Annotated in this window: 105 protein-coding genes and 1 other RNA gene (2 of these 106 only partly in view); 52 read left to right on the top strand and 54 right to left on the bottom strand. The window is 59.4% G+C overall.

Annotated elements, in window-relative coordinates:
- From ATU_RS17815 to ATU_RS17805, 3 genes are all read left to right on the top strand, one after another.
- Positions 1–444 carry the final stretch of a DUF1852 domain-containing protein gene (locus ATU_RS17815; protein ID WP_010973350.1) on the top strand. 540 nt of this gene lie to the left of the window's left edge, so 444 of the gene's 984 nt are visible here — the last part of the coding sequence; its start codon lies beyond the left edge, outside the window; it ends in the stop codon at positions 442–444.
- 25 nt (positions 445–469) lie between these two features.
- Entirely contained in the window at positions 470–1498 is a 1029-nt protein-coding gene (locus tag ATU_RS17810; RefSeq protein WP_010973349.1) for a methionine synthase, read from the top strand.
- Positions 1499–1654: 156 nt separating this feature from the next.
- On the top strand, positions 1655–2017 hold the full coding sequence (locus ATU_RS17805; RefSeq protein WP_035256946.1) for a hypothetical protein: 363 nt from the start codon (positions 1655–1657) through the stop codon (positions 2015–2017).
- A 116-nt stretch (positions 2018–2133) separates the two neighbouring features.
- Here ATU_RS17805 and ATU_RS17800 read toward each other — a convergent pair whose 3' ends face one another.
- The 5 genes from ATU_RS17800 to ATU_RS17780 all read right to left on the bottom strand — a co-directional run bounded on the left by ATU_RS17800 (position 2134) and on the right by ATU_RS17780 (position 8194).
- Complete coding sequence (locus ATU_RS17800) at positions 2134–3063, bottom strand: sugar ABC transporter substrate-binding protein (protein WP_010973347.1); 930 nt, start codon at positions 3061–3063, stop codon at positions 2134–2136.
- A gap of 33 nt (positions 3064–3096) precedes the next feature.
- Positions 3097–4062 carry an ABC transporter permease gene (locus ATU_RS17795; protein ID WP_010973346.1) on the bottom strand — a complete coding sequence of 322 codons (966 nt, stop codon included), beginning with the start codon at positions 4060–4062 and terminating at the stop codon, positions 3097–3099.
- Positions 4059–5057, bottom strand: a complete 999-nt coding sequence (locus tag ATU_RS17790) for an ABC transporter permease (RefSeq protein ID WP_010973345.1) — start codon at positions 5055–5057, stop codon at positions 4059–4061. The genes ATU_RS17795 and ATU_RS17790 overlap by 4 nt, the downstream gene beginning before the upstream one ends.
- Positions 5054–6553, bottom strand: coding sequence for a sugar ABC transporter ATP-binding protein (locus tag ATU_RS17785; RefSeq protein WP_010973344.1), 1500 nt, complete (start codon positions 6551–6553; stop codon positions 5054–5056). Before ATU_RS17785 ends, ATU_RS17790 begins: the two co-directional genes overlap by 4 nt.
- A gap of 129 nt (positions 6554–6682) precedes the next feature.
- Positions 6683–8194, bottom strand: coding sequence for a UxaA family hydrolase (locus tag ATU_RS17780; protein WP_010973343.1), 1512 nt, complete (start codon positions 8192–8194; stop codon positions 6683–6685).
- A 292-nt stretch (positions 8195–8486) separates the two neighbouring features.
- Between ATU_RS17780 and ATU_RS17775 the strand changes: the two genes are divergently transcribed.
- On the top strand, positions 8487–9539 hold the full coding sequence (locus tag ATU_RS17775) for an aldo/keto reductase (protein WP_035256969.1): 1053 nt from the start codon (positions 8487–8489) through the stop codon (positions 9537–9539).
- Between the two features lie 192 nt (positions 9540–9731).
- The gene (locus ATU_RS17770; protein ID WP_162180313.1) at positions 9732–10481 is read left to right on the top strand and encodes a GntR family transcriptional regulator; all 750 of its coding nucleotides are present in this window, start codon (positions 9732–9734) and stop codon (positions 10479–10481) included.
- A 29-nt stretch (positions 10482–10510) separates the two neighbouring features.
- Here ATU_RS17770 and ATU_RS17765 read toward each other — a convergent pair whose 3' ends face one another.
- Both ATU_RS17765 and ATU_RS17760 read right to left on the bottom strand, forming a co-directional pair.
- Positions 10511–10840, bottom strand: a complete 330-nt coding sequence (locus ATU_RS17765) for an L-rhamnose mutarotase (protein ID WP_010973340.1) — start codon at positions 10838–10840, stop codon at positions 10511–10513.
- A 10-nt stretch (positions 10841–10850) separates the two neighbouring features.
- A complete protein-coding gene (locus ATU_RS17760; RefSeq protein WP_006313403.1) occupies positions 10851–11597 on the bottom strand; it encodes an SDR family NAD(P)-dependent oxidoreductase in 747 nt (248 codons plus the stop codon).
- A gap of 262 nt (positions 11598–11859) precedes the next feature.
- Between ATU_RS17760 and ATU_RS17755 the strand changes: the two genes are divergently transcribed.
- Complete coding sequence (locus tag ATU_RS17755; protein WP_010973339.1) at positions 11860–12267, top strand: low affinity iron permease family protein; 408 nt, start codon at positions 11860–11862, stop codon at positions 12265–12267.
- 182 nt (positions 12268–12449) lie between these two features.
- On the opposite strand, the gene ATU_RS17750 is transcribed toward ATU_RS17755, so the two are convergent.
- Entirely contained in the window at positions 12450–13094 is a 645-nt protein-coding gene (locus tag ATU_RS17750; protein ID WP_010973338.1) for a hydrolase, read from the bottom strand.
- A 153-nt stretch (positions 13095–13247) separates the two neighbouring features.
- Here ATU_RS17750 and ATU_RS17745 point away from each other — a divergent pair, with 153 nt between their 5' ends.
- Positions 13248–14141, top strand: a complete 894-nt coding sequence (locus ATU_RS17745) for a LysR family transcriptional regulator (protein ID WP_010973337.1) — start codon at positions 13248–13250, stop codon at positions 14139–14141.
- A 109-nt stretch (positions 14142–14250) separates the two neighbouring features.
- Here the strand turns inward: ATU_RS17745 and ATU_RS17740 are convergent, their stop codons facing one another.
- Positions 14251–15117, bottom strand: a complete 867-nt coding sequence (locus tag ATU_RS17740; protein ID WP_010973336.1) for an aldo/keto reductase family oxidoreductase — start codon at positions 15115–15117, stop codon at positions 14251–14253.
- A 124-nt stretch (positions 15118–15241) separates the two neighbouring features.
- Between ATU_RS17740 and ATU_RS17735 the strand changes: the two genes are divergently transcribed.
- On the top strand, positions 15242–16147 hold the full coding sequence (locus tag ATU_RS17735) for a LysR family transcriptional regulator (RefSeq protein WP_010973335.1): 906 nt from the start codon (positions 15242–15244) through the stop codon (positions 16145–16147).
- A gap of 67 nt (positions 16148–16214) precedes the next feature.
- Here ATU_RS17735 and ATU_RS17730 read toward each other — a convergent pair whose 3' ends face one another.
- Positions 16215–16673: an Lrp/AsnC family transcriptional regulator gene (locus ATU_RS17730; RefSeq protein WP_006313409.1), complete on the bottom strand. Its 459-nt coding sequence runs from the start codon at positions 16671–16673 to the stop codon at positions 16215–16217.
- A 123-nt stretch (positions 16674–16796) separates the two neighbouring features.
- On the opposite strand from ATU_RS17730, the gene ATU_RS17725 reads away from it, so the two are divergent.
- On the top strand, positions 16797–18080 hold the full coding sequence (locus ATU_RS17725) for a cystathionine gamma-synthase family protein (protein ID WP_006313410.1): 1284 nt from the start codon (positions 16797–16799) through the stop codon (positions 18078–18080).
- A 93-nt stretch (positions 18081–18173) separates the two neighbouring features.
- On the opposite strand, the gene ATU_RS17720 is transcribed toward ATU_RS17725, so the two are convergent.
- The 7 genes from ATU_RS17720 to ATU_RS17690 all read right to left on the bottom strand — a co-directional run bounded on the left by ATU_RS17720 (position 18174) and on the right by ATU_RS17690 (position 25543).
- A complete protein-coding gene (locus tag ATU_RS17720; RefSeq protein ID WP_010973334.1) occupies positions 18174–19121 on the bottom strand; it encodes an MYG1 family protein in 948 nt (315 codons plus the stop codon).
- Positions 19122–19360: 239 nt separating this feature from the next.
- Positions 19361–20569, bottom strand: a complete 1209-nt coding sequence (locus ATU_RS17715) for an MFS transporter (protein WP_010973333.1) — start codon at positions 20567–20569, stop codon at positions 19361–19363.
- Positions 20570–20835: 266 nt separating this feature from the next.
- A complete protein-coding gene (locus tag ATU_RS17710; RefSeq protein WP_010973332.1) occupies positions 20836–22338 on the bottom strand; it encodes an HAL/PAL/TAL family ammonia-lyase in 1503 nt (500 codons plus the stop codon).
- Positions 22331–23164: a quaternary amine ABC transporter ATP-binding protein gene (locus tag ATU_RS17705; RefSeq protein WP_006313415.1), complete on the bottom strand. Its 834-nt coding sequence runs from the start codon at positions 23162–23164 to the stop codon at positions 22331–22333. The genes ATU_RS17710 and ATU_RS17705 overlap by 8 nt, the downstream gene beginning before the upstream one ends.
- The gene (locus ATU_RS17700; protein WP_010973331.1) at positions 23157–24014 is read right to left on the bottom strand and encodes an ABC transporter permease; all 858 of its coding nucleotides are present in this window, start codon (positions 24012–24014) and stop codon (positions 23157–23159) included. Before ATU_RS17700 ends, ATU_RS17705 begins: the two co-directional genes overlap by 8 nt.
- A gap of 95 nt (positions 24015–24109) precedes the next feature.
- Positions 24110–25147: an ABC transporter substrate-binding protein gene (locus tag ATU_RS17695; RefSeq protein WP_010973330.1), complete on the bottom strand. Its 1038-nt coding sequence runs from the start codon at positions 25145–25147 to the stop codon at positions 24110–24112.
- Between the two features lie 54 nt (positions 25148–25201).
- Positions 25202–25543, bottom strand: coding sequence for a hypothetical protein (locus ATU_RS17690; protein WP_080728818.1), 342 nt, complete (start codon positions 25541–25543; stop codon positions 25202–25204).
- Positions 25544–25673: 130 nt separating this feature from the next.
- Here ATU_RS17690 and hutC point away from each other — a divergent pair, with 130 nt between their 5' ends.
- Positions 25674–26414, top strand: a complete 741-nt coding sequence (gene hutC, locus ATU_RS17685) for a histidine utilization repressor (protein ID WP_006313419.1) — start codon at positions 25674–25676, stop codon at positions 26412–26414.
- 35 nt (positions 26415–26449) lie between these two features.
- Here hutC and ATU_RS17680 read toward each other — a convergent pair whose 3' ends face one another.
- The gene (locus ATU_RS17680; RefSeq protein WP_006313420.1) at positions 26450–27064 is read right to left on the bottom strand and encodes a TetR/AcrR family transcriptional regulator; all 615 of its coding nucleotides are present in this window, start codon (positions 27062–27064) and stop codon (positions 26450–26452) included.
- A 305-nt stretch (positions 27065–27369) separates the two neighbouring features.
- Here ATU_RS17680 and ATU_RS17675 point away from each other — a divergent pair, with 305 nt between their 5' ends.
- From ATU_RS17675 to ATU_RS17660, 4 genes are all read left to right on the top strand, one after another.
- Complete coding sequence (locus ATU_RS17675; RefSeq protein WP_010973328.1) at positions 27370–28446, top strand: efflux RND transporter periplasmic adaptor subunit; 1077 nt, start codon at positions 27370–27372, stop codon at positions 28444–28446.
- Positions 28446–29531: an efflux RND transporter periplasmic adaptor subunit gene (locus ATU_RS17670; RefSeq protein ID WP_010973327.1), complete on the top strand. Its 1086-nt coding sequence runs from the start codon at positions 28446–28448 to the stop codon at positions 29529–29531. Before ATU_RS17675 ends, ATU_RS17670 begins: the two co-directional genes overlap by 1 nt.
- Positions 29528–32599, top strand: a complete 3072-nt coding sequence (locus ATU_RS17665) for an efflux RND transporter permease subunit (protein ID WP_010973326.1) — start codon at positions 29528–29530, stop codon at positions 32597–32599. The genes ATU_RS17670 and ATU_RS17665 overlap by 4 nt, the downstream gene beginning before the upstream one ends.
- 209 nt (positions 32600–32808) lie before the next feature.
- Positions 32809–33525 carry a FadR/GntR family transcriptional regulator gene (locus tag ATU_RS17660; protein ID WP_006313424.1) on the top strand — a complete coding sequence of 239 codons (717 nt, stop codon included), beginning with the start codon at positions 32809–32811 and terminating at the stop codon, positions 33523–33525.
- Here ATU_RS17660 and ATU_RS17655 read toward each other — a convergent pair.
- Positions 33494–34927 (bottom strand): aspartate ammonia-lyase, encoded by a 1434-nt coding sequence (locus ATU_RS17655; RefSeq protein WP_169539109.1) that lies wholly within the window; start codon positions 34925–34927, stop codon positions 33494–33496. The genes ATU_RS17660 and ATU_RS17655 overlap by 32 nt on opposite strands.
- Before the next feature lie 270 nt (positions 34928–35197).
- On the opposite strand from ATU_RS17655, the gene ATU_RS17650 reads away from it, so the two are divergent.
- The 9 genes from ATU_RS17650 to ATU_RS17615 all read left to right on the top strand — a co-directional run bounded on the left by ATU_RS17650 (position 35198) and on the right by ATU_RS17615 (position 46249).
- Positions 35198–36655 (top strand): amino acid permease, encoded by a 1458-nt coding sequence (locus tag ATU_RS17650; RefSeq protein WP_006313426.1) that lies wholly within the window; start codon positions 35198–35200, stop codon positions 36653–36655.
- Entirely contained in the window at positions 36652–37605 is a 954-nt protein-coding gene (locus ATU_RS17645) for an asparaginase (RefSeq protein WP_010973324.1), read from the top strand. The genes ATU_RS17650 and ATU_RS17645 overlap by 4 nt, the downstream gene beginning before the upstream one ends.
- A gap of 328 nt (positions 37606–37933) precedes the next feature.
- Positions 37934–38023 (top strand): K(+)-transporting ATPase subunit F, encoded by a 90-nt coding sequence (gene kdpF / locus ATU_RS17640; RefSeq protein ID WP_006313429.1) that lies wholly within the window; start codon positions 37934–37936, stop codon positions 38021–38023.
- Positions 38024–38157: 134 nt separating this feature from the next.
- Positions 38158–39861 carry a potassium-transporting ATPase subunit KdpA gene (gene kdpA / locus ATU_RS17635; RefSeq protein ID WP_010973323.1) on the top strand — a complete coding sequence of 568 codons (1704 nt, stop codon included), beginning with the start codon at positions 38158–38160 and terminating at the stop codon, positions 39859–39861.
- 9 nt (positions 39862–39870) lie between these two features.
- Positions 39871–40035, top strand: a complete 165-nt coding sequence (locus tag ATU_RS26585; protein WP_162854815.1) for a hypothetical protein — start codon at positions 39871–39873, stop codon at positions 40033–40035.
- 43 nt (positions 40036–40078) lie between these two features.
- Positions 40079–42163, top strand: coding sequence for a potassium-transporting ATPase subunit KdpB (gene kdpB / locus ATU_RS17630; RefSeq protein WP_010973322.1), 2085 nt, complete (start codon positions 40079–40081; stop codon positions 42161–42163).
- 12 nt (positions 42164–42175) lie between these two features.
- The gene (kdpC, locus tag ATU_RS17625; RefSeq protein WP_010973321.1) at positions 42176–42742 is read left to right on the top strand and encodes a potassium-transporting ATPase subunit KdpC; all 567 of its coding nucleotides are present in this window, start codon (positions 42176–42178) and stop codon (positions 42740–42742) included.
- A 54-nt stretch (positions 42743–42796) separates the two neighbouring features.
- Complete coding sequence (locus ATU_RS17620; protein WP_010973320.1) at positions 42797–45499, top strand: sensor histidine kinase; 2703 nt, start codon at positions 42797–42799, stop codon at positions 45497–45499.
- A gap of 60 nt (positions 45500–45559) precedes the next feature.
- Complete coding sequence (locus ATU_RS17615; RefSeq protein ID WP_010973319.1) at positions 45560–46249, top strand: response regulator transcription factor; 690 nt, start codon at positions 45560–45562, stop codon at positions 46247–46249.
- A 32-nt stretch (positions 46250–46281) separates the two neighbouring features.
- Here the strand turns inward: ATU_RS17615 and ATU_RS17610 are convergent, their stop codons facing one another.
- Entirely contained in the window at positions 46282–47334 is a 1053-nt protein-coding gene (locus ATU_RS17610) for a threonine aldolase family protein (RefSeq protein WP_006313436.1), read from the bottom strand.
- Between the two features lie 371 nt (positions 47335–47705).
- On the opposite strand from ATU_RS17610, the gene gltB reads away from it, so the two are divergent.
- The 3 genes from gltB to ATU_RS17595 are packed head-to-tail and all read left to right on the top strand — an operon-like array spanning position 47706 to position 54088.
- Positions 47706–52451, top strand: coding sequence for a glutamate synthase large subunit (gene gltB / locus ATU_RS17605; protein ID WP_010973318.1), 4746 nt, complete (start codon positions 47706–47708; stop codon positions 52449–52451).
- An 8-nt stretch (positions 52452–52459) separates the two neighbouring features.
- Entirely contained in the window at positions 52460–52618 is a 159-nt protein-coding gene (locus tag ATU_RS17600) for a hypothetical protein (protein ID WP_155276041.1), read from the top strand.
- Between the two features lie 15 nt (positions 52619–52633).
- Complete coding sequence (locus ATU_RS17595) at positions 52634–54088, top strand: glutamate synthase subunit beta (protein WP_010973317.1); 1455 nt, start codon at positions 52634–52636, stop codon at positions 54086–54088.
- 74 nt (positions 54089–54162) lie between these two features.
- On the opposite strand, the gene ATU_RS17590 is transcribed toward ATU_RS17595, so the two are convergent.
- The 4 genes from ATU_RS17590 to ATU_RS17575 form a co-directional block, all read right to left on the bottom strand.
- On the bottom strand, positions 54163–55518 hold the full coding sequence (locus ATU_RS17590) for a sensor histidine kinase (RefSeq protein WP_006313440.1): 1356 nt from the start codon (positions 55516–55518) through the stop codon (positions 54163–54165).
- A complete protein-coding gene (locus tag ATU_RS17585) occupies positions 55515–56189 on the bottom strand; it encodes a response regulator transcription factor (protein ID WP_010973316.1) in 675 nt (224 codons plus the stop codon). Before ATU_RS17585 ends, ATU_RS17590 begins: the two co-directional genes overlap by 4 nt.
- Positions 56190–56440: 251 nt before the next feature.
- Positions 56441–57676 carry an SGNH/GDSL hydrolase family protein gene (locus ATU_RS17580; protein ID WP_010973315.1) on the bottom strand — a complete coding sequence of 412 codons (1236 nt, stop codon included), beginning with the start codon at positions 57674–57676 and terminating at the stop codon, positions 56441–56443.
- A gap of 63 nt (positions 57677–57739) precedes the next feature.
- The gene (locus tag ATU_RS17575) at positions 57740–58960 is read right to left on the bottom strand and encodes a lytic murein transglycosylase (protein ID WP_010973314.1); all 1221 of its coding nucleotides are present in this window, start codon (positions 58958–58960) and stop codon (positions 57740–57742) included.
- A gap of 195 nt (positions 58961–59155) precedes the next feature.
- On the opposite strand from ATU_RS17575, the gene galU reads away from it, so the two are divergent.
- Positions 59156–60043: a UTP--glucose-1-phosphate uridylyltransferase GalU gene (galU, locus tag ATU_RS17570; RefSeq protein ID WP_006313444.1), complete on the top strand. Its 888-nt coding sequence runs from the start codon at positions 59156–59158 to the stop codon at positions 60041–60043.
- A gap of 60 nt (positions 60044–60103) precedes the next feature.
- On the opposite strand, the gene uppP is transcribed toward galU, so the two are convergent.
- The gene (gene uppP / locus ATU_RS17565; RefSeq protein WP_010973313.1) at positions 60104–61597 is read right to left on the bottom strand and encodes a polysaccharide biosynthesis protein UppP; all 1494 of its coding nucleotides are present in this window, start codon (positions 61595–61597) and stop codon (positions 60104–60106) included.
- 6 nt (positions 61598–61603) lie between these two features.
- A complete protein-coding gene (locus ATU_RS17560) occupies positions 61604–61924 on the bottom strand; it encodes a hypothetical protein (RefSeq protein ID WP_162520656.1) in 321 nt (106 codons plus the stop codon).
- Between the two features lie 92 nt (positions 61925–62016).
- Here ATU_RS17560 and ATU_RS17555 point away from each other — a divergent pair, with 92 nt between their 5' ends.
- On the top strand, positions 62017–62382 hold the full coding sequence (locus ATU_RS17555; RefSeq protein WP_010973311.1) for a PAS domain-containing protein: 366 nt from the start codon (positions 62017–62019) through the stop codon (positions 62380–62382).
- 59 nt (positions 62383–62441) lie between these two features.
- Positions 62442–63437, top strand: coding sequence for a KpsF/GutQ family sugar-phosphate isomerase (locus ATU_RS17550; RefSeq protein WP_010973310.1), 996 nt, complete (start codon positions 62442–62444; stop codon positions 63435–63437).
- Between the two features lie 73 nt (positions 63438–63510).
- Here ATU_RS17550 and ATU_RS17545 read toward each other — a convergent pair whose 3' ends face one another.
- The 6 genes from ATU_RS17545 to ATU_RS17520 form a co-directional block, all read right to left on the bottom strand.
- On the bottom strand, positions 63511–63975 hold the full coding sequence (locus ATU_RS17545) for an NfeD family protein (RefSeq protein ID WP_006313449.1): 465 nt from the start codon (positions 63973–63975) through the stop codon (positions 63511–63513).
- 2 nt (positions 63976–63977) lie between these two features.
- Positions 63978–65027: an SPFH domain-containing protein gene (locus tag ATU_RS17540; RefSeq protein ID WP_010973309.1), complete on the bottom strand. Its 1050-nt coding sequence runs from the start codon at positions 65025–65027 to the stop codon at positions 63978–63980.
- A 57-nt stretch (positions 65028–65084) separates the two neighbouring features.
- Positions 65085–66119: a ferrochelatase gene (gene hemH / locus ATU_RS17535; protein ID WP_010973308.1), complete on the bottom strand. Its 1035-nt coding sequence runs from the start codon at positions 66117–66119 to the stop codon at positions 65085–65087.
- 350 nt (positions 66120–66469) lie between these two features.
- Entirely contained in the window at positions 66470–68380 is a 1911-nt protein-coding gene (locus ATU_RS17530) for a 5'-nucleotidase C-terminal domain-containing protein (protein ID WP_010973307.1), read from the bottom strand.
- 215 nt (positions 68381–68595) lie between these two features.
- A complete protein-coding gene (omp10, locus tag ATU_RS17525; protein WP_006313453.1) occupies positions 68596–68970 on the bottom strand; it encodes an outer membrane lipoprotein Omp10 in 375 nt (124 codons plus the stop codon).
- Between the two features lie 149 nt (positions 68971–69119).
- Entirely contained in the window at positions 69120–70565 is a 1446-nt protein-coding gene (locus ATU_RS17520; RefSeq protein WP_010973306.1) for a homospermidine synthase, read from the bottom strand.
- 259 nt (positions 70566–70824) lie between these two features.
- Here ATU_RS17520 and ATU_RS17515 point away from each other — a divergent pair, with 259 nt between their 5' ends.
- Positions 70825–71733 (top strand): GGDEF domain-containing protein, encoded by a 909-nt coding sequence (locus tag ATU_RS17515; protein WP_006313455.1) that lies wholly within the window; start codon positions 70825–70827, stop codon positions 71731–71733.
- On the opposite strand, the gene ATU_RS17510 is transcribed toward ATU_RS17515, so the two are convergent.
- Both ATU_RS17510 and ATU_RS17505 read right to left on the bottom strand, forming a co-directional pair.
- A complete protein-coding gene (locus ATU_RS17510) occupies positions 71730–72365 on the bottom strand; it encodes an aminotransferase class IV family protein (protein ID WP_010973305.1) in 636 nt (211 codons plus the stop codon). The genes ATU_RS17515 and ATU_RS17510 overlap by 4 nt on opposite strands.
- Positions 72366–72464: 99 nt before the next feature.
- Positions 72465–74315: a M3 family oligoendopeptidase gene (locus ATU_RS17505; protein ID WP_010973304.1), complete on the bottom strand. Its 1851-nt coding sequence runs from the start codon at positions 74313–74315 to the stop codon at positions 72465–72467.
- Between the two features lie 169 nt (positions 74316–74484).
- On the opposite strand from ATU_RS17505, the gene ATU_RS17500 reads away from it, so the two are divergent.
- Together ATU_RS17500 and ATU_RS17495 are read left to right on the top strand one after the other, a co-directional pair.
- Complete coding sequence (locus ATU_RS17500; RefSeq protein WP_006313458.1) at positions 74485–76026, top strand: sigma-54-dependent transcriptional regulator; 1542 nt, start codon at positions 74485–74487, stop codon at positions 76024–76026.
- A gap of 176 nt (positions 76027–76202) precedes the next feature.
- On the top strand, positions 76203–78107 hold the full coding sequence (locus ATU_RS17495; RefSeq protein ID WP_035258136.1) for a peptidoglycan L,D-endopeptidase MepK: 1905 nt from the start codon (positions 76203–76205) through the stop codon (positions 78105–78107).
- 80 nt (positions 78108–78187) lie between these two features.
- Here ATU_RS17495 and pyk read toward each other — a convergent pair whose 3' ends face one another.
- Both pyk and ATU_RS17485 read right to left on the bottom strand, forming a co-directional pair.
- The gene (pyk, locus tag ATU_RS17490; RefSeq protein ID WP_006314675.1) at positions 78188–79627 is read right to left on the bottom strand and encodes a pyruvate kinase; all 1440 of its coding nucleotides are present in this window, start codon (positions 79625–79627) and stop codon (positions 78188–78190) included.
- Positions 79627–80058: a DUF1036 domain-containing protein gene (locus ATU_RS17485; RefSeq protein ID WP_370363072.1), complete on the bottom strand. Its 432-nt coding sequence runs from the start codon at positions 80056–80058 to the stop codon at positions 79627–79629. The genes pyk and ATU_RS17485 overlap by 1 nt, the downstream gene beginning before the upstream one ends.
- Before the next feature lie 246 nt (positions 80059–80304).
- Between ATU_RS17485 and ATU_RS17480 the strand changes: the two genes are divergently transcribed.
- The 3 genes from ATU_RS17480 to ATU_RS17470 all read left to right on the top strand — a co-directional run bounded on the left by ATU_RS17480 (position 80305) and on the right by ATU_RS17470 (position 81820).
- Positions 80305–81093 carry an N-formylglutamate amidohydrolase gene (locus ATU_RS17480; RefSeq protein ID WP_010973301.1) on the top strand — a complete coding sequence of 263 codons (789 nt, stop codon included), beginning with the start codon at positions 80305–80307 and terminating at the stop codon, positions 81091–81093.
- Positions 81094–81108: 15 nt separating this feature from the next.
- Entirely contained in the window at positions 81109–81414 is a 306-nt protein-coding gene (locus ATU_RS17475; protein WP_006314681.1) for a DUF1244 domain-containing protein, read from the top strand.
- A 148-nt stretch (positions 81415–81562) separates the two neighbouring features.
- Entirely contained in the window at positions 81563–81820 is a 258-nt protein-coding gene (locus ATU_RS17470; protein WP_006314683.1) for a DUF2312 domain-containing protein, read from the top strand.
- 68 nt (positions 81821–81888) lie between these two features.
- Here ATU_RS17470 and ATU_RS17465 read toward each other — a convergent pair whose 3' ends face one another.
- From ATU_RS17465 to ATU_RS17445, 5 genes are all read right to left on the bottom strand, one after another.
- Positions 81889–82509 (bottom strand): tetratricopeptide repeat protein, encoded by a 621-nt coding sequence (locus ATU_RS17465; RefSeq protein ID WP_010973300.1) that lies wholly within the window; start codon positions 82507–82509, stop codon positions 81889–81891.
- 101 nt (positions 82510–82610) lie between these two features.
- The gene (ykgO, locus tag ATU_RS17460) at positions 82611–82736 is read right to left on the bottom strand and encodes a type B 50S ribosomal protein L36 (RefSeq protein ID WP_003497670.1); all 126 of its coding nucleotides are present in this window, start codon (positions 82734–82736) and stop codon (positions 82611–82613) included.
- 146 nt (positions 82737–82882) lie between these two features.
- Positions 82883–83959, bottom strand: coding sequence for a 5-(carboxyamino)imidazole ribonucleotide synthase (locus ATU_RS17455; RefSeq protein WP_010973299.1), 1077 nt, complete (start codon positions 83957–83959; stop codon positions 82883–82885).
- Positions 83960–83970: 11 nt separating this feature from the next.
- Positions 83971–84438, bottom strand: a complete 468-nt coding sequence (gene purE, locus ATU_RS17450; protein ID WP_035216131.1) for a 5-(carboxyamino)imidazole ribonucleotide mutase — start codon at positions 84436–84438, stop codon at positions 83971–83973.
- A gap of 47 nt (positions 84439–84485) precedes the next feature.
- Entirely contained in the window at positions 84486–84689 is a 204-nt protein-coding gene (locus tag ATU_RS17445; protein WP_006314698.1) for a YdcH family protein, read from the bottom strand.
- Positions 84690–84922: 233 nt separating this feature from the next.
- Here ATU_RS17445 and ATU_RS17440 point away from each other — a divergent pair, with 233 nt between their 5' ends.
- Positions 84923–85099 (top strand): YdcH family protein, encoded by a 177-nt coding sequence (locus tag ATU_RS17440; protein WP_006314700.1) that lies wholly within the window; start codon positions 84923–84925, stop codon positions 85097–85099.
- Positions 85100–85201: 102 nt separating this feature from the next.
- On the opposite strand, the gene ATU_RS17435 is transcribed toward ATU_RS17440, so the two are convergent.
- Positions 85202–85966, bottom strand: coding sequence for a sulfite exporter TauE/SafE family protein (locus tag ATU_RS17435; RefSeq protein ID WP_010973298.1), 765 nt, complete (start codon positions 85964–85966; stop codon positions 85202–85204).
- A 104-nt stretch (positions 85967–86070) separates the two neighbouring features.
- Between ATU_RS17435 and ATU_RS17430 the strand changes: the two genes are divergently transcribed.
- The 6 genes from ATU_RS17430 (at position 86071) to ATU_RS17405 (ending at position 92787) form a co-directional block, all read left to right on the top strand.
- Positions 86071–86724, top strand: coding sequence for a thiamine phosphate synthase (locus tag ATU_RS17430; protein WP_010973297.1), 654 nt, complete (start codon positions 86071–86073; stop codon positions 86722–86724).
- A gap of 8 nt (positions 86725–86732) precedes the next feature.
- Entirely contained in the window at positions 86733–87833 is a 1101-nt protein-coding gene (locus tag ATU_RS17425; protein WP_035258139.1) for a tetratricopeptide repeat protein, read from the top strand.
- A 163-nt stretch (positions 87834–87996) separates the two neighbouring features.
- Positions 87997–88797, top strand: a complete 801-nt coding sequence (locus ATU_RS17420; protein WP_010973295.1) for an inositol monophosphatase family protein — start codon at positions 87997–87999, stop codon at positions 88795–88797.
- 201 nt (positions 88798–88998) lie between these two features.
- On the top strand, positions 88999–90021 hold the full coding sequence (locus ATU_RS17415; protein WP_010973294.1) for a hypothetical protein: 1023 nt from the start codon (positions 88999–89001) through the stop codon (positions 90019–90021).
- A gap of 2 nt (positions 90022–90023) precedes the next feature.
- Positions 90024–91055, top strand: a complete 1032-nt coding sequence (locus ATU_RS17410) for a peptidoglycan -binding protein (RefSeq protein ID WP_035258142.1) — start codon at positions 90024–90026, stop codon at positions 91053–91055.
- A gap of 88 nt (positions 91056–91143) precedes the next feature.
- The gene (locus ATU_RS17405; RefSeq protein WP_010973292.1) at positions 91144–92787 is read left to right on the top strand and encodes an FAD-binding dehydrogenase; all 1644 of its coding nucleotides are present in this window, start codon (positions 91144–91146) and stop codon (positions 92785–92787) included.
- 102 nt (positions 92788–92889) lie between these two features.
- Here the strand turns inward: ATU_RS17405 and ATU_RS17400 are convergent, their stop codons facing one another.
- Positions 92890–94689, bottom strand: a complete 1800-nt coding sequence (locus ATU_RS17400) for an ABC transporter transmembrane domain-containing protein (protein ID WP_010973291.1) — start codon at positions 94687–94689, stop codon at positions 92890–92892.
- A 261-nt stretch (positions 94690–94950) separates the two neighbouring features.
- Between ATU_RS17400 and rpmE the strand changes: the two genes are divergently transcribed.
- A complete protein-coding gene (rpmE, locus tag ATU_RS17395) occupies positions 94951–95172 on the top strand; it encodes a 50S ribosomal protein L31 (protein ID WP_003506183.1) in 222 nt (73 codons plus the stop codon).
- A 153-nt stretch (positions 95173–95325) separates the two neighbouring features.
- On the opposite strand, the gene rcdA is transcribed toward rpmE, so the two are convergent.
- The 3 genes from rcdA to ATU_RS17380 all read right to left on the bottom strand — a co-directional run bounded on the left by rcdA (position 95326) and on the right by ATU_RS17380 (position 97721).
- Positions 95326–95841 carry a protease adaptor protein RcdA gene (gene rcdA, locus ATU_RS17390; RefSeq protein ID WP_010973290.1) on the bottom strand — a complete coding sequence of 172 codons (516 nt, stop codon included), beginning with the start codon at positions 95839–95841 and terminating at the stop codon, positions 95326–95328.
- 402 nt (positions 95842–96243) lie between these two features.
- Positions 96244–96435 (bottom strand): DUF1192 domain-containing protein, encoded by a 192-nt coding sequence (locus ATU_RS17385; RefSeq protein ID WP_035258145.1) that lies wholly within the window; start codon positions 96433–96435, stop codon positions 96244–96246.
- The gene (locus ATU_RS17380) at positions 96432–97721 is read right to left on the bottom strand and encodes an MFS transporter (protein WP_006314722.1); all 1290 of its coding nucleotides are present in this window, start codon (positions 97719–97721) and stop codon (positions 96432–96434) included. The genes ATU_RS17385 and ATU_RS17380 overlap by 4 nt, the downstream gene beginning before the upstream one ends.
- Before the next feature lie 136 nt (positions 97722–97857).
- On the opposite strand from ATU_RS17380, the gene ATU_RS26580 reads away from it, so the two are divergent.
- On the top strand, positions 97858–98013 hold the full coding sequence (locus ATU_RS26580; RefSeq protein WP_003497629.1) for a hypothetical protein: 156 nt from the start codon (positions 97858–97860) through the stop codon (positions 98011–98013).
- A 57-nt stretch (positions 98014–98070) separates the two neighbouring features.
- Here the strand turns inward: ATU_RS26580 and ATU_RS17375 are convergent, their stop codons facing one another.
- The 5 genes from ATU_RS17375 to tkt all read right to left on the bottom strand — a co-directional run bounded on the left by ATU_RS17375 (position 98071) and on the right by tkt (position 105795).
- Complete coding sequence (locus ATU_RS17375) at positions 98071–99096, bottom strand: class I fructose-bisphosphate aldolase (RefSeq protein ID WP_006314723.1); 1026 nt, start codon at positions 99094–99096, stop codon at positions 98071–98073.
- A 191-nt stretch (positions 99097–99287) separates the two neighbouring features.
- Positions 99288–100490 (bottom strand): phosphoglycerate kinase, encoded by a 1203-nt coding sequence (locus ATU_RS17370; RefSeq protein ID WP_010973289.1) that lies wholly within the window; start codon positions 100488–100490, stop codon positions 99288–99290.
- A gap of 67 nt (positions 100491–100557) precedes the next feature.
- On the bottom strand, positions 100558–102423 hold the full coding sequence (locus ATU_RS17365) for a potassium/proton antiporter (RefSeq protein ID WP_010973288.1): 1866 nt from the start codon (positions 102421–102423) through the stop codon (positions 100558–100560).
- Positions 102424–102739: 316 nt separating this feature from the next.
- The gene (gene gap / locus ATU_RS17360; protein WP_006314726.1) at positions 102740–103750 is read right to left on the bottom strand and encodes a type I glyceraldehyde-3-phosphate dehydrogenase; all 1011 of its coding nucleotides are present in this window, start codon (positions 103748–103750) and stop codon (positions 102740–102742) included.
- A gap of 62 nt (positions 103751–103812) precedes the next feature.
- Positions 103813–105795 (bottom strand): transketolase, encoded by a 1983-nt coding sequence (tkt, locus tag ATU_RS17355; protein WP_006314727.1) that lies wholly within the window; start codon positions 105793–105795, stop codon positions 103813–103815.
- 323 nt (positions 105796–106118) lie between these two features.
- Between tkt and ATU_RS17350 the strand changes: the two genes are divergently transcribed.
- From ATU_RS17350 to ATU_RS17320, 7 genes are all read left to right on the top strand, one after another.
- Positions 106119–106391 carry a DUF4164 domain-containing protein gene (locus tag ATU_RS17350; RefSeq protein ID WP_003506205.1) on the top strand — a complete coding sequence of 91 codons (273 nt, stop codon included), beginning with the start codon at positions 106119–106121 and terminating at the stop codon, positions 106389–106391.
- Positions 106392–106402: 11 nt separating this feature from the next.
- Positions 106403–106780 (top strand): cell division protein ZapA, encoded by a 378-nt coding sequence (locus ATU_RS17345; RefSeq protein WP_010973287.1) that lies wholly within the window; start codon positions 106403–106405, stop codon positions 106778–106780.
- A gap of 77 nt (positions 106781–106857) precedes the next feature.
- A non-coding RNA gene (ssrS, locus tag ATU_RS17340) (6S RNA) lies at positions 106858–107016 on the top strand.
- A gap of 230 nt (positions 107017–107246) precedes the next feature.
- Entirely contained in the window at positions 107247–108509 is a 1263-nt protein-coding gene (locus ATU_RS17335) for a hemolysin family protein (RefSeq protein WP_035258148.1), read from the top strand.
- Positions 108509–109096: a 5-formyltetrahydrofolate cyclo-ligase gene (locus ATU_RS17330; protein ID WP_010973284.1), complete on the top strand. Its 588-nt coding sequence runs from the start codon at positions 108509–108511 to the stop codon at positions 109094–109096. The genes ATU_RS17335 and ATU_RS17330 overlap by 1 nt, the downstream gene beginning before the upstream one ends.
- A 99-nt stretch (positions 109097–109195) precedes the next feature.
- Positions 109196–110020, top strand: coding sequence for a TIGR00282 family metallophosphoesterase (locus ATU_RS17325; RefSeq protein ID WP_006314731.1), 825 nt, complete (start codon positions 109196–109198; stop codon positions 110018–110020).
- A 115-nt stretch (positions 110021–110135) separates the two neighbouring features.
- Positions 110136–110978 carry an MBL fold metallo-hydrolase gene (locus ATU_RS17320; RefSeq protein ID WP_035258152.1) on the top strand — a complete coding sequence of 281 codons (843 nt, stop codon included), beginning with the start codon at positions 110136–110138 and terminating at the stop codon, positions 110976–110978.
- A 36-nt stretch (positions 110979–111014) separates the two neighbouring features.
- Here the strand turns inward: ATU_RS17320 and ATU_RS17315 are convergent, their stop codons facing one another.
- Positions 111015–111518: a pyridoxamine 5'-phosphate oxidase family protein gene (locus ATU_RS17315; RefSeq protein ID WP_010973282.1), complete on the bottom strand. Its 504-nt coding sequence runs from the start codon at positions 111516–111518 to the stop codon at positions 111015–111017.
- A gap of 197 nt (positions 111519–111715) precedes the next feature.
- Here ATU_RS17315 and ATU_RS17310 point away from each other — a divergent pair, with 197 nt between their 5' ends.
- Positions 111716–112462 carry a YebC/PmpR family DNA-binding transcriptional regulator gene (locus tag ATU_RS17310; protein WP_010973281.1) on the top strand — a complete coding sequence of 249 codons (747 nt, stop codon included), beginning with the start codon at positions 111716–111718 and terminating at the stop codon, positions 112460–112462.
- Positions 112463–112548: 86 nt separating this feature from the next.
- Here the strand turns inward: ATU_RS17310 and ATU_RS17305 are convergent, their stop codons facing one another.
- Entirely contained in the window at positions 112549–113550 is a 1002-nt protein-coding gene (locus tag ATU_RS17305) for an LLM class flavin-dependent oxidoreductase (RefSeq protein WP_006314735.1), read from the bottom strand.
- Positions 113551–113696: 146 nt separating this feature from the next.
- Positions 113697–115343: the 3' portion of a methyl-accepting chemotaxis protein gene (locus tag ATU_RS17300; protein ID WP_010973280.1), read on the bottom strand. 663 nt of this gene lie beyond the right edge of the window; only the last 1647 of its 2310 coding nucleotides appear in the window; its start codon lies off the right edge, out of view; it ends in the stop codon at positions 113697–113699.

The following is a 115343-nucleotide window of genomic DNA, read 5'->3' as shown; positions in this document are numbered from 1 at the left end:
AAAACCTATCACCGAACTGACAATCAGCATCCTGTACTGGGTGTCGAATACCGGCAGAATGAGTTCTCTTCGACCGACCAATATTTCAAAAAAATGGGGTTGCGGGTCCGCTATTTCATGCCTCCGAATAGCGTTGCGCCATTGGCTTTTTATTTTGTCAGTGACTTGCTTGGCGACTACACCAATCTCGAGCTCATCAGCACCGTCAGCACGATGGAGACTTTTCAGAAGATCTATCGGCCCGAGATTTATAACGCCAATTCTGCGGCGGGCGCTCGCTATCAGCCGGACCTGAACCACCAGGATTATTCACTCACTCGAATTGTCTATGATCGGGAAGAACGTAGCCGGCTAGCTATCGAGCAGGGCAGGTTTGCCGAGCAGCATTTCATCAGACCATATCGGTCCATTCTCGAGAGATTATCTTCTGATTGCGCCCGTTGACGACCAAAACACAAGGTAACCTATCATGAAAACACTGTTGCCCACGTCAACCGCCGGCAGCCTGCCAAAACCCTCTTGGCTTGCACAACCTGAAAAACTCTGGTCACCCTGGAAATTGCAGGATGAGGAATTGATTGAGGGCAAAAGAGATGCCCTGCGATTGTCCCTGAACGACCAGCAACAGGCAGGCATCGATATCGTCAGTGACGGCGAGCAGACGCGCCAACATTTTGTCACGACGTTTATCGAGCACCTCAGCGGCGTTGATTTTGAAAAACGTGAGACCGTCAGAATTCGTAATCGCTACGATGCCAGTGTGCCGACGGTCGTTGGCGCAGTGTCTCGCGAAAAGCCGGTTTTTGTTGAAGACGCCAAATTCTTGCGTCAGCAAACCAGGCAGCCCATCAAATGGGCCCTGCCGGGTCCCATGACCATGATCGATACGCTCTATGACAGCCACTATAAAAGTCGCGAAAAACTGGCCTGGGAATTTGCCAAGATCCTCAATCAGGAAGCCAGGGAACTGGAGGCTGCTGGTGTCGACATCATTCAGTTCGACGAGCCCGCATTCAATGTCTTTTTTGACGAGGTGAATGATTGGGGCGTTGCCACGCTCGAGAAGGCAATCGAAGGGCTGAAGTGTGAAACTGCCGTGCATATTTGCTACGGTTACGGCATCAAGGCCAATACGGACTGGAAAAAGACTCTCGGGTCGGAGTGGCGGCAATATGAGGAAGCTTTCCCCAAACTGCAGAAGTCCAATATCGATCTGATCTCGCTGGAATGCCACAACTCCCGTGTTCCGATGGATCTCATCGAGCTCATTCGGGGTAAAAAAGTGATGGTTGGCGCCATTGACGTGGCAACCAGTGCAATCGAGACCCCCGAGGAAGTCGCGGATACACTGCGAAAAGCGCTTCGGTTTGTAGATGCCGACAAGCTTTATCCCTGCACCAATTGCGGCATGGCACCCCTCTCGCGTCAGGTCGCAAGAAGCAAGCTGAATGCTTTGGGTGCAGGGGCGGAAATCATCCGAAGGGAGCTTTCGGTTTAGTGCTGGCTAATGCATGCCGGTTTACCCCTTAAGGGGGAGCACGGGGGGAATGCCGGCGGGTGCGGGGTCATATCCGCCATTGCCTCTCACGGCAGAGGCGTTATCATGGTCGTGCTGTAAGATGATAAGCTTTGGGAGGAGCGATACGTGAGACGGATGTGGCCAGACGAATTTGCCTTTCTGCTTGATGATGCGGAAGAGGTAGACCTTCATATTCCACCGGTAGCACATGACGATGGTTCGCCCGGCAAAGCGATATCCAGAAGGGCCCTGAAAGCCCGTATCAGCCAGCAGGATTTTGAGAAAATCTGGCCTCTCGCAGAGGTTCGCTATCGGTTGAACGGCAGGTTTACGGGCAAGGCGATTACGCTGATCGCCAACAACCCTCATTACCAGAAATGGCACCCCTCCGATGGTGGCAGTGTCGAGAACGTGTCCGATAGCGGCCAGAAACACACGACGCCCTATGTGATGGTGCACTTTCTTCTGGATGATGTTCGCGAACATGCTGAAGCCTGAAGTCCGCGGAGCCGTTTTCTGCCGATGACGATGGAATAAGCCGCGCAACCCAGATAGTTGCGCGGCCTGCTTTACATGCTGGCGCGTGACGCCCGCTTTTGTCCGTGTTGCATCGTTCAGAAGGCGGGTTTTTCCTTTTCCACATTCGCCTTCGTCACAACCGTCAGCGGAATAGGCAGACGGGCGTCGATTTTCTTGCCGTTCAGGACATCTGCCATGGCGTTGATTGCCAGCAGGCCGTCCTCGATCGGGGATTGTACGATTGTGGCGTACATTTCACCGTTCCTGATCGATTCGAAGGCGTCTTTCTGGCCGTTGATGCCGACGATCGGCGGTGTCGCCTTGCCGGATTTTGCTTCTTTCCAGGCGTCGATGAAGCCGCGCGCCATGGTGTCGTCATTGGCATAAACGCCGGCGATCTTGTCGCCGAAACGGGTGATCAGGTCGCGGCTGGCGACAAGCGCCTTCTGCTGGTCGAAATCCGCATTGACCGTATCGAGAACTTCGATCTTGCTGCCGAGTGCCTTCAGCTTGGCGTTGAAGCCGTCGACACGGCCGATGGTGGTGCCATTGCCGGCCTGGCCGGCGATGATGACGATGGAGCCCTTGCCATCCAGCGCCTTCTGAAGCGCCTCGGCCGCCATTTCACCTTCGGAATAGACATCCGGGCCGGTGAAGGAGGTAACAAAGGGTTTGGCCGCATCATTCATCGGCGAATTGATGAGATTGACGGGAATGCCGGCCGCCTTGGCCTTGGCCAGGCCGGGAATATAGGCCTGCGGATCAAGCGGCCATAAAATGATGCCGGCCGCCTTGCGGGCAATGCAGGTGTTGATCTGCTGCACGCCGGTCTGGACGTCGAAATTCTGGCTGAGGCTGAGAACCTCAACGCCGAGTTCCTTCGCCCGCGCATCGATGGCCTTGTTGGCCGGCGTGACATAGGCGTGGGAATCGGCGGCCGTAACGTAACATACCGTCTTGGCCTCGGCGAAGCCGGCCGAGGCGATAAGCGCCGCCACACCGGCAAACAAGGTCTTTTTATTCATGATCACAAACTCCTCCTTAAGTGACATGTCTGGTTAAAGGGATTTCAGTATCGGCATTGCCGGACGCGGTCTTGCGCGCACGGTACGGTCAAGCACGACCAGCAGGATCAGGATCAGTCCGTTGACGATCTGCTGGACGTAGGCCGGCACGGACTGGAACTCCATTGCCGTGGTCAGTGCCGCAATCGTGAGAACACCGCCGAGCGTGCCCAGCGCGGACCCGCGGCCGCCTTCCAGCCGGGTGCCTCCCACCACAACGGCGGCAATGATGACGACGGTGATTTCCGCACCGAAGACGGGCGAACCGGTATTGGTCGTCAGGCTTTCGAAAACGCCTGCCAGACCGGCGAGCGCACCCGCGAAAATGAAGCCGAGGAACAAGGTTCTGCCCGATGATATGCCGCTTGCCTCGGCGGCGACGGGGTTCGATCCGACTGCGAACAGGTTGCGGCCTGAAACGGTGCGCCGCAGCCAGAAATCGAGCATCACGATGCCGGCCATAAACAGGGCGCTGCGGGTCGTGAAAATTTCCGCATAGACCTGCGACAGGGTGACAGCGAAGGTAATGTCGGTGCCGGACACCGGCTGGCTGCCGGTGATCCAATGCGCCAGCGACCGGAAGATCAGCATGCTGGCGAGCGTCGCTACCAGCGCATTGATCTTGAAGACAACGGTAAGAATGCCGTTGAAGACACCTGCGGCAATACCGGTCAGCACCCCGAGCGCTGCCGCCGGCCATATGCCGAGCTCAGCCTGCAGCGAAATCGCCACGATGCCGGAGAGCGCAAAGACCGCGCCGACGGAAAGATCGATCTGGCCGGCGATAAGCAGCACCGTCAGGCCGATGGCGACGATGCCGATCGATGCGCCGCGATCGAGACCGAGGCTAGCGGTGGTGAGGCTGACAAAGCCGGGCACGGTCAGTGCGGCAATGACCAGCGTCGCGCCCAATATGATCGTCACGCGATAGCGCGACAGTGCAGACAATAATTCGTTCATGCCACGGCCCTCCGGCGAAGCGCGACGTCGAGGGCGACCGCAAAGGCGATGAGCAGCCCGAGGACGAAACCCTGGATCGGGGTGGGAACGCCCTGTAGCACCATAACATTGGTCAAGAGCTGGACGAGGCCGAGGCCGGCGATGGCGCGCGGCACCGAGCCGAAGCCGCCCATGATCGAGATGCCACCAACCACGACGGCGGTGATGGCGCTGAATTCATAACCCGTTCCGACCAGTGGACGTGCGCTTTGCAGGGTGAGGCCGAGCAGGCCACCGCTGAGGCCGGATGCCAGCCCGGTGATGACGAATGCACCGGCCTTGACCGCCCGGACCGGCACGGTGCTGGCCCGCGCCGCCCGGTAATTGCCGCCGGTGGCGAGTGTCCATCGGCCCCAGATGGTGCTCGACAGGACGAAATGGCCTGCCACCGCGACGGCGAGAAACACCAGCACGACAAGCGGAATGCCGAGAATGCGGCTTTTGACGAAGGTGGCGATGGCCGGATCGGTTCCATAAACGATGACGCCGCCGACCGCCGCCTGCACGATGCCGAGAATGATGGTGCCGAGGCCAAGGGTCGCGATGATCGGATTGACGCCGATATAACCGATCAGCAATCCGTTGATGAGACCGCAGGCGCCGGCGAGTGCGATAGCGACCACAAAGGCCGGAACTGCGCCGATCTCCGGCTGCAACGCCAGAGACAGGATCGCGCCGCAGGCGATGGTTGCCGGCACCGACAGGTCGGCGAGCCCGCCGGTAACGAGGACGAAGGTCATGCCCACGACCACGATGCCGACAATGGCCATGGATGTCAGGATATTGATGAAATTGCCTGTCGTGAAGAAGACCGGGCTTGAAAACGAGCCGTATAGGATCACGAGAAGAATGGCCAGCAGCAGGCCGCCTTTGGCGAACAGGCCCGCCAGCCGCCCGCCGCGATGAAAGCGCGGGGCGACATTGTGCTTTTCGGTGATAGCGGTGATGTCGCTCACGCTGGTTCTTCCCCTGTTGCAAGCGCCATGATGCGCTCTTCCGTCAAGTCTCCGCGTGCAATCGGGGAGGAGGCGCGCCCATCGCGCATGACCACCACCCGGTCGCAGACCCCCATCACCTCAGGCAGTTCCGACGAGATCATAACCACCGCCATGCCACCGGCCACGAGTTCGCCGATGATGCGGTGGATTTCCGCCTTCGCGCCGACATCGACGCCGCGTGTCGGTTCGTCGAGGATCAACACCTTCGGTCCCGCCGCCAGCCAGCGTGAAATGATCGCCTTCTGCTGATTGCCGCCCGAAAGCAGGTTGATGCGCCGCTCCGGATCGGGCGGGACGATGGAAAAATCGCGCGTATATTTCGCCGCCAGTCCCCGATCCCTACTCATGCCGATGCGCCCGAGACGGCTCAGACGTCGCAGCACCGGCAGGCTGATGTTTTCGCGCACGCTCATGGACGGCACGATGCCATCGCCTTTCCGATCTTCGGGAACATAGGCGACGCCCGCCTTAACGGCCGCTGCCGGTGAACCAATCGTAACGGCCTTGCCGTTTATCTCGATCCTGCCCGTGGCCAGCGGCGCAAGGCCGAAAATCGCCTGGGCGACCTCGGTGCGGCCGGCGCCGACCAGGCCGGTCAGGCCGAGAATTTCGCCTGACCGCACATCGAAACCGACGTCGTGGAATTTTTCGCCGTCGCTCAGTCCCGTGACCTTGAACGCCACCGGGCCGATCTTCGATGGTGTTTTGGGAAAGACATTGGCAACTTCGCGACCGACCATGAGGCGGATCATTTCGGCGGCGGTGATGCCGGCGGCCGGTCGGGTGTCGATCATGCTGCCATCGCGCAGGATGGTCACGTCATCAGCGATATCAAGCACTTCTTTCAGCCGATGGCTGATATAGATGATGGCGATACCCTGGCTTTTCATCTTGCGAAGGATGGAAAACAGGGCTGTTGTCTCATGCTCGCTCAGGCTGGATGTCGGCTCGTCCAGGACGATGATACGCGGATCGGCGGAATAGGATTTGGCGATCTCGACGAGCTGCTGCTGGCTGATCGGCAGATCACCGAGCCGCGCCTTCGGGTCGATCGCCGCTTCCAGTTCTTTCAAAACCGCAGCCGCCTTGCGCAGCATGGCCTGCCTGTCGACCAGGAAGCGGCGGTGCGGCATGCGGCCGAGATAGATATTTTCCGCAACGGTAAGGTCCGGAACGAGGTTCAGCTCCTGATGCACCATGCGGATGCCGAGTTTCTGGGCGTCGGCCGGCCGGCGCATCTGCACCTCCACGCCCGCGATTTCCGTCGTACCGGTGGTGGGAGCATAGCTGCCGCTCAGGATTTTCATCAGCGTCGATTTACCAGCGCCGTTTTCACCGACGACGGCGTGGATGCGACCGTATTCGACTGTGAAATTGACGTTGGACAGCGCTTTTACACCGGGAAATATCTTGCTGATCCCCCGCATGCGCAGCGCACTCGCCGTTGCCGTCATATTCTCCTCCCAGAGCATTCAAAGTTTTGTTACATTAATATAATAATTGTGGCAAGCGAATGCCCCTTGCGTCTTTCCTTGTTGTCAGGCCTTTGGCTCAGGCGTTTTCCGAAACCTCGGGCCGGTCGCTTACATCGTCGCGCCGATGGACCATGGGACGAATTCATTGTCGCCATACCCCAGAAGCTCGGATTTTGTGCGCTCGCCGGAGGCGACGGCTAGGATTCTCGTGAAGATTTCTTCGCCCTTCTGCTGCAGCGTCTTGCCATCAAGTACGTCACCACAATTGATGTCCATATCTTCTCCCATTTTCTCAAAGATGTAGGAATTGGAAGCGAGCTTGATCGAAGGGGTGGGCTTGCAGCCAAATGCCGAGCCCCGCCCGGTGGTGAAACAGAGAATATTGGCGCCACCCGCCACTTGGCCCGTGGCTGAAACGGGGTCGTAACCGGGCGTATCCATGAAGACCAGTCCCCTGGCGTCCACCGGTTCGGCGTAGTTGAATACTGCCGTCAGATTGGTCGAGCCGCCCTTCATCGCCGCTCCCAGCGATTTTTCGAGAATGGTCGTCAGGCCGCCCGCCTTGTTGCCGGGGGAAGGGTTGTTGTTCATCTCCATGTCGTGCCGCCGGGTATAGTTCTCCCACCAGCGGATGCGTTCGGCCAGCTTCTCGCCGACCTCCGGTCGTTCCGCCCGGCGGATCAAAAGATGCTCCGCGCCGTATATTTCCGGGGTTTCCGAGAGGATCGCGGTTCCGCCTTCGGCGATCAATATATCGGCGGCAATACCGAGCGCCGGATTGGCCGTGATGCCGGAATAACCGTCCGAGCCGCCGCATTGCAATGCCAGCATCAGTTCTGAAGCGGGGGCGGGGACACGAATGGCCTTATTGACCACCGGCAGCATCTCGCGGATGGCCACGACGCCGGCCTCCACCGTTTTGCGCGTGCCACCAAGTTCCTGAATGGTAAGCGTGCGAAAGGTCTCGCTTTCCCTTAATCCGTAAGCATCCATCCAGCGCGGGATCTGAAACGCCTCGCAACCCAGCCCCACCATCAGCACGCCGCCGACATTCGGGTTCTTTGCCACGCCCCATTGGGTGCGCTTCAGCAATTCGTAGGCCTCGCCATGGATATCCAATCCGCATCCGGTGCCGTGGACGAGCGATATGACACCGTCCACATTCGGGAACTGGTCGAGAATGCCAGAGCGGTTGATCTCATCGGCGATAAAGCGCGAGGCGGTGGCGGAACAGTTCACCGAGGTGAGAACGGCGATGTAATTACGGGTGCCGAAGCGTCCGCTGGGGCGTCTGAAACCGTTGAAGCTGTGGCGTTTCTCCGGCTCGACATAGCGCGTCGGTCTTGCTTCCTCGCCACTCGCATAACCGCGTTCGAAGCTCTGCATCGTCACGTTATGCTCGTGGACCCATTGCCCCGGCTCGATGTCCCGCGTGGAAAAGCCGATGATCTGCCCATATTTGACGATCGGTGTCCCATTTGCGATCGCCTGCAGGGCCATTTTGTGACCGCGCGGAATACGCTCGCGCGCAGTAACCTCTGCCACGCTCTCACCCAGCGTGATCGGTTCGACGGCGACGATGATGTTATCGGTTTCAGTCAGTTTGATGTAGCGAGCCATGATTTCTCTGCGTGAAACAGGCGGAAGCCAGAAATTCGTTGTTTGCTGTATATTGGAATACTAGTATAATGCATCGTGGTCAAGGGACTTGAAGAGGGTTTGATTGCGAGCATTTCAGGCAAATGGAAGTCGGGCTCCGCATCTCAAGATGTGCGAAACCATGAGAGCGAAATTTGCGCCTGAGAACGGCTCAATCCGCCCGGGGGCTTACTGGAACCGTTCTCGATGAAGTACCACCCAACAATCTTGATCGATTATTATATTAGTGTAATTGTCGGCGAATGCACGGGAGATTGCGATGCGGGCAGGAGATAAACGACGTCTGGGAACCACAAATCTGTCGGTAACGGCGCTCAGCATGGGCTGCGCGTCGCTTGGCGGGCTTTATACGCCGGTGAGCGCCGCCGATGCGCTGGCGACGCTTCAGGCGGCATGGGACAGCGGCGTCCGTTATTTCGACGTGGCGCCGATGTACGGTCTTACCCGGGCGGAGCATCTGCTCGGGCAGTTTTTGCGCGAAGAACCGCAGTGCCATGAAGCCGTCGTTAGCACCAAGGTCGGGAGGCTTTTCAGCAATGACCGTCCGGGTCACCGCCTGCCGCCGGAGCCGCCGAAAAACCCGTTGGATCCGGGCTGGCAAAACGGGCTACCGTTTCGCGAGACCTTTGATTACAGCTATGACGGCATCATGCGCAGCTTCGACGACAGCCAGCAGCGCATGGGCACCAACAGGCTGGATATTCTCTTCATACATGACATCGGCGTCCTCACCCATGGTGAAAGAAATGCCGCGCTCTGGCGGCAATTGACGTCGGGTGGCTTCAGGGCACTCGGCGAGTTGCGTGAGGCCGGCCTGATCGGCGGTTTCGGGCTGGGGGTCAATGAGGCAGAGGCGATCGCCGCCGCCATGGATGAGGTTCATCTCGATTGCTGCCTGCTGGCCGGCCGGCACAGCCTGCTCGAACAGGATGCGGTGCCGTTGCTGGACCGCGCCCATCGGCAGGGCACGGCCATCGTCATTGGTGGCGTGTTCAATTCCGGCATTCTTGCCACGGGCACGGCTTCTAACGCCAAGTTCAATTACAAGGATGCGCCCGCCGAGATCGTACGGCGCACTGAGGAGCTAGCGCGGGTCTGCGCCGCCTTTGACGTGCCGCTGGGAGCTGCGGCGGTGCAGTTCCCGCTGTTTCATCCCGCGGTCGCTTCGGTCCTGGTGGGAGCCAAACATCCCGATAAGCTGCTGCAATCGGTCGGATGGTTCGAGACGGACATACCGGAAGAATTGTGGCAGGCCTTGCAGAAAAAGGGCCTGCTGGCGCCGATGCCGGTTTTGATGGAGACGTGAGGATCATCAACGCCAGCAATCGTAACCGAGCTGCGCGGGACCGGGGGGTAGTGGCGAAAATCGACGGCCCCCATTATTTGCTTCTTTCATGAACGACTTGCTTGGAAATCATGGGAGAGGTTGGTTGCGGGCGTGAAACCGGCTAAAGAAATTTTTACCGGTGAGTCCGGTTTTTGATGGGAGACGACGGACGTGTCAAAACAAGAGGCGAATGCGGGCCATTCCTTGCAGGACAAATCCGATTTGACCGGGTTTCTCAATGGCGTGACCATCACGCGGAACATGCCGCTTCGCGACCAGATCTATCAGCTCGTTCGCCGCGCCATCGTGACCGGCAGGCTCGCGCCCGGTTCGCCGGTCAATGAAATAGAGATCGCCGAGCGTCTCGGGACGTCGCGGACGCCGGTGCGTGAGGCCGTCAAACGTGTTGAAGATGAAGGGCTGATCGATGTCCGCGCCCAGGCCGGAACCTTCGTGACCCGCATCAGCCGCAGGCAAGTGCAGGAAGCCTATATCATCCGCATCGCGCTGGAGCGGGAAAGCGTTCGCCATGCGGCAGAAACGATCAGCGCGGATGGAGTGCAACGCTTACGCGACATCATCGATCTCCACGCCCTCTCGGTCAAAAGAAGCCGCTTCGAAGATGCTATCGATCACGATGACGCCTTTCACAGGGTCATTGCCGAGGTCAATGGTTATTCCATGCTGTGGCGTGTGGTGGACATTACCAAGGCACAGATGGATCGCTGCCGCCTTCTGTCGCTGCCTTCGCCGGGAGCCGGTGAAACGACGATCGAGCAGCACGGCGCCATTGTTGACGCTTTGGAGGCGCATGACCTGGAAGCGGCCGAAAGGGCGATCAAGGAGCACCTGGAGACGTCGCTCAGCAATACGCTGAAACTGCTCGGCAGCATCGAAGCCAGCGGATTTGCCGGCATTTGAAACGCGTTTGAAGAGGACGACAGGCGCAGTCACTCCATGTGGAAGACTTCGGTCATCTGCGCCCACCATTCTTCCGGCCGGCGCGTCGGGAAGGGCAATTGCAGGGGTTCGCAGATTGCCCACCATTGCCGCATCCGCTCGCCCTTGGCCATCTCCGCCATATCGGCGGAGAAATCATCTCCCGTATATTCCCAGTAGCCGAAGAGCAGGTTTTCCGGCTCTTTCAGAAAAATCGAATAATTGGTGATATTGGCGCGGGCGATGGCGTCGAGCACCTCCGGCCACACATTGGCGTGCAACCTTTTATATTCCTCGACCGTACCGGGCCTGAGGTTAAGGCAAAATCCCATGCGCGGCATCGAACGCTCCTCAATAGGTCGTCCGGCCACCGGAAAGGTCGAAAACCGAGGCGGTAGTGAAGCTGTTTTCACGGCTCACCAGCCATGCGACCATTGCCGCAGCCTCTTCGACTTCCAGAAAACGGCCACGCGGAATACGTGTCAGCATGTAATCGATAAATTCCGGTGTCAGAGTTTCGAGGATCCGTGTGCGCGCCGTCGCCGGCGTGATCGCGTTGACGGCAATATCGTGTGCCGCGAGTTCCTTGCCGAGTGATTTGGTCAAGCCAATCACGCCCGCCTTGGCTGCGGAATAGGCTGAGAGCTTGGGATTGCCCTCTTTGCCGGCAACCGAGGAGATATTGACGATCCTGCCATAGTTCCTGGCCTTCATGGAGGGGATCACGGTCTTGTTGACATAAAAGGTGCCGTTCAGATTAATCTCGACGACGCGCCGCCATTCCTCGATGTCATAATCCTCAAGGGTCGCATTGCTGCCCGCAATTCCGGCGGAATTGACGAGGATCGACACCGGTCCGGTCTCGGCTTCGACCTCGGCGTGAACGCGGGCGAGGCCGGCAAAATCGGTGACATCAACAACCTTGCCGCTGGCGCCCTCTCCAAGCACGCCGCAGGCCTGCTCAATCGCCGTCTCGCTCATATCCCAAAGGCTGACCTTCGCGCCGGATTCAATAAGCCGCCTTGCGATGGCAAGGCCAATTCCCTGTGCACCGCCGGTCACCACCGCCGCCTGTCCGTCGAGATCAATCCTGTTCATGTCATTCCTCCGTCTGACTTTTGGATAACTATTATACTAGTATTTTGATTCCAGAAAGAGGAAATCGCAGTCCCACTCGCACAGGTGATCGGAGAGGGTTTTGTCTGGCATGATGCGAAAATGACCGAGGTATCTGTCTGGAGCAACGTGGGTGTCTCCGCCGCACCATAAGGTCCATTCGGAACTATCATTCTTTTTCTTTGTTAGTGCATTAGCGTTCTAACAAGCTTTCAGTATCCGGGCTGAGGGGATACGGTGTGTCATGAACAAGGTCTTCACCCGCTTCGCAACCGGCATAGCGTCCTTTTCCGGCTCTCCGACTGCTTTCGTCGTGGCGCTTGGCACTGTCCTCGTCTGGGGGATCAGCGGACCGTTATTCGGGTTTTCGGAGGTCTGGCAACTGGTCATCAATACCGGTACGACCATCGTCACCTTTCTCATGATTTTTCTCGTGCAGAACTCACAGAACCGGGATTCCGCGGCGATGGAAGCAAAGCTGGACGAATTGTTGCGGGCGGTGGAGGAAGCGCGGAGTGATTTCATCGGGATCGAGCATCTCACCGAAGAGGAAATCGAGGAGATTCGCGCGCGGCTGGAAAGAGATAGCGGACCGGAAAGTGGCAAGCCTTCCCCGCATCACGCGATGGCTCGATTGCTTTCCCGGCGTTAAGCCGCGGCAGTAACCTGGGTTAGGCTATAAGGGTATCCGGGGCACCGGGTTGATTTTAGGCGGCTGCTTTCATGATTGCCTTTATCCATCACCCCTTGCCTGGGGGCGGGCGGCATGAAGGCGGTAAGGGCCGATAATGACGGTTCCGGTCCTCACCGAAATGCTTGCCAGGTTGGCGGCGATCAGCCAGCCACTGGTGTGTTGAGAAGCTGCTGCTCCCAAAGATAGGCGATGCCGCTGCCGCCGAAGTGCTGGATGAGAATCTCGGTCAGCGCCTCGACATGCTCCGTGCGTGCCCAATCACGTTGCCATTCGCCGGCAAGTGCCATTACGGTCATGACATTCGCGCCGGCCCTGATCATTCGCTGGATGGCAACTTCATGGGATTCCTTCGAAATTCCGCCCGACGCGTCGGTGATCACGGTCACGTCCCAGCCTTCGCCGGCGGCCTGGATCACAGGCATTGCGACGCAAACCTCGGTCCACAGGCCGGCGATGATCAGCTGCTTGCGGCGGGTCTCCTTGACGGCGTTCACCACATTCTCGTCCTGCCAGGTGTTCACCCAGGTGCGATCAATGACGTCCTGATCCGGAAATACGTCGGTGATATGCTTGAAGAGAAGTCCACCACGCGCCGCAATCACGCTGGTGAGAATGGTCGGAACGTCGAAGGCTTTTGCCAGCTTCGCCAGCGCGGTCGTGTTGTTGACCACCATGTGCGGATCGTGGCTGTTGAGATTTGCGAGCTGGTAGGGCTGATGGTCGATCAGAACGAGGACCGAATCTTCGGGACGAAGAAGAGAATCGAGGCCGTTACGAAGGGTCATCAAGACTTCCTTTCTCTGCCGCCATAGACGGCGATGGGTTCGAGAGAGACACGCGCCAGCGGGCGACGTTGCCTGGAAGCAATTTGCTGTTCCTTTTGGCGGTGAGATAGTGCCACAATCTGGCAAACTGTGTCGCGAAACGAGGAACCTGGAATGGACATCGAAGATCTACGGACATTTGTCGCAGTAGCCGACGCCGGTGGCGTCTCGGCCGCAGCGCGCCGGCTCGGCATCTCCAAGTCAATCGTCAGCCGTCGGCTCTTTCGGATAGAAGCGGAGCTTGGCGTCCAGCTTCTCGCTCGGACAACGCGCGGTGCCGCGCTCACGGAGGCCGGGATCACCTTCAGGGACCATGCCGCTCGGGCCAGCGCCGAGATCGATACAGCCCGGGAAACGATCCTCCCCGCTGGCGAGCTGCACGGCCGTTTGAGGATCGCAATGCCACTTACTTTCGGCCCAACCCACTTCGCCCCCGTGCTTGCGGAAATGGCGCGTCAGCACCCGCAGCTTCACATCCACACCTCCTACAGCGATCGTTTCGTCGATCTCATCGCTGAGGGTTTTGATTGCGCGATTCGGGGTGCCTATCTTCAGGACTCGAACCTGATCGCGAAGCGCGTCGGGCCGATCCATGGCAAGCTTGTCGCCAGCCCCGCTTATATCAAAGCGCACGGTTCCCCTGAGATGGTCGAGCAGCTTGTCAACCATCAGGCTTTGATGCAGGGAACGGAAGCCTGGCAGTTCATGGATGGCGACAGGATCGTCACGGTTCAGCCGCAGGGCAAGTTCAAGGCTGACAGCGCCACGGCGCTTGCTGCTGCGGCGGCTGCAGGTCTCGGCATCGCCTGGCTTCCCGACTGCATCACACATGCATATCTGGCCTCCGGCGCGCTGGTTCCCATCATGACGCGCTATCCGGTCCCTCCGGGCGCCGTCTATGTCGTCCGCCCACCGAGCCAGCATCCCGCTCGCAAAGTGCGGGTGCTCACCGAGATGCTGACTGAGTATTTTAAACGGACGCCGGAACTCTGGGGTGTAGACGGCTGAAACGCGTACGGAGGAAGCTTCGGCAAGAACCTGCATGGTGGGATGCATCGGCTTGAAGGCCAACTCCGGTCACGGTGTCAGATGCTCTTTTCCCGAAACTGTGGAGACTTCATCCGCCGATTGCCGCAAGAGCGGTCATGGCACTGTCCGGAAGATCAAGAGATGCAGCCGCAAGGTTCTGGCGCAGATGTGCGCGCGAAGACGTTCCGGGAATAACCAGAATATTGCTGGATCGCTTCAGGAGCCAGGCGAGAGCCACCTGCAGCGGCGACGCGTCCAGTTGCGTAGCGACGTCTGAGAGCACTGTCGATTGCAGCGGAGAAAAGCCACCGAGCGGGAAGAATGGAACATAGGCGATGCCCTGTGCTGCGAGCGTGTCTATCAGGGCATCGTCCTGTCGATGCGCCAGATTATATTGGTTCTGCACGCAGACGATCTCCACGATTTCACCGGCTTCCGTGATCTGTCGCGGCGTCACGTTCGATACACCGATATGCCGGATCAACCCCTGCCGTTGCAGGTCTGCCAGAACTTCAAGCGGTGCAGCGAGCGATCCCTCGGCGGGGCCGTGAACGTCGAACATGGCCCGGAGATTGACGACATCGAGTACCTCCTTACCCAGATTGCGAAGATTGTCGTGAACTGCCTGGGTCAGCTCCTCCTTCGAGAAAGCCGCATTCCAGGAGGCATCCTCACCACGGGTCGCACCGACCTTTGTGACGATCAGAAGGTCGTCTGCATAGGGATGCAGTGCCTCGCGAATAATCTGATTGGTAATATGGGGGCCGTAGAAATCGCTCGTATCAATATGATTGACGCCGCTATCCACGGCTTCCCGAACTACCGCGATCGCTTCCTCGCGATCTTTCGGAGGGCCGAAGACGCCTTTACCGGCTAACTGCATCGCGCCATAGCCCAGCCGCCTGATATTGCGGCCTGCAAGGTGAAAAGTTCCAGACTGGTCGAGTGTCGACATTTGAGCTTTCTCCGCTGTGTCTGTCCCCACTATAGAGGCGATGTCATTGGAGTCACAATTCGCTATAGTTAGAACAGCCTGTCCGTCATTCCGGACAATATAAATGCCGCAGAGGGATACAGTCATGCCGGATTTCAACGATATCGGCGCATTCCTGCTGGTCGCCCGCGCCAGTGGTTTCCGCCAGGCTGCCCGTGCGAGTGGTATGAGTTCGTCGGCGCTGAGCGATGCGATCAAGCGTCTTGAAAACGAACTCGGGGTGCGCCTGCTGAACCGCACGACCCGCAGCGTTCTGCCAACCGAAGCCGGCGCGGAACTGCTTCGCCGGGTGGATCCCGCCTTTGCCGAAATCCGCTCGGCGCTCGACCAGATAAGTGGCGACCGGGACCAGGTGGCCGGCTCGCTGAAGCTCAACGTTCCCGTCAGTGCCGCCCGGCTGGTTCTGCCTGACATCGTTCCGCCTTTTCTGGCAGCCTATCCGGATATCCGCCTGGAAATCCTCACCGACGAAAATTTTGTCGACATCATTTCCGCCGGCTGCGACGCCGGTATCCGTTATGATGAGCGGCTTGAACAGGACATGATTGCCGTGCCGATTGGTCCGCGCGCACAGCGCTTCGCGCTTGCCGCAGCACCGGGCTACATTGCAGCGCGAGGGCGCCCCACCCATCCGCGGGAACTCCTTGAGCATGCATGCATCCGGGGTCGTTTCGCCGGCCGGGCAATCCCCCCGTGGGAATTCGAGCGGGACGGCGAGACGATGATCATCGATCCGCCGGGCCAGCTTCTCGTGCAATCTGGCGGAGGCACGGATCTCGGCGTCAGCGCCGCCATTGCGGACATGGGTGTCATCTATCTCTTCGAAGATTGGCTGGAACCGCATCTGGCGAGCGGCGCACTTGAGCCATTGCTGGAGCCCTGGTGGCTGAGCTTTTCGGGGCCCTATCTCTATTACCCCGGTCGCCGCCTGGTGCCCGCACCTCTTCGCGCCTTCATTGATTTCGTCAAAGGCGGAAGAAAGGTAGAATAGGGATCGGTCCGACAGCCGAAGTTCCGCATTTCACATTGCTCCACCCGGAGCGCCAGGATCGGAGTAATCAGATGCGACGCGCCTTGATCGTGTTCATTACGAAGCTGGTCTCAATGGTGTCGACGCATTTCAGCTTTGCGATCTTTTCCTTGATGAAACGCTCGTAATCATCCAGCCCGCCGCACATGATCTTGAGCATGTAATCCCTCGAACCCGTGACCAGATGACATTCGAGAACCTCCGCCCAGTCAAGAACGGCCGCCTCAAACATCCGGATTTCGTCATCGTGCTGGCGGCTGAGGCGGACGGACGCGAGAGCCGTCATCGTCCATCCCTCGAACGCCGGATCGATGATGGCGGAGTAACCCTTGATAACGCCCAGTTCCTCCAGCCGCCGAAGCCGTCGCAAACATGCCGATGCTGACAGCCCGACCCGCTCGGCGAGTTCGTTGTTCGTGATTCTCGCGTCAGCTGACAATTCTCTCAGTATACGCCTGTCGATCGGATCCGCAATTTTCTGCGACATAAACGTTCATTCTCCGCAATATCTTGCTTCAAGAGACATTTCCACGCTCCAGAATGCAAGATATTTTGGTTCCATCGCGTGTAACCTGCAACCAGTTCAACGCCAGCTGAGGGATCATCGGAAATGACCGCGCCGCATCCGTCCAAAACCCATATCGGCAACCACGCCCTCCATCCTGAAACCCAGATGCTCAATTACGGGTATGATCCGGAATTGTCGGAGGGTGCCGTCAAGCCCCCGGTATTCCTGACGTCGACCTTCGTCTTCAAATCGGCAGAGGATGGGCGTGACTTCTTCGACTACGTTTCCGGCCGCAAGGAGCCGCCGGCGGGCAAGGGTGCGGGTCTCGTTTACTCCCGTTTTAACCACCCCAACAGCGAGATTGTCGAGGATCGCCTTGCCGTTTACGAACGTACGGAGAGTTGTGCGCTTTTCTCGTCCGGCATGTCCGCCATTTCCACGACGCTTTTCGCCTTCGTCCGGCCCGGCGACACCGTGCTCCATTCCCAGCCGCTGTATGGTGGCACTGAGACGCTGCTGGCAAAGACCTTCCATAATTTTGGCGTCTCGGCGGTGGGTTTTGCCGACGGTGTCAGCGAGGCATCGGTGATGGCCGCCGCAGAGACCGCGATGGCGAAGGGCAGGGTGTCGGTCATTCTGATCGAAACGCCGGCCAACCCGACAAATAGCATTGTCGATGTTGCGATGATGAGGCGTGTCGCTGACGTGATCGGCGAAAAACAAGGCCACAGACCGATCATCGCCTGCGACAACACCCTTCTCGGCCCAGTTTTCCAGCAGCCCATCGAGCACGGCGCCGATATTTCGCTCTATTCGCTCACGAAATACGTCGGCGGGCATTCCGACCTCATCGCCGGGGCGGCGCTCGGGCGGAAGGATGTCATGAAGCAGGTGAAGGCCCTGCGCGGAGCGATCGGCACGCAGCTCGATCCGCACTCCTGCTGGATGCTCGGACGTTCGCTCGAGACGCTGCAAATCCGAATGGAGCGGGCAAACAGCAACGCGAAAATCGTTGCGGAATTCCTGAAAGCGCATCCGAAGGTCGAGAAAATTCATTATTTGCCGTTCAGCGATCCGGCATCTGCAGTCGGCAAGGTGTTTGCCGCTCAATGCTCCGGTGCGGGATCGACCTTCTCGTTCGACATTGTTGGCGGGCAGCCGGCGTCTTTCAAATTCCTCAATGCGCTGACCATATTCAAACTTGCCGTGAGCCTCGGCGGTACGGAATCCCTCGCGTCTCACCCCGCAACGATGACGCATTCAGGCGTTCCCGCCGATGTCCGCCAGCGCATTGGTGTACTGGATTCCACGATTCGCCTGTCGATCGGCATCGAACATCCCGATGATCTTATCGCCGATCTGACCCTTGCTTTGGACATGTCCTGACCGCGGCCCTGAGCGCGCCTGCCATAAGGGTGTGAAACGGTCGCCATCCGCCTGAAAAGAACCGGACGGCAACCGTTTAGCCTGTGCACAATGTTATTGCTTCGCCGCTGTTGTTTGCGCGGAGGCGAGAGCCTCTTTCACTGCCAGTTCCGCCATGGTCAAAATCGCCTCGCGGGTTTTGGCTGCGGCGATAAAGCGGCCATTGTGGCAGAAGCTCGCGCCTTCGACGCCACAAACCGCTTCCAACTCTTTGCCCGTCAGGCCGGCCCAGGCCGCTGGCAGGTCGGCTCGCAGTTCAAAACCTTCATCCGCGCGGCGGATGCCGGTAAGGCACCAGTCGTTGTCCCGGGGATGGACGACAAAGAGCAGGTGGTCGGCGCCGGCTTTTACGATGGCGGACCGAAATGGCATGCCCATCGGCAGCTCAAGGATATGCCCTTCGCCAGTATCGGCGATCGCCTTCTGCACCAGTGCTTCGGCGCGCAATTTGGCAGCGCCTGTGGCCAGTTTCGCCTCGACGAAGCTGCGCGCGACTGCCAGCGCGGCTATAAAACCGCGATCGTCCGCTTCGGGATCGGTGTCATCGAAGACAGGCTTTAAAGTCTCCAGCAGGACGGGCAGCGTGAGCGTGGCAAGTGGTCCGGCAATGGAGGGGCTGAGGGCGCCGTTATCGACCAGATCCACCGGCAATACAAATCCTGCATCGAAAGACGCGTGCAGAGTTTCGACATGATCTTCAGGAATGCCTGATGTGGCAAGGTAGTCGCGTCCGAAATGCTTCCAGATCAGGCCGAACGAACTATAGGGCTGACCGTCCTCGCGCAGCGGCGCACCACGCTGATGGTGATCGAAAATGCATTTTTCGGCGTCATAAGCGCCGCCCACGTCGTAGATGATGCGGTCTGCATCAGGCGTTATCCATTCGGGGGCTCTGCTGCGGACGAGCCGGGCCTGCGGAAAAAGCCGTGTCAACACGACGCTGGACAGCAGTTCGTCGGCGTGAAAGCCGCCGGAATGGGTGACGAGGAAGTCGGGGGTCATGTCAGGATATACCTTGTTGCTTGCCGAAGGTCCGGCGAGGATCGGAGCACCTGATACCCTCTGCTGGACACCATCTCAAGCCGCCAGTCTCACCTCGACATCCTTGCGGGAGAAAAAAGTAGCGGCTGGGCGATAGAATGTCGTTCGCCTGCCGTGATGGCGCGAGAATATCCTGAATTCTCGCGCCATCACGGCAGGCGTTCTACACCGTTCATGCATTGGCGATCACCGCCGGGAGATCAGCGGCGCGGCTGCACCAGTACAAGGGCAAGCGTTGCTGCAGCCAGAACTGCGGTCAGGGACAGTGGGGCGGTGGCGCCATAATAGTCAACGATGTAACCACCGAAAACTGCACCAATACTGATGGCTACCTGAAAAGACACCACCATCAGGCTGCCTGCCGCTTCAAGTGCATCCGGCGCGCCGCGAGACAGGTTCGTCGGCAGGACCACCGGCGCCATGCCGAAGGCAAAACCCCAGAGTGCGACGAGCGCAAAAGCGGCACTGGTATGCGCGCCCCAGAAAACCAGGAAGAGCGTGGCAAATCCCATCAGAGCGGCAGTGACCGCGAGTGCCAGACGAATGCTGTTGTCGGCCATCCGGCCACCGGCGACATTGCCCAGCACCGAGGCCACGCCGAACCCGAGTAGGGCGAGTGCGATCGGCGTGGTATCGAGATGTGTGACCTGTTCGAGGAACGGACGGACATAGACGGAGCCGGCGAAATGGCCTGTCATCAGCAGCAGGATGGCAAGCATCCCAAGCTGAACGCTCGGCCGCCGCGTCAGCCGGAAAACATCGGCAAGACTGTTGCTTGTGCTTGCCGGCAGCGTCGGCAGGCTCAAGATCTGCAGCAGCATGGCAATTGCGGCAAGTCCCGCCGTCATCGACATGGCGACACGCCATCCCAGCCAGTCGCTGATCAACGCCCCCATGGAAGGCGCCGCTATCGTGGCGAGCGAGACGCCGAGGGTGACGATGGCCATGCCGCGACCGGTTGCGTTCGCCCCGACGAGCCGCGCCACAACCGCAACCGAGAGCGCCCAGAAACCGCTCAGCGCGATCCCAAGTCCTGCCCGACCGACCAGCAACAGCCAGAAATCGGTCGCGAATGATGCAAGGATATTGGAGCCGATTGCCAGCGCGCTAAGACCGACAAGCACGGTCTTGCGGTTCAATTTGCCGATGAGAACGTTGCTGAACAGCGCCGTCACGGCGCCTACCGAGGCCGTGGCCGTGACGACCTGCCCCGCCGTTCCCTCGGTAATTCCAAGATCGCGCGCCATGGGCGTCAGAAGGCCCGCCGGCAGGAACTCGGCCGATACGAGTGCAAAGCTGGTGGCCGCCATCGAAAGGACCGCGAACCATGTCGCTGCGGTCCATGCCGGTTCCTCGGCGGCCTCCAGCGCGATCTCTGCCCCATCGAACTGTGATGTTGTGTCCGTCATGGTGTCTCTCCTTGAGTTGGGAGAGTTTTAGACGAATTTCTCTGGATGATATGTATCTAAAAATCCGAATTTCATGCCTATTCCTCCGAAATTTGTGCAGCGCACATTTTTCGTCAGGGACATCAGATGTTTTTTCACGGTGTGAAGACTGCTTTGCAAAGCGGCCGTAACACTCCATGGCACGTCCGTTGTCGGGAAGCCTCAAGAAGAATTAGGGGTGTGCCGGTAGAGTATTCAGCGAAAGATCGAGGATGCGATGGTCGCCTTCAGGGAAGGCTTTCAATCGCATCCGCTCTTTGCAGCATTTCCTGCACTGCTGCCACCATATCGTTGAGCGGGCGGTCGTCGCGGTAAAACGGCGTCGTCGTCCGGACGCGGTGGTAGAGCACATCGGTGCCGCGCGCGCGGCCGCTCTCATCGGGCTGCATGTCGTAAGCCTGTGCCGCACACATGATCTCGATCGCCAGAATGGTTTCCAGATTGCCGATAATCGACAGCGTCTTGTCGGCAGCGGCGGTGGCGTGCGTCAGTATATCCTCCTGCAATGCGGAGGTGATGCCGCCAGCGAGGCTGGCGGGAGCGGCGAGGCGGCGGTTTTCCGCGACAAGCGCTGCCGCCGTATACTGGATGATCATGAAACCGGAGCAGACGCCGTCACCATCCGCGAGAAAAGCGGGCAATCTGCTGACAAGCGGATTAACGAGCCGGTCGATGCGCCGCTCGGAAATCGCGGCGAGTTCGGCGGCCGCCGTTGCCAGCCCATCCATGGTGAGCCCAAGTGCCGCACCGACGGCATGGGCCTGGGAATGAACCTCGGGTGCCTGCGGTGTCCCGACGACGACCGGGTTGTCGGTGACGCTTGCGAGCTCGCGGTTCACGACATCAGCACTCTGCGCCGCGCTGTCGCGCACGGCGCCATGCACCTGCGGCACGGCGCGCAGGCTGAGCGGGTCCTGCGTGCGCGACCCGGCCGACCGGGTGAGAAGCGGGCTTGCCGCTAAAAGGCGACGCAGGTTTTCGCCAACGGTCTGGATACCGGGCGAGACGCGCAGCGCCAGCGGCCCGGCGGCGAAGGGATCTGCCTGTGCGCCAAGGTTTTCATAGCTCATGGCTGCCGCCGCATCGGCCCAGTCAAGCAGGCGGCTCGTGCGGGCAAGCGCAAGGCTGGCCAGGCCGGTGGCGCAGGGTGTGCCATTGACGAGGCTTAGGCCTTCTTTCGCTCGCAAAACGATGGGTTCAAGGCCGAGTGCTTCGAGCCCCTGCCGGCCGCTGATCAATTCGCCCTGATGGCGGACCCGGCCTTCGCCGATCAGCACAAGGCCGATGGCCGCGGCATGGGTGAGATAACCCACCGAACCCTTCGAGGGAATGACGGGAAGAATATCGCTATTCAGAAGCGCGAGCAGCGTTTTCACCGTCTCCACCTGCACGCCGGAATAACCATGCGCGAAGTTGTTGATCTGGGCGGCCATGATCGCGCGTGTTTCTTCGAGCCCCAGCGGTTCGCCGACGCCGCAGGAGTGGCTGAGCAGGATATTGCGGGAGAGGGCCTGCTGCTGGGGAATATCCACGATCACATCGCAAAGCGCACCCACACCGGTATTGATGCCATAACCACGCACACGCTTTTCGACGAGCGCATCGACAATGGCGCGCGCCCGGGCAATGCGTTGCCAGGCATCATCCGACAGGTAAAGCGTCGCCCCCTTTGCGACCGCGGCGATCTGCTGCCAGGTGAGGGGGCGATCGATGGTGACCGTATCAGCCATGCCGGCTCTCTCCCGCCGCACCCGCGCGGCGTTCGACGAAACGGGCGACATAGTCGTTTGCGGGGCTGTTGAGAATCTGATCCGGAGTTCCGACCTGTACCAGCTTGCCATCCTTCAGGATCGCGATCTGCGCGCCGATGCGAAGCGCCTCGTCGAGATCGTGGGTAATGAACACGATGGTCTTGTGCAGGTTCTTCTCAAGCTGCAGCAGCTGGTCCTGCATGTCGGCGCGGATCAACGGGTCGAGCGCCGAAAAGGCCTCATCCATCAGGATGACATCGGTGTCGGCCGCGAGCGCCCGGGCGAGACCGACACGCTGTTTCATACCGCCGGAAAGCTGGTGCGGAAACTTGTCCTCATAGCCGGAAAGGCCGACGGTCTCGATCCATTTCATGCCGATAGGCCGCGCATCCGCCTTGGTCAATCCGCGCACGCGCTGGCCATAAACGACGTTCTGCAACACGGTGCGGTGCGGCATCAGGCCGAAATTCTGGAACACCATGCTGACGCGACGGTTGCGGAAATCCCGCAGCTCCTTCGCCTTGAGGGCGAGAACATTGTCTCCGCCGACGAGAATCTCGCCGCTTGTCGGTTCGATCAAGCGGTTGATGTGACGGACCAGCGTCGACTTGCCCGAGCCGGACAGACCCATGATCACAAAAATGCGGCCGGCTTCGATGTCGAGGCTGACATTGTCGAGGCCGACACTGCATCCCGTCTTTGCCAGGATTGCACTTTTCTCTGCGCCCTGCTGGGCCATGCTCAGCGCAGCTTTCCAGTTGCCGCCGAATATCTTGGACACGTTGCGGATATGGATATCAGTCATTGCCCATTTCCTTCCGGCTGGATTGGCCAAAACCCTGCGTGATGCGATCGAGCACGATTGCGAGAATAACGATGCCGAGACCTGCTTCGAGGCCCTTGCCGACATCGAGCGTCTGGATACCGTTCAGCACCTGCTCACCGAGACCGCGCGCGCCGATCATCGAGGCGACGACGACCATGGAGAGCGCCATCATGATCGTCTGGTTGAGACCGGCCATGATGGTCGGTGTGGCAAGCGGCAATTCGACACCGAAAAGGATCTGTCTCGGGCTACCGCCAAAGGCGGTCGCGGCCTCCACCACTTCCCGGTCCACCTGCCGAATACCAAGATCGGTGAGGCGGATCAGTGGCGGCGCGGCATAAACGATGGTGGCCAGCACGGCCGGGACCTTGCCGAGGCCGAACAGCATGATAGCGGGGATGAGATAGACGAAGCTCGGCATGGTCTGCATGACATCGAGGATCGGCAGGGTGATGCGCCGCGCCCATTCGCTTTTCGCAAGCAGGATGCCGATGGGCACGCCGATGACGATGGAGATGAGGCTGGCAATCAGCATCAGCGCCAGTGTCTGCATCGTCAGGTCCCAGAGACCGAGCGCGCCGACGATGAACAGCATGACGGCGACCATGATGACCAGCGAAATCTTTTTCGCGGCGAACCAGGCGAGCACCAGAAAGACCAGAAAAATGGCCCACCACGGCAGTCCGCGCAGAGCCCATTCCACGAAGAGGATCGCCTGCAGGATCGTCTGCGAGATCGCCTTGAAAACATAGCCGTAGTTCACCACCAGCGAGCGCACGATTTCATTGATCGGGCCGCGGATGGAAATATGGAAAACTTCAGGAAACATCGGTGTAGTCCTCGCGCATGCCGGTCCCTGTTCCCGGAACTGGCCCCTGTCCTGACGGGAAAATGCGCGCCGGAAGCCCGGCGCGCCTGCCAACATTACTTAACGGCAGCTTCGATACGCGCCTTGGCGTCGGCCGAAACCCAGCCACCCCAGATATCGGCCTTGGTCTGCAGGAAGGTCTTGGCGGCGGCCGTCGCATCGACCTGCTTGTCCGTCATATAGGCGAGGCTGGCGTTGATTTCCGCCAGCGGGAAGGTCGCCTTTTCAAGGATGGCGATGATTTCCGGCGCGTCCTTCGCAAAGGTGCTGTTCACGCCATAGGCCACCTCGACGGAGGGGAAGGCGCAGCCGGCATCGCGTTTTCCATCCGCGCTTGTCAGCTCCTTCCAGCAGGATTCGCTATAGGCGGGCTCCTGCAACTGGATGAGCTTGTATTTGCCCATGATCGCCGTCGGGCTCCAGTAATAGAACAGCATCGGCTCGCCCTGGAGGTAGCCGGCGGCGATTGCGGCATCGAGCGCCGTGCCGGTGCCGGGGCGGAAGTTCACATAATTGCCGTCGAGCTTGTAGGCCTGAAGCTTGGCAGTGTTGACCCCTTCACAGGTCCAGCCCGACGGGCAGTTGAGGAAGCGGCCCTTGGTCGGCTCTTCCGGATCCCTAAACAATTCGACGATCTTCGGATCGGAAAGCTGGTCGACACTCTTCAGATCCGGGGCCTTCGCTGCAATACCTTTGGCGGGGTCGCCCTTGACCAGATATTCCGGCACGAACCAGCCTTCGGCCGCACCAACGAAGGTCTTGCCGACCGACTTCACCTGACCGGCTTCGGCGGCCTTGTTCCAGACATCGGAGCGGCCGATCCATTCTTCGGCGAAAATCTGCACGTCGTTATTGGCGGTCGCCTGTTCAAGCGTCACGGAATTGCCGGGAATGGAATCGACCTTGCAATCATACCCCTTGGACAGGATCTCCTTCATGACCTCGGTTATGAAGGAGCCGCTTTCCCAGTCGATGCCGGCGAAGGTGATGGTTTTTCCGGCGCTGCAATAGCCTTCCGCCCTGGCGGCGCCGGCATATGCTCCCATAACAAGCGCGGTCGTGGCCAGCGCGATTTTCAGTTTTGAATTCAGCATTGCATTCCCCTTTTGGTTTGATGATTGGCAAATTGCTGGCATGCGTTTTGAGGTTTAGCAGGGCGCTCCGATCAGACGATTGTCGCGGAGGCCGCTCGTCATCGAATCAAGGTGTAATCCGCTGCTTGCATTGAAGCGGCTTGTTGAAAGTTCACTATACAACTTAGCGGTATTCGAGGTGGTCAGGTATTCTGGAAACGTCGCATCTCCGGCGCATACGGTGGGCCGACTTTGGAGAGAATGATCTTCGCGCGCGCGTTGACTCTGCTCGCCCTCTTGCACCTTGCCGGCTTTGTCAGGAAAGCTCCTGCCACGGCGCTGGGCAGGCGCGGGGCTATCGCCCCGATCGTCAGCGGTTGACTTGCGGCTGCTAGAGATCGAGTCTTCGCTCGCCATTATTTTTCCCTCAAGTTGTATATGTAACTTCACACATTTGCATAAGACAAGCAAGATAGGATGTGATAATTTTGTGCTCGTGCAGATTCTGGCTGCGTTTTGTGCAGTCGCCCGATTTTTAGGAGTTTCAATGCTGCCCGTCATCGAAAGCGAATTTCCTGTTTCGGGTGATCGCTCCTCCCTGCCGCTGTACGAGCGCGTTAAAGAACAGATCAAGGAAAAGATCGCCAGCGGACAGTGGTTGACGAACCACAGGATACCTTCGGAAAACGAGATGGTCGACATGCTGGGTGTCAGCCGTATGACTGCAAACCGAGCGTTGCGGGAGCTGGCAACCGAGGGGGTGATCGTTCGTGTTCAGGGGCGTGGATCCTTCGTCGCTCCGAAAAAACGAAGCGCCGGCTTGATGGGTGTGCGCAACATCGCTGACGAGATCAAGGAGCGCGGGTCGACGCATCGGCCGAGCCTGATACTTGCCCAGACGGAAGTTTGCGGCCCCGATCTCGCAACGGCGCTGGAGATTGGTGTAGGAACGAAGGTCTTTCATTCCATCATCGTCCACCACGAGGACGACGTGCCAATCCAATTGGAGGATCGTTTCGTGAATGCCGAGATCGCACCGGATTATCTGATGCAGGATTTCACGACGCTCACGCCCAATGCCTATCTGACGGCGGCGGCACCCATTTCCCGGACGGAGCAATTCATCGAGGCAGCATCACCCCAGCCCTGGGAATGCAAATTGATGGCCATCAGCCGAAATGAGCCTTGCCTTCTCGTGCGCCGTCGAACCTGGTCGTCGAGCCGCGCAGTGACGTCGGTTCGGTTGCTGTATCCTGGTTCGCGATACCGGCTCGAAAGCCAGGAATAGCTCCGATACTGGGATGCGATGACCGGTTGTGGCGATCAGGCCAGTAGACCGCGCATGATCAGCTCCAGATGGATCGTCAGGACGGCGCGCTTGTCCAGGCTGCGCCTGTCGTCGAAGATCAGCCGGAACACCAATGTTCCGACCATGGGCGACATCACCACCTTGGCGAGTTCCGGGGGGTTGGCCCTGAATCTTTTCTTCGCCACGCCCTCATTCAGGATCGCATCGATGCGCGCGAAAACCGGGACCATCAACGTGTCGTGGTGCTGGTCGATGAGTTCAGGAAATTTTGCGCCTTCCGCGACGATCAGGCGGAACAGTTCGCGCATTTTTCGGTTGTCGACCAAGGCGTCGAACAGGAATTCTAGCAGCGAGCGAAGCTCCTCGACGGGGTCGTCGGATTTATGCGTATAGGCCTTGAAGGCCTCCTGAAACGGCACCGAGGCATGTCTGACCATCGCCTCGAACAGCGCCTCCTTGGTCTCGAAATAGACGTAGACCGTGCCCTTCGTAACTCCCACCCGTTCGGCAATGTCCTCCACCCGCGTCGCCGTGAAACCTCTTTTGGTGAATTCCTCGAATGCAGCGTCGAGAATTTGTAGCGGACGTTGTATCTTCTGTTCAGCGCGTGTCAGTTTTGCTTTCGCCATGGCCCCGGAACCTCCTTTATTTTTGGCACGTGCCTGTCTGTCCGTCGCCAGTGGCGGCAATGAGTGTTGGTTGCCTATAGCACCGGCGCAAAAACCGGAACGGATTTTTGTGAAGGCGCACGCATGCTTCAATATGCCGGAACATTGCCGATGCGCCCGCAGGGATGTGCCGGACGAACAGGGAATGATCACTTGGGGGAGTTGGCCCGATACCCCGGACAAATCCCCGATCAGCGGCATGAAAATTTCATTGACTATTCGGTTAGTCAAATATTATAGGATGAGGCGAAGATCAAGAGGTCACTATGAAAACCATCCTTATCGCGGCGGCGCTTGGCGGCATTTTCGCCCTGGCATCCTGCAGTAGTGAAGAACCGCCTGCCGAAAAGCCGCTGCGCACAGTCGATGTGGTGGCGGCTGAGAAAAAGCCCGTCGATCGTGGTAGCGTCATCACCGGTGAAGTGCGCGCAAGGGTCCAGACGGATCTGTCGTTCCGGGTCAGCGGCAAGATCATCGAACGGCTGGTGGATGTGGGTGCGCGGGTGAAAACCGGACAATTGCTCGCCCGTATCGATCCCGAAGAGCAGAAGGCCGACATTGATGTCGCCTTGGCAAACCTGCAATCGGCGGAAGCGCAGCAGACGCAGGCGCAGCTGACGTTCGACCGCCAGCAGAACCTGTTCAAGACGCAGGTGACTTCGCGCTCCGCAGTCGACAAGGCTCAGGAAACTCTGCTTACCACGCAAGGGGCGGTGCGATCGGCGCAGGCCCAACTCGATACGGCGCGGGATGCGCTGTCCTATACCGAGCTCAGGGCCGATGCGGATGGTGTTATCACGGCGCGCAATGTCGAGGTTGGCCAGGTCGCGCAGGCCGCCCAGCTTGTCTTCACGCTGGCGCATGACGGGCCGCGCGATGCGGTCTTCGATGTCTACGAATCCCTCTTCCTCGAGCGCGATATCGACAATCTCGTCAATGTCAGCCTCCTGTCGGATCCTGCTCAAATCGTTGCGGCGCCCGTGCGCGAGATTTCGCCGACGATCGATCCGGATAATGGAACGATACGGGTCAAGGTCGGTCTGAACGGCGACATGACCATGCCGCTCGGCGCGCCCGTCTCCGGCCATTTCCGCTTCAGGCAGATCGATGCGATCGAGCTTCCGTGGTCGGCTATGGCCTCGCAGGATGGCGCCCCCGCTGTCTGGCTGGTCGATCCGCGATCGTCGGAAGTCGCCATGCGCCCGGTTCAGGTCGCCGATTACGAGACCGGTCAATTCGTCGTCACGGAAGGGCTCAATCCGGGTGATCTCGTCGTCACCGTCGGGACCAAATTTCTCCGCGCCGGTGAAAAGGTCGCCTATGAAAAGGGGCAGGCACAATAATGTTCAGGATAAACAGAAGCTTGTTTTTGCTCATTCCGGCAATCGCGCTCTCGTCCTGCCAGGAAAAGCAGGAGGCGGCGGCTGAAGCACCACGCCCGGTGCTTTCCGTTGTCGTGGAAGAAAAGTTGGCCGATGCATTACGGCTGACGGGCACGGTGGAATCGCGCATTAAGACCGATCTTGGTTTTCGCGTTCTCGGCCGCATCATTGCCCGCAATGTCGATGTGGCCGATCTGGTCAAGAAAGGCGACGTGGTGGCCTCGATCGATCCGCTGGCGCTGGAACTGTCGGTGAAAAGCGCGCAGTCCGATCTTTCCAATGCTGAGGCACAGCTCGCCAATGCGGTGACGACGGAACAGCGCCAGCGTGTGCTGGCCGAAGCCCGCAGCGGCACGGAAGCGGCACTGGAAGAGGCGGAACAGGCCATGCGCACGGCCAATGCCGCCGTCGCCAAGGCCCGCGCCAATCTTGACAAGGCCGAGGAGCAGCTGGGTTATGCGCAGCTGCGTGCGGAGTTTGACGGTGTGGTGACCGCCACGTCGGGCGAAATCGGTCAGGTCGTTTCCGCCGGCCAGACGGTGGTGACCATTGCCCGACCGGAAGTGCGCGACGTGGTGGTGGATGTTCCGCAATTTGCGGCGCAGCGGCTGGAAATCGGCTCGACCTTCGAGATTGCCCTGCAACTCGATCCAAAGATCCACATGACCGGTGTGGTGCGCGAGATCGCTCCGGAAGCCGAAACGGCAACGCGCACACGCCGCACGAAGATCAGCCTGCAGGATGCGCCGCAGGCATTCCGGCTCGGCTCCGTTGTCACGGCTCTGGCGCTTGCCGCCTCCGAACCGCAGATCACGCTTCCGGCGTCGGCACTGTTGAAAACCGATAGTGGCTGGGGCGTCTGGATCGTTAATGCCGATACGGCAACGGTGACCTACCGTCCGGTCACGATAGACGGCGAGCCCGCCGAGGGCGGCAGCGTGCGTATTACCGGCGGCATCAAGCCCGGCGAGCGCGTTGCCAGCGCCGGGGTGCACAAGCTTAAGGATGGACAAGCCATCAGGATCGATCAGGAGGTCCGTCAGTGAAGAAATTTAATCTTTCCGACTGGGCGCTCGAACACCGTTCGCTCGTCTGGTACTTCATGCTGGTCTTCGTTCTCGCCGGCGTTTTCTCCTATCTCAACCTCGGCCGCGAGGAAGATCCGAATTTCACAATCAAGACTATGGTGATCAGCGCGCAATGGCCGGGCGCTTCCGCCGAGGAGGTGGCCCGCCAGGTGACCGACAGGATCGAGAAGAAGCTCGAGGAACTCGACAATCTCGATCATCTGCGCAGCCAGACGGTGGCCGGCCGCACCACGATCTTCGTTGAACTGGTGCCGGAAACCAAGGCGCGCAACGTCGAACCCACCTGGGTGCGGGTGCGCAACATGATCGGCGATATCAAGGGAGAGTTTCCCTCTGGTGTCGTCGGCCCCTTCTTCAACGACCGCTTCGGTGATGTCTATGGCAATATATATGCCTTCACCAGCGACGGTCTCAGCCAGCGGCAATTGCGCGATCTCGTGGAAGATGCCCGGGCGAAGGTGCTGACCGTTGACGATATCGGCAAGGTCGATGTCATCGGGGCGCAGGATGAGGCAATATATCTGGAATTTTCCACCCGCCAGATCGCGGCGCTCGGCATCGATCAGCAGTCGATCATCAAGACGCTGCAATCGCAGAACGCCGTCACGCAATCCGGTTTCGTTAATGCCGGGCCGGAGCGCGTGGCCCTGCGCGTCAGCGGCCAGTTCACCTCGGAAGACAGCCTGCGGTCCATCAATCTGCGCGTCAACAACCGCTTCTTCCCGCTGACGGAAGTGGCGACGATCCGGCGCGGTTATGTCGATCCGCCTTCCTCGCTGTTCCGCTTTAATGGCCAGCCGGCCATCGGTCTTGCAATCGGCATGAAAACCGGCGCGAACCTCCTGCATTTCGGCGAGGCGCTGGATGCGCAGATGAAACGCGTCGTGGCAGATTTGCCTGTCGGCGTCGATGTGCACCGGGTATCCGACCAGCCGGCCGTCGTCGATGAAGCTGTCTCGGGCTTTACCTCCGCCCTTTTCGAGGCCATCGCCATCGTTCTCGTCATCAGCTTCATCAGCCTTGGTCTCAGGGCCGGCATGGTGGTTGCCGTCTCGATCCCGCTCGTGCTGGCGATTACCTTTGTCTACATGGAATACACAGGCATTTCGCTGCAACGCATCTCGCTGGGTGCGCTCATCATCGCGCTCGGACTTCTCGTCGACGATGCGATGATTGCGGTGGAGATGATGGTGGCACGGCTCGAGGTGGGGGACGATCTCAGGAAAGCAGCGACCTATGTCTATACCTCCACCGCCTTTCCGATGCTGACCGGCACGCTGGTCACCGTCGCCGGCTTCATTCCCGTTGGCCTCAACAACAGTGCGGCCGGCGAATTCACCTTCACGCTTTTTGTGGTGATCGCCGTTTCGCTGATCGTGTCGTGGATCGTCGCAGTATTGTTCACGCCATTGCTCGGGGTGACGATCCTGCCGAAGACGATGAAGTCTCATCATGAAAAGAAGGGGCGATTTGCCTCGGGCTTTTCCTGGCTTCTCGGCCGGGCGCTGCGCTGGCGCTGGGTGACGATTGTCGCCACGGTCGCGTTGTTTGCCCTGTCCATCGGCGGCATGAGCCTGGTGCAGCAGCAGTTCTTCCCGTCATCCGACCGCGTGGAGCTTATCGTCGACTGGAACCTGCCGCAGAACAGCTCGATTGCCGAAACAAATCGGCAGATGGCACAGTTCGAACAGGAAATGCTGGCGAAAAATACGGATATCGATCACTGGACGACCTATGTCGGTGAAGGCGCGCCGCGTTTCATCCTGTCCTTCGACGTGCAGACGCCTGATGTGACCTTCGGCCAGACGGTCATCGTCACCAAGGGGCTGGATGTGCGTGACAAGGTGCGTGCCGAGTTGCAGGATTACCTGGACCGGACATTCATCGGTACCGACGCCTTCGTGAAATTGCTCGATATCGGCCCACCGGTCGGCAAACCGGTGCAATATCGCCTGAGCGGCCCCGACATCCAGAAAGTCCGCGAGCTCGGGCAGCAATTGTCGGGCATTGTCGGCGAACACCGGCTGCTGTCCAATCTGGTCATGGACTGGAATGAGCCGACGCGTGTGGTCAAGGTCGATGTTCTCCAGGACAAGGCCCGCCAGCTCGGTGTTTCCTCGGAAGATATCGCCAATGCCATGAACAGCATCGTCGAGGGTTCCACCGTTACCCAGGTTCGGGATGACATCTATCTCGTCAATGTGGTGGCGCGGGCGCAGCTGGCGGAGCGCGGTTCCATCGAGACCCTGCAGAACCTGCAATTGCCGGCGACGAACGGCAAGGCCGTACCGCTCTCGGCCATTGCCAATTTCCGCTATGAACTTGAACAGCCAACCATCTGGCGTCGCGACCGGATCCCGACGGTTACCGTCAAGGCTGCCATTATTGGCCCGACCCAGCCTGCGACGATTGTGGAACAGCTGAAGCCGAAACTCGAGGCTTTCGAGAAGATGCTGCCCGTGGGTTACAAGCTGGAGACGGGTGGCTCGGTCGAATCCAGCGCGGATTCGCAAGCGCCGATCGTTGCGGTGGTGCCCTTGATGCTGTTTGCAATGGCAACGATCCTCATGGTTCAGCTGCAAAGTTTCAGCCGGTTGTTCCTGGTCTTCGCCGTGGCGCCAACGGCCCTGATCGGCGTGGTGGTGGCGCTACTCTTCTCCAATGCTCCGATGGGGTTCGTCGCCATTCTCGGCGTGCTTGCGCTGATCGGCATCCTGATCCGCAACTCGGTTATTCTCGTGGTGCAGATCGAGCATCTGAGAAGTGAAGGCGTTTCGGCCTGGCGTGCCGTCATCGAAGCGACCGAGCACCGCATGCGGCCGATCATGCTGACGGCAGCGGCAGCCACACTTGCCCTTATTCCCATCTCCCGGGAGATTTTCTGGGGGCCGATGGCTTATGCCATGATGGGCGGTATCGTGGTGGGCACGGCACTGACGCTGCTTTTCCTGCCGGCGCTCTATGTCGCATGGTTCCGTATTCCGCGTGAGGATGACAAGCCGGAAGGACACGACGTCACGGCCTGATATCCGAAACGGTGTGAGGGCATCACGTCCTCACTCCCATAAAAATATCCGCCGTCGTTGTTCCCATGGGCAGGATAATGTTAGGAAGGTCGGCTTAGCTGCGAGAGCGGCGGCCGTCCTTTCGTTTTCAGACAGCCGCGTGATCTTGCATATCGAATCCGTATGTCGCTGATATTGCGGATCACATTGGGGTGCCGGAGGGTTTGAAGATGGGCGGGTTGTCGGATTGGCTAACGGAGGCACAGCCGATCAATCGCAAGAATGCCGCGGAAGCGGTGTTCGATGATATCCGTTCCGCCATCACCTCGGGTCAGCTTGCGGTCGGTACCCGGCTGCCTGCCGAGTCCAATCTGGCGGTGCGATATGGTGTCAGCCGGCCGATCATCCGCGAAGCGCTGCGCTCGCTTCAGACCCTGGGACTGACACAGACCCGCACCGGCAGCGGCACCTATGTGATGACGCCGACACCGCCGTCCGAATTGAATTATGGCGCCTATTCCGCCCGCGATCTGATCGAGGCCCGGCCATTCATCGAAGTGCCGGCCGCCGGCTGGGCGGCAGTGAGGCGCACGGATGCGCAACTGGCCGCCCTGCTGGACCTCTGCGACCGGATGGACGCTGAAGAGAGGCCGCATCCCTGGGTGTTGCTCGACGGGCAATTTCACTGCGCCATCGCGGAAGCTTCGGCCAATGGACTATTCGCCAAGGTGGTGGCCGATGCCCGCGAAGCGCTTTCCCAGCAGTCCGAGATGGTCAATCTGATGGCGGGCCGCCGTGTCGCCTCGAATTTCGAGCACCGCCGGATCGTCGAGGCGATCCGGCGGAATTCAGCACCCGAGGCGCGTGAGGCGATGGAGCTTCACCTCGGCCAGGTGAAGCAGGTGGTGACGACGATCATCGGCGAAGATCGGCTTCGCCAGCCGTAACGGTAACCGCGGGCAGGTTGGCAAGATGACGCGGGCTGAGCGCCTGCTGCAATTGCGTTTCCGTCAGATAACCCCGTTCCAGAACGACCTGCGGCACGGTGCGGCCGCTGGCAAGCGCTTCCTTCGCCACTTCCGTCGCGGCGTAATAACCGATCAGCGGATTGAGCGCGGTGGCGAGACCGATCGATTCTTCCACGCGCTGCGCCATGATGCCGGGGTTTGCGACGATGCCCTCAACGCAGCGTTCCGCCAATGTGCGGCAGGCGGCGCTGAGCTGGCTGATGCTCTGCGACAATGCCCGCACGATGATGGGTTCAAAGGCGTTCAATTGCAGCTGCCCGGCTTCGGCCGCCATGGTGATGGTGATGTCGTTGCCGATCACCGCATAGGCGACCTGGTTGACCACTTCGGGAATGACCGGGTTGATCTTGCCAGGCATGATGCTGGAACCCGCCTGAACGGAGGGCAGGGTGATCTCGCCGATGCCGGCGCGCGGACCGGAGGAGAGCAGGCGAAGGTCGTTGCAGGTCTTGGACAGCTTGACGGCAACGCGCTTCAGCACGCCGGAAAGGTGCACGAAGGCACCGGGATCCTGTGTGGCTTCGATCAGGTCTGCTGCCGTCACCAGTGGCCGTCCGGTCAGCTTAGCCAGATGCTGGCAGGCAAGCTCGGCATAACCGCGCGGCGCATTGAGACCGGTGCCGATGGCGGTGGCGCCGAGATTGATTTCGTGCAGCAGTGCGGCGGATTCGATCAGGCGAGCCTGATCTTCGCCGAGCATCACCACGAAAGTGCGGAATTCCTGGCCGAGCGTCATCGGCACGGCATCCTGCAGCTGGGTGCGACCGATCTTGATGAAGCCGGCAAATTCCTGCGCCTTGCGGTCGAAAGCGTCTTTCAGCACGCCCATGGAGACCGCCAGATCGTCGATCGCCTCGATCAGCCCGACATTGATCGCCGTTGGATAGGCGTCGTTGGTGGACTGGCTGAGATTGACATGGTCATTCGGGTGAAGACGGGAATAATCGCCTTTTTCGTGGCCGAGCAGTTCCAGCGCACGGTTGGAAATGACCTCGTTGGCGTTCATGTTAGTGGAAGTGCCGGCTCCCCCCTGGATCTCGTCGACCACGAATTGCTCGTGCAGCGCGCCGGCGCGGATTTCGCGGCAGGCTTCCGCGATCGCTTCCATGCGCTCCTTGTCGAGCAGGCCGAGTTCGTGATTTGCGCGTGCGGCTGCCTCCTTCACATAGGCCAGTCCCCTGACGAGATAAGGGTTATGGCCAATGGTTACCCCGGTGATCTTGAAGTTTTCCACGGCGCGCGCGGTGTGCACGCCCCAATAGACATCAGCCGGAATTTCCTTCGTCCCGAGCAAATCATGCTCCCTGCGCGTCACACTCACTTTTTCCTCCACTGGCTTTTAAGTGTTGTAATATCTGTAAAGCTGTCTTACAGATTTTTCGACCTTAATCGTGGTGGAGGAGAAGGTCAATCATATCGAATACCCTTGACGAACGGCATTATCTGCCATTATGAGGGCGAAAATCTGTCATGCAGCTTTACAGCGTGCATGCATTCGCTGGCCATATTTCCAGCCTTGGGGACGACGCCAGTTCCACTTTGATTTCCGGCTTATTGCCGATTACAAGCGTTTTATCGGGAGGATAAATCCATGCATTCTGGAAAAACGGCACCCGCCGAACGTGAGGTCTTCGTCGAAGAGGATCTCGGTTACCATAAAGCCCTGAAGCCGCGCCAAATCCAGATGATCGCCATCGGTGGCGCCATCGGCACGGGGCTCTTTCTGGGTGCCGGTGGGCGTCTCGCGCAGGCAGGCCCGGCGCTGGTTTTCGTTTATGCGCTCTGCGGTTTTTTTGCGTTTCTGGTGCTGCGCGCGCTCGGCGAGCTGATCATGCATCGCCCGAGCTCCGGTTCCTTCGTCTCCTACGCCCGTGAATTCTACGGCGAGAAAATGGCCTTTGCGGCCGGCTGGATGTATTGGCTGAACTGGGCCATGACCTCGGTGGCTGATGTGACCGCCGTCGCGCTCTACATGAATTTCTTCAAGCAATATGTTCCGTGGCTTGCAGGCATTGATCAGTGGGTATTCGCCATGACCGCGCTCGTGGTCGTGCTGGCGATGAACATGCTGTCGGTGAAGGTCTTCGGCGAACTGGAGTTCTGGTTCAGCCTGATCAAGGTTCTGGCTCTCGCCATTTTCCTCGTCGTTGGCGTCTATTTCGTTATTTTCGGCACGCCCATTGAAGGCCATGTCACCGGCTTCAGCCTGATTACGGACAATGGTGGCTTTTTCCCGAACGGCATTCTTCCCGCCTTCGTGATCATACAGGGTGTTGTTTTCGCTTATGCCTCGATCGAGCTGATCGGCACGGCTGCCGGCGAAACCGAAGACCCGCGCAAGGTCATGCCGCGCGCCATCCGCGCCGTGGTTCTGCGCCTCGTCGTCTTTTACGTCGGCTCCGTGCTACTTTTCACGCTGCTTCTGCCCTACACCGCCTACAAAGCGGGGGAGAGCCCCTTCGTCACCTTCTTCGGCTCCATCGGTGTAGAGGGCGCTGACGTGATCATGAACCTCGTGGTTCTGACCGCCGTATTGTCCTCGCTCAATGCCGGCCTTTATTCCACTGGTCGCATTCTCCACTCCATGGCGGTCTCCGGCTCGGCGCCGGCAGCGCTCGCGAAGATGAACAAGAACGGTGTGCCCTATGGCGGCATTGCGGTCACCGCTGTTGTCACGGTTCTCGGCGTGGCCTTGAACGCGGTCGTTCCCTCCTCCGCCTTCGAGATCGCGCTCAACCTTTCGGCGCTCGGCATCATCTGCGCATGGGCCGTCATCGTGCTCTGCCAGCTGAAGCTCTGGCAGCTGTCTCAGCGCGGCGAGATCGTGCGTCCGGATTTCCGCATGTTCGGCGCGCCCTATACCGGCATCCTCACGCTCATCTTCCTGTTCGGCGTGCTGGTGCTGATGGCCTTCGATTATCCCGTCGGCTCGTGGACGATCGCCTCGCTGATCGTCATCATACCGGCTCTGGTCATCGGCTGGTATCTGCTGCGCGACCGTATCTATCGACTGGCCGCTGAACGGGCAGGATCGGGAGTGTCGCATTGAGTGGGCAGGGTACAGCCCCGCTGGTGGCGGTCATCGCCACCGGTGGCACCATTGCCAGCCGGCGGGGCGCCGATGGCGCCAGCACCCCCAGCCTTTCCGGCGAGGATCTGCTGGCGCTGGTTCCGCAGGTCAATGCACGGCTGAAGCCCGTCGATCTGATGGCGAAGGATTCGTCCAGCCTGACCTTGGCTAACATGCAGCGCATCAGCGATGCCGTTGGCATCGAACTCAGCGATCCCGCCGTGGCGGGCATCGTCGTTCTGCATGGAACCGATGCGATGGAAGAATCGTCGCTGCTCGTCCATCTGCAGCACGCCCTTCCCAAGCCCGTGGTCTTCACCGGCGCGCAATTTACGGCGGACCACAGGCAAGCGGACGGACCGGCCAATCTGGCCCGGGCCATAGAAACAGCGCTCGATCAGCGGAATGCTGAAAAGGGTGTGCTGCTTTCCTTCGGTGGCCGCTGTCTGCCGGCGTGGGGGCTTTACAAGCTGAGTGCGGATGCGGCGGACGCCTTCCGTTCGGCGCGACCGCAGGTCCAGGCCGCAGCGCCGAAACTTGCTGCTCCCGTCACGGACATCAGGGTTGATATCGTCGCCATTCATCCCGGTTGTGACGCGACCCATATCGATGCCAGCCTTGCAGCGGGTGCAAAAGGTATCGTGCTTGCTGCACTCGGTTCCGGCAATGCCAACCCTCTCATCGCTGAAGCGGTGAAGCGCTGCGCAGAGCGCCGCGTTCCGGTCGTGGTTTCCAGCCGTGTGCCGGAAGGCCTGCTGGTTGCAAGTTATGGCGGCGGCGGCGGCGGGCATGATCTCGTCGCTGTGGGTGCCGTGCATTCATCCACACTTCGGCCGGGGCAGGCCCGCATTCTGCTGGCGGCGCTGCTCGCCAGTAACAGTTCGGCCGAAACCATCGTATCCGCCTTTGGCGAGCCGCTCTCTCATTAAGAAGCGGATTAAGACGTGGAAACGGTGCGCGTCTCTGCGGGCATCGAAATTCCTATAGAATTCCTATTTTATTCCATCGGTGGCCGTCTCGAACCTTTATGCGGTTCGGGTGCATTCTTCTGTTCGGGAAGGGATGGTGTTCCCTTCTCAGCCAGAAAGAATGAAAAGCGGCGTCCCACATGACGGCGCTTTTCTTCCTGTCCGGCTCCCAGATGAAATAGGAGTCTCATCGATGATGGACGTTATTCTGATTGGCGCAGCGACGGTGTTCTTCGCCCTCTGCTTTGCCTATACGCGCGCCTGCGACCGGCTTTAGACGGAGGCCGCGATGATATTCGATTATGTCCTGAGCGGTGCCGTTACCGTCTTCGTCGCCGCCTATCTCACTTACGCTCTCATTCGCCCCGAACGCTTCTGATCAGGAAGCAGCGGTTCGAACAGCGGAGATAAACGGAATCGGATCCGCCGCTCTCTCTTTCTGTCTGAGCTTCGGATTATCCGAAAACCGTATGGCACTTTTCGGTCCCGGTGCTTTATTGAAAGTTCAATACCATGACCCTCAATGGATGGTTTCAGGTCCTGCTTTTCTGCGGGATCGTTTTTGCGCTGGTGAAGCCGCTCGGCTTCTACATGGCGCGTGTCTTTAATGGCGAACGCACCCTGCTGTCGCCGGTTCTCGCACCCGTCGAGCGCGGTCTCTACGCCCTTGCCGGCACCAGCGAGCGCGAGGAGCAGCACTGGACGACCTATGCGTTCTCCATGCTCCTCTTCAACCTTTTCGGGTTTGCCCTGCTTTATGCGCTGATGCGCTTTCAGGCCGTGATGCCCTATAATCCGCAGGCGATGCCGGCCGTCGGGCCAGAATTGTCCTTCAATACGGCGGTCAGCTTCGTCACCAATACCAACTGGCAGAATTACGGTGGGGAAAGTACCCTGTCCTATTTGACCCAGATGTCCGGTCTCACCGTGCAGAATTTCGTTTCGGCCGCGACGGGTATGGCGATCGCGATCGGCCTCATCCGCGCTTTCTCGCGTGCCTCCGGCAAGGCCATCGGCAATTTCTGGGTCGATATGGTCCGCTCCACCCTCTACGTGCTTCTACCGCTCTGCATCGTGCTGACGCTCGTTTATGTGTGGCTCGGCGTGCCGCAGACGCTTGGGCCCTATATCACGGCGCAGACGCTGGAGGGCGCGCAGCAGACGATTGCCGTCGGCCCCGTGGCGTCGCAGCTGGCGATCAAGATGCTCGGCACCAATGGCGGCGGTTTCTTCAATGCCAATTCCGCGCATCCCTTCGAAAACCCGGACGCCATTTCCAACATGATCCAGATGGTGTCGATCTTCGCGATAGGTGCGGCCTTCACCAATGTTTTCGGTCGCATGGTCGGCAACCAGCGCCAGGGCTGGGCAATCCTCGCCGCCATGGGTGTGCTGTTCATCGCCGGCGTCGCCGTCACCTATTGGGCGGAAGCGGCTGGAAACCCGCTGATGCACGGCTTTGGTCTCGCTGGTGGCAACATGGAGGGCAAGGAGGTCCGCTTCGGCGTGGCGCTCTCGTCGCTCTTTGCGGTGATTACCACGGCTGCATCCTGTGGCGCGGTCAATGCCATGCACGGCAGTTTCACGGCGCTTGGCGGTCTCGTCCCGCTCATCAACATGCAGTTGGGTGAAGTGATCGTGGGCGGTGTCGGCGCGGGTTTCTACGGCATTCTTCTGTTCATCGTCATCGCCATTTTCGTTGCGGGGCTGATGGTCGGCCGCACGCCGGAATATCTCGGCAAGAAGATCGAAGCCAAGGAAATGAAGATGGCGGTTCTGGCCATTCTCTGCCTGCCGCTTGCCATGCTGGCGTTTACGGCAACGGCCACGGTTCTACCCTCGGCGGTGGCGTCGATCGGAACCGCCGGGCCGCATGGTTTCTCCGAAATCCTCTATGCCTACACTTCGGCAGCGGCCAATAACGGCTCGGCATTCGGCGGTCTGACCGGCAATACCACCTGGTACAATATCACCCTGGGTTTCGGCATGCTGATGGGGCGTTTCCTGGTCATCATCCCGGCACTCGCCATCGCCGGCTCGCTGGTCACCAAGAAGACCGTTCCCGCCTCGGCAGGCACCTTCCCGACGGATGGTCCGCTATTCGTCGGCCTGCTTGTCGGCACGATCCTGATTGTCGGCGGTCTCACCTTCCTGCCTGCACTCGCGCTCGGCCCCGTTGCCGAACACCTGGTCATGGCGGCAGGCCAGCTCTTCTGAGGTGATGCCATGAATGACGACGTATCTGGACGTAACCGCATCGTTCCCGCCCGCAAAGGCGCTGCCGTTGAAGGGAGCGCCACGCCCGGCGGCTGGTACGCCTCCAATCTCATTCTTGCGATGATGGCGGCTCTGTTCGCCGCCGTTGTCGCTCTCGAAGTTCTCACGGGCTGATCGACCTCATCGGTCGCCCTGTTTCAAACGCTGGAGCCTCTTCATGAGCCAGTCCAAACAAGCGAGCATACTCGATTCTCGCATTCTCGTGCCGGCCATTGCCGACGCATTCAAAAAGCTCAATCCGCGCACGCTTGCGCGCAATCCCGTCATGTTCGTCGTTGCGACGGTGTCGGTGCTGACAACGGTGCTGTTCATCCGCGATCTCATCACCGGCGGCGCCAATCTCGCCTTTTCCTTCCAGATCAATCTCTGGCTCTGGTTCACCGTGCTGTTTGCCAATTTCGCGGAAGCCGTCGCCGAAGGGCGCGGCAAGGCGCAGGCGGATTCGCTGCGCAAGACCCGCACGGAAACCCAGGCGAAACTTCTGAACAGCGATGATCGCAGCCAGTATAAAATGGTTGCGGGCGACAGCCTGAAGGTGAACGATGTCGTTCTTGTCGAGGCAGGCGATATCATCCCCTCCGACGGTGAAGTCATCGAGGGTGTCGCCTCCGTCAACGAGGCGGCGATCACGGGTGAATCCGCCCCCGTCATCCGCGAATCCGGCGGCGACCGCTCGGCGGTTACCGGCGGCACGCAGGTTCTGTCGGACTGGATCCGCGTTCGCATCACCGCCGCTGCCGGCTCCACCTTCCTTGATCGGATGATTTCGCTGGTCGAAGGTGCCGAGCGCCAGAAGACACCGAATGAGATCGCGCTCAACATCCTGCTGGCCGGTATGACGCTGATCTTCGTTCTCGCCACAGCGACCATTCCAAGTTTCGCGGCCTATGCCGGCGGTTCCATCCCGATCATCGTGCTGGTGGCGCTGTTCGTCACGCTTATCCCGACCACCATCGGCGCGCTTCTGTCCGCCATCGGCATTGCCGGCATGGACCGTCTGGTGCGTTTCAACGTTCTCGCCATGTCCGGCCGCGCCGTCGAGGCGGCGGGTGACGTGGATACGCTTCTGCTCGACAAGACCGGCACGATCACGCTTGGCAACCGGCAGGCGACCGATCTCCGCCCCATTCCCGGCGTCTCCGAGCAGGAACTTGCCGATGCCGCCCAACTCGCCTCGCTCGCCGACGAAACCCCGGAAGGCCGCTCCATCGTGGTTCTGGCCAAGGAAAAATACGGAATCCGTGCCCGGGATATGCAGAAGCTGCACGCTACTTTTGTGCCCTTCACCGCCCAGACCCGCATGAGCGGTGTCGATTTTGAAGGTGCCTCCATCCGCAAGGGCGCGGTTGATGCGGTTCTTGCCTATGTCGATGGCGGCGCTCTGCAACATGGCAATGCGGCGCTTGCCCTCAAAACTGAAACGGATGCCACGCGGGCTATCCGCGCAATAGCGGAAGACATCGCCAAGGCCGGCGGCACACCGCTTGCGGTGGTGCGCGATGGCAAGCTGCTCGGCGTGGTGCAACTGAAGGATATCGTCAAGGGCGGTATTCGGGAGCGTTTCGCCGAGCTTCGGCGCATGGGCATCCGCACCGTGATGATTACTGGTGACAATCCGATGACCGCCGCCGCCATCGCAGCGGAGGCAGGCGTCGATGATTTCCTTGCCCAGGCAACGCCGGAAAACAAGCTGGAACTTATCCGCGAGGAGCAGGCCAAGGGCAAGCTTGTCGCCATGTGCGGCGACGGCACCAACGACGCGCCGGCGCTGGCGCAGGCCGATGTCGGCGTCGCCATGAACACCGGGACGGTCGCAGCCCGCGAAGCCGGCAACATGGTCGATCTCGACAGCGATCCGACCAAGCTCATCGAGATCGTCGAAATCGGCAAGCAGTTGCTGATGACCCGCGGTGCGCTGACGACCTTCTCCATCGCCAACGATATCGCCAAATATTTCGCCATCATCCCGGCAATGTTCCTGGCGCTGTATCCGCAGCTTGGCGTCTTGAATGTGATGGGGCTTTCAACGCCGCAGAGCGCCATTTTGTCGGCGATCATCTTCAACGCACTCATCATCATCGCGCTCATCCCGTTGTCGCTGAAGGGCGTCAAATACCGTCCGATTGGCGCTGGCGCGCTCCTGTCGCGCAATCTGGTCATTTATGGCCTCGGCGGCATCATCGTTCCCTTCATCGGCATCAAGCTCATCGACCTCGCCGTCACGGCGCTCGGTCTCGCCTGAGGAGTAAAGACAATGTTTAGACAGTTTCGTCCCGCACTGGTGCTGATCCTCGCCACCACGGCCATTACCGGCCTTGCCTACCCGCTGGGCATGACGGGTCTGGCGCAGGCGCTCTTTCCCGTTCAGGCCAATGGCAGCATGATCGAGAAGGACGGCAAGGTGGTCGGCTCGCAATTGATCGGTCAGGCCTTCACCGGCGAGACCTATTTTCACGGGCGCCCCTCCGCAGCTGGCGACGGATATAACGCCGCCTCCTCGTCCGGATCCAATCTCGGCCCGACGAGCGCCAAGCTCATAGACCGGGTGAAGACGGATTATGAGGCCGCAAAGGCCGAAAACCCGGCGGCGGAAGTTCCGGCAGATCTGGTGACGGCGTCGGGCAGCGGTCTTGATCCGCATGTCTCGCCCGAGGCTGCCTATTTCCAGGTGCCGCGCGTCGCCAAAGCAAGGGGCATGGATGAAACCGCGCTGCGCGCCCTCGTCGACCGTCATGTCGAAGCGCCGGAACTGGGTTTCATGGGCGAGCCCGTTGTAAATATACTGGCGCTCAACATGGCACTTGACGCAGCCGGCTCATAAACTGAAATGGCTATGGCTTCTTCGGAAGCCATAGCCTCGACCACTGGTGGTTAAATGCCTGACGATATCAGCGATATGCCAAGCCGACCGTCGCCCGATGCGCTGCTGGAAAATGCCCAGCGCGAGGCAAGAGGCCGGCTGAAGATTTTTCTGGGCGCCGCACCCGGCGTCGGCAAGACCTATGAGATGCTGATGTCCGGCCGGGCGAAGCTCGCGGATGGCGTCGATACCGTTATCGGTGTCGTGGAAACCCACGGCCGCCGGGAAACCGAGGCGCTGGTCGAAGGGTTGAGCGTGGTCCCGCGCAAGCGCATCGATTATCGCGGTCAGGTACTGGAGGAGATGGATATCGATGCCATCCTCGCCCGTCGCCCCGCTCTGGTTCTGGTCGATGAACTCGCCCACACCAATGCCGCCGGCAGCCGCCACCCCAAGCGCTATATGGATGTTCAGGAAATCCTCGCGCAGGGCATCAATGTCTATACGACGCTCAACATCCAGCATGTCGAAAGCCTGAATGATGTGGTGGCTCAGATCACCCGTATCCGCGTGCGCGAAACGGTGCCGGACAGCATCATCGACCGCGCCGACGACGTCGAAATCATCGATATCACCCCCGATGATCTGATCAAGCGGCTGCAGGACGGCAAGGTCTACCTGCCGCGTACCGCCCGGCGCGCCATCGAGAATTATTTCTCCCGGGGCAACCTGACAGCGCTGCGCGAACTCGCACTGCGACGCACGGCGCAGCGGGTGGACGAGCAATTGCTCAACCACATGCAGTCCCATGCCATTTCCGGCCCGTGGGCGGCGGGGGACCGGGTTCTGGTCTGCCTCGACCACGGCCGTAACGGGCCGGGTCTTGTGCGTTATGCCCGAAGGCAGGCGGACCGACTGCGCGCGCCGTGGACGGCGCTGCATCTCGACACGCCGCGTTCGCAGCAATTATCAGAGGCGGAGAAGGACCGGCTGGCGGGCACCATGCGGCTTGCCCAGCAGCTTGGCGGCGAAACGGTAACCCTGCCAGCGCTTGACCTCACACGCGAAATCATCGCTTACGCCAATGCCAATAATTTCACCCACATCATCATCGGGCGCCCGCGAAAATCCTGGTGGCAGCGGATTTTTCAGCGCTCGCTGACCCATGATCTGATCGATCACGCCGGCGATATCAGCGTGCACGTCATTTCCGGCGACAAGAACGAGGAAAAGCCGGGTCAGGCCGTGAAGCTCGCACCGGCACGATCCCCACAGTCCTTCCGGTCCTATCTCAACAGCACTTTGTTCGTCGGGTTGGCGATCATCGTCGGGATCGTACTCGATCAGACGCTCGACGTTCAAAATCTTGCGCTCGTCTTCCTGATGGCCGTTCTGGCTGCCGCCGTGCGCGGGGGGCTCGGACCGGCGCTTTATGCATCCTTGCTCGGCGCCCTTGCGTTCAATTTCTTCTTTCTGGAGCCGCGTTATACGCTGACGGTCAGTTCTCCGGACAGCCTTGTCGCCCTGCTGTTCTACTTCGGCGTCGCGCTGGTCGCTTCCAATCTCACGGTCGCGGTGCAGCGGCAGGCGGCCTCCGCACGCTCGAGGGCACGCACGACTGAAGACCTCTATCTGTTTTCGAAAAAGCTGGCTGGCACGGGAACGCTCGATGATGTGTTGTGGGCAGCTGCATATCAGATGGCGTCAATGCTGAAGGTGAGGGTCGTCCTGCTCATGCCGGAAAACGGCGCCATCGCCGTCAAGGCGGGTTATCCGCCCGACGACACATTGGTGGATGCCGATATCGCCGCCGCACAATGGGCATGGGAACATAACAAGGCGGCAGGTCGTGGCGCGGATACTTTGCCGGGTGCCAAAAGGCTTTATCTCCCGCTTCGCACCGGCAGCGGTGCGGTGGGTGTGGTGGGCCTGGATGACGACCGAAGCGGACCGCTTTTGACGCCGGAACAGCAGCGGCTTTTTGATGCGTTGGCCGACCAGGCCGCGCTGGCGGTCGAACGTATCCAGCTTGCCTCGGATGTGGATAGAGCAAGGCTGGCGGCCGAAACGGACCGGCTGCGCACGGCACTTCTGACCTCCATTTCCCACGATCTTAAAACCCCGCTTGCCGCCATTCTGGGCTCGGCCGGAACGCTCAAGGATTTCGCCGATGACATTCCACCTGATGCGCGCGCCGAACTGCTGTCGACGATCGTGGAGGAATCCGAACGGCTGAACCGTTTCATCTCCAATCTTCTCGATATGACGAGGATCGGGTCGGGCGCGATGGAGCCGAATTACGGGCTGCATTTCCTCGGCGACATGGTCGGAACGGCGCTGTCGCGCGCCGCGAAGATCGTTGTCCGGCATGAGGTCGTTCTCGATATCCCCTCCGACCTGCCGATGCTGAAGGTCGATCCCGTGCTTTTCGAACAGGTGCTGTTCAACCTGATCGACAATGCGGCCAAATACGCTCCCGAACATACGACCATTGCGATACGCGGCTGGCGGCAGGGAAAGAATATCTTCCTCTCGGTCGCCGATGAGGGACCGGGCATTCCGCCCGATGATCTTGAGCGGGTCTTCGACAGTTTTTACCGGGTGCGCAAGGTTGACCATGTGCAGGCGGGAACGGGGCTCGGTCTTTCCATCTGCAAGGGGTTCATCGAGGCGATGGGTGGCTCGATCCGCGCGGAAAACAGAGCGGATCGCGGCGGAGCGCAATTTACCATAGGCCTGCCCGTCGCCGTCGATACCCCGGTGCTGGATCATGATTAAGGCGCTATTGCCGGCGAGAGAGGGTTACGCATTGAGCCGTGCCGCTGAAGGAGATCGGGAATGACCAATTCCGCCGTTCGTATTCTGATCGTCGATGACGAGCCGCCGATCCGCAAGCTCCTGCGGGTGGGCCTGTCGACCCAGGGATATGCGGTGAGCGAGGCGATGAATGCGAAAGTGGCGATGGAACTGGTCCGGGAAGACAAGCCGGATCTTGTTGTGCTTGATCTCGGGCTCCCGGATGTGTCGGGACATGATCTTCTTGAGAAGTGGCGCAGCGACGGTCTGGCGTTGCCGGTCATCATCCTCTCCAGCCGCACGGATGAGGCCGGTATCGTCAGGGCGCTGGAACTGGGGGCGGATGATTATATCAGCAAGCCGTTCGGCATGAACGAGCTTGTCGCCCGCATCCGTGTGGCGCTCCGCCATCGCCTTCAAACACAGGGCGAGAAGCCAGTCTTCCAGACCGGCGATCTTTCGGTCGATCTCGTCCGGCGCATCGTGAAGGTGGAGGATCGGGAGGTGAAGCTCTCGCCGAAGGAATATGATATTCTGCGGGTTCTGGTGCAGCATGCCGGCAAGGTACTCACACACCGTTTCCTGCTGGAACATGTCTGGGACGAACTGACCGACGTGCAATATCTGAGGGTCTATGTGCGCCAGCTGCGCCAGAAGATCGAAAAACTCCCGGACCAGCCGCGTTATATCCTGACGGAAACCGGGGTGGGTTACCGCCTGCAGGAGGTTTGAGGGCGCCGCAAGGCGACGCCCTCCGATCGTTGTCAGACGGCAGCGCAGATCGACAGGAATTCGTCCACATCAGCTTCGGTCGTCGCAAAGCTCGTGACCATGCGGATCAGTACTTCGTCCTTGCCGACATTTTCCGGCATGTCGCGCGGCTCCAGCCAGTCATAGAACTTCGCGCCTTTTTGCGTCGCCGCTTCAGCGGCTGCCTTGGGCAGAATGGCGAAAACCTCGTTGGCCTGTGTCGGCCATGCCAGGCGGGCGCTGTTCAGTGAGCCGAAACCGGCGCGCAGCCGGTTGGCCATGGCATTGGCGTGGCCGGCGAGACCGAGCCACAGGTCGTCCTGCAGGTAGGCTTCGAATTGCGCGGCGATGAAACGCGATTTCGAAAAAAGCTGGGCGGTACGCTTGCGCAGGAAGGAGAAGTCCCGGGCAAGCGAAGGATCGAAAAACACGATCGCTTCCGCGCACCAGCAGCCGTTTTTCGTGCCGCCGAAAGACAGGACATCGACGCCGCGTTTCCAGGTCATTTCAGCCGGCGTCGTGCCGAGTGCGGCAAGTGCATTGGCAAACCGCGCGCCATCCATATGCAACGGCAGGCCGTTTTCCTTGGCGATTTTGGATATAGCGTCGATTTCATCAAGCGTATAGACGGTGCCGGCTTCAGTCGCCTGCGTCATGGTAATGGCTGCGGCGCGCCCATGGTGCACGGCATCCTGCGGATAGCGCGCAATGCGCTCGATGAGGTTCTCCGGCAGCATCTTGCCATCAGGCCCCTCGACGGCGACCATGCGCATGCCTGAAAAGAAATCCGGCGCGCCACATTCGTCCTCGATCACATGCGCTTCCGAATGACAGAAGGTCAGGCCGCCGGGACGGGCGATGCTGGCCAGCGAAAGCGAATTGGCCGCCGTGCCGGTGGCGACAAAAAAAACCGCGACTTCGCGTTCGAAGATTTCGTTGAAGCGTTTTTCGATGGAGAGATCGAGTTCGCTGGTGCCGTAAGCGGCGGCAAAACGCGTGGATTCCCGCGACAGCCGTTCATTGACGGCCGGATGGGCGCCAGCCCAATTGTCTGAAGCAAAAAACATCTCTGAAGGCTTTCCGATAGCTGAGGGTCTGTGTTGGGCTGCGTGAAGCTATGACGGAGAAAGTTCTAGAACCTAAGATTGCGATTGGCAAATCGGGCAATGAAAGCAATGGCGCAGTGGCTCTTTCGACAAGAAAGTTTCTTACAATAGGTCAGTATCGAAACTTCGCTGCAAATCGGGGTGTTCACTAATTGGATTCGGACCCTTGCTAAATTCAGCCGTTTCTGCCAAAATCAGCAGGAATTGAGACAGTCTTGCTGTCCTAAATTTGATCCAGCCGGCCTGAATGTGGATTTCGCGGGAAGCGGAAATTTGTATCGAGCCGGATCTTCGCATGAAACCATGCAAGTAATTTTGCAGGAGGGACAAACATGACGCACAAGCCGCAGGCAGAGATCGCCGCTGCAACCCTGACCACAGACTGTCCCACCGCGGCTGCGGCCGCACCCGTTTCTGCGAAAGCGCGTTTCGCGGGCGGCTTGCCGGAAAGGCAGGGTCTTTACAATCCCGCCAATGAACATGACGCCTGCGGCGTTGGCTTCGTCGCCCATATGAAGGGCGTCAAGTCGCACCAGATCGTCAGTGACGGCCTGTTCATCCTCGAGAACCTCACGCATCGTGGCGCGGTTGGCGCTGACCCGCTGATGGGCGATGGTGCTGGCATTCTCGTGCAGATTCCCGACCGTTTCTTCCGCGAGGAAATGGCGCTACAGGGTGTGACGTTGCCGAAGGCCGGCGAATACGCGGTCGGCCACATCTTCATGCCACGCGATCCTTCCCGCATCGAGCATTACAAGAAGGTCATCGTCGACGTCATCGGCGAAGAGGGGCAGCAGTTCCTCGGCTTCCGCGACGTGCCGGTCGATAATTCCTCGCTGTCGAAGGCGCCGGATATTGCCGCCACCGAACCGCACCATGTTCAGGTCTTCATCGGCGCCGGCCGCGATGCCGCGACCAATCATGACTTCGAGCGCAAGCTGTTCCTGATCCGCAAGGTTCTCTCCAACCGCATCTATGATGAGGGCGGCGGTAAGGAAACGCAGGATTTCTACCCGGTTTCGCTGTCGTCTTCGACCATCGTCTACAAGGGCATGTTCCTCGCCTATCAGGTTGGCGCCTATTACAAGGATCTGGCGGATCCGCGTTTCGAATCTGCCGTTGCCCTCGTGCATCAGCGTTTCTCGACCAATACCTTCCCGTCCTGGAAGCTGGCACATCCTTACCGCATGGTTGCCCATAACGGTGAAATCAACACGCTGCGCGGCAACGTCAACTGGATGGCGGCGCGTCAGGCTTCGGTTTCGTCGGCGCTGTTTGGCGATGACATTTCCAAGCTCTGGCCGATTTCCTACGAAGGCCAGTCGGATACCGCCTGTTTCGACAACGCGCTCGAATTCCTCGTGCGCGGCGGTTATTCCATGGCCCATGCCGTGATGATGCTGATCCCGGAAGCCTGGTCGGGCAACCTGTCCATGTCGGCGGAACGCAAGGCGTTTTACGAATATCATGCTGCGCTGATGGAGCCCTGGGACGGCCCCGCCGCCGTTGCCTTCACCGATGGCAAGCAGATCGGCGCGACGCTCGACCGTAACGGCCTGCGTCCGGCGCGTTATCTCGTCACCGATGATGACCGCGTCATCATGGCGTCCGAAGCCGGCACGCTGCCGGTGCCGGAGGAGCGCATCATCAAGAAGTGGCGTTTGCAGCCGGGCAAGATGCTGCTGATCGATATGGAAAAGGGTGCGATCATTTCCGATGAGGATGTGAAGCACGAGCTTGCCGCCAAGCATCCTTATCGCACCTGGCTCGACCGCACCCAGCTTATTCTTGAGGACCTGAAGCCCGTGGAGCCGCGCGCGCTGCGCCGCGACGTGTCGCTGCTCGACCGTCAGCAGGCCTTCGGTTACACCAGCGAGGACACCAAGCTCCTGATGTCGCCGATGGCGACGACCGGGCAGGAAGCCATCGGATCGATGGGCACCGATACGCCGATTTCGGCCATGTCGGACAAGTCGAAGCTACTTTACACCTATTTCAAGCAGAACTTCGCGCAGGTCACCAACCCGCCGATCGATCCGATCCGCGAAGAACTTGTCATGAGCCTCGTCTCGTTCATTGGCCCACGCCCGAACCTTCTCGATCACGAAGGGGCGGCCCGCGCCAAGCGTCTGGAAGTGCGCCAGCCGATCCTGACCAATGGCGACCTGGAAAAAATCCGCTCCATCGGCCACACCGAAGACCGGTTCGACACCAAGACACTCGACTTCACCTATGATGTGGAGCGCGGTGCCGAAGGCATGCCCGAGATGCTCGACCGCCTGTGCGAGCGGGCGGAATCGGCCGTTCGCGGCGGCTACAACATCATCGTTCTGTCCGACCGCCAGCTTGGCCCTGACCGCATCGCGATCCCGGCACTTCTGGCGACGGCCGCCGTGCATCATCACCTGATCCGCAAGGGTCTGCGCACCTCGGTCGGTCTTGTCGTGGAAACCGGTGAGCCGCGCGAAGTCCATCATTTCTGCCTGCTCGCCGGTTATGGTGCTGAGGCGATCAACCCCTATCTCGCCTTCGACACGCTGCTCGACATGCACAAGCACGGCGCCTTCCCGAAGGAAGTGTCGGACGATGAAGTTGTCTATCGCTATATCAAGGCGGTCGGTAAGGGCATCCTGAAGGTCATGTCCAAGATGGGCATTTCCACCTACCAGTCCTATTGCGGCGCGCAGATTTTCGACGCGATCGGCCTGTCTTCGCAATTCGTCGAGCAATATTTCTTTGGCACCGCCACCTCCATCGAAGGTGTGGGCCTGACGGAAATCGCCGAAGAAACCGTAACACGCCATACCGCGGCTTTCGGCAAGGATCCGATCCTTGCCAATACGCTCGATATCGGCGGCGAATATGCCTATCGCATGCGCGGCGAAAGCCACGCCTGGACGCCGGATGCCGTTGCCTCGCTGCAACATGCCGTGCGTGGCAACAGCCAGGACCGTTACCGCGAATTCGCTGGCATGGTGAATGAGACGGCGCTGCGCATGAACACCATTCGTGGCCTGTTCAACATCAAGTCTGCGGGAGCGCTCGGTCGCAAGCCTGTTTCTATCGATGAGGTCGAACCCGCGGCAGACATCGTCAAGCGGTTCTCGACGGGCGCCATGTCCTTCGGCTCGATCAGCCGCGAGGCGCATACGACGCTCGCCATCGCCATGAACCAGATCGGCGGCAAGTCCAACACCGGTGAAGGCGGCGAAGAATCCGACCGTTATCTGCCGCTGCTGAACGGCAAGCCGAACCCGGAACGCTCTGCCATCAAACAGATCGCCTCTGGCCGTTTCGGTGTGACGACGGAATATCTAGTCAATGCCGACATGTTGCAGATCAAAGTCGCGCAGGGTGCCAAGCCTGGCGAAGGCGGCCAGTTGCCCGGCCACAAGGTGGATGCGACCGTTGCCAAGACCCGTCACTCCACGCCGGGCGTCGGCCTCATCTCGCCGCCGCCGCATCACGATATCTATTCCATCGAAGATCTGGCGCAGCTGATCTACGACCTGAAGAACGTCAATCCGGAAGCCGATGTTTCGGTAAAGCTGGTGTCGGAAGTCGGCGTCGGTACGGTTGCGGCCGGCGTTGCCAAGGCACGCGCGGACCATATCACCGTTTCCGGTTTTGATGGCGGTACGGGCGCTTCGCCGCTCACCTCGCTCAAGCACGCCGGTTCGCCCTGGGAAATCGGCCTTGCCGAAACCCAGCAGACGCTGGTGCTGAACGGCCTTCGTTCGCGCGTCGCGCTGCAGGTGGATGGCGGCCTGAAGACCGGTCGTGACGTCATCATCGGCGCGCTTCTTGGTGCGGATGAATTCGGCTTTGCCACCGCGCCGCTGATTGCGGCCGGCTGCATCATGATGCGCAAGTGCCATCTCAACACGTGTCCCGTCGGCGTTGCGACGCAGGATCCGGTTCTGCGCAAGCGCTTCAAGGGCACGCCGGAACACGTCATCAACTATTTCTTCTTCGTCGCCGAAGAAGTGCGCGAAATCCTTGCCTCGCTGGGCGTTACCCGGCTGGACGAGATCATCGGCGCTTCCGAACTGCTCGAGAAGGATGAAATGCTGGCGCACTGGAAGGCGAAGGGGCTGGATTTCAGCCGCATCTTCCACAAGGTCGAGGCTCCCAAGGAAGCGACCTTCTGGACCGAACGCCAGAAGCATCCGATCGACGACATTCTCGACCGCAAGCTGATCGAGAAGTCTCTGCCGTCGCTCGAAAACCGCGAACCTGTCGTGTTCGAGGTGCCGATCAAGAACGTCGACCGTTCCGCCGGTGCCATGCTTTCGGGCGCGCTTGCCAAGCGTTGGGGTCACAAAGGTCTGAAGGACGATACGATCCATGTGACGCTACGCGGCACGGCCGGGCAGTCCTTCGGTGCGTTCCTTGCCCGCGGCATCACCTTCGATCTGGTGGGTGACGGCAACGACTATGTCGGGAAGGGTCTTTCGGGTGGCCGCATCATCGTGCGCCCGCCGGAAAACACCCGTATCGTTGCGGAAAACTCTATCATCGTCGGCAACACCGTGCTTTACGGCGCAATCACCGGCGAGTGCTATTTCCGCGGTGTGGCGGGCGAGCGCTTTGCAGTGCGTAACTCCGGTGCTGTTGCTGTTGTCGAAGGCGTGGGCGATCACGGTTGTGAATACATGACCGGCGGCATCGTCGTCGTTCTCGGTGAGACGGGCCGCAACTTCGCGGCCGGCATGTCCGGCGGTGTGGCTTATGTTCTCGACGAGAAGGGCGACTTCGCCACCCGTTGCAACATGGCGATGGTCGAGTTGGAGCCGGTTCCGGAAGAGGACGACATGCTGGAGAAGCTCCACCATCACGGCGGCGACCTCATGCACAAGGGACGTGTGGACGTTTCCGAGGACATGACGCGTCATGACGAGGAGCGCCTTTACCAGCTGATTTCCAATCACTTCCACTACACCAACTCTGCACGCGCCAAGGATATACTCGACCGCTGGAGCGAGTTCCGTCCGAAGTTCCGCAAGGTCATGCCGGTCGAATACCGTCGTGCGCTTGAGGAAATGGAGCGCATGCGCATGGGCGTGGCGGCGGAGTAATCCGCTGCGTGAGGACACTACACCAACTGGTCTCGCTGATAACAGCGGCCGCCGTTCCCACGGCGGTCACCTGGACGAGCGGCGAGATCGGATTTGAGTTCATCGTGCTGGGGGCGGCTTTCGGTTTCGCTTACTGGTACTGGGGCCCGACAGGCGCTCCGCTTTGATGTGAGGACATAAACGTGGGCAAGGTTACAGGTTTTCTGGAGATCGACCGGCAGGTGGGCAAGTATCAGCCCGCATCGGATCGTATCCGCCATTTCCGCGAATTCACCATTCCGATGTCGGATGCCGAGGTGCAGAAGCAGGCGGCGCGCTGTATGGATTGCGGAATTCCCTACTGTCACGGCCCGACGGGCTGTCCCGTGCACAACCAGATCCCGGACTGGAACGATCTGGTCTATAACAACAATTGGGAAGAGGCGATCCGCAACCTCCATTCCACCAACAACTTCCCGGAATTTACCGGCCGCGTCTGTCCGGCACCCTGCGAAGAAGCGTGCACGCTGAATCTCGAGGATGCGCCGGTCGCCATCAAGACGGTCGAGCAGGCTATCGCAGACAAGGCTTATGAGCTGGGCTTCATCGTGCCGAAGCCGGCGACGATCCACACCGGCAAGAAGGTCGCCATCATCGGTTCCGGCCCCTCGGGCATGGCGGCTGCGCAGCAGCTTGGCCGCGCCGGTCACGAGGTTCACGTTTATGAGCGTGAATCGAAGGCTGGGGGCCTGCTGCGTTACGGCATTCCGGACTTCAAGATGGAGAAGAACTTCATCGACCGCCGCGTCGAGCAGATCAAGGGTGAAGGCGTCACCTTCCATTGCGGCGTTAATGTCGGTGTGGATGTGACGGTCGAAGCGCTTCTGGCCGATCATGATGCCGTTCTTTATTGCGGCGGTTCGGAAACCCCGCGCCCGGCCGGCATCGGTGGCGCCGATTTTAATGGCGTTTATGATGCCATGCCTTACCTCGTGCAGCAGAACCGCCGCGTCGGCCGCGAAAACATCGACAGCGTCGGCTGGCCCGCCGATCCGATCCTTGCTGGCGGCAAGCATGTCGTGGTCGTCGGCGGCGGCGATACCGCATCTGACTGCGTCGGCACGGCGTTCCGTCAAGGTGCGGTAAAGGTCACCCAACTCGACATCCGTCCGATGCCGCCGGAAAAGGAAGACAAGCTTGCGGTCTGGCCCTTCTGGGCAACCAAGATGCGTACCTCGTCCTCGCAGGCCGAAGGCGCGATTCGCGAGTTCCAGGTGGCGACGCTTGAATTCGTCGGCGAAGACGGCGTGTTGACGGGCGTGAAATGCTGTCAGGTAGATGACCGCCGCAAGCCGATCGCCGGCACGGAATTCATCATCAAGGCCGATCTCGCCTTCATCGCCATCGGCTTCTCCGGTCCCTTCACCGATAGCGTGCTGAAGGAAATGGAAGGCAAGCTGACGCTCAACACCGATCGTCGCGGCTCCACAAATGTTGTCGCCAACGAAACGGACTACAGGACCTCGGTCGATAAGCTGTGGACGGCGGGCGACGTTCGCCGTGGTCAGTCGCTGGTGGTCTGGGCGATCCGCGAAGGCCGGCAGGCGGCACGGGCAATCGATGAAGCGCTGATGGGAGCCACCGTTCTGCCGCGCTGAGCAGGCGGAATCGATAGGAAACGGAAAGGCCTGTTGCAGACGCGACAGGCCTTTTTTGTTTGACTGCTGCGTTCTCAGCAATAGGGAAGCGCGATGCGGAAGCAGGCGCCGCCGGTCGGGGAATCGCTGATGCTGATCTCGCCGCCGTGATAACCGATGATCTCCTGCACGAGGTTGAGCCCAAGGCCGGTGCCGCGATCCTTCGGTCTCATCCGGTGAAATGCATCGAAGACGAGCTCCCGTTCCGTCTCGGGAATACCATCGCCGTCATCGGCTATCTCGATCACTCGGTTTGAGGCTACCCTTATGGTGATGGTTCCGTGATTGCCGCCATGTTCGATGGCGTTCTGTATGATGTTCATCAAAGCGCGCTGCAGCGAGGCGTCATCGGCAAGGGCGAGGATCGGTTCTTCTTCCGGCTCGAAGGACAGATTATATCCTTGTGAGATCGCAAGCGGCGCCATATCCGCGACCACGGACCTGCACAGGCCGACGATATCAAGCGGAACAAGGGGTGCTTTCTGCCCGCCGAGGCGTTGCAGATCGAGCAATTGTTCGGCCAGCACGGCGATGCGGCTGGCATCCGCCAATATCCTGCTGCGGGCGGGACCTTCCAGTAAGGTTTCAACGCGGGTCTGGAGAATGGCGACGGGGGTTCGCAATTCATGGGCGGCATCGAGAATGAAACGCTTGTGCCTTTCATAGCCATCGTCCAGCCGCTGCAATGCGCCGTTGACGGCATGCACGAGCGGCTGCACCTCCCTTGGAATATTGCCATCCGGCAATCGATATCCTCGTTTGTCGATATCGATGGACTGGGCAGTGCGCGCAATCGTGGAGAGCGCGCGAAATTCCCGGCGAATGATCCAGGGAATCGCCGCGATGGTCGCGATTGAAACGAGAACGAGAACCGGCAGGATAAGGATGTTGGAGAATAGCAGGACCGGAAGGGTCATGCTCAATGGACCGCCTTTTCCTATCATCGCGAATTCCCCGGCCGGCCCGGACACGCGGCGAACGACGGCGACATATAGGACGGCGAAGTACGAATAGGACATTCCTGCTTCGCGTATATTGGAGATTTTAACATCGTTCATCTTTTGGTCCATGTCGCTGAAGGCTTCGGGCACCGGTCCGCCCTGGATGATTTCGTCCTTTTCGGACAGCGCAACGAACCAGAAATCAGGCATCTCTTTGCACAACTCAAGGTATGCTGGCGTCTCTTTGAGTGCAATTTTTCCGCTCTGTTCACGAATTAAAGCGTTCGCTGTGATCTGCGCCGCCTCTGAGCTGATGAGCGCGCTCCCGGTGCCGTCGGTCAGCAAATAAACGATGAAGGCGACTGTCACGATGACGAGGCTGCCGATCTGGAAAAGCAGCAATTGAATTGTCAGTCGGCGTTTGAGTGATCTCGTTTTAGCCGGCTTCATACGGTCGTCCTCATAAGGTAGCCAACGCCTCTGATGCCGTGAACCTCGACACCCGCATCCGCGGCCGCCAGTTTGCGGCGCAAGCGGGAGATATGGGAATCGAGTGCATTGGACTGGATTTCATCATCGAAATTATAGACGGCCTCCTCGAGCATCGAGCGCAGCACCGTTCTGCCCTGTCGCCGCAACAGGGCCTCAAGGATCAGCAATTCCCGTCTCGTCAGCGGAAGAAATTCCCCCTTGATGCGCACCTCACGGGTTTCGAAGCAGAATTCCAGCGCGCCCAGTCTCGCCGTCATCTTCACGGTGCCGGCCGGCCGGCGCATCAGGGCGCGGATGCGGGCAAGCAGCTCCTCAACGGCGAAAGGTTTGGCCAGATAATCGTCCGCGCCGAGGTTCAGGCCATTGATCCGGTCCGCAAGCCCCCCCTGCGCCGTCAGCACAATGACGGGTGGGGTGACGGGCAGGAGACGCAGATCCTCGATAAGCTGGATGCCGTCGCCATCGGGCAATTGCCGGTCAAGCACAACAAGGTCGTGAACGCTGTCCATGATGGCGTGACGCGCCAGATCGAGCGTGCCGACCGTATCCACGATAATATCGAACCGGTGGAGCGCCGCGGACAGGGCTGCTGCCATTTCGCGTTCGTCTTCAACAAGCAGCAGGCGCATGAAATCGTCTCGACCGTATCCGGCGTCGTCTCCCGGGAGGAAGAACACGCGTGAAGTCAAAAAAAGACGGCGCCGTTCACGCTAAAGGCAAGCGATGTGTCGCCGTCAAGTCAATATCGCCTTGCCGGAGAGGGATCAGAGATGACTGATGGAACCATCCCCGCATTCCTGCAAAGCGGTCCTCAAACTGTCATGTTGGGATTGCATCAACATTACGCCCCAGCGGGGCTACTGAAACGCAGGGACAGCGCCTATTGTTTTGCCTGTGCGGTATCCGGCACCAGACGATAGTCGTCGATACGCCCTGCCGGCGCATCAGACATTTCTCCCCGCTTGGTCAGCCTCTCGCGAGGCGATTCCACCACCGATACGCGTGTCGGTCCGGCCGCAAGGGGGGCATCGCCCAGAAGCTTGTCGCCACCATCGAGATTGGGATCGGTTAGGCTGATCGGCTGGGTGCGAACCAGACCTGCGTCAATGCCGAGCGCCGGCAGGGAGGTGAGGGCGGGCAGATTACTGCCGTCCAGTTTCACCAGATCGGGCCCCGCGCTATCGAGGTGCCTGCGCACGAATTTCTCGACGTAGAAGGCGAGCTTGCGTTTGCCGGCCTGCGTCATTCCGATGCCATCGGCCTCACGCAGACGGGCCTGTTGGCCGTTCATGTCGTAGCCGGTAATGACGAATTTTCCGGCCTCATCGACAAAACCGTCCCATACATCCACAAATTCACCGCCATATTTTTCGACATGGCTGCGATAGAGCCGATTGAAGCCGACGAGATCGGCCGAAAGCGAAGGCGACTGGAAGGCGGGTACGCCAACCCAAAGCACCGGCACCTTCGGGCGACCGGCAAGGGTCAAAAGCTCGTCGATCCGCCGTTCATATTCCTTGAACCAGACTTCCGTGCCGAATTTTTCCCTGACATCACCGATCTGCATCTGCTGGCGATCGTTCGACCCCATCATGATGACGATGGTGGCCGGATTGGTCTCGCTTATGAATTGCGGCAGATTGGCGAACCAGTCGTAATAATCCTTGCGCACGAGGCCGGAAGAACCGTTGGCACGCACATCGACGGTGATCGCCGGCGAGCTGGCAAATGCATTGACCAGCTCTTCCCCCATGCCGCCGGCCAGGAAATCACCGATGACCAGAACGCGTCTCGCATTTTCAAGCTTGGCGGCAGGTTCCGGTTTTGCGGTTCGCATCTGAACCACCGAGGGGGCTTTTCTTGTGGGCTGTGGGCGGGTGACCGATCTTTCCCGCGGCGCAGCCGGAAAATCCCGGCGGCTGCGGGGCTGATATTCCCGGCCGGAACTACCATCGCGGCCCACCGGCTTGCCAAACAGCATTTCGAAAAGGGTGCGCCGCTGCTCCTGTGCGAAGGTTTCTGAAGGAACGAGCGGCACACAGAGGACAGCGGAGAGAACGATGGCGCAGAAACGCCAACCCGTCTTTCCGTTTCTCGCCTCAGGTTTCCTACTCATCACATCAACCTTTCCGGATGCATCGGCGGCGTCCGTGACGTCGCCGAATTCGCCGGCACATTATCAATTGCGCAGGGCTCTCAGCAATCGCTGCGACGGCTCGCCGTCATTTTGCATGCCCATGCGGGACTGGATGGCGCTGATGGCAGCTTTCGAACCGGAACCGAAATTGCCATCGATCTCGCCATCGTAATAACCGAGTTCCTTCATACGCGTCTGGAGCTCGAATTTTTCGCGAATATCCAGCGTACCGTCGGGGCGCGGCCATTTCTGCTGCATGCCGCCATAACCGGCGATCTCATCCGCGAGCAGACCAACGGCCAGGGCGTAGCTGTCGGAGGCGTTGTATTTCTTGATCGTGAAGAAGTTCTTCATCATCAGGAAACCAGGGCCGTTTGCGCCGCCCTGCAGTTTCAGCATGGCGCGATCGGAACCGCGGGTGAAAGTCTTGCCGTTGGGGCGGGTGAAGCCGAGCTTCGACCATTCCGCAATGGACTTTGTCTGCCCTTCGTAACGGGCGCCGCCACGTGGCACGGCGGTTTCGTAACCCCAGGTCCGGCCGGGTTCCCAGCCGTTCTTGGCCAGAAGATTGGCGGCCGTCGCCAGGGCGTCCGGAACGGAATGCCAGATGTCGCGCTTGCCATTGCCGTCAGCATCGACCGCATAGAGCAGGTAGCTCGTGGGAATGAACTGGGTGTGGCCCATCGCGCCGGCCCAGGAGCCCGTCAGCTGTTTGGGGGTGACATCGCCGGACTGTAAAATCTTGAGCGCGGCGATCAGCTGCGTGCGCGCGAATTTGGCGCGTTTGGGATCGGAATAGGCGAGTGTCGCCAGCGCCTGCGGAATGTTGTGCAGTCGCTCCGGCTTTTCAAGAACCGCGCCGTAATTGGATTCCATCGACCAGATGGCAAGAATGATGTGTTTGTCGACGTTGAAGTTGCGCTCGATCCAGTTGAGCGTCGTCGCATGTTTCATCTTCATTTCGCGACCGATCCGCACCGTATAAGGATTGACGCGGGAATCGACATAATCCCAGATCTGAGTGGTGAATTCCGGCTGGAAGGTCGCCTTGCGCAGCGCGTCCGGATCCGGCTCGCTGACACCGGCAAAGGCCTTCTGGTAGGTCGCCTTGCTAATGCCTTCTTTGGCGGCTGTTGCGTAGAACTGGTTGATCCACTGCTTGAACCCCTGATCGGCCCGGGCCGAGACGGGGGAAAGCGAGATCGCCAAGCCTGCAAACATCATGCAACCGAATTTGCGGACATTTGAAAGGGTCTTTGTCATCGTCAGTCTTTCGTTCTCTCGAATATCATTTCGATTGCGAAAACGCATCGGGCGTCATCATGGATAACAAAAGAATGTCAACAAATTCTTTACCATTAATAGATGGTAGCGTCACCCTTTACAAAACGTTGTTATTTTTGAAATAACAACAGTGTGCGGGGATTGTGATCAAGTTTTATCTCTCAGGAGGGATATGTGGTAGAACAGAAGAAAATTCGGAAGGCCGTATTTCCGGTCGCAGGTCTCGGTACACGTTTCCTGCCCGCCACCAAGGCAGTTCCGAAAGAAATGCTCACCGTCGTCGACAAGCCGGTCATTCAGTACGTTGTCGATGAGGCGGCGGAAGCGGGTATCGAGCATTTTGTATTTGTCACCGGCCGCGGCAAGGCAGTGATCGAAGATTATTTTGATATTCAATTTGAACTTGAACAGATGCTGCGCGAGCGCAACAAGAATGCCGAGCTGACATTGCTGGCCGGCCTTCTGCCCAAGGCGGGCACGGCAAGCTTCACGCGCCAGCAGGTGCCGCTCGGTCTCGGCCATGCGGTTTGGTGTGCGCGTGATATCGTCGGCGATGAGCCTTTTGCCGTGCTTTTGCCCGACATGATCATGCATTCGCAAAAAAGCTGCCTGAAGGGCATGGTCGAACTTTACGACCAGACCCAGGGCAACGTCATCGCGGTGCAGGAATGCGCTCCCGACCAGACGCATAAATATGGCATTGTTGGCGTGGGAAATGCCGTCGGCGAAGGCTTCAAGATTACCGAAATGGTCGAAAAGCCAGCCAAGGGTACGGCGCCGTCGAATTTCTACATCAACGGTCGTTATATCCTGCAGCCGGAAATTTTCGATATTCTCGAAAATCAGGAACGCGGCGCCGGTAACGAAATCCAGTTGACGGATGGCATGCTGACGCTCGCCAAGTCGCAAGAATTCTCCGGCTATCATTTCCGTGGGCAGACCTTCGATTGCGGCGCCAAGGATGGTTTCATCCTGGCAAACGTCGCTTTCGCACTGGAGCGCGGCGATATCCGTCCGGCGATCGAGGAGCCGATCAAGGCTTTGATCGAGGGTCTGAAATAATCGACCGGAATACACAAGGAAATCCCGGCCTTCGCGCCGGGATTTTTGTTTTGGGGCTCATTATCGTTTCAGGACAAGTCCCGCGCCGACACGCAATTCATTGCTGTCATAAACCGGGGTCCATTGGTAGCTGACATCTGCGGTCAGGTCGAGATAACGGTTCAGCCCCCAGGTCAGGCCGGCGCCTGCCGTATATTCCACGGCGTCCTCTGTATTGGAGGAGGGGAATGTGCGGTGCACGATCTGCCCCGTTAGGCGCGCGACCAGGTTGTTGCGCAATTCATGGGTCAGGCCGGCATCCAGGCGATAGGAAATCCAGCCGCCCTGCGGACCGCCGGCAAAGTCCTCTATCGTCGTGCGCAGCCCGAGATTGACATTCGTGCCACGCTGGGGAGCCCAGTTGAGTTTGCCATCCAGCGTCAAGGCGCCGATTGCGGCCAGGCGATCATCGTCATATTCCTTGCGCAGATAGCCGATTGCAGCCTCGCCGCGGGTCTTTTCGCCGAGATCGACTTCTGCGCCGACCTTCGCTCCATAGGCATTGGAGGAGCGGGCATAGCCCGAATTGTCGAGGCGGCTGTCATATTTGGTTGTCCCCACATTCAGTTCGAGGAAGGGGATCAAAGCAGGCGACAGTTCATAACCGATGCGTCCGCGCAGGTTCGCTCCGTTCTGGTCGCGATCGCTGAGGCTGATCGGTCGGCCATCGAGGCCCTTTGCATCCGTATAGACGGTGCGTGAGAGATCGAGCGCTGCAAGCCCGCGCAGCTTGCCGAAATCCCGCTCTATCGATGCGCCGGCGGTGAAGCGGTGCTCACCACCCTGCACGGCAGCGCCGGTCAGAGCATTGGGGTCCGTGGTGCCTTCACGGCTGAATTCATAACCCGCCTTGAGATTGGCGGTCGTTTGCGCACCGAGATCGAGGCGCAGATTGGCCTCAATATTTGCCCGGGGTTCTTCGCCATTCTTGTTGCCGCCGAAGTTTCTCTCCCAGGCGCCATCGCCCGTCACCGTCAGTGCGTGCCGGGACCAGTCGCTGGTGAGCGTACCGCGTATGCCCGTCGTCAAATAATTGCGCCGGGAGGGGCCGCCCGTATTCGTCTGTTTTTCCGTATTTACCGTCTGGCTGATCGAAGGCCTGAGCACGAATGTGCCGAGCCGGATGCCTGATGTCTGTCCGGGTTCGGTTGCTATCCGCGGATTTTCCCCGCCGTCCATTGTCGGCTCATAGGGGTTCTCAGCCTCGGCAGAGGGTTGGCCGGCTTCGTCCGGCTGTTCGTAGATCGGGTCGCCGGGATTGCTGGAGGGGCGCCAGAGTTGCGGAGCGGGAGCGGGTGTGGCCGGCGCTGTGCCTGTGCCCACTGCGCCGCCCGTCGCCGGGGTGGTTGAAACCGATCCGTCAGCAGCGGAAGCGGCGCCCGGCACCATTGGTGTGGCTGTCGCTGCAGTCTGCGCAAAGGCGCTTTCGTGAGGGTAAAAAATCGTGCAGGCAAGCAGCAGGGTTGCTGCTTTCCGCGACGTCGGCAGACGTGTGGCGGTGCCCTTCACTTTCATTCCTTTTCACCCGGCGAGTTTGGCCGATGCCGGATCGAAAGTCCACCAAGGCATCTCTTCAGACCCGATGATTGGCAGGCTGATGAAATGACGTGAAGAAACCAGGGACCAGACAGCCGACGCAAGTTTTAACATCGCTTTAACAATAGGTTTTTTATGGTTAACAGTTGATAAAGATCGGCGGGGATTTCGGCGTTGGGGCGTGGGTGAAAATTCAGCTGCGCCTGCCGAGCGAACTGGCGCCCAGAATTGCACCGATGCGGATTGCCGTGCGGACCCGCCGTAACCGCAAAATATTTCTAATATGCGAAGATTAATACGTTTCAATTTGGCACGGAATTGTCCTATGCTTGCAAAGAGCGACCGTAAATCGTTCAACAAATCGTATTGAATTTTATTTTATGTGACAGCATCGTTTCATGAATCGCGTTTTGAACATCCGGAAAGTCGGTTTTTATTGTTGGGATATTACCAATGACCGCTTCTATCTCGATGAAATATGCGCGGAATTCTTCGGGATTTCGCTGAAACAGGCGATGCAGGGCATCAGTATTTTTCAGATGCTTGAAAAAGTGGATATCGATCATCGAAACCGTGTGATCGAGACGGCGCTGCTCACCCTGAAGGCCGCGAGCTTTTACGACCAGGAATATGCCGTGCGCCGTAGTGATGGTTCCATCTTATGGGTAAGGACACTCGGGCGATATCTGGTCGATGAAGAAAACATCCCCTTCAAGCGGCTTGGAACGATGGAAGAGATTTCCCCGCCCGATCTGCGTCATTAAAAACAGGGCTGAATGGCGGGAGAGTGGACTTATTCCGGCTGAAAGAGTAACAGTCGGCCATGATTACGCGCGCTGTCAAACTGGTCGAAGACAATGCCATCGAATCCGCCGTGCGGACGATTTCGATGGAGCGGGCTGGCCTTGCCGCCCTTGAGGATGCCCTGAGAAACGGCCTTTCAGAGCCTTTCTGCAAGGCGATCGAGACCATCGGCCAGTCGAATGGCCGTCTCATCATTACCGGGGTTGGAAAAAGCGGCCACATAGGCGCAAAGCTTGCCGCCACCTTCGCCTCTACCGGAACGCCTGCCTTTTTTGTGCACGCGGCGGAGGCAAATCACGGCGATCTGGGCATGATAGGCGGCGATGATGTGGTGCTGGCTATTTCAAAGGGTGGTGAAAGTGCTGAATTGCGCAGCATCATCAATTATTCCCGCCGTTTCTCCATTCCGCTAATCGCACTCACCTGTTCGGAAAATTCATCGCTCGCACGGGCCTCAGATATCGTGCTTCTGGTGCCCAATGAACAGGAAGCCTGCCCTCTGGGCCTTGCACCCACCACTTCCACATTGATGCAGTTGGCGCTGGGCGATGCCCTTGCGGTCGCGCTTCTTGAGGCGCGCAATTTCACCGCTGGTGACTTCAAGGTGTTCCACCCCGGCGGCAAGCTGGGTGCGAGCCTGACGCTGGTCAGCGATATCATGCATACGGGTGATCGTGTGCCGCTGGTCAACAAGGGAACGGCCATGCCCGAGGCGGTGGGCGTTCTCTCGCGCAAGCACTTCGGCTGCGTTGGCATTCTGGACGAGGATGGCCGTCTGTGCGGCATCGTCACCGAGGGCGACATGGCACGCAACCTGTCGCGCAACCTCGCCGAGCTGGTGGTCGACGACATCATGACCCGCAGCCCGAAAACCGTCAAAAAGTCGGTGCTGGCGACCAGTGCGCTGGCGACGCTGGAAAAATTCCACATCGGCGCGCTGATCGTCGTTGATGACGACAACCGGCCGATCGGGCTGGTGCATTTCCACGATCTCCTGAGAATCGGTGTCGCTTAAGCCATTCCGCGGAAACTGGACTTCAGGCTTCTGTCTGGAAATGCGGCGCCACCGCCACCGCGCGGCCCCTGGCTTACCGATCTATCGGTTCGATTGTCAGCGTGCGCCCGCGTGCCGAGGCAATCCTGACGCGGGTTCCGGCCGGCAGGTCTTCGCCATTCACCGGCCACCAGGTATCATCCAGCCTTATCCGACCTCGACCCTCGACGATTGGTTCCTGCAGAGTTGCGGTGCGGCCGACAAGGCTTGCTTCGCGCTGGTTCAGGAAGGGCTCGTCGCTTGTCGCGTGGTTTCGGCCGAAATATCTCCGGCCGAGCAGGGCGAACACCACGGAAAGTGCGGCAAACAGCACCAGCTGCAATTGCCACGCCCAGAATGCCGCTTCCCAGAAAAACAGCGAAACCACGCCGATGACAAGTGCGGCAAGCCCGATCCATATCAGGAAGACGCCGGGCGCGATGAGTTCGGCGGCCAGCAGCACGAAGCCGACGATCCACCAGCTCCAGGGTCCCAGCTCAGTGGCAAGCCGTTGCAACATCGTTACTTCTCCGATGAAGAGCCGAAGGGATTACCCGGGATGGTAACGTTGATGCTCTGGCCGGAAGCCCGGGTCGGCGGCACGGAGCGGGACGAGGTGGAGGGGGCAGGCGCGCTCGGAGTATCGCCCTTGTCGCCGAACACTTCTCTCGCAATCGTGCCGATGCCACCGAGGGAGCCGATCAGCGCCGAGGCTTCCATCGGCATCAACACGATCTTGGAATTCTTGGCCGTGCCGATCTCGGCGAGCGCTTCGGTGTATTTCTGTGCGACGAAATAGTTGATGGCGTGGACATTGCCGGCGGCAATGGCTTCCGAAACCATGCGGGTGGCGTTGGCTTCGGCCTCGGCAAGACGTTCGCGTGCCTCGGCATCGCGGAACGCCGCCTCGCGCTGGCCTTCTGCTTCCAGAATGGCGGATTGTTTTGCACCTTCCGCGCGCAGAATCTGGGCGTTGCGGGCGCCCTCTGCTTCCAGCACCTGTGCGCGTTTTTCGCGCTCCGCCTTCATCTGCCGCGCCATGGAATCGACGAGGTCCTTTGGCGGCGCGATATCCTTGATTTCGATGCGGGTGACCTTGATGCCCCAGGGTCCCACGGCCTCGTCGACCACGCGCAGAAGGCGATCGTTGATGGCATCGCGGTTCGACAGCAGCTCATCGAGATCCATCGAACCCATCACCGAGCGGATGTTTGTCATGGTGAGGTTTTCGATCGCCATTTGCAGATTGGAAATCTGGTAGGCGGCCTGTGCGGCGTTCAATACCTGATAGAAGGTGACGGCATCGGCCGAAACACTGGCATTGTCGCGGGTAATGACTTCCTGCGTCGGGATGTGGAGCACCTGCTCCATCACGTTCATTTTCGAGCCGATGCTTTCGAAGAACGGTATGATGAGGTTCAGGCCGGGTTCGAGCGTGCGGGTATAGCGTCCGAAGCGTTCAACCGTGTAACGATGCCCCTGCGGCACGGTCTTGATGCCGGCAAACAGCACCAGAATAACCAGAACAACCGCCGCTATGACGACGATGTCAAAACCGCCCAATGCAATCATCACTTTCCTCCTAGGATCAGAACGTCCGGGATTTATCCCAACAACCTTATGGCAAGATTACACCCAGCCTTGCAACTCCCGTCTTACAACCTTTTCGAGAACGTTCATGCCTTCGGTGCTGTCATTCAGACAGGGGATATGGGTAAATTTCTCTCCGCCATTATGCAGGAAAATCTCCCCGGCTTCACCGGCGATTTCTTCCAGCGTCTCAAGACAATCCGATACGAAGCCGGGATTCATGACGGCAATGCGCTTGATGCCCTCCGAGGCCAGCTTCTCCACGGTCTTGTCGGTATAGGGCTGCAGCCATTCTTCCGGCCCGAAGCGGGACTGGAAGGTGATCATGAAATTCTTCTCGGTCCGCCCCAGAGCCTCCCGCAGCAGGCGGGCGGTTTTCTGGCAATGGCAATAATAGGGATCACCCTTTTTGAAATAGGATTGCGGAATGCCGTGGAAGGAGGTGATCAGCATTTCCGGCTCCCAGTCCAGCGTCGCCAGATGGTTTTTCACGGAGGCGGCGAGCCCCTCGATATAGGCCGGATCGTCATGATAGGGCGGCACGGTGCGGATGGCCGGTTGCCAGCGCAGCTTCATCAGATGCTCGAAAGCCTTGTCGTTCACGGTTGCCGTGGTCGAGGCGGCATATTGCGGATAAAGCGGGAAGAGCAAGATTTTTTCGCAACCCTGTTCCTTCAGGGCATCGATCCTGGATGCGATGGAAGGCTGCCCGTAACGCATCGCCCAGTCGACCACGACATTCGGAAAGTCCTTCAGCGCCGCAGCCATCAGCTCGCCCTGGCTGCGGGTATAGGTGCGCAGATAGCTTTCGTTGCGCTCGTGGTTCCAGATTTCCTCATAGGCCTTGCCGACCTTCTGCGGACGCTTGTTGAGGACGATGCCGTAGAGGATCGGATACCAGTAGAGACGAGACCATTCGATCACGCGCTTGTCGCTTAGAAACTCCGCCAGATAACGGCGCATCGGCCAATAATCCGTGCCGTCAGGCGTGCCGAGATTGACGAGCAGGACGCCGACCTTGCCAAAAGTTACGCGGGGATGGTTTGCGGGGAGTGCGGATAGTTCTGTCGCCATGAATGACACCTGAAACTCGGACTGGTTATGTGAGGAGCGGTTTCGCCTCGGATAAAGGCCTGAACACTCCATCTTCTGTTAGCGCCTAAACACAAACCGTGACGCGGCTTGGCCGGAAATGCCCGGTCTATACGCATAGGCCGATAGTTTGTTCATCGTGTTCTAGACGAAATTCTTCAGGATTAAACCACCGGCGGAGGCTATTTCCGGGGCCGGCGCAGCCGCAGGCTGTCTTTTGGCAAAATTTGATCTGCAGATGTCTGTTTTCATAGGGAAAATAAGAAACCGGCCCCGTTGTCCGGAGCCGGTGTTATGTGTGCGGCAAATTGCCCTGTCCGTTCCCGTCCGGCTTATTGAGCCGGCAGTTCCAGCTCTTCGCCGATCTCGATGTGGTTCGGCTGCTTCAGTGTGTTTGCCTTGGCAATTTTGTGCCAGAGAGCACCGTCGCCATATTTCTCGGCAGCGATCTTCCAGAGCGAATCGCCTTTTTCGACGACATATTTGCTAACGGCGGCAGCGGCCGCAGCAGGTGCCGGGGATGCCGGCGCCGTTGCAGCCGGTGCGGTGGCGGCTGGCGCTGCAGGCGCCGGAGCGGCAGCTGGGGCAGGCGCGGGTGCCGCGGGCTTCGCCGGAGCGACATAACCGGCAGGCGTCACTTCGCTGATGCGGCCGTCGGTATAGGGCTTGTAGGGGCTGTTGGCGGTGATATAGGCCGCAACTGCGTCTTCGAGATTGGGGCCGAAGTCATAGGCGTTGATGGCGTTGGTCGCAAAGACCTTGAAGCCATCACCACCGGTGCGCACGTAATTATTGGCTGCGACAGTATAGGTCTTTGTGGGATCGAGGGGCACGAAGCCGTCGCCTTCCTTGACGTCGACCGAAACGATGCGGCTGCCGGCCGGCTTGGAACGGTCGAAGGAGTATTTCATGCCGGAAACCTGCATGAAGCGGCCCGCGACATCATCGATCTGGCTGACGCCATTTTCGAGGGCGGCGCGAATATCCTCGCCCTTGAGCTGAAAGGTCGCAACGGTGTTCTGGAACGGCAGAACCGTGAGCACTTCACCCATCGAGACGTCGCCGCCATCGATGGAGGAGCGCAGGCCGCCGCTGTTTGCAAAAGCGATGGTGACGCCCTGATCCTTGACGCGCGCCAGTGTCGCATCGGCCACCAGATTGCCCATGGAGCATTCTTTCACGCGGCAAACCTTGCGGTCGCCTTCGATCGGACCTTCCGAGGTGCCGACGACCTTGGATTTCAACGCCTCGATCGGTGCCTTCAGCTCATCGATGCGCTTCAGCGTGGCTTCGTCAGGTTTGAAGGTGGAGTCGATCAGGATGGGGTCGCCCTTGCTTTCCTTGACCACGCCATTGTCGTCGAAGACCACTTTGAGGTCACCGAGATATTTGCTGTACTGACCGGCCTGAACCACCGGAACCTTATAGCCGCCGGGATTGTCAACGAGCGTCGGGTAGGGGCCTTCGGCCTTCTGGTCGGTATTGGACAGCAGCGTATGCGAGTGGCCGCCGACCACGACGTCGACATCAGGGATTTTGGCAATGAATTCGAGGTCACGCGGATAACCGACATGGGTGAGCGCGATGATCTTGTTGACGCCGTCCTGCTTCAGCTTCTGCACCTGTTCGCCGATCTTGGCGACATCTTCTGCGATGGTGATATTGGGACCGGGTGTTGCCAGTTCCGCCGTGTCGTTGGCGACGGCGCCGACGATGCCGATTTTCTGGCCGCCGACTTCAAGCACGATGGAGGGCTTGACGCGGTCGCCGATTTTCGAGGCGGCGGTGGCCACCACATTGGCGGTTACGACGGGGAACTGCACCTTGTCAAGGAAGCCGGCGAGACCGTCTTCGCTATCGTCGAACTCGTGGTTGCCGACAGTCATGGCGTCGAACTTCATGGCGTTCAGCACTTCCGCTTCCACCGTCCCCTTGTAGGTGGTGTAGAACAGCGAGCCCTGGAAATTGTCGCCGGCATTGAGCAGGAGAACATTTTTCCCGCCTGCCTTCAGCGCGTCACGCGTCTGGTTGATTGCGGTCAGCAGGCGCGCGGCGCCGCCGAAGCACTCGTTTTTGCCTTCCTCTTCCGCTGAGCAAGTCGAATCGAATTTGTTGATCGATTCAATACGGGAGTGAAAATCGTTGATGTGAAGAATGTTGAGCTCGTAATCGGCAAGAGCCGCTCCGGCCGAAAGCGTGATCGCCGAAACGCTCAGCATACCCAGTCCCAATATTTTCTTCATGGTCCCTCTCTCCTGTTCAAAGCGGAAGCCCGGGCCGGTTGATCATCCGCCGGCCGTGCTCATTCTCTAATCCAAAATCATGTCAGTCTTTCAAAACGGGATGTTTCCATTTAGCGGCAGTCGCCGCAAGCGAAATATGACAGTTGCGCAATAAAGAAAAACGCACGCCGGAGGCGCGCGTTTCAGAAGGTCATCTCATTGAAAAGGCGAGGTTATCAGCCTTGACGCGTGAGCGAGAACTGGCTGTTCGCGTCCGTCGTGCAGTTCAATTGTGACGGGGAGACGAGCGCGCAGTTGACACGCGACTGTGTGTTGCGCACCAGCGAGGTCATGTTGATTTCATAAAGCGTCGGCGAGATCGTCACATAGGTGCCCGAGGCCAGAAGCGTGTTGGTGTCGGTCGAACGGGTGGAGAAGGCTCCGTTCTGGAAGGTCGATATGATGCCGTTGCGGTCGATCCAGCGGCCGTCGACAGCCGGTCCGCGGGAAAGCGAAGGCGCCATCGAGGTCTGCTGCGAGGGTCCCGGTGCGACGCATGAAGACACCGCGATGGCGGCACTAAGCAATGCAGCGCTTGTCTTGAAGTTCATGAGCCTGTTCTCCTGCGATTCGATGAAACCTTCTATGCTTCGACCATGCCGTGAAGCGTTCTTTATTTCAAGGCAACGTTGTTCGCTCTCCCCGGTTCCTGATATTGTTCAGGAAAGCCCCGGCGTGGCAAATATGAGACGCCGATCCGTCAGCGCACCAAGATGTTGCGGAACTGCCAGGGATCGGACATGTCGATATTGTCGGGGAACAGTCCCGGCCGGCCGTCAAGCGGTGTCCAGTCGGTGTAATGCCCCTCTACCGGGCCAAGATAGGGGCGCTGCACTTCGAGGCAACGGCGATAATCCATCTCATCCGCCTCGACGATGCCGGCCTCAGGGTTTTCGATCGCCCAGGCCATGCCGGCCAGAACTGCCGAACTGACCTGCAATCCGGTGGCATTCTGACTGGGGGCAAGCGACCGCGCCTCCTCGAGGCTCAGCCGCGAACCGTACCAATAGGCATTCCTGTCATGGCCATAGAGCAGAACGCCCAACTCGTCTGCGCCGTCAACGAGTTCGTCTTCGCCAAGCACATGCTGGATCGGCTGCGGGTTGCCGCCATTGCCGAAAAGTTCGTGCAGGGACAGAATGGCGTCGTTGCAGGGGTGGTAGGCATAGTGGCAGGTGGGCCGATAGGTCACGTCGCCATCATCGTTGCGGACGGTGAAGTAGTCCGAAATCGAGATCGCTTCATTGTGGGTGACGAGAAATCCATATTGCGCTCCAAGCCCCGGGCACCATGTGCGCACCCGCGTATTGGCGCCGGGCTGGTCGAGATAGATCGCCGCCTTGCTTCCCTTTTTCTGCTTTTTCGCGTTTTTCGGCATCCAGTTTTCATGTGTTCCCCAGCCGAGTTCGGCCGGTTGAAAACCTTCGGCGATAAAACCCTCCACGGACCAGGTGTTCCAGAAAGCGCCGAAAGGTTTCGGCTCTTTCGCCCGCTGGGTGTCGCGCTCGGCCACATGCACACCCTTGACGCCAAGCTGCTGCATCAGCTTTGCCCAGCCTTCCCGGTCGTGCGACTGCGGTTCCTCGATGTCGAGGCCGGTATCCTTTGCGAGATTAACGAGTGCCTGCTTCACGAACCAGGACACCATGCCGGGATTGGCGCCACAGGTGGAAACCGCGGTCGTGCCGCCGGGCTTGCGTGCCCTTTCCTTCAGCATGGTCTCGCGCAGCGAATAATTGGTTCTGGCACGATTGTCGGCGTCGGCGTCGAAATAGAAGCCGGGCCATGGCTCCACGACGGTGTCGATGTAGAGCATGCCATGTTTGCGGCAGATCCGCATCAGATCGACCGAGGCGGCATCGACCGAAAGATTGACGCAGAAGCCCTTACCCTGCACGCCTTTGAGAAGCGGCTTGAGAACGTCCTTATAGTTCTCCTTGGTCAGATGTGTCTGGACGTGACGGATATTTCTCTCCGCGAGAAACGCAGCGATGTCCTCGCGCGGATCGATGACGACGAGCCGGGTTCTGTCGAAATTGAAATGACGCTCGATCAACGGAAGAGTGCCGCGCCCGATGGAGCCGAAGCCAATCATGATGATGGGGCCGTCGATATCGCCATAAATCGGGTAGTTTGCGTCCGTCATTCGTCAATTTTCCTTTTTCAGCCAATAAGTAAGCTAGATCATAAAAGCGTGCCACAATAAAGGGCAGGTGGATGACGGACATATGACGGTAATGACGCCGAGATGGGTCTACACATTCTTTCCACCATATTCTGCCCCTTCGCATTTTAGAGAGTGCGTTTATAATTAAGCCCTGATTTTCGTGCAGGCGTCCAAAGGCTCGGGGGCTAGGGCCGCATGACGACAGGGAAATTTTTAGCCATCGCAGGGGAGCTACCTGTTGAATGATCTTTTAGAGCGTGTCGCAGCGCTTCAGAGCGCCACCCCCGTTCTTATCGCCCTTTACGATTCCAACGACCGGCTGCGCCATGCCAATCCGTCGTTTCGGGAAAGCTTTCAACTTGCCGATGGTGATTTTCCGACCTGGGCAGACATCATGCGGCTGAACCACCGGCTGCGCACCGGTGTCGTCATCCGCAACAATGATTTCGAGGGATGGCTGCTCTCGGCACAGTCCCGGCGTGGCAAGCTGCCCTATCGTGCCTTCGAGATGGACCTTTACGACGGTCGCTGGTTCTGGATGACGGAAACGGTGCAGCAGGATGGCTGGATGCTCTGCGTCGCAAGCGATGTTACCGAATTGCGTCAGGGTTACAGGACGCTGCGGCAGGACCGCGATCTGGCAGTGCGCGCCTCGCAGACGGATGAATTGACGGGTACGGCGAACCGTCGCTTCGTTTTCGCCAAGCTTGCCTTACAGGTGGAACAGGTTTCCAAGGGGCTTGAAGCGCCCTTTTGCCTTTGCACGCTCGACATCGATTTTTTCAAGCAGATCAACGATCGCTTCGGCCACAAATGTGGGGATGCGGTGCTGCGCGATTTTGTCGGCATCGCCCATTCCGTCATCCGGCGGGTGGATTGTTTCGGCAGGATCGGCGGAGAAGAATTCATGCTCATCCTGCCGCGCAGTTCGATCGCCGAGGGCCGGGAGATCGTCGAGCGGCTGCTGCAGAAGGTACGCCTTTCCAGACCGCTCTCGGAGTTCCCGGATTTCTCCTACAGCTGCTCGGCCGGCATGACCGTTTTTCGGATGATGGAAAACGCCGACGATGTTTTCATGCGCGCCGATCAGGCGCTTTATGCGGCCAAGGAAAAAGGCCGCGACCGGCTTCTGGCGGTCACGGTTTAAATCAGTTCCGCTGCAATCAATCCCTCCAGCGAATTGCCGACGAAGATTTTCCGACCGGCAATATCCTCCGGCTTCAGCGCCTGCCCGCGTGCCCGGCGTTCGCGGATTAGGTCGGCGCGCAGCACACCCGGCAGAATGCCGCTGTCGAGCGGCGGTGTCAGCATCGGCCCTTCAGGCATTTCGACGAAAATGCTGGTCGACGATCCCTCGCACAATTCGCCGCGTTCGTTGAGCAGCAACACCTCGTCTGCCTCCTCGGCTGAAAATTCGGCGCGAGCGGCATCATAGGGCTCCCGGCGAGACGACTTGTGGCGATAGAAGGTATCGGCGGAATCGAGTGTTGTCTGTCTGGCAATGCGGACGCGCCAGACGGCATTTTCAGGCAACGGACGGAATTCGACCGTTTCGATATCCAGCTCGCCCTTGTAGTTCATGACCAGCCTGACGCAGAGCGGCTTTTCACCGCCCACCTGCTTTTCCAGCACCTGAACCGCATTGACGGGCGCGCGAAAACCCAGCGCATCGGCGGAGCGCAATAGCCGGCGCATATGCTGGTCGATGCGCTGAAAGCCGGTTTGCGGCTCCCATCGCAGGGTTTCCCTCAGGGTCAGATCTGCGGGTTTGCGTTTCATGGCCTGTGCTCGTCGCCTGGAAGGTTTACCGGTCTCTCCGCTGGCAATATCAACCGGCAAAGCTTGTCCGAAATAGGTTAGCTTTGCCGGTCGAAGAGATTAAGCCTGTTTCCTGTCCAGCTCTTCCAACTCGTCGATCAGTCCTTCGATCATCGAAAGGCCCTTGTCCCAGAAGGAAGGATCGGTCGCATCGAGGCCAAAGGGTTTCAGAAGCTCCGAATGGTGCTTGGTGCCGCCGGCTTTCAGAAGCTCGAAATATTTCTCCTGAAAACCCGCTTCGGCCTTCTGGTAAACCGCATAGAGCGAGTTCACCAGGCAATCGCCGAAGGCATAGGCGTAAACATAAAAGGGCGAATGGATGAAATGGGGGATGTATGTCCACCATGTCTCGTAACCCTCCGAAATCCGGATGGCCGGGCCGAGGCTTTCGGCCTGAACGGAGAGCCACAATTCGCCGATCTGCTCCGAGGTAAGCTCGCCCTCTTTGCGGGCGGTGTGCAGTTTGCGCTCGAATTCGTAAAATGCGATCTGGCGCACGACCGTATTGATCATGTCCTCGACCTTGCGGGCGAGCATTGCTTTGCGTTCCCGGATATCTTTCGTGTCGTCGAGCAGCTTGCGGAAGGTCAGCATTTCGCCGAAGACGGAAGCGGTCTCGGCAAGCGTCAGCGGAGTTGCGCACATCAGCGCCCCCTGTTGGCCGGCCAGCACCTGGTGCACGCCATGGCCAAGCTCATGGGCAAGCGTCATCACGTCGCGCGGTTTGCCGAGATAGTTGACGAGCACGTAAGGATGAGCTGAGGGCACGGTCGGATGGGCGAAGGCGCCGGGCGCCTTGCCGGGGCGGGCAGGCGCGTCGATCCACTCTTCGTCGAAGAATCTGCGGGCGATATCGGCCATTTCAGGGGCGAAATTGCCATAAGCGGAAAGCACGGTATCCTTCGCTTCATCCCAGGGGATGATCGTATTCGACGTATCGGGAAGCGGCGCGTTGCGGTCCCAATAATTCATCTGCTCCATGCCGAGCCATTTCGCCTTCATGGCATAATAACGATGCGAAAGGCGCGGATAGGCCTTTTTGACAGCCGCAGCCAAGGCATCGACCACGTCGCGCTCGACACGATTGGCCAGATGACGGCTGTCGGCAATATCCTCGAAGTTGCGCCAACGGTCGGAAATATCCTTGTCCTTGGCAAGCGTATTGGTGATGAGGGTGAAGACCCGCAGATTGTCCTTGAAGGTGGCGCTCAACGCTTCCGCCGCCTTCCTGCGGGTTTCCGGCTCCGGCTCCTGCAGCATATTGAGCGTCACTTCCAGCGAAAGGCTTGCGCCATCAATGTCGAAACGCAGGTCGGCCATCGTTTCGTCGAACAGGCGGTTGAAGGCTGCCGCGCTGGTCATCGATTTTTCAAGAAACAGCTGCTCGAGCTGATCGTCGAGCTGGTGCGGCTTGTCCTTGCGCAGGTCTACCAGCCAGGGACGGTAGTGGCCCGCTGCGGCATCGTTCGCCATGCAGGCATCCATCACGGCATCGTCGATGCGGTTGAGTTCCAGCGTGAAGAACAGCAGGTGCGCGGAAATCTCCGTCAGTTTCGCCTGAGCATCACCGTATAGCTTGCCATTTGCCGGGTTTGACGTATCGGAAAAATAAGTAAGGCCGGCAAAGGAGCCGATGCGGCCGATAAGGTCGTCCAGCGCTTCATAGTCCTTCAGCGCCGCGCCGATACCGTCTTCGCCTTTGGCCTTTGCGGCGGATTCGAGCTTGTCCTTCCATTTTGCCTCGAAAGCTGCTGCCATCGAAGCTGCCTTTTCGAGATCGCGCTTATATTCCGGTGAATCCCCAGACGGATAGAGATCCGAGAGTTTCCAGCCCGGCAGATCGCCGAGCACCGGGCCGGAGGTTTCGGCAAGCGAGAATACGGGGTGCGGAGCGGGGCGGTGGAGGGTCATCGGACGTATCCTTCTGGTTATGCTTTCAAAGCATATGGGGACCCTGTTTCCCGCGGCAATGGATAAAATGCAAGCAATTCTCAAAACTGGATGTTCAAATCTCCCGTGCCAAAGTGCGGCATAAGGGACCGCATGAAGCAGGTCCATAAACCGGAAACCGGAGCTAAAAATGACCGCGCATGTTCTCGTGATAGACGATGATCCCGTCCAGCGCCGCCTGCTCAAAAATGCGGTGGAACGTTATGGGCATCTGGCCTTGCTTGCCGAAAACGGCAGGGCGGGGCTGGAATTGCTCAAGCAATATAGTGGCGAGATCAACGTCATTGTCCTCGATCTGATGATGCCGGAAATGGACGGGCTTGCCTTTCTGAAAGCTGTAGGCGAACTCGGCACGGATGTTCCGGTCATCGTACAAACCGGACAGGGCGGCATCGACACCGTTGTGCAGGCCATGCGCGCCGGCGCTTTTGATTTCGTCGTGAAGCCGGTTTCGCCGGAAAGGATCGGCGCCGCCATCTCCAATGCGCTCAAGCTCGACAGGAAAGAGGCAAAGGCCCGCACGGGCAGGCGCGGACGGAGCAATGCAGTGAATTTTACCGATATCGTTTCCGCAAGCCCCGCAATGCTGAGGGTCATCGAACTGGCGCAGCGCGCCGCCCAGTCCAGCATTCCCGTGGTGCTGGAAGGCGAATCCGGTGTCGGCAAGGAAATGGTCGCCCGCGCCATCCAGTCAGGCGGCGACCGGGCGAACAAGCCGTTCATAACAGTCAATTGCGGTGCCATTCCCCATAATCTCGTGGAAAGCATCCTCTTTGGCCACGAGAAGGGCGCCTTCACGGGTGCGACGGAAAAACATGTCGGCAAATTCATGGAGGCGGATGGCGGCACGCTGTTCCTCGATGAAATCGGTGATCTGCCGCTCGACGTACAGGTGAAGCTGCTGCGCGCCGTGCAGCAGGGCGAAATCGAAACCGTCGGCTCCGCGCGGGTGCAGAAGGTCAATGTGCGGCTGATTTCGGCCACCAACAAGAACCTTATCGAAGAGGTGAAGGAAGGCCGCTTCCGCGAGGACCTCTATTATCGCCTCAACGTCTTCCCGATCACCATTCCGGCGCTGCGCCGGCGCAAGGAAGATATTCCCCATCTGGCGCGGGTTTTCGCCGAACGCTTTTCGGCGGAGCAGAAACTGCCCAATCCCGTCGGCCTCGATGCCAGTGCGCTGGCGCTGCTGACGGCCTATGACTGGCCCGGCAATATCCGCCAGTTGGAAAACGCCGTTTTCCGTGCCGTGGTTCTGTCGCAGGGTTCGGAACTGTCGGATTCCGATTTTCCGCAGATCGCGCTGCAGCTGCCGGAATTTTCGAACGGTGATGATGGGGACGATATTATCCGCTCACCATCCGGATCGTCGTTGAAGCTTGCGGCCTATTCACCGCCGCCGGCTGCCGAAAGCCATGCTGTTATCGAGGAGCCGTCGGATATCTCCACCACGATCTATCGTGGCGGAAACCTGATCTCCAGCACGGACGATTCGGGCAATATCCGGAAACTGGCAGAGATCGAGGAGGAGCTCATCCGTTTCGCCCTGCGTTTTTATCGCGGCCAGATGAGCCAGGTCGCGAGAAAGCTCGGCATCGGCCGCTCTACGCTTTATCGCAAGCTGAAAGATTATGGCATCGATCCGGATGATCCGCTTCGAGACGTCGCATGAGAGTCCAAACCGTTTATTCCAGGGCAGATCGTGAAATTCGTTAACTTCTGAGCAAGGATATCCGCTTACCGTCTATAAACCTCTTGTTAGTGGCTGATTCACTATGTAGAGGAAGGTTGCATGTGTGTGGTAATTTTGCCATCGTGTCACCGTATTTGACGTTCATTTGAGGCAATGTGACAGAAATTGTCTTCCAGGCGGGGATCGAATTGCCATATCTGCATCGGAATAACGCGCTTTCGACAAAGATCGCGCGCGGCTTGATCAAGGATATATGCACGAAGCTGTCGGCACGCGCTGTCACCTTTGCCTGCCTGATGCTCGCCGCTATGCCTTTCGTAGGTGTTTCGGCGACGGAAGCCGCCGCCGAGACGCGCAGCCTCAAACTGTATTACATCCATACACGCGAGAAGGCGGTCATCACCTTCAAGCGCAATGGCAAATACGACCAGAAGGGCCTGCAGGAACTGAACCGTTTCCTGCGTGACTGGCGCCGCAACCAGCCGACGCGGATGGACCCGCGACTTTTCGATCTTGTCTGGGAAGTCTATCGCCGCAGCGGCGCAACCGATTACATCAATGTCGTTTCGGCCTTCCGATCGCCTGAGACCAATGGCCTGCTGCGCACGCGCACCAAGGGTGTCGCGGAAAAAAGCCAGCATATGCTCGGCAAGGCCATGGATTTTTACATCCCCGGCGTAAAGCTCGCCACCCTGCGTGAAATCGGCATGCAGATGCAGATCGGCGGCGTCGGCTTTTATCCGACCTCCGGTTCTCCCTTCGTGCATATGGATGTCGGCGGCGTTCGCGCCTGGCCACGCATGAGCCGTCAGGAACTCGTGCGCATCTTCCCGAAGGGCAATACACTGCATGTGCCCTCTGACGGTAAGCCGCTGCCCGGTTACGAGCAGGCGCTCGCCGATTACAAGAAGCGCGTTAGCTCTTCCTCAATTCAGGTTGCTTCCAGCGCCGGCTCCGGCCCTGCTTCCTCCGGTGGTGGCGGCAAGCGTAAGACCCTGTTGCAGGCCCTCTTTGGTGGTGGTGACGAGGATGAAGATCCCGATAGCATCGCAGCGCCGGAGCCCGCAGAGCGCCCGGCTGTCGCTCGCCCGGCTCCGCAGCAGGCGGCTCCCGAGCCTGAACCCACCATCGCTGTTGCTTCGGCGCAGGCCCTTCCAGGCGTGAACGATGCGCCGCTGCCGACGGCTCGTCCAGCATTCGGCAACCAGCCGCCTGCCAATGCCGGCCTTGCGACCGCGCTCTATTCTCCGGCCCGCAATGCCGCGCAGGATGCGCTACAGGCGGCGACCATGCCGACGCCGACGTCAGCTCCGGCTGAGCGCCAGCAATTTGCCGATCTGGCTGAGGTTTCGGTGCCCGTGCCCACCCTTCTCGGCCCGCGCGGCATGAAGGGTGATGCGGAAGGATCAATCCTAACGGCTTCCGCCGATGGTGCGACACCGGCTGCTACCGGCGAACTCGCTTCTATCCCGGTTCCGGCCAATCGTCCGGCCGTGGCAGAAGCCCTGCTGGCGGCGGCAAACACTGATCAGGAAGGCGAAGACGATCTGGCCGAGGCGCAGCAGGATACGCTTTCGCCGACCGTGGTTGCGGCTCTCGAACAGAGCGGTCAGGCTGCCCGGTCGCAGGTCCAGTCCGCGGCCATGCCGACGGCGGCACCATTCCCGGCTGCCGTCAACCACAAGGTTACCGTCGCGCCAGCCGAAACGGCCAAGGCCGCGCCGCAGCCTGGTTTTGGGGATGCTTTCGATCTGAAGCCCGCCATCAATGGTGGCCTCAGCGCCGGCCTTCCAACCAAGGGTTCGCGCCCTAGCAAGCAGGATGCGGTTGTTTCCGAGCAGGCCATGGTCGGCGGTGGACGCCTGACGCAGGATCTTATTTCGGATTGGGCGCTCAACCAGAACAAGGGCACGACCGGACGCTCGGTAAAGGCGCCACGCGTTGTCGCCAACCGTATGCTCAGCAAGGAGATGTCGGCTTCGGCGACCTCGGCGAGCTTCAAACCGGGTGCCGTGGCGATCGAATCCAGCCGCTTCAGCACGCCGGTGAAGATGCACTGAGCCAGTTTTATCAGACGGCCGAAAGGCCAACAAAAAACCCGCCGGTGACGGCGGGTTTTTTGTTGCTTGATATTTGTCTATCAGACGCCGCTCTGGCCGTCCGAGCCGATATAGGCGATGCGCACCATGTTGGTTGCGCCGGGGGTGCCGAGCGGCACGCCGGCGGAAATGATGATGCGATCACCGGGCTTGCCGAAACCTTCGGAAACAACGATGCGACAAGCGCGGTTCACCATGTCGTCCAGATCGCTGGCATCGCCGGTGACGACGCAGTGCAGGCCCCAGACGACCGACAGGCGGCGTGCGGTCTGGATGATCGGTGACAGTGCAATGATCGGCACCTGCGGCCGCTCGCGCGCGGCGCGCAGGCCGGTCGTGCCCGAGGACGTATAGGTGACGATCGCCGCAAGCTTCAGCGTTTCAGCGATCTGGCGGGCGGCAAGCGAAATGGCGTCGGCACCGGTTGCTTCCGGCTGCGGACGCTGCGCGTAGATGATGTTGGAATAATAGGGGTCCTGTTCCACCGTGCTGGCGATAGACGCCATGGTCGATACGGCTTCGATCGGATAATCGCCGGAAGCGGACTCAGCCGAGAGCATGATGGCGTCGGCGCCTTCGAATACGGCCGTTGCAACGTCCGATACTTCCGCGCGGGTCGGAACCGGTGCCGTTATCATCGATTCCAGCATCTGGGTGGCAACGACGACGGGTTTGCCGGCGCGCCGGCAGGCACGGGTCAGCTGCTTCTGGATGCCCGGAACGGCTTCCAACGGCATTTCCACGCCAAGATCGCCGCGCGCAACCATCAATGCATCGGAAAGCTCGATGATTTCCTCGATGCGTTCAACAGCCTGCGGCTTTTCGATCTTGGACATCAGGCCAACGCGGCCGCGGGAAATCTTGCGCACTTCTGCCAGGTCTTCAGGGCGCTGAACGAAGGAAAGAGCAACCCAGTCCACTTCGTTGGTCTCGAGAACGGCATCGAGGTCGACGCGGTCCTTGTCGGTCAGAACGCCGACGCCGAGCAGGGTGTCGGGCAGGCTGATGCCCTTGCGGTCGGAAATCCGGGTGCCGGAAACGACCGTGGTGACGATGCTCTTGCCGTCGCTCTTTTCAGCGCGCAGATGCAGCTTGCCGTCATCGATCAGCAGACGGTGGCCGGGCTTGACCGCCTCGAGAATTTCAGGATGCGGCAGGAAAACGCGGGTGTTGTCGCCGGGGGTGTCGTTGTTATCAAGCGTGAAGGTCTGGCCCGGAACCAGATCGACCTTCGTCTCGGCGAATTTTCCGACGCGCAGCTTGGGACCCTGCAGGTCGGCCAGAATGCCGATGGGACGGCCGTTGCGGCTTTCGACAGAGCGGATACGCTGAATGAGCGTCCGCATCACGTCGTGGCTCGCATGGCTCATGTTGATCCGGAAAAGATCAGCGCCAGCAAGATGCAGCTTTTCGATCATGGCCTCTTCGGAAGAGGCCGGGCCGAGAGTTGCAAGAATTTTGACTTTGCGGTTACGCTTCATCAGTTTTGATTTCCCTGTGTGCCTGGCGTATCGGAAAGCTGGACCATCCAGCTGCCCTGTCTGCCCGTGTCATATTCCTTGAAACCCATTCTCTGGAAGCTGCGGGCAAAACAATCGTCCACGCCGTTGATCTTGAACTCGTTTTCCGCCACGCACATGTTGACGTCACCGGTCCAGCGGCCGCCATGGGCGGCATCTTCGGCATAAAGATAATAATAACGTGACTGCAGCTCACCCTCGATCAGCGTTGCGCAGGTCGAGGAGGGAACCTGCCACCAGCCTTCGCTGACCCAGCCATCCTGTGCGCGGTAGCCGATTGCGACCCCGACAAGATTCTGCGTGCTGTTGCACACGCGGAAATCCGCATGCGCGGACTCCACGATAATGAACGGGGTCAGAAACAATGCCGCTGCGGAGAAAAGACGGGCGATATGCCTGAAGTGGCGAGGAAGAGCGAGAGATGACTGAGTCACAGCTTCCATCCGGATTCCATGGTTATAATGAACACACTTCTTGGCGTGGCCGCCAAAGAAAGTCAACGCGAGTTTAATCGATTATATTGTTCGTGGGATCGTGAGTGCGATAAGGTAGATGGCTGTTCTTCCGCCTGAACTTGCGCCCGGCCTCAAGCCATGCCATCAAGTTTCTCTCCTTAATCCTGCCCCAGAAAATCATCGATGAACGACTTCATACCCTATGAAATCATAGAAGGCGATTATGACAAAGGCATGGTTCTTCTGGCGGACCATGCCATGAACCTCCTGCCGGCACACTACGGCAATCTTGGCCTTCCGCAAACCGCTTTTCACCGCCATATCGCATTTGATATCGGGATAGAAGGGCTGACGCGCTCGCTGGCTGCGCGCCTTGGCGTGCCGGCCGTGCTCGGGCGGTTCTCACGGCTGCTGATCGATCCGAATCGCGGCGAGGATGATCCGACCCTCATCATGAAGATTTCGGACGGGGCGATCATCCCCGGTAATCATCCGATTGCGGATGAGGAATGGCAAAGGCGGATCGAGGTTTTTCATCGGCCCTATCACAATGCCGTGGACCGCGTGCTGACCGGTGTTGCTAAGGCGTCCGAAGAAGCGCCGCTCGTCCTGTCGCTGCATTCCTATACGCCGTTCTGGAAAGAAACGCCGCGGCCATGGCACGCGGCGGTCCTGTGGGATACCGATCACCGCGCGGTCGATCCACTTCTGGCCCATCTGCGCGCCACCGGCGACATCCTCGTTGGCGACAATGAACCCTATGACGGCGCGCTCAAGGGCGACACCATGTATCGGCATTGCATGATGAGAGGCATACCGCATGCGCTTCTGGAGGTTCGGCAGGATCTGATCGCGGATGAGAAGGGGATCGCCGAATGGTCGGACCGGCTCGCTCCCATTTTCGCCGCAATGAATGACGATCCCGTCCTGCATGAATATCAGCTGTTCGCCTCTCGCACCGGCCCCTATTGAGCCTGGAGTTTTGCCATGACGAATGAGAACGACAACAGTCAGATAGAGTTCGAGGCCGCCGCCTTCCGCCGCCTCGTCCAGCATCTTCGTGAACGTCACGATGTGCAGAATATCGACCTGATGAATCTCGCGGGCTTCTGCCGCAATTGTCTTTCCAACTGGTATCGGGAGGCAGCCGAGGAAGCTGGCGTTCCGCTCAGCAAGGATCAATCCCGGGAAATCGTCTACGGCATGCCCTATGAGGATTGGAAAGAGAAATATCAGGCGGAGGCAAGTGATGCCCAGAAAACCGCCTTTGAGCAGAACCGGCCCAAGGAATAGCTGCTGATCGACGGAAACGACTTGACGGGACGCCTTTCAATGGGCAGTTCACAGGCCGGAATTTTGCTGCCCGCTGGCAGCGACCGGCGAGGTCTTCGCCCGGATATAATGAACAGGGCTCAGATGCGGGCCGCCAATAAAGGATGAAATGATGGACGAAACAAGCACCACCGAAACCGTCGCCGCCGCAGAACTGCGCCAGTTCATCGAGCGCGTCGAGCGCCTCGAAGAAGAAAAGGCTGCCATTCAGGGTGATATCAAGGATGTCATGGGCGAGGCGAAGGGCCGTGGCTACGACACCAAGGCGATCCGCACCATCATCCGCCTGCGCAAGAAAGATGCCAACGAGCGCATCGAGGAAGAAACCATTCTTCAGACCTATATGGCCGCGCTCGGCATGGAATGATCGGCTGAAAATGCCTCAATGAAAAATCGCCGCTTTTGCGGCGATTTTTGTTTGTGCTTTTATCAGATTCAGCCGCGCGTACCCGCCAGCTTTTCCGAGAGGTCGACGGCTTCCTTGCGGGCGTCCTTGTCTGCGGGGTAGACCGCCAGATATTGTTCCCAGGCCTTCAGTGCCAGATCGTCGCGGTCTGAGGCTTCGAGGATGTTGGCAAGGCTTGCCAGCGCTGGAAAATAGCGCGGTTCCTTCTCCAGGGTCAGGTTGATGTCCGCCATCGCCTTGCGGGTATCGCCATCAGCGAAATGCACCATGGCGCGGCGATAGGGGGCCTGCACATAGTTCGGGTCGAGCAAAATCACCTGGTCGAGAAAATCATAGGCGGCCGCGTTACGCTTTTCGTCCGCCGCTTCACCTGCCCATTGCATCAGGAGATTGACCGTCGCGCTGCCGGAATCATTCCATTCGGCGGCGATCTGGTTGGCGATGCTGCGCGCCTTGACCGCGTTGCGCTCTTTTTTCAGCGATGCGAAAAGGGTGTCGATGGTTTTGGCGGGGGAAGGCGCGGCTTCTGCCGCAGCAGGCTGCTGTCCGTCCGCCGCATGACCAAGGGCGGCCATTCCGGGAATCAGGAGGCCGGCAAACAGGAAACCCTGAGCAAGAAGAATAGTCGTGCAAAAATGATTTGGGCGCATGAGTTAAAGCTTAACCCGGCTGCGCCCAATATCAAATGCAAACTTCTGCACTGTCAACAAAGTGATCCGCGCGTTCAATCACGAACCGCAATCGCGATCAATCAGCCCTGACGAGCCTTGAAACGCGGGTTCTGCTTGTTGATGATGTAAACGCGGCCCTTGCGGCGAACCAGGCGGTTATCGCGATGACGGGCCTTAAGCGCTTTAAGCGAATTCTTGATTTTCATTTTACTGGTCCGCAGTTTTGCATGGCTTTTGCCGTGCTATTCAAACAATCAAAAGCGCGCAACGGGGCGCGCTCTTTTCGGTTGGCAGGCAGATACCTGTTTGAGCCCTGCCTGTCAACACTTGGCCGTGCCTTTGCCCTAAAAGACTAGGCCTTTCCTGTGTGCAGAAGCTCGGTCACATGGCCCATCTTGCGGCCAGGCCTTGCTTCCGTCTTGCCATAGAGATGCACGAGACAGTCTTTTTTCGACAGCCATGCGGGCACGTCGTTGATGTCGTCGCCGATCAGATTGGTCATCACACAATCGGAATGGCGATCCGTGCTGCCAGGGGCAAGGTCCGACACGGCCCGGATATGCTGCTCGAACTGCGAGATCGCACAAGCCGCTTCCGTCCAGTGGCCGGTATTGTGGACACGCGGCGCCATTTCATTGGCAACCAGAGAACCATCCGGCAGGACGAAAAATTCAATACCGATGACGCCGACATACTCGAGCGCGGCGAGAAGCTTTTCGGCCGATTGCACGGCGACAGCCTTTGCGGCATCGGAAAGTGCTGCCGGCACCGTCGATGTGTGCAGAATGCCGTTCAGATGGACGTTTTCGGCCGGATCGTAACAGGTGACGGTACCGTCCTGGAAACGGGCGGCGATGATCGAAATTTCCCGCTCGAAGGCGACGAAACTTTCGAGGATCAGCGGCACGCCGCCGAGCGCCGCAAAGGCGCCTGTGAGGTTTTCGCCGCCCCGGAAGAGACGCTGGCCCTTGCCGTCATAACCCATACGGCGGGTTTTCAGCACACCCTTGCCGCCAAAGGCGGTCAAGGCAGCTTCCAGCTCGTCCTGGCTATCCACGGCGCGAAAATCGGCGGTCGGAATGCCGCAACCATTGAGGAAGCGTTTTTCCGTCAAGCGGTCCTGCGAGGCGCTGAGCGCCTGCGCCGGCGGGTAGACGGGCACGGAGGCGCTGAGTTTTTCGGCGGCTGCGACAGGCACGTTTTCGAATTCGTAGGTCACGACATCGCAGCGGCTTGCGAGTTCGGCAAGCGCCTTTTCGTCGTCATATTCCGCAACGATCTGGTCATTGCAAACCTGCGCGGCCGGACAATCGGCCTGCGGCTCCAGCACGATGGTGCGGTGGTTGAGGCGGGCCGCTGCCATGGCCAGCATCCGGCCAAGCTGCCCGCCGCCGATGATGCCGATGGTCAGGTTATTCGTCTTTGCCATCACGTTTTTCGTCACTGGGCGCTGTCCATCGGATATTCCGCGACGGCAGCCGACTGGCGGGCACGCCAGGCATCCAGCCGGTCGGCCAGGTCCTCGTCGCTGAGCGCCAGGACCGCAGCGGCCAGAAGGGCGGCATTGATGGCACCGGCCTTGCCGATGGCAAGCGTGCCGACGGGAATGCCGGCGGGCATCTGCACGATGGAATAGAGGCTGTCCTGACCGGACATGGTCTTCGACTGCACAGGAACCCCGAAGACCGGAAGCGGCGTCATGGCGGCCGTCATGCCGGGCAGGTGGGCGGCCCCGCCCGCACCGGCGATAATGACCTTGAAACCCTCGTCCTTTGCGCCATTGGCAAAGTCATAAAGCCGGTCCGGGGTGCGGTGGGCGGAAATGATGCGGGCTTCATATTCCACGTCGAGCGCATCCAGCGTATCGGCGGCGTTCTTCATGGTTTCCCAGTCGGACTGGCTGCCCATGATGATGGCGACGGGGGGCGTTTCTGCTGTCACGTAATCTCTCCGGCTCAGGCGATGATATCGGGAATGACCTGATCTTCGATCTGGGTCATCTTGTCCTTGACGGCCAGCTTCTTCTTTTTCATGCGCTGTATTCTCAACGCATCGCAGCTGGTCTGGATCATCGCGTTGATCGCCGCGTCATAATCCTCATGCTCCTGGCGCAGCCGCGCCAGCGTGAGCCTGATGTCCGCCTGGTCCTGATCGGGCATCTCGTCATCCCCATTTTATGCCGCCGGATCAGCTCCGGCGCGTATGTGATCGTTCACGAGCCTCTATCATCAAATCGCGGTAACGGGAAGTTATCCGTTGCGACCAAATTGCCCACATATTGCCTTCATTTCGCCTTCGACAAGCGGCGCGATCCATGTCACATTGCCGTCGTAAACCTGAAACTCCAGCGATGGAGAGCTGGAGGTAGGTTCAAAAAGGAAGGACGTGCCGCATGACCATTCAGGCTCATATTGCATCGCTCGAAAAGAAACACGGTGCTCTGGAGGAGGAGCTCGAGAGTATTCTTGCTTCCCCGTCGTCTGACGACAAAGAGATCGCGGACCTTAAGCGTCGAAAACTGCGCCTGAAGGATGAGCTGCAGAGGCTCAAGGCCTCAACGAGACATTGATTTATGCCAGATCGCCGGCCCTCGACAAATGAAGTGCCGGCGGTCTGAGCCTTTTGAGCTCTGGTGGCTAAAACCTGCTGCCAGAGCTTTTTATTGCCGGGTCTAGAACGGCAGTCCGTCCCACAGCAGTTTCAGCGCTGCAATCAGCGCCATGGAATACATTAACGGGTAGAACACGGCCGGTTTCAGATATTTCACCACCCTTGCACCGGCGAGCGTCGCCAGCATGGCCACCGGCAGCAGGCTGGCCGAGGTCTTGAGGTTGGTGGCGTCGAGCGCGCCGAGCGCGAAATAGGGGATGAGCTTGATCGCGTTCATGATGGCGAAGAAACGCACGCTCATGCCGGTATAGGTCTTTGGATCGAGCTTCAGCGGCAGAACATAGATCTGGAAAGGCGGACCGCCCGCATGGGCGACGAAGCTTGCATAACCCGACAGGCTGGACCAGAGCGTCGCGGCGGCCGGTCTTTGCGGTTTGGCCGGTATTTCCTGGCCTCTGCGGCTTTTGAAGCTCTCATAGAAATAACGCAGTACGAACAGGATCGTGACCGAGGCGACGACAAGGCGCATGGCATTTGCGGAAATGAGGCTGGATGTCGCCCAGCCGAGCGCGATGCCGGCGATGGCGCCGGGCAGCATGATGAGCAGCGTTTCTCGGTGGTTATGGTGTCGCCACGCCCAGAGAGCCACAAGATCCATGACGATCAGGATCGGCAGGAAGATCGCCGCCGCCTGTACAGGCGAAACGGCAAGCGCCATCAGCGGCACGCCCATCAGCGCCAGAGCGCCGCCAAGTCCCCCTTTGGAAAGGCCGACAAGCACGACTGCGGGGATGGCGACGAGATAAAAATGAAAATCGGTCAGCATGGATGTATGGTTGATCCTTTCGCCGGTCCGGTTTATCGGATTTGTCATATGAAAACGAGTGCAGATCGCGCCATAAGCGTCCTCTGCCTGAAATGGACGAAACGATGAGCATTGTTGAAGACCGTTGCCGCCTTGTCCTGATCGTTCCGCAAAGGGACGATGCGCAAAAGCAGGTGACAGAGGTGGAAGACGCATTGCGGGGCGGCGATGTCGCTTCGGTCATCATTCCGCAATACGGTCTGGATGACGCCGCTTTCCAGAAATGGGCCGAACTGATCGTGCCGATCGTCCAGGCGGCGGGTGCCGCCGCCCTCATCGCCGGCGACAGCCGCACGGCTAGCCGGGTGAAGGCGGATGGCCTGCATGTGGGGGGCAATGCCGAGGCGCTTGCCGAGGCGGTGGAAAACTTCACGCCGAAGCTGATCGTCGGCGGCGGCAATGCCGATGATCGCCACAAGGCGCTGGAAATGGGTGAGTCCAATCCGGATTATGTCTTTTTTGGAAAGCTGGAAGGCGACATCAAGCCGGAGGCCCATCCCAAAAATCTGGCGCTCGGGGAGTGGTGGGCGTCGATGATCGAAATCCCGGCCATCGTCATGGGCGGCACGGATCTGTCGTCAGTGGTTGCTGTTTCCGAAACCGGCGTGGAATTCGTGGCAATGCGCAGCGGTGTTTTCGACAATGCATCTGGCGCTGCCCAGGCTGTTTCCGAAATCAACGCTTTGCTTGACGAAAAAGCGCCACGGTTTGGCGGTTGATACAGGCGATGTTCATGCGCTCGGTTCCTCTCTGCCTTTCCGTTTCGCTGCTGGCGCTCGCTTTCGGTGCGCCCGCGGGTGTCGCCTTTGCCCAGTCGGGACCGCAGAGCGAAAGCAATGCCATGTCCCGCCAGCTGGAAAATGAGGCCCAGCCTACCCGACAGGGCCGGGTGCAATCGGAAGAGCAGAAGGATCTCGAGCCGTCTTCCGGCGTCAACGTTTATCAGCGCATGGGCGCGGATCTGCCCGCTCTGCCGCCGGAAAAGGAATTCAAAGGCCGGGTGGACGAAGCCTATGGCCATTTCCAGCGCGGTGAATATGTCCAGGCGCTCGACAAGGCGCTGACCCGCGCGCAGAACGGTGATGCGTCCGCACAGACGCTGGTGGCGGAAATGATGTCGCGTGGCCTCGGTATCGCCCGCGACGAAAAGACTGCCGCTTTCTGGTATCAGCAGGCGGCTGAGGGCGGCGATCCCGTCGCCATGTTCAAATTCGCGCTGATCCTGATGGAGGGCAAGTTCGTCACCCGTGACAAGGCGAAGGCCGACGATTTCATGCGACGTGCGGCGGAAGCAGGCAATGCCTCTGCCCAGTTCAACTGGGGCCAGATTCTGGTTTCGGAAAATCCCGGCGCCAAGGGGCTCTTGATGGCCTTGCCGTTTTATGAAAAATCCGCCGAGCAGGGCATTGCCGACGCGCAATATGCGGTGTCGCAGATCTACTGGTCGGTCAAGGATGTGCCGACCGAGAAAAAGGCCAAGGCGCGGGACTGGCTGATGCGGGCGGCAAAGGCTGGTTACGATACGGCGCAGGTCGATCTCGGCGTCTGGTTGGTCAATGGTTTCGGCGGTGAGCGTAATCTGGATGAGGGTTTTCGCTGGCTGTATGGCGCGGCACAGCGCGGTAATGTCGTGGCGCAGAACAAGGTGGCGCATCTTTACGTTCAGGCGCTCGGCACCCGGCCGGATCCGGTGGAGGCGGCCAAGTGGTATGTGCTTTCCCGGCGCGCCGGTTTGAAGGATCCGAGGCTGGAAGACTTCTATCTCGGCATCACCGACGAGCAGCAGAAAAAGGCGATCGAAGCGGCAAATCGTTTCCGTCCGACGTGAAGAGCCGCCTTTGCTTCGCCGCCGATATTCTCATTCGGGCTTTTTGCCTTGAATTTCCGCGCGTTTTGTGGTCTTGAACCGCAAACTTTCAATTCAAGAAAATAATGACGTGCCTGCCTGACAAGCTTCGGGCGGTTCGCAAGCTTTCCAGGAAACAACATCGATGGCCCGTTCAGCCCTTCTCAATGTCATGGTTCAGGCCGCCATCAAGGCGGGTAAATCTTTGTCGCGTGACTTCGGTGAAGTGCAGAACCTTCAGGTTTCGGTCAAGGGACCGAGCGACTTCGTTTCTCAGGCAGACCTCAAGGCCGAGAAGATCGTGCGCGAGGAGCTGATGAAGGCCCGCCCGACCTACGACTTCCTGGGCGAGGAAGGCGGCGAGGAAAAAGGCACGGATGGCGCGCATCGCTGGATCGTCGATCCGCTCGATGGCACCACCAATTTCCTGCACGGCATTCCGCATTTTGCGGTTTCGATCGCGCTGGAGCGGAACGGGGAAATTGTTGCCGGCGTGATCTTTAACCCGGCCACAGACGAACTCTACACCGCCGAGCGCGGCGGCGGCGCGTTCCTCAACGATCGTCGCATCCGCGTTGCCGCACGCAAGGTGCTGACTGATTGCGTCATCGGCTGCGGCGTGCCGCATCTTGGCCGTGGCAATCACGGCAAGTTCCTGGTCGAGCTTCGCCATGTCATGGGCGAAGCGGCCGGCATCCGCCGTATGGGCGCAGCGTCGCTTGATCTCGCTTATGTCGCGGCCGGCCGTTTCGACGGTTACTGGGAAGCAGACCTTTCACCCTGGGACGTAGCCGCAGGTCTGGTGCTGATTCGTGAAGCCGGCGGCTTCGCGTCGGACGCCAAGGGCGGCACGGATATCTTCGGAACCGGCAGTGTTGCTGCAGGTAACGAATATATCCACAAGGCACTCGTCGAGGTCGCCAACCGCCCGATACCGGGTCGCTGATGCATTTTCGGCAGATAACCTGCCGTTTTCAGCAAGTTTTAGACGCCCGGTGAATTTTCGCCGGGCGTTTTCGTTTTCCGTTGCCGGGTACTCATCCATTTTCCTAAAATGCCTGTGACGAAAGACCGGCTTTTCGCTTCAAATCGTCGCAATTTTCAAATAGCTTCCGCTTGATACGTGACCAGAGGGAATGCGAACGTTATGGCGGATTCGGAGCTGCTCGATCTTGGTGTCGAGAAACCGGTGACCACGCGGCAATACAGCCACAAGCTGTCCAGCCCCACACCCTTTCTCTGGACGATGGTTCTGTTCCTGATCCTCGTCGGCTTTCTGGCGGCCATTCTCTATCGGCAGGCGCACACCGCCTTCATGACCAATCCGGGGCTCAACGGCTTCATTCTCGGCGTGCTCGTCATCGGCATCATCCTTGTCTTTACGCAGACCATGAGCCTGCGTTCGGAAGTCCGCTGGTTCAACGCCTTCCGCGCCGCCGGCAGCGTCGAAAAGGTCGGCCGTGCACCAAAACTGCTGGCGCCGATGAGCACGCTGATCGGTAAGCGTGGCGAAGTCCGGCTTTCCGGTGTCACGCAGCGGACGATCCTCGATTCCATTGCGACGCGCCTTGATGAATCGCGTGACACATCGCGTTATCTCGTTGGCCTTCTGGTGTTTCTCGGTCTGCTCGGCACCTTCTGGGGCCTGATCGGCACCATCGGCGCCATCAGCAATGTCATCCAGTCGCTCGATCCGAGTGCTGGCGACAGCAACGATATTCTGAGCTCGCTCAAGGCCGGTCTCACCGCGCCGCTGGCAGGCATGGGAACGGCCTTCTCCTCCTCGCTACTCGGTCTGTCGGGTTCGCTTATTCTCGGTTTTCTCGATCTTCAGGCCGGCCGTGCGCAGAACCGTTTTTACACCCAGCTGGAAAACTGGCTGTCGTCGGTAACGGATACCTCGGTCGAGGGGCCGAGGGAGTTCAGTGCCGCGGAGCCGGGCGCCGTGGTCAGCACCGAACGGTCGCTGGCGGCGATGACCAGCCTTGCCGAGGGCATTCAGGGCCTCGTCAAGAACATGCGCAGCGAACAGCAGATGCTGCGGGACTGGATCGAGGCGCAGCAGGAAGAATCGAAATCGCTCCGCCGCACGCTCGATCGGCTGTCGGCGCGGATCGATGGGGACACGAAATCCCCCGGACGTACCCGGCACGATAACGGGAGCGAGTAGCCATGGCGCTTGCGCGCAATCGCCGCCGCGACAGGGGTGTGGACTATTGGCCGGGTTTCGTCGATGCGCTGTCGACGCTGCTCATGGCCATCATGTTTCTGCTGACAGTTTTCGTGCTGGCGCAATTCGTGCTGTCGCGGGAAATTACCGGTAAGGACGAGGTGCTGACCCGCCTTAATAGCCAGATTGCCGAATTGACCGAGCTTCTGGCGATGGAAAAGGGCAACAAGCAGGATATCGAGGACGCACTGGCGAGCCTGCAATCCACGCTTGCGGCGTCGGAAAACGAGCGTTCGCGCCTGCAGTCACTTCTCGATGCGGGTTCGGGCAACAATGCCAGCGCCAATGCCCGGATCGGCAGCCTGACCGGCGAGCTGGACGAGCAGCGGCAGGCGAACTCCCGCGCCTCCGCGCAGATCGAATTGCTGAACCAGCAGATCGCGGCGCTGAGGGCGCAGATCGCTTCCGTCGAAGCCGCCCTGCAGGCATCGGAGGCCAAGGATACCTCGTCCCAGGTCAAGATCGCGGATCTGGGCCGCCGCCTCAATGTCGCGCTGGCGCAGCGCGTGCAGGAACTGAACCGTTATCGCTCGGACTTCTTCGGGCGGCTGCGGGAAATCCTCTCCGACCGCGAAAACATCCGCATCGTCGGGGACCGTTTCGTCTTTCAGTCGGAGGTACTGTTTCCTTCCGGCGGCAATGACCTCAACCCGGAAGGGCAGGCGGAAATGGCGAAGCTGGCGACCGCGTTGCTCGATCTTGCCAAGGAAATCCCGGCGGAGATCAACTGGGTGCTGCGCGTGGATGGCCATACGGATAATGTCCAGCTTACTGGTTCCGGCCGCTACCGCGACAATTGGGAGCTTTCTTCTGCCCGCGCGACATCGGTGGTGAAATTCCTGATTTCCAAGGGCGTACCGGCAAACCGGCTGGTTGCCGCCGGTTTCGGCGAATATCAGCCGATTGCGGAAGGTGACTCACCGGAAGCGCGCCAGCAGAACCGCCGCATCGAACTCAAGCTGACCGAGCGCTGAATTACGGGCCCGCATCATGGCCGTTGCCTTCTGGCGAAAGTAAATTTACGTTCGCGTAAAAGTAATTCCGTCATATCTGGGAGGGGCGATGGAACGCTATGATGTGATTGTCGTCGGCGCGGGGCTTGCGGGGCTGGTGGCGGCCACCGAGGCGGCTGAGCGTGGTTTCAGCGTCTGTGTTGTGGATCAGGAGGGGGAACAAAATCTCGGAGGCCAGGCCTTCTGGTCGCTGGGCGGGCTGTTTTTCGTCGATAGTCCCGAGCAGCGCCGGATGCGGGTGCGCGACAGCCTCGATCTGGCCCGGCAGGACTGGTTTGGTTCGGCCGGTTTCGATCGCCCCGAGGACCATTGGCCGCGCCGTTGGGCTGAGGCCTATCTCGATTTTGCCGCTGGTGAGAAACGCGAATGGCTGCACCGCATGGGCATGCGCTGGTTTCCCGTGGTTGGCTGGGCTGAGCGTGGTGGTTCTTTGGCAGATGGTCACGGCAATTCCGTTCCGCGCTTTCATGTTACATGGGGCACCGGTCCCGGCGTGCTGGCGCCGTTCGTCAAGAAAGCGGAGGAGATGGCGGCAAGCGGTCGATTGACCTTCCGTTTCCGCCATCAGGTCGACCGTCTGGAAACGACCGATGGTCGTATTACTGGCATTTCAGGCGTCGTGCTCGCCGCTGATCCGGTTCTTCGTGGTCAAAAAAGCAGCCGTGAGCTTAAGGGCGACTTCCGTTTTTCTGCCTCCGCGATCATCGTCAGTTCCGGCGGCATCGGTGGCAATCAGGAACTGGTGCGGCGCAACTGGCCGGTGGAGCGGCTGGGCAGACCGCCGGAAAATATGGTCTGTGGCGTGCCCGCTCATGTGGATGGCCGCATGATCGGCATTACCGAGATGGCGGGCGGAACCGTCATCAATCGGGATCGCATGTGGCACTATACCGAGGGCGTGAAGAATCACGATCCGATCTGGCCGAACCACGGTATCCGTATTCTGCCAGGCCCGTCATCCTTCTGGTGCGACGCGGATGGCAACCGGCTGGATGCTCCCGCCATGCCGGGCTTCGATACGCTCGGTACGCTGAAGATGCTGGGCGAGCGTGGCAGCAGCCACAGCTGGTTCATTCTGACCAAGGCGATCATCAAGAAGGAATTCGCGCTCTCAGGCTCCGAGCAAAATCCTGATCTGACGGGCAAGGATGTGCGGCTGCTGTTGAAGCGGCTGGGCAAGGAGCCACCGGGGCCGGTGCGGGCTTTCATGGAGCGGGGCGAGGATTTTGTCGTTCGCGACACGCTGGAGGAGCTGGTGGCGGAAATGAATGCCATCGGCGGCGATCGGCTCAACATTGATCACATCCGCCGACAGATAGAAGCGCGTGACCGCGAAATCGAAAACGGCTTCAGCAAGGATGCGCAGGTAACGGCGATCCATGGCGCGCGCCGTTATCTCGGTGACCGTTTGATGCGGACGGCGAAACCGCACCGGCTGCTTGACCCGGCGATGGGGCCGTTGATTGCCGTGCGCCTGCATGTGCTGACGCGCAAGACGCTCGGAGGCCTGCATACCGACCTTGAGGCGCGGGTGCTGGATGCCACGGGTCAACCGGTGCCGGGACTTCATGCCGCCGGTGAGGTCGCCGGTTTCGGCGGCGGCGGCATGCATGGTTACAACGCGCTGGAGGGCACATTCCTTGGCGGCTGCCTGTTTTCAGGCCGCGTTGCGGGACGCAAGGTGCTGGGCTAGAGCAGTTCCTGTGAACACCAGTTCACCCTCATTGCCCTAACTCTTTGTTCTGCGCATTTCCGGACGTAAAACCAAGTACAGTTTTGCTGGAAATACTCCAGATCAGGCCTGAGCGCGCAATTCATCCGGTCCGGTCTGGAATTGCAGCCGGGCGAGGCGGGCATAAAGGCCATTCTGGCGAATGAGGCTCTGATGCGTGCCTTCCTCGATGATACGGCCTTCATCCATCACCAGAATGCGATCGGCCTTCAGCACGGTGGCGAGGCGATGGGCAATAACGATGGTGGTGCGGGTTTTCATCAGCTCATCAAGCGCCTTCTGCACCAGCGTTTCGCTTTCCGCATCGAGCGCCGAGGTCGCTTCATCAAGCAGCAGGATTGGTGCATCGCGCAGAATAGCGCGGGCGATGGCGATGCGCTGCCGCTGGCCACCCGACAGCGTCACACCCCGCTCGCCCACCTGCGTATCGTAACCATCGCCGAGACGCTCGATGAAGCCGTCGGCCTGCGCGGCGATGGCGGCGGCGCGCACGTCCTCGCGTGTCGCTTCGGGCCGGCCAAATGCGATATTATCGTGGATGGAGGAGGCGAAGATCGCGACATCCTGCGGCACGATGGAGAGCCGTGCGCGAAGATCGGCAAGGCTGACGTTGCGGATATCCACGCCATCGATGGTGATGCGGCCCTGCTGCGGATCGTAAAACCGCATCAGCAGCGAAAAGACCGTGCTTTTGCCGGCGCCGGAAGGTCCAACGATGGCGACGGTTTCGCCGGCGGCGACCTTCAAGGAGAGGCCGGAGACAATCGGCCGCCCTGTTGCGAGTGGATAGACGAAGTCGACATTGTCGAACTCCGCCTCGCCCCGCGGTGGTTGCGGCATGGCGACGGGGGCTGCGGGCTCTGCAACGGGTGAGCGTTCATTCAGAAGCTCGGAAAGCCTTTCAGCCGCGCCGCCCGCCTGGGCGAGTTCACCCCAGACTTCCGAAAGCTGGCCGAGGCCACTGGCTGCGATGACGGAATAAAGCACGAACTGGCCAAGCGTACCCGCGGTCATGCTGCCCGCCAGAACGTTCTGCGCGCCATACCAGAGAATGCCGACAACGCTGCCGAAAACGAGAGCGATTGCGACGGCAGTCAGGACGGAGCGCGCGCCGATCGCCGCGCGTGCGCCCTGATAGGCGGCTTCCACGGAGGCGCCGTAACGGGCATTCGCCAGCACCTCGGCATTGAAGGACTGCACGGTGCGGCTCGCCGCGATCGTTTCCGAAGCATAGGCGGCGGAATTGGCCAATGTATCCTGCGTGGTGCGGGAGCGGGCGCGAACGGACCGCCCGAAGGCGATCAGCGGAAAAACGATGAAGGGAATGGCAAGCAGCGCAAGGCCGGAAAGGCCGGGGCTGGTATAGATCATCATCGCCACAGCACCGCAGCACATGATGATGTTGCGCAGCGCGACCGAGGCGGAGGAGCCGAAGGCGGAACGAATCTGCACCGTATCGGCGGTCAGCCGCGAAGTGAGCTCGCCCGATCGATTGCTATCGAAAAATTGCTGTGACAGCGTGGTGAGGTGGGCAAATACATCGCGGCGCAGATCGGCGACGACCCTTTCGCCTATGGTCATCACGTAATAATAGCGCATGGCGCTGGCGAGCGCGAGGACAACGGCAATCGCCAGAAGCATGGCGAAATAGCTGTTGATCATGCCACCATCCGGCGTCTGGAAACCGTGATCGATGATACGGCGAACGGCAAGCGGCAGAGCCAGTGTTGTGGCGGAGGAAAGTACAAGCGCAAAAAGGGCCGCCGCCATCAGGCCACGATACCGCCTGAGATAGGGAAACAGGCCAAGAAGCGGCTTCAGGCTTCTCTGTTTCGCCGCTTTCTGCTCGTCAATGTCTGCCACGTCCTCTATGCTCCTCGTTCAGTGCCTTTTTTGGGCCTTTAGCGGGTGAATTTCCGGCATCCGGTAAAATTCCAGCCCTTGCGGCCATCTCCTTTCACAAGGGGATAGCAGGCTCTTGTTATCTGGGCGACCTTCATGTATAGGCTCCGCATCGAATTGGGAAGCCATAGCCCATCTGGTCTATGGCTTCATTTATTGAAATGGCTCAGTTGACGCAATTGCGGCAAATGGACCGCATGTCACTTAACCAGGAAGATTGTCATGAAGGCTGATATCCATCCCGCTTATCACACGATCAAGGTCGTCATGACCGATGGCACCGAATACGAAACCCGCTCTACCTGGGGTTCGGAAGGCGCAGTCATGAACCTTGAAATCGACCCCAAGTCCCATCCGGCATGGACGGGCGGCAACCAGCAGCTTATGGACCGTGGTGGTCGCGTTTCCAAGTTCAACAAGCGTTTCGGCGGCCTCGGCCTCTGATTCCTTGCGGACGGATTGTTTAAAAAAAGCCCGGTTTTACCGGGCTTTTTTGTTGCCTGCTTTTCGCTGCGGTATTAGTGACTGTAACGGCCAAAACAAAAAAGCAGGCCGGTGAGCCTGCTTTTCAAATCGTCCGGATATAGTCGTCTTTTCTCAGTTGATCGAGAAAGCCGTGCGCAGCAGGTTGAGCTGCGCTTGTACGCTGTTTTCGTTGTCTGGCACCTTGGTCGCTTCCGCTGGGCGATAGATTTCGCGATCGAGCAGTGCGACGCGGTTCTGGAGGCGCAGCGACCGTTCGATAAGGTCGCGGAAGGATTCCGGCAGGTCGTTCCAGCCGGGCGCGTTGCGGTCAACGTTGAAGCTGTCGAGCCGCACCTTGTTTTTTTCGCTCAGAACCTGATCGCGCGTCATTTCGCCATTGTTGACAGCCCGCTGCAAAAGCAGCCAGGATGCCATCTGCATCAGACGGGTAGTAAGGCGCATCGATTCCGCCGCATAAAGGACAGATGCCATGCGCGGCAGAACCTTGGAAGCCGTGCGGCCGCCGCCATCGAGATAGCTTGCCGTTTCCTCGACCAAGGTCATGCCTTCAGTATAGAGGGTCTTGAACTGGTTGGAAGCAGCCGCGCGACCCGCAAAGCTTATGGTATTTAAAACCTGTTCCGACATTTTCTTTAAATCCCTGCTCACGCACCACACTGTCAGGCAACGACGACCGGGATATTTTGTTCCGGCCTTTAGTGTTTTCAGGATGGTATCTTTACCTGAAATGCGCAAGGCAATTATTAAAGAAGGGTTAATACCCACAGTTTTACGAATTCCGGCGACCGGCAAAAAAAGAGCCGCGAAAGCGGCTCTCAAGGTAAAACAGGGAGAAAAATCAGACCAATTCGCCGTATGGAGAAGATGCCTGAGGTCCAGAAGAACTGGACATGTATAGTAATCTCTCAGAAAGCTTAATTTTTGGTTAATGGTAAACGAAAGACTGCGCCAGAATCTTTAATCTGGTTAGCGTTTACACTCCCGGCATGTCGTTCGGCCGGTCTTGCCCCAGTTTATTAAAGCCTCAGGTCAGGAGCGAAACAGGTTCTCCGCCGCCTGTCTGCCAGCGGACTTCCTTTTTTTCTCGTCCTCAAGCCTGGCAATTTCTGCCCGCAAAAGTTCGATTCGATCGCTCAACTCGTCCACCGAAAGAAGGCTGAGATCGCTGCCGATTTCATGTCCGCGGGGTTTCTGCGGACGATCATCATCAAAGAGGCTCATATGCCTGCTCCTTTTTCCACATAGTCGCCGTCGTCGCCTGGATATTGCGGCGCGCGCGGGTCAAGCGCAATACTCTCCGGCGTTACCAGCGGCGAGGGCGTCGTTGGCATCATCGTCGAGAAATTGTCCTTTTCCGCGGTCGAAAGGGCGGCACGCTGGCGGCTTCTGATGATGGCATAGGCCGTTATCAGCACATGGGCGACGGCCGTCACGAAGAAGAGCGCATAGGGGCCGGAATAGGTCATGACCGCGCCGCCAAGCGTCGGGCCGATGATGGTGCCGATGCCGTAAAGCAGCAACAACCCGCCGGATACCTTGACGAAGTCTTCCGATGCCGCAAAGTCGTTGGCATGGGCCACCGCGATGGGATAGAGCGCGTTGGCAGCGGCACCGTAAATGGCGATCATGGGGATGAGCACATAGACTTCGTGCGGCTGCACGGCTGCAACGGCAAGGCCCGCGACCGCGCCTAACCCCGCCAGTCCGGCAAGGACGTATCGGCGGTCTATCCGGTCCGAAAGACGACCCGCCGGGAACTGGGCAAGCGCGCCAACGAAGATCGTAACGGAAACCATGATGGCGATCATGGTTGGGTCCAGCCCCGCCCTTGCGCCGAAGACGGCACCGAGCGTGCCGTAAGCGCCGTTGGCGATGCCGATCATCAGGATGCCGACGAAGGAGACCGGCGAGTTGCGATATAGGGCGGGTAGATCCAGCTTGACCTTCTGCAAGGGCTGGGGGCTGGCAGCCTTGGAGAGCGTCGCCGGCAGAATGGCGATGCAATAGATGATACCGCAGATCATGAACAGCGAGGTATTGCTGACATCGCCCATCGGCACGATCATCTGCCCCGCCACGACGCCAAGCAGGGTGATGGCGATATAGAGGGAAAAGATCATGCCGCGGCTCTCATTGGTCGCGCGTTCGTTCAGCCAGCTTTCGATGATCATGGAGGTGCCGGCCGTGCAGAAGCCGGTGAGGGCGCGCAGTGTGATCCACCAGACGTCATCGACGACGAGGCCGGTCATCAGCACCGTCAGGCAGACGAGCGCGACGAAGGAACCAAACGCCCGCACATGCCCCGCGCGGCGCACGATGGCCGGGGCGACGAAGCAGCCGATGACAAAGCCTGCCGCCCAGGAGGTGCCGAGGAAGCCCAGAATCTCATTGGAGTAACCCTCCGCCGAGCCGCGCATCGGCAGGATGAGGCCCTGAAGGCCGTTGCCGAGAAAAAGAAACAGAGTGCTGGATAAAAGAGCGAATACGGGTAGAAGATTTCTGCTCATGAAGACACTCTCATGCGTTCGGACGGACGGTCGGACAGGCCATTGAACGGGGTTACCCGAATGAGTTGCACTCTTCTGGTGAACGGTAAAAATGTCCAGCCTGTGACGATGCAGAAATAAAGAAAAGGCTCAATAAATGACGAAGGCGATCGGCCTTTTTTTACTGCTGGCCATGGTGGTCCAGATCATCCGGCCTTTGGGCTTGCCGGGCCTTAAGAAAAGAGGCGATTGCTGGAAAATTGCGGTTGCCGCCTTTGTCATCTGGTCGGCGACGCTGCTTCTGCGGCCGTAAAGAAAAAGCCGCCCATCGGGGCGGCTTCAATTGCACAATTTGCCTGTGAGCGATAGCTCAGGCTGCCTTTTCGAGCTCCTGTTTCCAGTTGCCCTTGGCGGCAAGGCTGTTCATGGCGGCGCGGTGCGTGAAGGCACGCTGGCCGGCGGCGACGTTTTCCGATTTGCCGCCCCAGGTCTTGAGAGCGGTATCCTGAAGAGCGCGGCCGTAGGAATAGGTCAGCGACCAGGGCAGGTCGTAACCGGCATTCATGGCGGAGAGATGCGCCGTAGCTTCTTCGGAGGACTGGCCGCCGGAAAGGAAGGCGATGCCCGGAACGGCAGTTGGTACCGTCGCCTTCAGAACCTTGACGGTCTTTTCCGCCACTTCCTCGACCGAAGCCTTGCGAGCGTTCTTGCCATCGATGATCATGTTCGGCTTGAGGATCATGCCTTCGAGGTTGACGCGGGCATCGAACAGATCCGCAAACACGGTCTGGAGAACCCATTGCGTGACTTCGGCGCAGCGGTCGATGTCATGCGTGCCAGGCTCGCCGTCCATCAGCACTTCCGGCTCAACAATCGGCACGATATCGGCCTGCTGGCAGAGGGCAGCATAACGGGCAAGAGACTGGGAGTTTGCCTTGATCGAGCCCCAGCTCGGACGCTGCTCACCGATGGTGATGACGCCGCGCCACTTGGCGAAACGCGCGCCGGCTTCATGATACTTGCGCAGGCGCTCATAAAGGCCATCAAGGCCTTCGGTGATGAATTCATGCGGGTGGAAAGCCATCGGCTTGGCGCCGATATCCACCTTGATGCCCGGCAGGCTGCCGGCGGCCTTGATGATATCAACGAAAGGCGTGCCATCGGCAGCCTTCTGGAAAAGGGTTTCTTCATAAAGAATGACGCCGGAGATGTACTTCTTCATGGCGTCGTCAGAGCGGAACAGCATTTCGCGATAATCGCGGCGGGCGGTCTCGGTGGATTCCAGGTTGATGCTGTCGAAACGCTTTTTGATCGTTCCTGTGGATTCATCGGCTGCGAGCAGGCCCTTGCCGTCGGCAACCATTTTGATGGCGATGTCTTCGAGACGTTCGGTCATTTGCTATTCTCCCAAGGCACAATAAATTTCCGATAACAGAAGTTCCAGGGCAGGGAAATGGCACGCTAACTCATTGAAACGATTGAAATGATTTCAATCGTTTGAAACTTTTCCTCCCGGTGCCACTTACCAAAAAACAAGGCCGGACAAGCATCGCTTGTCCGGCCTTTTGTCAGGCAAGTAAGATGAGTTTACTTGGCAGTGGTCAGGATGGCAACGCCTGGCAATTCCTTGCCTTCCATCCATTCAAGGAAGGCGCCGCCCGCCGTCGAAATATAGGTGAAATCGTCCGAAACACCGGCATGGTTGAGTGCAGCGACGGTGTCGCCGCCACCGGCAACGGAAACGAGCTTGCCGGCCTTGGTGCATTCCGCAGCGTGTTTTGCCGCCGCCACGGTTGCCGCATCGAAGGGTTCGATTTCGAAGGCGCCGAGCGGGCCGTTCCAGACCAGCGTTTCCGCCCGCGAAATCCAGGCCTTGATGCTTTCAACCGATTTCGGACCGACATCGAGAACCATGGCGTCGGCGGGAATGGCGTTGATATCGACAATTTCATTGGCCGCGCCGGCCGTGAATTCGCGGGCGACGACGCCGTCTTCCGGCAGGACGATAGCGCAACCGGATGTCGCTGCCTCGATCATGATCTGCTTTGCGGTCTCTGCCAGATCGTGCTCGCAGAGCGACTTGCCGACATTGGTGCCGCGGGCGGCGAGGAAGGTGTTGGCCATGCCGCCGCCAATGACGAGGGCATCGACCTTCTTGACGAGGTTCATCAAGAGATCGATCTTGCTCGAAACCTTGGCACCGCCGACGATGGCGACGACCGGGCGAACGGGCTGGCCGAGGCCTTTTTCCAGCGCCTCAAGCTCGGCCTGCATGGTGCGGCCGGCATAAGCGGGCAGATGCCGCGCCAGGCCCTCGGTGGAGGCGTGGGCACGGTGAGCGGCGGAGAAGGCGTCGTTCACATAGATATCGCCATTCGCGGCCAGTTCTTCGACGAAGGCGGGATCGTTCTTTTCCTCGCCCTTGTGGAAGCGGGTGTTTTCCAGCAGCAGAATATCGCCATCATTCATTTTTGCGACCGCATCCGCTGCAGGGGCACCGATGCAGTCCGTTGCGAAGGAAATGGCGTGATCCAGCACGTCCTCGACCGTGGGGACAATCTGGGAAAGCGACATCTCAGCGACGGGTTCACCCTTTGGGCGGCCGAAATGGGCGAGCAGAATGACTTTTGCGCCCTTTGAAGAGAGTTCCAGAATGGTCGGCGCAACGCGTTCGATACGGGTTGCGTCCGTCACCTTGCCATCCGCGACCGGCACGTTGAGATCAACGCGGACGAGAACGCGCTTTCCGGCAATGTCGTTAAGGTCGTCGATGGTCTTGAAAGCGGGCATGGGTCGATCCTGATTTGTTGCGAGTTCGGGACGGACCATACTATGCCTGATTGCCGACGCAAGCCGGTCAGGCCTCATTTTCTGTCACCGTCTTCGCAGGTGCGGAAACGCCCTCGCCGGCATCGGCGGAACGCAACTGACGCCGTTGTGCCAGATGCGTGCGCGCACGGCGGAGGATGTCCGAAAAGCTGATGAAAATCGGCAGGCCGATGGCGGGTTCGACAGGTTCCAGCGAGATGCCGACGCCGGTGATTGCTTCTTGTTCGTCCAGCGCCCGGACGATGAGAACGAGGGGGCCGAGGCGCACCCGGTCGGCATAACCCGCCTTGCCGGCAAGGCGCGTCTCGATGAGTTCAGCGATGGTCATGGCGTGCTCGGCGGGCGAAATGAGGCCGGGGCCGTAGGCAGCCTCCATTTCTTTCGCAGGGCGCGAAGGCGAGATCGTAAAGATACCGAAGAAATCGGCGTCGTCATCGGCAACGGGCAAGGCGCTGGCGAACAGTCTGTCGATCAGGCGGGTGTAGTTCGGCGCGATAAACAGATAGACGAGATCGTTTTCGCGCAGCCGCCCGGCATATTGGTAACGGATCGACTTGCCGTCTCGCACCACCAGTGATGGCATCGCCCAACGGGGAATGCGCTCACCCTGCATGATGGCGCTGCCTTTGGCCACGCGGTAGGAAATCAGCTCGTGATTGGCGGTGCCGGGAAGATCGACCTCCAGCTTGTCCACCTCGCCCATGCGCGGTGGCACGATCAGCCCGAGCCTCGTCGCCACCGGCTTGATTGTCCAGCCCTGCACGAGAAGCGATACCAGAACGATGATGAAGGCGGCGTTGAAATAAATCTGCGCATCGTCCAGTCCGCCGAGGATGGGCATGATGGCGAGCAGGATGGAAACCGCGCCACGCAGGCCGACCCACGCCACGAAGGAGGTCTCCTGCTGGGTATAGTTGAAGGGCATCAGGCTCAGCCACACCGCGAGCGGGCGGGCGACGAAGATCAGGAAAAGCGCAAGCAAAACGGCCGGAATGGCGATTGCCGGAAATTGCGACGGCGTGGCGAGCAGGCCGAGCATCAGGAACATGATGATCTGGGCAAGCCAGGTCAGCCCTTCATGGAAACGGCGGATGGTTTCCTTGGCGAATATCCTGCGGTTGCCGGCAACGATGCCGGCCACATAGACCGCGAGAAATCCGCTGCCGCCAATTGCGCCGGTGAAGGAGAAAACGAGCAGCGCCAGCGCCAACACGAAGATCGGCGCCAGCCCACGGTCGGCGGCGAAGCGATTGACGACGGTGGCGATCATGAGACCACCGAGCAGGCCGAAAATCACGCCGAGTCCCATTTCCTCGATGAAGAGCAGCAGGAAACCGCTGTCGATGCCGGCGAGACCCTGACCCTTGGCGACGATCTCGACCAGCGCAACGGTGAGAAAGATGGCCATCGGATCGTTGGTGCCGGATTCCACCTCCAGCGTTGAACGCACCTGATCACGGATATGGATGCCGCCGATTCGCAGCAGGAAGAATACGGCCGCCGCATCCGTGGAGGCGACGATGGCGCCGAGCAGCAGGCCCTCCAGCCAGGAAAGCCCGAGCAGCAGAGCAGCGGCCCCTGCAAAGAACACGGATGTGAGGATGACACCGACAGTTGCGAGGGCGACGGCGGGTGCCGCAGAAAGCCGGAAGGATTGCAGGGAGGTGCCGAAGCCGGAGTCGAAAAGGATGACGGCAAGTATGAGTGAGCCGAGCATATAGGCGAGCGGATTATTGGTGAATTCGATGCCGAGGCCATCCACACCCGCCGCGAGGCCGATAACAAGGAAGAGCAACAACAGCGGCGCGCCGAAGCGGAAGGCGATAAGACTGGAAAAGGCCGCGACGAGAACCAGAACAGTTGCGACCAGCAACAGAAGATAAAATGATTCCACGTCCACCGCCTCTTTCACACCGCGCCGGCCGCCGCAACGAATGCTCTGCACGTCCGCAGTCAATGCGCCACGGGTTGCGGTCTGTCAGCGCTATCTGGGTGGCGTTGAAAGGCGACGCAAGGCGGGGTGTATCGAAAGATACGGCAGGGCCGAAGTGCATTGCGCACGACCATTATCCCTGTCCCTCTTGTCCGTTTCAAAATGGACCAGACAAAGGCAGGAAATTGAAAACTTGGCGGCATGGGGGAGGAAAATCGAGAATAAAAAATCCGGCGGGATTGCTCCCGCCGGACCTGCTTTGATCGATGCGTTTTGCTTAGATGGTCTTCGCGAAGGCGACGGCCGTGTCCGACATGCGGTTGGAGAAGCCCCACTCGTTGTCGTACCAGGACAGAACGCGCACGAAATTGCCTTCCATCACCTTGGTCTGGTCGATCGCGAAGATCGAGGAATGGCTGTCGTGGTTGAAGTCGCGGGAGACCAGCGGCTCCTCGGTGTAGCCGAGGATGCCCTTGAGCTTGCCGTTGGAAGCGGACTTTATCGCTTCGTTGACTTCCTCAACCGTCGTGTCGCGCTTGGCGATGAACTTGAAGTCGACGACCGAAACGTTCGGGGTCGGAACGCGGATCGACGTGCCGTCCAGCTTGCCCTTAAGGTGCGGCAGAACGAGGCCAACGGCCTTGGCCGCACCGGTCGAGGTCGGGATCATGGACAGGGCTGCGGCGCGGGCGCGATACAGATCCTTGTGCATGGTGTCCAGTGTCGGCTGGTCGCCCGTGTAGGAGTGGATCGTCGTCATGAAGCCATGATCGATGCCAATGACGTCATCGAGAACCTTCACGACCGGCACGAGGCAGTTGGTGGTGCAGGAAGCGTTGGAAATGACCAGATGGTCCTTCGTCAGCTGGTCGTCGTTGACGCCGAAGACGACGGTCAGGTCAGCGCCGTCAGCCGGTGCCGAAACGATGACGCGCTTGGCGCCGGCCGTCAGGTGAGCGGCAGCCTTGTCGCGGGCGGTGAAGATGCCCGTGCATTCGAGCGCGATGTCAACGCCGAGTTCCTTGTGCGGCAAGGTTGCCGGATCGCGAACAGCCGTGACCTTGATCGGCTTGCCGCCGCCAACGATGATGGTGTCACCTTCGACTTTGACGTCAGCCGGGAACTTGCCGTGGATCGAATCGTAGCGCAGCAGGTGAGCGTTGGTTTCAACCGGCCCGAGATCGTTGATGGCAACGACTTCGATATCGGTACGGCCGGATTCGACGATGGCGCGCAGAACATTGCGGCCGATACGGCCGAAGCCGTTAATGGCAACTTTTACAGTCATTTACAGTCTCCCGAACAAGATATGTGCTTGGTCTATGCGGAATGTGAGGGCCTTGGGAGCCCTCATGCAAGTTTTGCCTCGACTGCGGCGACGACGGCTTCCGCCGTGATGCCGAAGTGCTTGAAGAGATCCTTCGCCGGTGCAGAGGCTCCAAAGGAGTGCATGCCGACGAAAGCGCCGTCATTGCCGATGAAGTAATCCCAGCCCTGGCGGATGGCGGCTTCCACCGCGATCTTGACCGGAGCCTTGCCGATGATGGCGTTGCGATAGGTTTCCGGCTGTTCCTTGAAGAGTTCGAAGCAGGGAACGGAAACGACGCGGGCGGAAACACCCTTGTCCTTCAGCGTCGCAGCAGCTTTCAGCGCCACTTCGACTTCCGAACCGGAAGCGAAGATCGAAACCTTGGCGTCGCTGGCGGAGACGAGTTCGTATGCGCCGTAAGCGGACAGGTTCTTCTCTTCATATTCCTTGCGCGAAGGCGTGAGATTCTGGCGGGTAAGCGCCAGTGCGGACGGACGGTGCTTTTGCTCGAGAGCCAGCTGCCAGCATTCCGCCGTCTCGGTTTCATCCGCCGGGCGGAAGACGAGCAGGTTCGGAATGGCGCGCAACGCTGCGATCTGCTCGACCGGCTGGTGGGTCGGACCATCTTCACCGACGCCGATGGAATCGTGCGTCAGAACGTGGACGACGCGGATGCCCATCAGTGCTGCAAGGCGGATCGACGGACGGCAATAATCCGAGAAGATCAGGAAGCCACCGGCATAGGGGATGAGACCGCCGTGGAGAGCGATACCGTTCATGGCCGCAGCCATGCCGTGCTCGCGGATGCCGTAATGCAGGTAACGGCCGGAGAAGTCCGTCGGCGTGATCGACTTCATCTGGCTGGTCTTGGTGTTGTTGGACGGCGTCAGGTCAGCCGAACCGCCGACCATTTCCGGCAGGATGCCGTTGATGACTTCGAGCGAATCTTCCGAGGCCTTGCGGGTGGCAACCGTCGGGTTGTTCTCGATGATCTTTTTCTTGAAGGCATCGATGGAGCTGTCGAAGTTGCCGGGCAGGTCGCCGGCAAAGCGGCGCTTGAATTCGGCCTTCTTGGCCGTCTCGGTGGCTTCGAGACGGGCTTCCCAGTCCTGGCGCGTCTTGGTGGAGCGCAGGCCGGCGAGGCGCCATGCATCGAGCACATCTTCCGGAATGACGAAGGCTTCGGCTTCCCAGTTCAGGCTCTTGCGGGCAGCGGCGATTTCTTCTGCGCCGAGCGGGTTGCCGTGCACCTTGTGGGTACCCTGCTTGTTGGGGGCGCCGAAACCGATGACGGTCTTGCAGGCGATGAAGGTCGGGCGGTCGGATTTCTGCGCTGCCTCGATGGCGGCAGCAATCGCGTCGGGATCATGGCCATCAACACGGATAGTGTTCCAGTGAACGGCCTGGAAGCGGGCGATCTGGTCGGTGCTGTCGGACAGGCCAACTTCACCGTCGATGGTGATGTTGTTGTCGTCCCAGAAGAGAACGAGCTTGTTGAGCTTCAGATGGCCGGCAAGCGCGATGGCTTCGTGGCTGATGCCTTCCATGAGGCAGCCGTCGCCGCACAGCACATAGGTGAAGTGGCTCTGCAGGTCGGAGCCGAACTCCTCTTCCAGCTTGCGCTCAGCAATTGCCATGCCGACGGCGTTGGCAATGCCCTGGCCGAGCGGACCGGTGGTCGTTTCGATGCCGGTGGCATGGCCATATTCAGGATGGCCGGCGGTCTTGGAGCCGAACTGACGGAACCGCTTGATCTCGTCGATCGTCATGTCCTCGTAGCCCGTCAAATAAAGCAGCGAGTAAAGCAGCATGGAGCCATGGCCGGCAGACAGCACGAAGCGGTCGCGGTCCGCCCACAGAGGCGCCTTCGGATCGAATTTCAGGTAGCGGGTGAAAAGAACGGTGGCGACATCGGCGGCGCCCATCGGCAGTCCGGGATGGCCGGAGTTGGCCTTCTCCACTGCATCCATGGCAAGAAAGCGGATCGCATTGGCCATCCGGTTGTGTTTGTCGCGAGAAATCATGGCTTTTCCGTCTGTTCCGGGTGAAAGGAGATAGTTTTACGCAACTATCCAAAAAGCGGGTTGATCCATAGCAGGTGAGGCAGGCAAGTCAATAAATCCACGGGCAATTGCGGTTCGCCCGAGGATAAAAATCGTTTAGAAAACCGGCTGTCCCGCCAAAAATCGTGCGATGGGGCCCGGCGCTTCTTCGTTCATCCACAGAGCAAAACGCCTCAATGCACTGGTTTGATTGACGGGATGGTAAATCGGGTAATAACCTCGTGATTGTTGGGAAGGCCTGAAACCGGACGATTCGGCCGGTAGCGTGCGAGTTGGAAAAAACGATGTCGGCTGAGAAGACCGTACAATCTGCGCTGACGGAGCTGAATGCTGCCATCACAAATCTCGAAAATGCCATCGATATGCGTATCGAGCGGCAAAGGGAGACGGGCGAGATCGATAATGAGGTCAAGCGGGTCCATGTCGACCGCGCCAGGCTCGCACACGAGCTTGATCAGGCCGAGTTTCGCGCCAACCGTCTTGAAGAAGTCAATCGCGAGGTGTCCCGCCGGCTGGTAACCGCCATGGAGACGATCCGCGCGGTGCTGGATCGATAGGGAGCGGTTTCATGGCGCAAGTCACTGTTATGATCGACGGCAAGGCCTATCGCATGGCATGCGAAGCGGGGCAGGAAGACCACCTGACCGATCTCGCGACCCGTTTCGACCGTTATGTCGGGCATCTCAAGAGCCAGTTCGGAGAAATTGGCGATCTGCGGCTCACCGTCATGGCCGGCATCATGGTGATGGACGAGCTTTCCGAACTCAACCGCAAGATCGATAGGTTGGAGGGTGAAGTTGCATCCCTTTCCCACAACCGTGACGGCATGGCCGAACACAAGGCGAAATCGGATGAAATGGTGGCTGTTGCCATCGGCGATCTGGCCGACCGGCTGAACGGCATTACCGAAAAGCTGCTCGCACGACCAAAACCCGCGACCCATTGATCGGGCGAACTTTCCGCGCCAGCAAAATTCGCTATCCGCCCTCTGGTGGTTTCCTCCAATCCGTCCTATATCTGGAATGCGTTCTGCGCTTCCCGACAGGAACCACAATCCCTGGGGCCATACTCGATCCAAAGGGAGCTGTCCCTGGCCAGTCCTGTGGGACTGGACACACGGCGCCCACCTACTTTTGTAGGCACCCAGGATCGTAAATCTCCATCGGTCGCCGCGGATCGCACTTGAAGTTTCGGGTCAACCCCGGTCCTTCGCCTGATTATTTTTTCGTCGACAGTTATTTTTCACTGCTGCCGGGCATGGCTTTTTTATATTGCTGTCATTGCAATGGCGGAACAATTGCCTATTATCCGGATTGGTATGTCTGTCATGCCCTTTTACATAAAGGGCGCTGCGGCCAAAACCGCGACGTGCCGTTCAACAGCCCAAAGAGCTAAACTTGTTTACTGAAATTATGATCGTGGTCCTGCTCACCGTATTGAACGGTGTGCTTGCCATGTCCGAGCTTGCCGTTGTCTCCTCCAGACCGGCGAGGCTCAAGGTGCTTGCCGCGCAAGGCAGCAGGGGCGCCACCATGGCGCTCGGCCTTTCCGAAAATCCCGGACGTTTCCTTTCCACGGTTCAGATCGGCATCACGCTGGTCGGCGTTCTGTCCGGTGCATTTTCCGGCGCCACCCTCGGCGCCCGGTTCACCGGGTGGCTTCTGGAGCAAGGCGTTCCCGATCGTGCCGCCGATGCCATCGGTGTCGGCTCCGTGGTCGTCGCCATTACCTATCTGTCGCTGATCGTCGGCGAACTGGTGCCGAAGCAGATCGCTCTGCGCGATCCCGAAAAGATCGCCGCCCGTGTTGCGCCTACCATGGTGATGCTTTCACGCATCGGTGCGCCGCTGGTGTGGCTGCTGGACAAATCCGGCAAGGTCGTGCTGGCAATTCTCGGCCATAGCGGTGAGTCCAACGCTTCGGTGACGGACGATGAAATCCGCACGGTTCTGGCCGAAGCACATAGTGCCGGCGTGATCGAGACCGAGGAATCGGCGATGATCACCAGCGTCATGCGCCTTGCCGACCGCAATGCGCGCGGCCTGATGACGCCGCGTCGTGATGTGGAAGTGGTCGATATCGAAGACAGCGCCGAAGAAATCCGCGAGCAGCTTCGTCAGACGCAGCGTTCGCGCCTGCCGGTGCGCAACGGCGCTTCCGACGAAATTCTGGGCGTGCTTTTCGCCAAGGACGCCTTCGATGCGCTTGCCTCCGGCAAGGAGCTTGATGTCCGCGAGCTTCTGCGCGAGGTTCCCGTCGTCTCGGATCTGACGAGCGCGGTGGATGTCATACAGTCGCTGCGCCGCTCAACCGTGCACATGGTGCTGGTATACGACGAATACGGCCATTTCGAAGGTATCGTCAGCTCAGGCGACGTTCTGGAGGCCATCACCGGCGCGTTCCAGGAAGATAATGACGAAGAACCGGCCATGGTCGAGCGCGAAGACGGGTCGTTCCTCGTCGCCGGCTGGATGCCGGCCGATGAATTCGCCTATCGCATGGGATTCCAGATCGATGAGGATGCCGAGTTCGAGACCGTTGCCGGTCTGGTGCTCGACGAATTCCGCCGCCTGCCGGAACTGGGCGAGCACATCACCCGCAATGGCTGGCGTTTCGAAGTCATCGACCTTGATGGCCACCGTATCGACAAGGTGCTTGTGAGCCGGGCGGCCTGATGCAGGGCGATGCAGCGGAAAAAGCAAGGTTGCGCGGCGAAAGGCTCGCCGCGCGCGATGCTTTGACGCCAGCCGAGCGGCAGCAGAAGAGCCTGTCGATGACGGCTCATGGTGTCTCCGGCATTCCCTTTGCACCGGGCACCGTTATTTCCGGTTTCATGCCCATCCGCTCCGAGGTTGATACCCGGCCGTTGATGGAGGCGTTGCGTGCGCGGGACGGGCGTCTCGTCCTTCCCGTGGTACTTGACCAGGAAACCATCGTTTTTCGCGTCTTCGAAGCGGATACGCCGCTGGTGAAGACCGGTTTCGGCACGACCGGACCGGGCGAGGATGCCGAAGTTCTCGATCCGCACATTTTGCTTGTGCCTCTTTCCGTCTTCGATGGGGAGGGCCAGCGGATCGGTTATGGCGCGGGGCACTATGACCGCGCCATTGCGAGATTGCACGCCAAGGGCCGTCAGCCTGTTCTCATCGGTATCGCCTTCGATTGTCAGGAGGTAGCGTCGGTGCCGGCGGAGCCGCACGATGTGGCGCTTCACGCCGTGTTGACGGAGAGCGGCCTGCGCTGGTTTTCCGCGCAGCGCTGATGTCTGATAATGGGCACACGGCGTTTTAGCACTTTTTAAAACACGGATTACCCGCTAGAGGGACGCAATCCAAAGAACATACGCAAAACGGGGCGGTGAATGAGACTTCTTTTTCTCGGGGATATGGTTGGCAAGACCGGGCGCACGGCTGTCTGGGACAGGTTGCCGGGGCTGATTTCCGATCTGAAGCTCGATTTCGTCATCGTCAACGGTGAAAACGCCGCCGGGGGTTTCGGTATTACCGAGGATATCTTTCTCGAAACCATCAACGCCGGTGCCGATGTCGTGACGACCGGCAACCACGTCTGGGATCAGAAGGAAGCGGTTTCCTTCTGCGAGCGCCACGACCAGTTCCTGCGGCCGGCAAATTATCCCGATGGCACGCCGGGCAAGGGCTCGGGCATTTTTTATGCCCGCAACGGCGCGCGTATCCTCGTCGCCAACATCATGGGCCGGGTGTTCATGCATCCGGAATTGGACGATCCCTTCAAGTCGGCGGAAACCATTCTTGCCGCCTGCCCGCTGAAGGAACAGGCCGATGCCATCATCTTCGATTTCCACGCCGAGGCGACCAGCGAAAAGCAGTGTTTCGGCCATTTCGTCGATGGCCGCGCAAGCTTCGTCGTTGGCACCCACACCCATGTTCCAACGGCTGACGCGCAGATATTGAATGGTGGCACGGCCTATATGTCTGATGCCGGCATGTGCGGGGATTATGACAGCTCGCTTGGCATGGAAAAGGAAGAACCGATCAACCGCTTCATTTCCAAAATGCCGAAGGGCCGTTTCGAGGCCGCAAGCGGACCGGCGACGATCTGCGGCGTTGGCGTTGAAATCTCCGATCGCACCGGGCTTGCCGAAAAGATCGCGCCGCTGCGCATCGGCCCGCGTCTTTCGGAAACATTGCCCTCCTTCTGGGCCTGAACGTCCGCGGAAGCGTTCACAATGACGAGAGTCTGAGCCTTCCGCCGTTCTTGTAACTGGACGCCCTGCAAAACCTGCCTCATCCTCTCAACCTTCGCAAGTTCAGGGGAGTGGCATGATGCTGCGCGTGCTAATGCTTGCAATGACAGGGCTGATTGCCTGTGCGGGAGCCGCCTTTTCTCAGACGGCAAGCCGGCCACCCGTCAGCCAATGCCAGGCGATTGCTCAAAATATCCCCGGAGTGATGTTCGCGAGCTTCAATACGCCGGGTGTCCAACTGGCGCAGGCCACGGCGAAGGAAGAGGTGAAGATCAGCTTCATCGGCCATTCCACCTATCTCATCGAAAGTCCCGATGGCGTGACGATCGCCACCGATTATAACGGCGTCTACCGTCCGCCCGTCATGCCGACTGTCGTGACGATGAACCGGGCGCATTCCACCCATTTCACCCTCAACCCGGACCCGGCCATTCAATATGTGCTGCATGGCTGGAGTGATACGCCCGGCGAAAAGGCTGAGCACAGGGTGCTGGTGGGTGACGTGTATATCCGCAATGTCGCGACAGATATCCGCAACCGCTGGGGTGACTACGAGTCGTTTCAGGAAAACGGCAATTCCATCTTCATCTTCGAGGTCGCCGGGCTGTGCATCGGCCACCTGGGCCATCTGCATCATGAACTGACGGATACGCATTATGCCGAAATCGGTCGTCTGGACGTGCTGATGGTGCCGGTGGATGGCGGTCTGACCATGGGGGCTGACAGCATGAGCAGGGTTGTGAAGCGCCTGCGCTCCGCGCTGATCTTGCCGATGCACCGCACCGGTCCGCCGCTTGAGCAGTTCCTGACCATGTTCGGGGGGAGTTTCCGGATCGCCTATGCCACGGATCCGGTGATCCGGGTCTCGATGAGAAACCTTCCCCGCCAGCCGCAGATACTGGTGCCGAAGGGCATGTAGCTGGTGGCAGGCGAGGAAGGGCGGGGGAGCTGTCGATCAGGCAAAGGTGAGGTGCTGGCGGACGCCGACATCAGGCGTCTTGTCGTCCGACATGTTGGCCTTGGCGATTTCCCAGCCGAATTTCAGCGTGCTGTCCGTGGAGGCCCAGATATCGGCATCATCGACATGAAGCGCCAGCATCGTCAGCTGCGGATCGCTCTTGCCATGTTCATACCAGGCGGCGGTGACGGAATTCCAGTATTCGTCGATCTTCGCCTTGTCGTCGCGCGCCTCCAGAATGCCGGAGAGGCAGGCATGGTAATCATGGTCCTTGCCGACAAGGCAGAAGTGGGCGCGCGAGCCTGATTTCAGTGATTTTGCGAGATCGGTATCCTTTTTGGAGAAAAACCAGATCGTATTGGTCTTGGGGTCAGCATGAGGTGCCATGGGCTGCATATGCGTGTGCAGGCCTTCGAGACCGAGCATGCCGGCATGGACCGAGTTGATCTCGTCCCAGAGCTGGCGGGCCGGGGCTTCTCTTGCTTCAGTCAGGCTGACCATCTGTTTTCTCCTTCCGGGTTTAACGCTGCGACGGAGAGACAACAAAGGTTCTTCCGCCGTGTTCATGATCAGAACGAGGAGCGGATAAATCAGTTCCTTCTATTGTTTGCGGAAGAGAAAGTGCTTGCGGGCTTGAACGACAGGCTTATCGCACTTATAAGGCCCGCAATCTCCAAATTAAGACAATCGGGTTTTCCATGGCTGGTCATTCACAGTTCAAGAACATCATGCACCGCAAGGGCAAGCAGGACTCCGTTCGGTCCAAAATGTTTTCCAAGCTTGCACGCGAAATCACCGTTGCGGCAAAGACGGGCATGCCCGACCCCAACATGAACGCGCGCCTGCGTCTGGCAATCCAGAACGCCAAGGCACAGTCCATGCCGAAAGACAATATCGAGCGTGCGATCAAGAAGGCTTCCGGCGCAGACAGCGAGAACTACGATGAAGTCCGTTACGAAGGTTACGGTCCGGGCGGTGTCGCCGTCGTTGTCGAGGCTCTGACCGACAACCGCAACCGCACCGCTTCCAACGTGCGCTCCATCTTCACCAAGGCCGGCGGCGCACTCGGCGAAACCGGCTCGGTATCCTTCTCCTTCGACCGCGTTGGTGAAATCACCTACAAGGCTGAAGTCGGCGATGCCGACAAGGTCATGGAAGCAGCTATTGAAGCCGGTGCCGATGATGTCGAATCGTCTGAAGACGGCCACACCATCATCTGCGGTTTCGAAGCAATGAACGAGGTTTCCAAGGCGCTGGAAGGCGTGCTCGGCGAAGCCGAAAGCGTCAAGGCCATCTGGAAGCCGCAGAACACGGTGCCGGTGGACGAAGAAAAGGCGCAGTCGCTGATGAAGCTCATCGACAATCTCGAAGATGATGATGACGTGCAGAACGTCTATTCCAACTTCGAAGTCTCAGAAGAAATCCTCGCCAAGCTTTCCGCCTGACGTTTCATCTTTCAAGAAAAAGCCCCGGCAGCGACATCGCTCCGGGGCTTTTTTGTTTAAAGCATTTCCAGGAAATGCCAGAAATTCTAGGCTGCCTTTCGGATGGCGGTCCGCACATCGGCGAAAATTTCCACGGAACGCAGCCGCTTTTCGATGTCATGGATCGGCATGGAAACGATCAGTTCATCCGCCTGTGTTTCAGCGAGAAAACCGTCGAGATGGCGCTCGATCGTTTCGGGTGAACCAACGGCGGCGAAACGCAGCGTGTGTTCGACGGAGAAACGTTCCATCTCGTTCCAGTAATCGTCCATGCTGTGCACCGGTTTCGGAAACTGCGTGCGCACATTGCGGCGCAGGTTGACGAATTGCTGCTGGGACGAGGTGAAGAGATGCTGCGCCTCTTCGTCCGTATCGGCGCCGACACCCATCACACCGACCATCACATAGGGCTTGTCCAGCACCTCGGAGGGCTGGAAACGCTCGCGATAGATATGGATCGCCTCCATCAGCATATCAGGGGCAAAATGCGAGGCGAAGGAATAGGGCAGGCCGAGTGCTGCGGCGAGATGCGCGCTGTAGGTGCTGGAGCCGAGCAGCCAGAGCGGTACGTTGGAATTCATGCCGGGCACGGCGAGGATCGCCTGATCCGGCTGCGGCGGGCCAAGGTAACGCTGGAGTTCGACGATATCGTGCGGGAAATTTTCCGCGCCGGCATCGAGGTTGCGGCGCAGGGCTCGCGCTGTGCGCATATCGGTTCCGGGAGCGCGGCCTAGGCCGAGATCGACACGACCGGGCAGAAGTGCCGCCAGTGTTCCGAACTGCTCGGCAATGACGAGCGGGGAGTGGTTGGGCAGCATGATGCCGCCGGAACCGACACGGATATGTTTGGTGGCGGCACCCACATGGGCGATCACCAGCGAGGTTGCAGCACTGGCAATGCCGGGCATGCCGTGATGCTCTGCCAGCCAGAGGCGATTATAACCGTGTTCTTCGGCCTTGATGGCCATGCGGCGGGAATTTTCGAGCGCCGCGCTGACGCTCTCGCCTTCGCCGATCGGCGAAAGGTCGAGAATGGAAAAGGGGATCATCGGACGCTCCTGCAGAAATTCAAATCTTTGCTGCGGATGTAAGGCGCGCGTCCCGATTTACCAGAGAAGTCGCATAGAATTGATGGATGGTTCAAAAAAATTGGGGCCTCTCCGAGGAGGCCCCTGCCTTTTGTCCGCCGGCCGGCTCAGCCCGCCCGCCGGAATTGTGTCTTTTCGTGATACCGCACTGTTTCGTTTTCTGAAGCCAGCACGAACTCTCCGAGCCTGCCGTCCATTTCACCGGCTTCGGAAGCGAGATTGTGGATGGCCGCCGTCGTCTCTTCCACCATGGCGGCATTCTGCTGGGTCATGGTATCGAGGCTGGTGACGGTGCTGTTGATTTCCGAGAGCGTATGCGCTTCCTCGCGGGTGGATTCCATGATCTCCTCGATGCGCGTGCTGATGGTCTGCACATGTTTGCCGATGCCGGTCAAAGAAGCGCCGGCTTTTTCCACCAGGACCACGCCGGCGGAAACCTCGTCGGTGGAGCGTTTCAAAAGGCTGCTGATTTCTTTCGCGGCAGCGGCCGAACGTTGCGCCAGTTCGCGCACTTCCTGCGCCACGACGGCAAAACCCCTGCCTGCGTCGCCCGCGCGGGCGGCCTCTACACCTGCGTTCAAAGCGAGCAGGTTGGTCTGGAAGGCGATTTCATCGATGACGCCGATGATCTGGTTGATCTGGCGCGATGAGGTCTGGATCGCCTCCATGGCAGCGATGGTCTGCTCCATCACGCGGCTGGAGGCCGTTGCCTCCGTGCTGGCGTCGCGCGCGATCCGGGTTGCCTGTTCGGCGCGTTCGATCTGGTCGCGCACGGCCTCGGTAATCGCCTTGATGGCGCTTGCCGTTTCGGTGATGGAAGCCGCCTGCCGCTCGGTGCGTTCCGCCAGTTGGTCGGCCCCCACCCGCATTTCCTCGGAGCCGCCACGAACGGCGGCGGAGTTGCCGCCAATCGCCTCCATGGTCTCGCTGAGCCGGGCAAGTGCCGTATTGAAGTTCTGGCGCAGGCTTTCCAGATCCTCGGGGAAAATGGTCTCTATGCGATAGGCGAGGTTGCCGTTCGCCAGCCGGTCAAGCCCCTCATCCAGAGACTGCACGACCATCTGCAGGGTGCCGGCCTCGGCCTCGCGCTCGGCAAGATGCGCGCGCCGGGCCATCTCGGCCTCCTCCCGCGTGCGCGAAGCGGTCTCTTCCATGTCCCGCTGCAGGATGAGTTTTTCACGGAAACTGCCGAGCGCACGCGCCATCCTGCCGATCTCGTCGTTCCGGTCCTGATTGCCGATTTCGGCATCGAGACGGCCGGCGGCGACTTCGCCGGTCAGCCCAGCCAGCTTCTCCAGCGGGGCGAACAGGCGCCGTGCAAAAAATGCTGTCGCTGCACACATGGCAGCAAGAACACAGAGGCCGATCACGGCCAGCGTGCCGGCGATCGAGATGGAGCCTGCGTTCAACTCGCTGCGCAGCATGCTTTCCACCGCGAGATATTTCTCACCGGCGAAGGAAAAGGGGCGGGCATAGGCATTGGCTTCGCCATCCGCGCGGTTGATCTTGGCAATGGTCATGCCCGTCGCGTTCAGGGCTTCGCCATGGAAACCGTAAATGGCCGGGTCGAGGCTGACGAGCTTTTCGCCGTCCACGCCGAGAACCTTGCCATCAGCCGCGATGATGGCTGATTGCTCCGAGCTGCCGGCCGCAATGCCTTTCGTCAGAATCTGGCCGAAAACGTCCACCTTGACGCGGAAGAGAACGATGCCCTTGAACGCGCCAAACTTCACGACCGGAACGCCGAAATAAAT

It is taken from the genome of Agrobacterium fabrum str. C58 (genome assembly GCF_000092025.1).
Taxonomy (GTDB): Bacteria; Pseudomonadota; Alphaproteobacteria; order Rhizobiales; family Rhizobiaceae; genus Agrobacterium; species Agrobacterium fabrum.
Note: the sequence above shows the minus strand (reverse complement) of the source record. Positions and strands in the feature narration are given on the sequence as shown.

Bases quoted from the DNA above. Each gene is read 5' to 3' on its own strand.
- ATU_RS17345 (WP_010973287.1), top strand. From the start codon at position 106,403: ATGGCGCAAGTCACTGTTATGATCGACGGCAAGGCCTATCGCATGGCA.
- hemH (WP_010973308.1), bottom strand. From the start codon at position 66,119: ATGGCGACAGAACTATCCGCACTCCCCGCAAACCATCCCCGCGTAACT.
- omp10 (WP_006313453.1), bottom strand. From the start codon at position 68,970: ATGAACTTCAAGACAAGCGCTGCATTGCTTAGTGCCGCCATCGCGGTG.
- ATU_RS17440 (WP_006314700.1), top strand. From the start codon at position 84,923: ATGACCATTCAGGCTCATATTGCATCGCTCGAAAAGAAACACGGTGCT.
- ATU_RS17705 (WP_006313415.1), bottom strand. From the start codon at position 23,164: ATGACTGATATCCATATCCGCAACGTGTCCAAGATATTCGGCGGCAAC.
- ATU_RS17430 (WP_010973297.1), top strand. From the start codon at position 86,071: ATGAGCATTGTTGAAGACCGTTGCCGCCTTGTCCTGATCGTTCCGCAA.
- kdpC (WP_010973321.1), top strand. From the start codon at position 42,176: ATGTTTAGACAGTTTCGTCCCGCACTGGTGCTGATCCTCGCCACCACG.
- ATU_RS17475 (WP_006314681.1), top strand. From the start codon at position 81,109: ATGACGAATGAGAACGACAACAGTCAGATAGAGTTCGAGGCCGCCGCC.
- ykgO (WP_003497670.1), bottom strand. From the start codon at position 82,736: ATGAAAATCAAGAATTCGCTTAAAGCGCTTAAGGCCCGTCATCGCGAT.
- ATU_RS17380 (WP_006314722.1), bottom strand. From the start codon at position 97,721: ATGAGCAGAAATCTTCTACCCGTATTCGCTCTTTTATCCAGCACTCTG.
- ATU_RS17375 (WP_006314723.1), bottom strand. From the start codon at position 99,096: ATGACCGAACGTCTCGAAGACATCGCCATCAAAATGGTTGCCGACGGC.
- ATU_RS17520 (WP_010973306.1), bottom strand. From the start codon at position 70,565: ATGACGGACGCAAACTACCCGATTTATGGCGATATCGACGGCCCCATC.
- ATU_RS17510 (WP_010973305.1), bottom strand. From the start codon at position 72,365: ATGAAACGCAAACCCGCAGATCTGACCCTGAGGGAAACCCTGCGATGG.
- ATU_RS17580 (WP_010973315.1), bottom strand. From the start codon at position 57,676: ATGAGTAGGAAACCTGAGGCGAGAAACGGAAAGACGGGTTGGCGTTTC.
- ATU_RS17730 (WP_006313409.1), bottom strand. From the start codon at position 16,673: ATGTCGCAGAAAATTGCGGATCCGATCGACAGGCGTATACTGAGAGAA.
- ATU_RS17695 (WP_010973330.1), bottom strand. From the start codon at position 25,147: ATGCTGAATTCAAAACTGAAAATCGCGCTGGCCACGACCGCGCTTGTT.
- ATU_RS17785 (WP_010973344.1), bottom strand. From the start codon at position 6,553: ATGACGGCAACGGCGAGTGCGCTGCGCATGCGGGGGATCAGCAAGATA.
- tkt (WP_006314727.1), bottom strand. From the start codon at position 105,795: ATGATTTCTCGCGACAAACACAACCGGATGGCCAATGCGATCCGCTTT.
- ATU_RS17760 (WP_006313403.1), bottom strand. From the start codon at position 11,597: ATGAACAGGATTGATCTCGACGGACAGGCGGCGGTGGTGACCGGCGGT.
- ATU_RS17670 (WP_010973327.1), top strand. From the start codon at position 28,446: ATGTTCAGGATAAACAGAAGCTTGTTTTTGCTCATTCCGGCAATCGCG.
- ATU_RS17800 (WP_010973347.1), bottom strand. From the start codon at position 3,063: ATGAATAAAAAGACCTTGTTTGCCGGTGTGGCGGCGCTTATCGCCTCG.
- ATU_RS17680 (WP_006313420.1), bottom strand. From the start codon at position 27,064: ATGGCGAAAGCAAAACTGACACGCGCTGAACAGAAGATACAACGTCCG.
- ATU_RS17810 (WP_010973349.1), top strand. From the start codon at position 470: ATGAAAACACTGTTGCCCACGTCAACCGCCGGCAGCCTGCCAAAACCC.
- ATU_RS17330 (WP_010973284.1), top strand. From the start codon at position 108,509: ATGCAGGGCGATGCAGCGGAAAAAGCAAGGTTGCGCGGCGAAAGGCTC.
- ATU_RS17615 (WP_010973319.1), top strand. From the start codon at position 45,560: ATGACCAATTCCGCCGTTCGTATTCTGATCGTCGATGACGAGCCGCCG.
- ATU_RS17650 (WP_006313426.1), top strand. From the start codon at position 35,198: ATGCATTCTGGAAAAACGGCACCCGCCGAACGTGAGGTCTTCGTCGAA.
- ATU_RS26580 (WP_003497629.1), top strand. From the start codon at position 97,858: ATGACGAAGGCGATCGGCCTTTTTTTACTGCTGGCCATGGTGGTCCAG.
- ATU_RS17725 (WP_006313410.1), top strand. From the start codon at position 16,797: ATGACCGCGCCGCATCCGTCCAAAACCCATATCGGCAACCACGCCCTC.
- ATU_RS17620 (WP_010973320.1), top strand. From the start codon at position 42,797: ATGCCTGACGATATCAGCGATATGCCAAGCCGACCGTCGCCCGATGCG.
- ATU_RS17700 (WP_010973331.1), bottom strand. From the start codon at position 24,014: ATGTTTCCTGAAGTTTTCCATATTTCCATCCGCGGCCCGATCAATGAA.
- ATU_RS17585 (WP_010973316.1), bottom strand. From the start codon at position 56,189: ATGCGCCTGCTGCTTGTTGAAGACGAACGCGAAATGGCAGCAGCCCTG.
- ATU_RS17505 (WP_010973304.1), bottom strand. From the start codon at position 74,315: ATGACCCTCCACCGCCCCGCTCCGCACCCCGTATTCTCGCTTGCCGAA.
- ATU_RS17540 (WP_010973309.1), bottom strand. From the start codon at position 65,027: ATGATTGCATTGGGCGGTTTTGACATCGTCGTCATAGCGGCGGTTGTT.
- ATU_RS17325 (WP_006314731.1), top strand. From the start codon at position 109,196: ATGAGACTTCTTTTTCTCGGGGATATGGTTGGCAAGACCGGGCGCACG.
- uppP (WP_010973313.1), bottom strand. From the start codon at position 61,597: ATGAAAGTGAAGGGCACCGCCACACGTCTGCCGACGTCGCGGAAAGCA.
- ATU_RS17320 (WP_035258152.1), top strand. From the start codon at position 110,136: ATGATGCTGCGCGTGCTAATGCTTGCAATGACAGGGCTGATTGCCTGT.
- purE (WP_035216131.1), bottom strand. From the start codon at position 84,438: ATGGGCAGCCAGTCCGACTGGGAAACCATGAAGAACGCCGCCGATACG.
- ATU_RS17590 (WP_006313440.1), bottom strand. From the start codon at position 55,518: ATGAAGCCGGCTAAAACGAGATCACTCAAACGCCGACTGACAATTCAA.
- ATU_RS17660 (WP_006313424.1), top strand. From the start codon at position 32,809: ATGGGCGGGTTGTCGGATTGGCTAACGGAGGCACAGCCGATCAATCGC.
- rpmE (WP_003506183.1), top strand. From the start codon at position 94,951: ATGAAGGCTGATATCCATCCCGCTTATCACACGATCAAGGTCGTCATG.
- ATU_RS17545 (WP_006313449.1), bottom strand. From the start codon at position 63,975: ATGTTGCAACGGCTTGCCACTGAGCTGGGACCCTGGAGCTGGTGGATC.
- kdpB (WP_010973322.1), top strand. From the start codon at position 40,079: ATGAGCCAGTCCAAACAAGCGAGCATACTCGATTCTCGCATTCTCGTG.
- ATU_RS17335 (WP_035258148.1), top strand. From the start codon at position 107,247: ATGATCGTGGTCCTGCTCACCGTATTGAACGGTGTGCTTGCCATGTCC.
- ATU_RS17465 (WP_010973300.1), bottom strand. From the start codon at position 82,509: ATGCGCCCAAATCATTTTTGCACGACTATTCTTCTTGCTCAGGGTTTC.
- kdpF (WP_006313429.1), top strand. From the start codon at position 37,934: ATGATATTCGATTATGTCCTGAGCGGTGCCGTTACCGTCTTCGTCGCC.
- rcdA (WP_010973290.1), bottom strand. From the start codon at position 95,841: ATGTCGGAACAGGTTTTAAATACCATAAGCTTTGCGGGTCGCGCGGCT.
- ATU_RS17750 (WP_010973338.1), bottom strand. From the start codon at position 13,094: ATGACCCTTCGTAACGGCCTCGATTCTCTTCTTCGTCCCGAAGATTCG.
- ATU_RS17350 (WP_003506205.1), top strand. From the start codon at position 106,119: ATGTCGGCTGAGAAGACCGTACAATCTGCGCTGACGGAGCTGAATGCT.
- ATU_RS17415 (WP_010973294.1), top strand. From the start codon at position 88,999: ATGGCGGATTCGGAGCTGCTCGATCTTGGTGTCGAGAAACCGGTGACC.
- kdpA (WP_010973323.1), top strand. From the start codon at position 38,158: ATGACCCTCAATGGATGGTTTCAGGTCCTGCTTTTCTGCGGGATCGTT.
- ATU_RS17710 (WP_010973332.1), bottom strand. From the start codon at position 22,338: ATGGCTGATACGGTCACCATCGATCGCCCCCTCACCTGGCAGCAGATC.
- ATU_RS17385 (WP_035258145.1), bottom strand. From the start codon at position 96,435: ATGAGCCTCTTTGATGATGATCGTCCGCAGAAACCCCGCGGACATGAA.
- ATU_RS17735 (WP_010973335.1), top strand. From the start codon at position 15,242: ATGCCGGATTTCAACGATATCGGCGCATTCCTGCTGGTCGCCCGCGCC.
- gltB (WP_010973318.1), top strand. From the start codon at position 47,706: ATGACGCACAAGCCGCAGGCAGAGATCGCCGCTGCAACCCTGACCACA.
- ATU_RS17500 (WP_006313458.1), top strand. From the start codon at position 74,485: ATGACCGCGCATGTTCTCGTGATAGACGATGATCCCGTCCAGCGCCGC.
- ATU_RS17435 (WP_010973298.1), bottom strand. From the start codon at position 85,966: ATGCTGACCGATTTTCATTTTTATCTCGTCGCCATCCCCGCAGTCGTG.
- ATU_RS17305 (WP_006314735.1), bottom strand. From the start codon at position 113,550: ATGATCCCCTTTTCCATTCTCGACCTTTCGCCGATCGGCGAAGGCGAG.
- ATU_RS17445 (WP_006314698.1), bottom strand. From the start codon at position 84,689: ATGCCCGATCAGGACCAGGCGGACATCAGGCTCACGCTGGCGCGGCTG.
- ATU_RS17745 (WP_010973337.1), top strand. From the start codon at position 13,248: ATGGACATCGAAGATCTACGGACATTTGTCGCAGTAGCCGACGCCGGT.
- ATU_RS17715 (WP_010973333.1), bottom strand. From the start codon at position 20,569: ATGACGGACACAACATCACAGTTCGATGGGGCAGAGATCGCGCTGGAG.
- ATU_RS17805 (WP_035256946.1), top strand. From the start codon at position 1,655: ATGTGGCCAGACGAATTTGCCTTTCTGCTTGATGATGCGGAAGAGGTA.
- ATU_RS17480 (WP_010973301.1), top strand. From the start codon at position 80,305: ATGAACGACTTCATACCCTATGAAATCATAGAAGGCGATTATGACAAA.
- ATU_RS17455 (WP_010973299.1), bottom strand. From the start codon at position 83,959: ATGGCAAAGACGAATAACCTGACCATCGGCATCATCGGCGGCGGGCAG.
- ATU_RS17410 (WP_035258142.1), top strand. From the start codon at position 90,024: ATGGCGCTTGCGCGCAATCGCCGCCGCGACAGGGGTGTGGACTATTGG.
- ATU_RS17315 (WP_010973282.1), bottom strand. From the start codon at position 111,518: ATGGTCAGCCTGACTGAAGCAAGAGAAGCCCCGGCCCGCCAGCTCTGG.
- ATU_RS17405 (WP_010973292.1), top strand. From the start codon at position 91,144: ATGGAACGCTATGATGTGATTGTCGTCGGCGCGGGGCTTGCGGGGCTG.
- ATU_RS17765 (WP_010973340.1), bottom strand. From the start codon at position 10,840: ATGCCGCGCATGGGATTTTGCCTTAACCTCAGGCCCGGTACGGTCGAG.
- hutC (WP_006313419.1), top strand. From the start codon at position 25,674: ATGCTGCCCGTCATCGAAAGCGAATTTCCTGTTTCGGGTGATCGCTCC.
- ATU_RS17690 (WP_080728818.1), bottom strand. From the start codon at position 25,543: ATGGCGAGCGAAGACTCGATCTCTAGCAGCCGCAAGTCAACCGCTGAC.
- ATU_RS17370 (WP_010973289.1), bottom strand. From the start codon at position 100,490: ATGCCCGCTTTCAAGACCATCGACGACCTTAACGACATTGCCGGAAAG.
- ATU_RS17740 (WP_010973336.1), bottom strand. From the start codon at position 15,117: ATGTCGACACTCGACCAGTCTGGAACTTTTCACCTTGCAGGCCGCAAT.
- ATU_RS17555 (WP_010973311.1), top strand. From the start codon at position 62,017: ATGAATCGCGTTTTGAACATCCGGAAAGTCGGTTTTTATTGTTGGGAT.
- ATU_RS17795 (WP_010973346.1), bottom strand. From the start codon at position 4,062: ATGAACGAATTATTGTCTGCACTGTCGCGCTATCGCGTGACGATCATA.
- gap (WP_006314726.1), bottom strand. From the start codon at position 103,750: ATGACTGTAAAAGTTGCCATTAACGGCTTCGGCCGTATCGGCCGCAAT.
- ATU_RS17755 (WP_010973339.1), top strand. From the start codon at position 11,860: ATGAACAAGGTCTTCACCCGCTTCGCAACCGGCATAGCGTCCTTTTCC.
- ATU_RS17575 (WP_010973314.1), bottom strand. From the start codon at position 58,960: ATGACAAAGACCCTTTCAAATGTCCGCAAATTCGGTTGCATGATGTTT.
- ATU_RS17470 (WP_006314683.1), top strand. From the start codon at position 81,563: ATGATGGACGAAACAAGCACCACCGAAACCGTCGCCGCCGCAGAACTG.
- pyk (WP_006314675.1), bottom strand. From the start codon at position 79,627: ATGAAGCGTAACCGCAAAGTCAAAATTCTTGCAACTCTCGGCCCGGCC.
- ATU_RS17420 (WP_010973295.1), top strand. From the start codon at position 87,997: ATGGCCCGTTCAGCCCTTCTCAATGTCATGGTTCAGGCCGCCATCAAG.
- ATU_RS17530 (WP_010973307.1), bottom strand. From the start codon at position 68,380: ATGAAGAAAATATTGGGACTGGGTATGCTGAGCGTTTCGGCGATCACG.
- ATU_RS17720 (WP_010973334.1), bottom strand. From the start codon at position 19,121: ATGACCCCCGACTTCCTCGTCACCCATTCCGGCGGCTTTCACGCCGAC.
- ATU_RS17610 (WP_006313436.1), bottom strand. From the start codon at position 47,334: ATGTTTTTTGCTTCAGACAATTGGGCTGGCGCCCATCCGGCCGTCAAT.
- ATU_RS26585 (WP_162854815.1), top strand. From the start codon at position 39,871: ATGAATGACGACGTATCTGGACGTAACCGCATCGTTCCCGCCCGCAAA.
- ATU_RS17550 (WP_010973310.1), top strand. From the start codon at position 62,442: ATGATTACGCGCGCTGTCAAACTGGTCGAAGACAATGCCATCGAATCC.
- ATU_RS17425 (WP_035258139.1), top strand. From the start codon at position 86,733: ATGTTCATGCGCTCGGTTCCTCTCTGCCTTTCCGTTTCGCTGCTGGCG.
- ATU_RS17780 (WP_010973343.1), bottom strand. From the start codon at position 8,194: ATGGCTCGCTACATCAAACTGACTGAAACCGATAACATCATCGTCGCC.
- ATU_RS17675 (WP_010973328.1), top strand. From the start codon at position 27,370: ATGAAAACCATCCTTATCGCGGCGGCGCTTGGCGGCATTTTCGCCCTG.
- ATU_RS17310 (WP_010973281.1), top strand. From the start codon at position 111,716: ATGGCTGGTCATTCACAGTTCAAGAACATCATGCACCGCAAGGGCAAG.